This window comes from Spirosoma sp. (genome assembly GCF_026391055.1).
Classification (GTDB): Bacteria; Bacteroidota; Bacteroidia; order Cytophagales; family Spirosomataceae; genus Spirosoma.
Genome location: NZ_JAPLET010000022.1, coordinates 346,029 through 461,371 on the forward strand (window position 1 = coordinate 346,029; position 115,343 = coordinate 461,371).

The 115,343-nt window shown below is 49.9% G+C and carries 94 protein-coding genes (2 of these 94 cut by a window edge); 47 read left to right on the forward strand and 47 right to left on the reverse strand.

Annotated elements, in window-relative coordinates:
* Both NT073_RS16605 and NT073_RS16610 read right to left on the reverse strand, forming a co-directional pair.
* A protein-coding gene (locus NT073_RS16605; RefSeq protein ID WP_297375583.1) for an AMP-binding protein crosses the window boundary here: on the reverse strand, window positions 1-179 show its 5' end (the start). 916 nt of this gene lie to the left of the window's left edge; the window shows 179 of its 1,095 coding nt (coding positions 1-179); its start codon is at window positions 177-179; the stop codon falls past the left edge of the window.
* 60 nt (window positions 180-239) lie between these two features.
* Entirely contained in the window at window positions 240-707 is a 468-nt protein-coding gene (locus NT073_RS16610) for a Rieske (2Fe-2S) protein (RefSeq protein ID WP_297375585.1), read from the reverse strand.
* Window positions 708-826: 119 nt separating this feature from the next.
* Here NT073_RS16610 and NT073_RS16615 point away from each other — a divergent pair, with 119 nt between their 5' ends.
* From NT073_RS16615 to NT073_RS16625, 3 genes are all read left to right on the forward strand, one after another.
* Window positions 827-1,285 (forward strand): DUF2452 domain-containing protein, encoded by a 459-nt coding sequence (locus NT073_RS16615; protein ID WP_297375587.1) that lies wholly within the window; start codon window positions 827-829, stop codon window positions 1,283-1,285.
* A gap of 94 nt (window positions 1,286-1,379) precedes the next feature.
* The gene (menB, locus tag NT073_RS16620; RefSeq protein WP_297375589.1) at window positions 1,380-2,204 is read left to right on the forward strand and encodes a 1,4-dihydroxy-2-naphthoyl-CoA synthase; all 825 of its coding nucleotides are present in this window, start codon (window positions 1,380-1,382) and stop codon (window positions 2,202-2,204) included.
* Window positions 2,205-2,430: 226 nt separating this feature from the next.
* Window positions 2,431-6,651: a hybrid sensor histidine kinase/response regulator gene (locus NT073_RS16625; RefSeq protein WP_297375591.1), complete on the forward strand. Its 4,221-nt coding sequence runs from the start codon at window positions 2,431-2,433 to the stop codon at window positions 6,649-6,651.
* 106 nt (window positions 6,652-6,757) lie between these two features.
* Here NT073_RS16625 and NT073_RS16630 read toward each other — a convergent pair whose 3' ends face one another.
* Window positions 6,758-7,396 carry a hypothetical protein gene (locus tag NT073_RS16630; RefSeq protein ID WP_297375593.1) on the reverse strand — a complete coding sequence of 213 codons (639 nt, stop codon included), beginning with the start codon at window positions 7,394-7,396 and terminating at the stop codon, window positions 6,758-6,760.
* Window positions 7,397-7,669: 273 nt separating this feature from the next.
* Between NT073_RS16630 and NT073_RS16635 the strand changes: the two genes are divergently transcribed.
* The 3 genes from NT073_RS16635 (at window position 7,670) to NT073_RS16645 (ending at window position 14,135) form a co-directional block, all read left to right on the forward strand.
* On the forward strand, window positions 7,670-11,398 hold the full coding sequence (locus NT073_RS16635; RefSeq protein ID WP_297375595.1) for a two-component regulator propeller domain-containing protein: 3,729 nt from the start codon (window positions 7,670-7,672) through the stop codon (window positions 11,396-11,398).
* 187 nt (window positions 11,399-11,585) lie between these two features.
* Window positions 11,586-12,902 (forward strand): aminotransferase class V-fold PLP-dependent enzyme, encoded by a 1,317-nt coding sequence (locus NT073_RS16640; RefSeq protein WP_297375597.1) that lies wholly within the window; start codon window positions 11,586-11,588, stop codon window positions 12,900-12,902.
* A gap of 258 nt (window positions 12,903-13,160) precedes the next feature.
* Entirely contained in the window at window positions 13,161-14,135 is a 975-nt protein-coding gene (locus tag NT073_RS16645) for a Gfo/Idh/MocA family oxidoreductase (RefSeq protein WP_297375599.1), read from the forward strand.
* On the opposite strand, the gene NT073_RS16650 is transcribed toward NT073_RS16645, so the two are convergent.
* Complete coding sequence (locus NT073_RS16650) at window positions 14,132-15,364, reverse strand: saccharopine dehydrogenase NADP-binding domain-containing protein (protein ID WP_297375601.1); 1,233 nt, start codon at window positions 15,362-15,364, stop codon at window positions 14,132-14,134. The two genes, NT073_RS16645 and NT073_RS16650, sit on opposite strands and share 4 nt — an antisense overlap.
* 169 nt (window positions 15,365-15,533) lie before the next feature.
* On the opposite strand from NT073_RS16650, the gene NT073_RS16655 reads away from it, so the two are divergent.
* The gene (locus tag NT073_RS16655; RefSeq protein WP_297375604.1) at window positions 15,534-15,869 is read left to right on the forward strand and encodes a helix-turn-helix transcriptional regulator; all 336 of its coding nucleotides are present in this window, start codon (window positions 15,534-15,536) and stop codon (window positions 15,867-15,869) included.
* Entirely contained in the window at window positions 15,866-18,529 is a 2,664-nt protein-coding gene (locus NT073_RS16660) for an ABC transporter permease (protein ID WP_297375606.1), read from the forward strand. The genes NT073_RS16655 and NT073_RS16660 overlap by 4 nt, the downstream gene beginning before the upstream one ends.
* Here the strand turns inward: NT073_RS16660 and NT073_RS16665 are convergent.
* From NT073_RS16665 to NT073_RS16700, 9 genes are all read right to left on the reverse strand, one after another.
* The gene (locus NT073_RS16665; protein ID WP_297375608.1) at window positions 18,526-19,590 is read right to left on the reverse strand and encodes a hypothetical protein; all 1,065 of its coding nucleotides are present in this window, start codon (window positions 19,588-19,590) and stop codon (window positions 18,526-18,528) included. The two genes, NT073_RS16660 and NT073_RS16665, sit on opposite strands and share 4 nt — an antisense overlap.
* A gap of 8 nt (window positions 19,591-19,598) precedes the next feature.
* On the reverse strand, window positions 19,599-20,234 hold the full coding sequence (locus NT073_RS16670; protein WP_297375610.1) for an ABC transporter ATP-binding protein: 636 nt from the start codon (window positions 20,232-20,234) through the stop codon (window positions 19,599-19,601).
* A 14-nt stretch (window positions 20,235-20,248) separates the two neighbouring features.
* Window positions 20,249-22,360, reverse strand: coding sequence for a TonB-dependent receptor (locus tag NT073_RS16675; RefSeq protein WP_297375612.1), 2,112 nt, complete (start codon window positions 22,358-22,360; stop codon window positions 20,249-20,251).
* Window positions 22,361-22,426: 66 nt separating this feature from the next.
* Entirely contained in the window at window positions 22,427-22,525 is a 99-nt protein-coding gene (locus NT073_RS33400; RefSeq protein ID WP_366107566.1) for a T9SS type A sorting domain-containing protein, read from the reverse strand.
* Window positions 22,526-22,546: 21 nt separating this feature from the next.
* Window positions 22,547-22,777 (reverse strand): hypothetical protein, encoded by a 231-nt coding sequence (locus NT073_RS16680; RefSeq protein WP_297375614.1) that lies wholly within the window; start codon window positions 22,775-22,777, stop codon window positions 22,547-22,549.
* Window positions 22,778-22,991: 214 nt separating this feature from the next.
* Window positions 22,992-23,621 carry a hypothetical protein gene (locus NT073_RS16685; RefSeq protein ID WP_297375617.1) on the reverse strand — a complete coding sequence of 210 codons (630 nt, stop codon included), beginning with the start codon at window positions 23,619-23,621 and terminating at the stop codon, window positions 22,992-22,994.
* A gap of 18 nt (window positions 23,622-23,639) precedes the next feature.
* Window positions 23,640-23,897 carry a hypothetical protein gene (locus tag NT073_RS16690; protein ID WP_297375618.1) on the reverse strand — a complete coding sequence of 86 codons (258 nt, stop codon included), beginning with the start codon at window positions 23,895-23,897 and terminating at the stop codon, window positions 23,640-23,642.
* Between the two features lie 30 nt (window positions 23,898-23,927).
* Window positions 23,928-24,365, reverse strand: a complete 438-nt coding sequence (locus NT073_RS16695; protein ID WP_297375620.1) for a hypothetical protein — start codon at window positions 24,363-24,365, stop codon at window positions 23,928-23,930.
* 67 nt (window positions 24,366-24,432) lie between these two features.
* Entirely contained in the window at window positions 24,433-24,555 is a 123-nt protein-coding gene (locus NT073_RS16700; RefSeq protein WP_297375622.1) for a hypothetical protein, read from the reverse strand.
* 467 nt (window positions 24,556-25,022) lie between these two features.
* Here NT073_RS16700 and NT073_RS16705 point away from each other — a divergent pair, with 467 nt between their 5' ends.
* Window positions 25,023-26,564 carry a DEAD/DEAH box helicase gene (locus NT073_RS16705; RefSeq protein WP_297377041.1) on the forward strand — a complete coding sequence of 514 codons (1,542 nt, stop codon included), beginning with the start codon at window positions 25,023-25,025 and terminating at the stop codon, window positions 26,562-26,564.
* A gap of 160 nt (window positions 26,565-26,724) precedes the next feature.
* Here the strand turns inward: NT073_RS16705 and NT073_RS16710 are convergent, their stop codons facing one another.
* The 4 genes from NT073_RS16710 to NT073_RS16725 all read right to left on the reverse strand — a co-directional run bounded on the left by NT073_RS16710 (window position 26,725) and on the right by NT073_RS16725 (window position 34,574).
* On the reverse strand, window positions 26,725-27,966 hold the full coding sequence (locus tag NT073_RS16710) for a BamA/TamA family outer membrane protein (RefSeq protein WP_297375624.1): 1,242 nt from the start codon (window positions 27,964-27,966) through the stop codon (window positions 26,725-26,727).
* A gap of 328 nt (window positions 27,967-28,294) precedes the next feature.
* On the reverse strand, window positions 28,295-29,977 hold the full coding sequence (locus NT073_RS16715) for a RagB/SusD family nutrient uptake outer membrane protein (protein ID WP_297375626.1): 1,683 nt from the start codon (window positions 29,975-29,977) through the stop codon (window positions 28,295-28,297).
* 94 nt (window positions 29,978-30,071) lie between these two features.
* The gene (locus tag NT073_RS16720; protein ID WP_297375628.1) at window positions 30,072-33,329 is read right to left on the reverse strand and encodes a SusC/RagA family TonB-linked outer membrane protein; all 3,258 of its coding nucleotides are present in this window, start codon (window positions 33,327-33,329) and stop codon (window positions 30,072-30,074) included.
* Between the two features lie 498 nt (window positions 33,330-33,827).
* Window positions 33,828-34,574 carry a hypothetical protein gene (locus NT073_RS16725; protein ID WP_297375630.1) on the reverse strand — a complete coding sequence of 249 codons (747 nt, stop codon included), beginning with the start codon at window positions 34,572-34,574 and terminating at the stop codon, window positions 33,828-33,830.
* A 163-nt stretch (window positions 34,575-34,737) separates the two neighbouring features.
* Here NT073_RS16725 and NT073_RS16730 point away from each other — a divergent pair, with 163 nt between their 5' ends.
* Both NT073_RS16730 and NT073_RS16735 read left to right on the forward strand, forming a co-directional pair.
* Window positions 34,738-37,794 (forward strand): amidohydrolase family protein, encoded by a 3,057-nt coding sequence (locus NT073_RS16730; protein WP_297375632.1) that lies wholly within the window; start codon window positions 34,738-34,740, stop codon window positions 37,792-37,794.
* A gap of 23 nt (window positions 37,795-37,817) precedes the next feature.
* Window positions 37,818-39,119: an amidohydrolase family protein gene (locus tag NT073_RS16735; RefSeq protein ID WP_297375634.1), complete on the forward strand. Its 1,302-nt coding sequence runs from the start codon at window positions 37,818-37,820 to the stop codon at window positions 39,117-39,119.
* An 82-nt stretch (window positions 39,120-39,201) separates the two neighbouring features.
* Here NT073_RS16735 and NT073_RS16740 read toward each other — a convergent pair whose 3' ends face one another.
* From NT073_RS16740 to NT073_RS16750, 3 genes are all read right to left on the reverse strand, one after another.
* On the reverse strand, window positions 39,202-40,236 hold the full coding sequence (locus NT073_RS16740) for a vWA domain-containing protein (RefSeq protein WP_297375636.1): 1,035 nt from the start codon (window positions 40,234-40,236) through the stop codon (window positions 39,202-39,204).
* A 33-nt stretch (window positions 40,237-40,269) separates the two neighbouring features.
* Entirely contained in the window at window positions 40,270-41,661 is a 1,392-nt protein-coding gene (locus NT073_RS16745) for an OmpA family protein (RefSeq protein ID WP_297375638.1), read from the reverse strand.
* An 80-nt stretch (window positions 41,662-41,741) separates the two neighbouring features.
* Window positions 41,742-42,500, reverse strand: a complete 759-nt coding sequence (locus tag NT073_RS16750) for a DUF5958 family protein (protein WP_297375640.1) — start codon at window positions 42,498-42,500, stop codon at window positions 41,742-41,744.
* Window positions 42,501-42,717: 217 nt separating this feature from the next.
* On the opposite strand from NT073_RS16750, the gene NT073_RS16755 reads away from it, so the two are divergent.
* Window positions 42,718-43,455, forward strand: coding sequence for a DUF2071 domain-containing protein (locus NT073_RS16755; RefSeq protein WP_297375642.1), 738 nt, complete (start codon window positions 42,718-42,720; stop codon window positions 43,453-43,455).
* Between the two features lie 7 nt (window positions 43,456-43,462).
* Here the strand turns inward: NT073_RS16755 and NT073_RS16760 are convergent, their stop codons facing one another.
* From NT073_RS16760 to NT073_RS16785, 6 genes are all read right to left on the reverse strand, one after another.
* A complete protein-coding gene (locus tag NT073_RS16760) occupies window positions 43,463-45,676 on the reverse strand; it encodes a radical SAM protein (RefSeq protein WP_297375644.1) in 2,214 nt (737 codons plus the stop codon).
* Window positions 45,677-45,773: 97 nt separating this feature from the next.
* Entirely contained in the window at window positions 45,774-46,373 is a 600-nt protein-coding gene (locus NT073_RS16765) for a hypothetical protein (protein ID WP_297375646.1), read from the reverse strand.
* Window positions 46,374-46,485: 112 nt separating this feature from the next.
* The gene (locus NT073_RS16770; protein ID WP_297375648.1) at window positions 46,486-47,553 is read right to left on the reverse strand and encodes a peptidoglycan DD-metalloendopeptidase family protein; all 1,068 of its coding nucleotides are present in this window, start codon (window positions 47,551-47,553) and stop codon (window positions 46,486-46,488) included.
* Between the two features lie 108 nt (window positions 47,554-47,661).
* A complete protein-coding gene (gene trxB / locus NT073_RS16775; protein WP_297375650.1) occupies window positions 47,662-48,633 on the reverse strand; it encodes a thioredoxin-disulfide reductase in 972 nt (323 codons plus the stop codon).
* Window positions 48,634-48,788: 155 nt separating this feature from the next.
* Window positions 48,789-50,765: an OmpA family protein gene (locus NT073_RS16780; protein WP_297375652.1), complete on the reverse strand. Its 1,977-nt coding sequence runs from the start codon at window positions 50,763-50,765 to the stop codon at window positions 48,789-48,791.
* A complete protein-coding gene (locus NT073_RS16785; RefSeq protein ID WP_297377043.1) occupies window positions 50,720-51,304 on the reverse strand; it encodes a 7-carboxy-7-deazaguanine synthase QueE in 585 nt (194 codons plus the stop codon). The genes NT073_RS16780 and NT073_RS16785 overlap by 46 nt, the downstream gene beginning before the upstream one ends.
* 403 nt (window positions 51,305-51,707) lie before the next feature.
* On the opposite strand from NT073_RS16785, the gene hisG reads away from it, so the two are divergent.
* The 7 genes from hisG (at window position 51,708) to NT073_RS16820 (ending at window position 56,837) form a co-directional block, all read left to right on the forward strand.
* Entirely contained in the window at window positions 51,708-52,568 is an 861-nt protein-coding gene (hisG, locus tag NT073_RS16790; RefSeq protein WP_297375654.1) for an ATP phosphoribosyltransferase, read from the forward strand.
* A gap of 84 nt (window positions 52,569-52,652) precedes the next feature.
* On the forward strand, window positions 52,653-53,942 hold the full coding sequence (gene hisD, locus NT073_RS16795) for a histidinol dehydrogenase (protein WP_297375656.1): 1,290 nt from the start codon (window positions 52,653-52,655) through the stop codon (window positions 53,940-53,942).
* A 35-nt stretch (window positions 53,943-53,977) separates the two neighbouring features.
* A complete protein-coding gene (locus NT073_RS16800; RefSeq protein ID WP_297375658.1) occupies window positions 53,978-54,217 on the forward strand; it encodes a hypothetical protein in 240 nt (79 codons plus the stop codon).
* Window positions 54,214-54,453 (forward strand): hypothetical protein, encoded by a 240-nt coding sequence (locus NT073_RS16805; RefSeq protein ID WP_297375659.1) that lies wholly within the window; start codon window positions 54,214-54,216, stop codon window positions 54,451-54,453. The genes NT073_RS16800 and NT073_RS16805 overlap by 4 nt, the downstream gene beginning before the upstream one ends.
* A 157-nt stretch (window positions 54,454-54,610) precedes the next feature.
* Entirely contained in the window at window positions 54,611-55,795 is a 1,185-nt protein-coding gene (locus NT073_RS16810; RefSeq protein WP_297375662.1) for an aminotransferase class V-fold PLP-dependent enzyme, read from the forward strand.
* Window positions 55,792-56,298, forward strand: coding sequence for a peptide deformylase (locus NT073_RS16815; RefSeq protein ID WP_297375664.1), 507 nt, complete (start codon window positions 55,792-55,794; stop codon window positions 56,296-56,298). The genes NT073_RS16810 and NT073_RS16815 overlap by 4 nt, the downstream gene beginning before the upstream one ends.
* 5 nt (window positions 56,299-56,303) lie before the next feature.
* On the forward strand, window positions 56,304-56,837 hold the full coding sequence (locus tag NT073_RS16820; RefSeq protein ID WP_297375666.1) for a GNAT family N-acetyltransferase: 534 nt from the start codon (window positions 56,304-56,306) through the stop codon (window positions 56,835-56,837).
* A gap of 36 nt (window positions 56,838-56,873) precedes the next feature.
* On the opposite strand, the gene NT073_RS16825 is transcribed toward NT073_RS16820, so the two are convergent.
* Window positions 56,874-58,220 (reverse strand): histidine kinase, encoded by a 1,347-nt coding sequence (locus tag NT073_RS16825; RefSeq protein ID WP_297375668.1) that lies wholly within the window; start codon window positions 58,218-58,220, stop codon window positions 56,874-56,876.
* Window positions 58,221-58,558: 338 nt separating this feature from the next.
* Here NT073_RS16825 and NT073_RS16830 point away from each other — a divergent pair, with 338 nt between their 5' ends.
* On the forward strand, window positions 58,559-59,338 hold the full coding sequence (locus NT073_RS16830; RefSeq protein ID WP_297375670.1) for a hypothetical protein: 780 nt from the start codon (window positions 58,559-58,561) through the stop codon (window positions 59,336-59,338).
* 116 nt (window positions 59,339-59,454) lie between these two features.
* Window positions 59,455-59,892, forward strand: coding sequence for a hypothetical protein (locus NT073_RS16835; protein ID WP_297375672.1), 438 nt, complete (start codon window positions 59,455-59,457; stop codon window positions 59,890-59,892).
* A 148-nt stretch (window positions 59,893-60,040) separates the two neighbouring features.
* On the opposite strand, the gene NT073_RS16840 is transcribed toward NT073_RS16835, so the two are convergent.
* A complete protein-coding gene (locus NT073_RS16840; protein ID WP_297375675.1) occupies window positions 60,041-60,616 on the reverse strand; it encodes an isoprenylcysteine carboxylmethyltransferase family protein in 576 nt (191 codons plus the stop codon).
* Window positions 60,617-60,853: 237 nt separating this feature from the next.
* Between NT073_RS16840 and NT073_RS16845 the strand changes: the two genes are divergently transcribed.
* The 9 genes from NT073_RS16845 to metF all read left to right on the forward strand — a co-directional run bounded on the left by NT073_RS16845 (window position 60,854) and on the right by metF (window position 71,465).
* Window positions 60,854-61,825, forward strand: a complete 972-nt coding sequence (locus NT073_RS16845) for a sensor histidine kinase (RefSeq protein ID WP_297375677.1) — start codon at window positions 60,854-60,856, stop codon at window positions 61,823-61,825.
* 150 nt (window positions 61,826-61,975) lie between these two features.
* Window positions 61,976-63,148 carry a histidine kinase gene (locus tag NT073_RS16850; protein ID WP_297375679.1) on the forward strand — a complete coding sequence of 391 codons (1,173 nt, stop codon included), beginning with the start codon at window positions 61,976-61,978 and terminating at the stop codon, window positions 63,146-63,148.
* Entirely contained in the window at window positions 63,145-63,927 is a 783-nt protein-coding gene (locus NT073_RS16855; RefSeq protein ID WP_297375681.1) for a LytTR family DNA-binding domain-containing protein, read from the forward strand. The genes NT073_RS16850 and NT073_RS16855 overlap by 4 nt, the downstream gene beginning before the upstream one ends.
* 104 nt (window positions 63,928-64,031) lie before the next feature.
* Window positions 64,032-65,156 (forward strand): histidinol-phosphate transaminase, encoded by a 1,125-nt coding sequence (gene hisC, locus NT073_RS16860; protein ID WP_297375683.1) that lies wholly within the window; start codon window positions 64,032-64,034, stop codon window positions 65,154-65,156.
* A gap of 79 nt (window positions 65,157-65,235) precedes the next feature.
* Window positions 65,236-65,766 carry a hypothetical protein gene (locus NT073_RS16865; protein WP_297375685.1) on the forward strand — a complete coding sequence of 177 codons (531 nt, stop codon included), beginning with the start codon at window positions 65,236-65,238 and terminating at the stop codon, window positions 65,764-65,766.
* A 139-nt stretch (window positions 65,767-65,905) separates the two neighbouring features.
* Window positions 65,906-69,268, forward strand: coding sequence for a UvrD-helicase domain-containing protein (locus tag NT073_RS16870; protein WP_297375687.1), 3,363 nt, complete (start codon window positions 65,906-65,908; stop codon window positions 69,266-69,268).
* Between the two features lie 32 nt (window positions 69,269-69,300).
* Window positions 69,301-70,143, forward strand: coding sequence for a phosphatase PAP2 family protein (locus NT073_RS16875; RefSeq protein ID WP_297377045.1), 843 nt, complete (start codon window positions 69,301-69,303; stop codon window positions 70,141-70,143).
* A 15-nt stretch (window positions 70,144-70,158) separates the two neighbouring features.
* The gene (locus NT073_RS16880) at window positions 70,159-70,470 is read left to right on the forward strand and encodes a hypothetical protein (protein WP_297375689.1); all 312 of its coding nucleotides are present in this window, start codon (window positions 70,159-70,161) and stop codon (window positions 70,468-70,470) included.
* A 35-nt stretch (window positions 70,471-70,505) separates the two neighbouring features.
* Window positions 70,506-71,465 (forward strand): methylenetetrahydrofolate reductase [NAD(P)H], encoded by a 960-nt coding sequence (metF, locus tag NT073_RS16885; RefSeq protein ID WP_297375691.1) that lies wholly within the window; start codon window positions 70,506-70,508, stop codon window positions 71,463-71,465.
* A gap of 87 nt (window positions 71,466-71,552) precedes the next feature.
* On the opposite strand, the gene rhaT is transcribed toward metF, so the two are convergent.
* Window positions 71,553-72,590, reverse strand: a complete 1,038-nt coding sequence (gene rhaT / locus NT073_RS16890) for an L-rhamnose/proton symporter RhaT (protein ID WP_297375693.1) — start codon at window positions 72,588-72,590, stop codon at window positions 71,553-71,555.
* Between the two features lie 193 nt (window positions 72,591-72,783).
* Here rhaT and NT073_RS16895 point away from each other — a divergent pair, with 193 nt between their 5' ends.
* On the forward strand, window positions 72,784-74,889 hold the full coding sequence (locus NT073_RS16895) for a bifunctional aldolase/short-chain dehydrogenase (protein ID WP_297375695.1): 2,106 nt from the start codon (window positions 72,784-72,786) through the stop codon (window positions 74,887-74,889).
* Window positions 74,890-75,013: 124 nt separating this feature from the next.
* Here NT073_RS16895 and NT073_RS16900 read toward each other — a convergent pair whose 3' ends face one another.
* The gene (locus tag NT073_RS16900; protein WP_297377047.1) at window positions 75,014-75,337 is read right to left on the reverse strand and encodes a transposase; all 324 of its coding nucleotides are present in this window, start codon (window positions 75,335-75,337) and stop codon (window positions 75,014-75,016) included.
* Window positions 75,338-75,441: 104 nt separating this feature from the next.
* Between NT073_RS16900 and NT073_RS16905 the strand changes: the two genes are divergently transcribed.
* The 6 genes from NT073_RS16905 to NT073_RS16930 all read left to right on the forward strand — a co-directional run bounded on the left by NT073_RS16905 (window position 75,442) and on the right by NT073_RS16930 (window position 81,871).
* A complete protein-coding gene (locus NT073_RS16905; protein ID WP_297375698.1) occupies window positions 75,442-76,716 on the forward strand; it encodes a TIM barrel protein in 1,275 nt (424 codons plus the stop codon).
* A 119-nt stretch (window positions 76,717-76,835) separates the two neighbouring features.
* A complete protein-coding gene (locus NT073_RS16910) occupies window positions 76,836-78,257 on the forward strand; it encodes an FGGY family carbohydrate kinase (RefSeq protein WP_297375701.1) in 1,422 nt (473 codons plus the stop codon).
* A 26-nt stretch (window positions 78,258-78,283) separates the two neighbouring features.
* Window positions 78,284-79,420, forward strand: coding sequence for a glycoside hydrolase family 88 protein (locus NT073_RS16915; RefSeq protein WP_297375703.1), 1,137 nt, complete (start codon window positions 78,284-78,286; stop codon window positions 79,418-79,420).
* Between the two features lie 16 nt (window positions 79,421-79,436).
* Complete coding sequence (rhaM, locus tag NT073_RS16920) at window positions 79,437-79,751, forward strand: L-rhamnose mutarotase (protein WP_297375705.1); 315 nt, start codon at window positions 79,437-79,439, stop codon at window positions 79,749-79,751.
* A gap of 134 nt (window positions 79,752-79,885) precedes the next feature.
* On the forward strand, window positions 79,886-80,932 hold the full coding sequence (locus tag NT073_RS16925) for a sialidase family protein (RefSeq protein ID WP_297375707.1): 1,047 nt from the start codon (window positions 79,886-79,888) through the stop codon (window positions 80,930-80,932).
* 240 nt (window positions 80,933-81,172) lie between these two features.
* Window positions 81,173-81,871 (forward strand): head GIN domain-containing protein, encoded by a 699-nt coding sequence (locus tag NT073_RS16930; RefSeq protein WP_297375709.1) that lies wholly within the window; start codon window positions 81,173-81,175, stop codon window positions 81,869-81,871.
* Window positions 81,872-81,974: 103 nt separating this feature from the next.
* Here NT073_RS16930 and NT073_RS16935 read toward each other — a convergent pair whose 3' ends face one another.
* From NT073_RS16935 to NT073_RS16945, 3 genes are all read right to left on the reverse strand, one after another.
* Complete coding sequence (locus tag NT073_RS16935; protein ID WP_297375711.1) at window positions 81,975-83,000, reverse strand: MlaD family protein; 1,026 nt, start codon at window positions 82,998-83,000, stop codon at window positions 81,975-81,977.
* 90 nt (window positions 83,001-83,090) lie between these two features.
* The gene (locus tag NT073_RS16940) at window positions 83,091-83,846 is read right to left on the reverse strand and encodes an ABC transporter ATP-binding protein (RefSeq protein ID WP_297375713.1); all 756 of its coding nucleotides are present in this window, start codon (window positions 83,844-83,846) and stop codon (window positions 83,091-83,093) included.
* Window positions 83,847-84,014: 168 nt separating this feature from the next.
* Window positions 84,015-84,830, reverse strand: coding sequence for an ABC transporter permease (locus NT073_RS16945; protein ID WP_297375715.1), 816 nt, complete (start codon window positions 84,828-84,830; stop codon window positions 84,015-84,017).
* A 280-nt stretch (window positions 84,831-85,110) separates the two neighbouring features.
* Between NT073_RS16945 and NT073_RS16950 the strand changes: the two genes are divergently transcribed.
* Entirely contained in the window at window positions 85,111-85,962 is an 852-nt protein-coding gene (locus NT073_RS16950) for a S1-like domain-containing RNA-binding protein (protein ID WP_297375717.1), read from the forward strand.
* 124 nt (window positions 85,963-86,086) lie between these two features.
* Here NT073_RS16950 and NT073_RS16955 read toward each other — a convergent pair whose 3' ends face one another.
* Both NT073_RS16955 and NT073_RS16960 read right to left on the reverse strand, forming a co-directional pair.
* Window positions 86,087-86,917: a lytic transglycosylase domain-containing protein gene (locus tag NT073_RS16955; RefSeq protein ID WP_297377049.1), complete on the reverse strand. Its 831-nt coding sequence runs from the start codon at window positions 86,915-86,917 to the stop codon at window positions 86,087-86,089.
* Between the two features lie 292 nt (window positions 86,918-87,209).
* A complete protein-coding gene (locus tag NT073_RS16960) occupies window positions 87,210-88,781 on the reverse strand; it encodes a hypothetical protein (protein ID WP_297375720.1) in 1,572 nt (523 codons plus the stop codon).
* Between the two features lie 474 nt (window positions 88,782-89,255).
* Between NT073_RS16960 and NT073_RS16965 the strand changes: the two genes are divergently transcribed.
* The 5 genes from NT073_RS16965 to NT073_RS16985 all read left to right on the forward strand — a co-directional run bounded on the left by NT073_RS16965 (window position 89,256) and on the right by NT073_RS16985 (window position 95,337).
* Window positions 89,256-90,482: a serine hydrolase gene (locus NT073_RS16965; protein WP_297375722.1), complete on the forward strand. Its 1,227-nt coding sequence runs from the start codon at window positions 89,256-89,258 to the stop codon at window positions 90,480-90,482.
* A 453-nt stretch (window positions 90,483-90,935) separates the two neighbouring features.
* Window positions 90,936-91,985: an alpha-hydroxy acid oxidase gene (locus tag NT073_RS16970; protein WP_297375724.1), complete on the forward strand. Its 1,050-nt coding sequence runs from the start codon at window positions 90,936-90,938 to the stop codon at window positions 91,983-91,985.
* A 422-nt stretch (window positions 91,986-92,407) separates the two neighbouring features.
* On the forward strand, window positions 92,408-93,919 hold the full coding sequence (locus NT073_RS16975; protein ID WP_297375725.1) for an FRG domain-containing protein: 1,512 nt from the start codon (window positions 92,408-92,410) through the stop codon (window positions 93,917-93,919).
* Window positions 93,920-94,503: 584 nt separating this feature from the next.
* Window positions 94,504-94,932, forward strand: a complete 429-nt coding sequence (locus NT073_RS16980) for a hypothetical protein (protein ID WP_297375727.1) — start codon at window positions 94,504-94,506, stop codon at window positions 94,930-94,932.
* A 177-nt stretch (window positions 94,933-95,109) separates the two neighbouring features.
* Window positions 95,110-95,337, forward strand: coding sequence for a hypothetical protein (locus NT073_RS16985; protein ID WP_297375729.1), 228 nt, complete (start codon window positions 95,110-95,112; stop codon window positions 95,335-95,337).
* Between the two features lie 210 nt (window positions 95,338-95,547).
* Here NT073_RS16985 and NT073_RS16990 read toward each other — a convergent pair whose 3' ends face one another.
* From NT073_RS16990 to ric, 3 genes are all read right to left on the reverse strand, one after another.
* Window positions 95,548-96,783 (reverse strand): hypothetical protein, encoded by a 1,236-nt coding sequence (locus NT073_RS16990; RefSeq protein ID WP_297375731.1) that lies wholly within the window; start codon window positions 96,781-96,783, stop codon window positions 95,548-95,550.
* A complete protein-coding gene (locus tag NT073_RS16995) occupies window positions 96,780-97,241 on the reverse strand; it encodes an Rrf2 family transcriptional regulator (protein WP_297375733.1) in 462 nt (153 codons plus the stop codon). The genes NT073_RS16990 and NT073_RS16995 overlap by 4 nt, the downstream gene beginning before the upstream one ends.
* Before the next feature lie 92 nt (window positions 97,242-97,333).
* Window positions 97,334-98,062 (reverse strand): iron-sulfur cluster repair di-iron protein, encoded by a 729-nt coding sequence (ric, locus tag NT073_RS17000; protein WP_297375735.1) that lies wholly within the window; start codon window positions 98,060-98,062, stop codon window positions 97,334-97,336.
* A gap of 153 nt (window positions 98,063-98,215) precedes the next feature.
* Between ric and NT073_RS17005 the strand changes: the two genes are divergently transcribed.
* The 4 genes from NT073_RS17005 to NT073_RS17020 all read left to right on the forward strand — a co-directional run bounded on the left by NT073_RS17005 (window position 98,216) and on the right by NT073_RS17020 (window position 103,600).
* Window positions 98,216-99,310 carry a hypothetical protein gene (locus NT073_RS17005; RefSeq protein ID WP_297375737.1) on the forward strand — a complete coding sequence of 365 codons (1,095 nt, stop codon included), beginning with the start codon at window positions 98,216-98,218 and terminating at the stop codon, window positions 99,308-99,310.
* A 131-nt stretch (window positions 99,311-99,441) separates the two neighbouring features.
* Window positions 99,442-101,148: an IlvD/Edd family dehydratase gene (locus NT073_RS17010; RefSeq protein WP_297375740.1), complete on the forward strand. Its 1,707-nt coding sequence runs from the start codon at window positions 99,442-99,444 to the stop codon at window positions 101,146-101,148.
* Between the two features lie 241 nt (window positions 101,149-101,389).
* The gene (locus NT073_RS17015; RefSeq protein WP_297375742.1) at window positions 101,390-102,718 is read left to right on the forward strand and encodes a PQQ-dependent sugar dehydrogenase; all 1,329 of its coding nucleotides are present in this window, start codon (window positions 101,390-101,392) and stop codon (window positions 102,716-102,718) included.
* A 105-nt stretch (window positions 102,719-102,823) separates the two neighbouring features.
* Entirely contained in the window at window positions 102,824-103,600 is a 777-nt protein-coding gene (locus NT073_RS17020) for an SDR family oxidoreductase (protein WP_297375744.1), read from the forward strand.
* A 64-nt stretch (window positions 103,601-103,664) separates the two neighbouring features.
* Here the strand turns inward: NT073_RS17020 and NT073_RS17025 are convergent, their stop codons facing one another.
* The 9 genes from NT073_RS17025 to NT073_RS17065 form a co-directional block, all read right to left on the reverse strand.
* Complete coding sequence (locus NT073_RS17025) at window positions 103,665-104,585, reverse strand: EamA family transporter (protein WP_297375746.1); 921 nt, start codon at window positions 104,583-104,585, stop codon at window positions 103,665-103,667.
* Between the two features lie 120 nt (window positions 104,586-104,705).
* Entirely contained in the window at window positions 104,706-106,136 is a 1,431-nt protein-coding gene (locus NT073_RS17030; RefSeq protein WP_297375747.1) for a leucine-rich repeat domain-containing protein, read from the reverse strand.
* Between the two features lie 206 nt (window positions 106,137-106,342).
* Complete coding sequence (locus tag NT073_RS17035) at window positions 106,343-109,144, reverse strand: pitrilysin family protein (RefSeq protein ID WP_297375749.1); 2,802 nt, start codon at window positions 109,142-109,144, stop codon at window positions 106,343-106,345.
* A gap of 114 nt (window positions 109,145-109,258) precedes the next feature.
* Window positions 109,259-110,035, reverse strand: a complete 777-nt coding sequence (locus NT073_RS17040; RefSeq protein WP_297375751.1) for a LytTR family DNA-binding domain-containing protein — start codon at window positions 110,033-110,035, stop codon at window positions 109,259-109,261.
* Window positions 110,036-110,064: 29 nt separating this feature from the next.
* A complete protein-coding gene (locus NT073_RS17045) occupies window positions 110,065-111,093 on the reverse strand; it encodes a histidine kinase (RefSeq protein ID WP_297375753.1) in 1,029 nt (342 codons plus the stop codon).
* Window positions 111,074-111,766, reverse strand: a complete 693-nt coding sequence (locus tag NT073_RS17050; RefSeq protein ID WP_297375755.1) for an ABC transporter ATP-binding protein — start codon at window positions 111,764-111,766, stop codon at window positions 111,074-111,076. Before NT073_RS17050 ends, NT073_RS17045 begins: the two co-directional genes overlap by 20 nt.
* A 96-nt stretch (window positions 111,767-111,862) precedes the next feature.
* Window positions 111,863-113,113, reverse strand: coding sequence for an FtsX-like permease family protein (locus NT073_RS17055; protein WP_297375757.1), 1,251 nt, complete (start codon window positions 113,111-113,113; stop codon window positions 111,863-111,865).
* 72 nt (window positions 113,114-113,185) lie between these two features.
* Window positions 113,186-114,283 (reverse strand): HlyD family efflux transporter periplasmic adaptor subunit, encoded by a 1,098-nt coding sequence (locus NT073_RS17060; protein WP_297375759.1) that lies wholly within the window; start codon window positions 114,281-114,283, stop codon window positions 113,186-113,188.
* 56 nt (window positions 114,284-114,339) lie between these two features.
* Window positions 114,340-115,343 carry the 3' portion of a TolC family protein gene (locus NT073_RS17065; RefSeq protein WP_297377051.1) on the reverse strand. The gene runs 313 nt beyond the window's last position, so the window shows 1,004 of its 1,317 coding nt (coding positions 314-1,317); its start codon lies off the right edge, out of view; its stop codon occupies window positions 114,340-114,342.

The following is a 115,343-nucleotide window of genomic DNA, read 5'->3' on the forward strand; positions in this document are numbered from 1 at the left end:
GCCTGCATCTGAGCGCGCGTCAGTTCAATAGGCTTCGGGGTGCCGGTTGAGCCGGACGTGTACAAGGTAAACCGTTGCTGTCCCTGCAACCAAGATTGACAAAAGGCCAGGGCTTCTTCTTCGTAAGGCGTTTGGGCCGTGGGCCAGGAGTCAGGCAGAGCGGGGTTAAGAAACAGCATTCAGAACAAACGTGCTAATGGTAAAGAAAGGTATGGTATCTGCCTCAGTGTCAGATAGTATTAATTATACACCCGTACCGTTTGTGCAGCCGCGTTTACCTCGACCTTATATTGGGTAAGGGGCTGGGTGGCAGGGCCAACAACAACTTGCCCTGTAGTGTTGAAGCGGGACTGATGCGAAGGGCAATAGAATTGGTTTTCGACGGATTTAAACGTCAATTCAGTTCCCAGATGCGTACATTTTGCAGATACCGCTACGTATTGGCCGTCTTTCGTTTGCGCTACGATGACGTCGTTTTTTATCACATAGCCGCCTTTAGAAAGTAAATTTTCGTTAATTTTTTCGTCCAGTCGAAGTGTAAAATCTACTTTGAGGCTGGGGTCTGGAGTTGGCTCGGGATTATCCTGTGCAGAACAGCCCGCCATACAACGCGAGAGCAGGATAGCGCCAATACTTGTGCCTACAAGCCTGAAAAACTCGTGGCGTGGCATTATCGGGTTCTCTGCGGGGGTAAAGGTGGTTTCCATATTGGTTTTAACGTACTTTTGTGGCATTAGGCCTGTTAAGGGTGTAAATATGCTTTATTTTTTGTCATTCAACGACAGCAAACAAAGACGTTTGCCGGGCTGTTACCCAATCATTACGTATGGAAGAAGCAAAAATTTTCGTCAACCCGATTTCTCCGGATAAAGTGGCCGAGTCGCCGGGTCTGCTGGCCTATGCACATACAGCAGGGGGTGCAGTGATACGTCCTGAAGATAAAGGTAAAATTACAGGTCGGGCCGTATCTGCCATGCGCGAGCAGACGGATATGCAATTGAGCCAATTGTATAAACAAATGCAGCTGCTGGCCGAACAGGCAACCGCCATTCGGAACCGGGTCGAAATATCGGAGCGTATTTATTCGGCCCAGATGAGTTTTGAACCGGTGGTTGGCCACACCTACTATTTTTATCAGCGCAAGAACGGAACGGATCTGCTTTCTATGATCGCTCCCAATGAGTGGGGTCGTAAATTTCCGTTTGAACGTTGCCTCGCAACCGTCCGCATGATGGCCGACCATACCTGGGATGTGCATTATCACGAAGTTTCATTTACTGAGTGAACGAGTGGAATGAGTAAAAGAGTGCTGCCATGCAGATAGCTGGTGTTTCTGTTTTCGCTCATTTCGCTCGGTCGCTCATTCACTCGTTTAAATTATGCAAAGCAACTACCCCTGGGAAACGATTAAAGAATACCAGGAAATTCTCTTCAGCTATTACGACGGAATAGCTAAAATAAGTATCAACCGGCCGCATAAGCGTAATGCTTTTACGCCGTTAACCGTCACGGAAATGTCGGAAGCCATGGAACTGGCCCGGCAGGACGAACGGGTAGGCGTCATTATCCTGACCGGCGAAGGGGGCGAGGCCTTTTGTTCGGGGGGCGATCAGTCTGTTCGGGGGCATGGTGGTTACGTGGGTACCGATCAGGTTCCCCGCCTGAATGTGCTGGACCTGCAAATGCAGATCCGTCGTATACCGAAGCCGGTCATTGCTATGGTAGCTGGTTATGCCATTGGCGGTGGTCATGTGCTGCATGTCGTTTGTGATATCAGTATTGCTGCCGAAAACGCCCGCTTTGGGCAAACTGGACCTAAAGTAGGTTCGTTCGACGGCGGCTTCGGCGCTTCTTATCTGGCGCGGGTTGTTGGTCAGAAAAAAGCCCGCGAAATCTGGTTCTTATGCGATCAGTACAATGCCCAGGAAGCGTTGGATATGGGGCTGGTCAATAAAGTAGTGCCTCTGGAGGACCTGGAAGAAGTGACGATTGCCTGGTGCCGTAAGATGCTGGAAAAAAGTCCGCTGGCCCTCCGAATGCTCAAAGCGTCTTTCAATGCCGAACTCGACGGGCAGGCGGGTATTCAACAACTGGCGGGCGATGCCACGTTACTTTACTATTTGTCTGACGAAGCGAAGGAGGGTAAAGATGCATTTCTGGAAAAACGAAAGCCGGATTTCAGCAAATTCCCAAAGTTTCCCTGATAATCTCTTTGCTGAAAACAAAGAACCATATTATTCTGTCAAACATACAAGGGGCAATAGTTGCCCCTTGTATGTTTGACAAGAGGCCAGTATCCAATTTGCCAATCGACTGACATTGAGCGAGAAAAGAATGGTTTTTGTGTAAATATTATGTTACTCATCGTCAAATAAATATATTAAATATCCCTATATTTACATACTAATATGTCGTAACTTATACTTGGGAATGTCTTTTCGTTCTTTCTTATCAGTCCTGTACGGGTTAGTTGCTTTGCAATTGGCCCACGCGCAGTCATATACTAAACGTTTTTCGCATTTAACAACTGACGAAGGCCTTTCGCAAAATAATGTAACCTGCATTCTGCAGGATAAGCGCGGCTTTATGTGGTTTGGTACCCGCGATGGATTAAATAAGTACGACGGTTATACATTTACCCTGTATCAGAATGTCCCGCAAAAGAGTACAAGCCTAAGCAATAGTTATGTACACACCGTCTTCGAAGATGCTCAGGGGCGCTTGTGGGTTGGAACCGACGAAAGTGGGTTAAGCTTATTTGACAGCGACACCGAAGTTTTTACCAATTTTCAACATTTACCCGGCATTAAAAATAGCCTGAGTCATAATAAGGTGATGGCTATAGCTCAGGATGCACAGGGATATCTGTGGGTGGGTACTGCGGGTGGAGGTCTGGATAAATTTGACCCCCGGCATAGAACGTTTACGCATTATACCCAACAGGCCGCACAGCCAGGGAGTCTCAGCAACAACAATGTCAGCTCACTTTTCATCGACCGTGCCGGAACGCTCTGGATCGGTACGGATGGGGGCGGTTTAGATCGCTTCGATAAGGCTTCCGGCCTTTTTACCCATTATCGACACCGCCCAACCGACAACCGCTCGTTAAGTCATGACCAGGTAACTACCTGCTTTGAAGACACGCAGGGCCGATTCTGGATAGGAACGGAGGGGGGCGGATTGAACCGGCTCGACCGCGCAACGGGGCAGTTTACACGGTATCAGCATCCATCGGATTATCCGGCTCAACTTCCACAGAATAATGTCATGGTTCTGGCTGAAGATAATGACCACACAATCTGGATTGGAACGCAGAACGGGGGTATCGATCTCCTGCATAAGGATGGTTCATTTACCCACTACCGATACGACAAGGACGATACCGGCGGTTTGAACAACGGTTCTATTTATGCCATGTATCGGGATCGGGTAGGAGCTATGTGGGTTGGTACTTACTCCGGAGGTGTGAATAAGATTGACGCACTCCCGCTTAAGTTCAAATTGTATCAACATACCAGGGGCAGTACCAGTAACCTGACAAACAATAATATCCTTGCTATTCGGGAAGATGGGCGCGGAGATTTATGGCTGGGTACGGATGGCGGAGGAATTTGTGTGTTGAAAAAAGGTATGTCTGTTTTTACAGCCTATCAGGACAAGCGCCAAAGTGCTTCGTTATTTGGTCGTAATTACGTACTGGCCATTTATGAAGACTCGGACAAACGGATCTGGACGGGCAACTACAAAGGGGGGCTATGCCTGTTCGATCGCGCCAGCAATACGTTTGTACAGAAAGGTGGTTTTGACCAGCTCAGCATCAGTGTTATTCTGGAAGCTCGCAATGGCATATTTTGGCTGGGAACATTTGAAGATGGCCTCATACGCTACGACAGACGGACAGGAGCCACGACCCGGTATCGGGCTAACCCCTCGCAGCCCGGGCAGCTCAACTACCACACGATTACTACTCTTTGGGAGGACAAGGCCGGGAAAATTTGGATCGGAACGGAAGGAGGGGGCATCAATGTATTCCATCCGGACAAAAACCGGTTTACCCAGTACCAGTATGAGCGGCAGAATCCCCGAAGCCTGAGCAACAACATGGTGACTTTCATATTTGAAAGTTCAACTGGGCAGCTTTGGGTCGGTACGAACGGAGGGCTCAACAAGTTCGATGCCCAGTCGCAAACGTTTACCGCCTACGGTAGGTCGAAGGGAATAGCCAACGATGTGATTCAGGGAATTCTGGAAGACAGGCGCGGAACGTTATGGCTTAGTACGAACAAGGGCTTGACGGCCTTTAACCCAAAAACGTATAAAGTTCGCAACTTCGACTCTAGTGATGGCTTGCAGGGGAGTTCATTTAACCGGTCGGCTATGTTCAGGAGCCCCGGCGGGCAGTTCTTTTTTGGTGGGCTGAGCGGGCTTAATAGCTTTTATCCGGACAGTTTAGGGTACAATCCATTTGTGCCCCCGGTTTATATGACGGACTTCCAGATTTTCAACAAACCGGTCCATGCCGGGGAGGAGGGGGCACCCTTGGTAAAGGCAGTCACGGCAACGCGCGATATTACCCTCAGTTATGATCAAACGGTGCTGTCCTTTGGCTTTGCTGCCTTAAACTATTCATTTCCCGGCAAAAACCAGTATGCCTACAAACTCGAAAACTTTGATAAGGACTGGACACAGGCCGGTACGAAACGCACAGCAACCTATACCAATCTTGATCCGGGAGACTACGTTTTTCGAGTAAAAGCGTCGAATAATGATGGCGTCTGGAACAATGCTGGAACGTACGTAAATCTGCATATTGTCCCTCCGTTTTGGCAAACCTGGTGGTTTAGAAGCTTGCTGCTTCTTGCCCTGCTAGGTATTCTGTATACAGTCTATCAGGTACGGGTTCATACGATCAGGCAGCAGAAAATAACCTTGCAAAACCAGGTTCAGGAGCGAACCCGCGAGGTAACAAAGCAAAAACAGGAACTGGTAAAACAAGCCATTCATTTACAGATACTGAATGAAAAATTAGAACAGCAGTACGGAAGACTGGCCCAGCAATCGGTACTGGAGCAGCAGGCAAGGCTCGGGGCCGAAACGGCCAATAAGGCAAAAAGTGTGTTTCTGGCCACGATGAGTCACGAAATTCGTACCCCATTAAATGGGGTGATCGGTATGACTGCGCTCCTGGAAGATACACCCTTGTCGGAAGAGCAGCGAGAATATGCTCACACCATTCGCAGTTGTGGCGAAAGTTTGTTAGGGGTCATCAATGATATTCTGGATTTCTCTAAAATTGAATCCGGTAAGATGGAACTGGAGCAACAACCCATCGAATTGCGGTCCTGCCTGGAAGAAGTGCTGGATATGTTTGCCGGTAAAGCCGGACAAACGGGGCTCGATCTGATCTATCAAATTGACCCGCTGGTTCCTCTCCAAATTCTAGGTGATAGCCTGCGTCTGCGGCAGATTTTGATCAATCTGGTGGGCAACGCCGTTAAGTTTACACATCAGGGCGAAGTTATGGTTGGCGTACAGCTCGTTACTGTCCGGCCCGATCAAACGGTTGAGTTAGGCTTTACGGTGCGTGATACGGGCATCGGTATTCCCGCCAGCAAAATCGGTCAGCTTTTCAAGGCGTTTTCTCAGGTCGATTCGTCTCACAGCCGTCAATACGGCGGTACCGGTCTGGGCCTGATTATTAGTCAGCGCCTGATTGAGTTAATGGGTGGAGTGATTCGGGTAGAAAGTGAGGTGGGGAAAGGTACTGCGTTCCGGTTTACCCTGGTATGCCAGACGGGCGAAGAAAAAAAGCCAGCAGCCTATGGACCAGAAAGTGCGATTGCCGGTAAGTCGGTACTTATCGTGGACGACAACGGAGCTAGCCAGGGTGCTCTCCGTACTCAACTTGAGCGCTGGCATCTACGCCCTGCTCTGGCCGGATCAGGCCGGGAAGCGCTGGTGCTAATGGCTCGGCATGGTCCTTTCGATCTGGTTATTATCGATCAGCAGATGCCGGAAATGGATGGCATTGAACTCGCTGGAAAAATAAGACGAAGCTACCCGGCTGTACCGCTTATTTTACTAAGCTGGGTGGGCGATCAACGCCGAAAAAAACATGCCGATCTGTTCTCTGGCATGATTACCAAGCCCATCCATTATAACCACTTGGGCCAGTCCGTTCAACAGGCACTTACGCTCCAGGAGAATACGTCTCCCCAGCTTACAGATCGCTCACAATCTGCATATAAAGTGGATTTTGCCCGTCAGTACCCTTTGCGGATACTGATTGCTGAAGATAATCCCATCAATGTAAAACTTCTGGTTCGGGTCCTCAATAAACTTGGTTATTCGCCAACTGTCGCCAACAACGGGCAGGAGGTACTGGTGCGGTTACCTGAGGGATTTGACTTAATTTTGATGGACATTCAGATGCCGGAAATGGATGGGCTGGAAGCGACGCGACTTATCCGCCAGCAAGCCATCCGGCAACCCTGGATCATAGCCCTAACGGCCGATGCTATGCTGGAAGACCGGGAACTGTGTTTGGCTGCCGGTATGAATGAGTACATGTCGAAACCCCCCGTTCTGTCTCAATTGACAAAATCGCTCCAACAAGTGAGCCTGATGAGCCGGAATCTGGAATTCAGATAGGCTGCTTTCTTCTGGATTCTGTTTGGTCATAAACGGTTGGAGTATTCATTGAGGCTTTACCAGAACAAACCTGAATAGTTTTGAATCGGCTTGGCCAGCTGGGTATTTAGACAGATAAAGCCGTCTTTTTGTGCTCTTTCAGAGTGTATATCAACACCGCAAGACCGGCTAATAATGCAATACCAAACATCAGCAGGAGTGATAGGAACGACTGAATGGTCAACTTGGCGAGTATGGATAGGCCAGCATAAAAAAGCCCCAAATAAGCCCAGCTTCGACTTCTCATGAGCGGGTACACCTCATCGACGAACGTGGACTGAGCCGGCAGGACAACCACCCTGAGCCGATTCCAGTCCCATACAAGCAGATAAATGTTGGCTAGTAGCATTAGAAACGTGATAACGGGTGTTCCGGCGAAGTAATAGGAAATAGTAATCACGAAGATGTTCAGTATGATGGGGAAGAACATCATGGCACCAAGCGTGCTGAGTACTTGAGTCATCAGCAAAAAACCAGCGATCAACTGTCCCCAGCCGATAAACTGCCAGTAAAGGCCTGACTGGTACAGGGTCTCGAAAAAATGCCAGGGGTCATGAATCGGTGCACCCGCTCCTGAACCGGTAGTAAAGCGCTGCCCCTGGATTTTGACGATACTGGCAAAGACAAACGCCCCGCCAATGAGGTACCGTAGGTAGATTGTGAAAAGTTGAATAAGGATCAGTTGTTTCAGTTTCAGTACATTCATTTGTTGAGGTAACCGGGTATGTTTGTCCAGATGAGTAGAAACTAACCAGGTACGAATAAATAGGGATAAAGACGAATGCACAACCGAATAATGACGCACGGTTTTAATAAAGGAAAAGGTAGCTTGCTGCTTGAGAAGTTAAGTCTTTTACCTTGGTGTAAACTGTAGTTTTTACTACATTGCAAGTTAATTATTGTATGTAAATAAGTGTTTCGTGGATATATTATATTGTCAATAATTCCATAAGATAGCTTATGCCCCGCCTTATAAACGATGCCTGTCCTTTTATTTTGCTTGCTGCTTGTCGGGCTTTGGCCGGGGCAATCCGTTCAGGGACAGTCGAAAAACGGCCAGTTTACCTATCTGACCACCAGGCAGGGTCTTTCGCAGGACAATGTAACCTGCATCCTTCAGGACCGCAGAGGGTTTATGTGGTTTGGTACGCAGGATGGGCTGAACAAATTTGATGGATATACGTATACGCTTTACCGAAATAGTCCACAGAAGCCTAATAGCCTCAGTCATAATTTTATTCATACCCTATTTGAGGACAAACAAGGCCGCTTGTGGGTGGGTACAGATGATGGGGGGCTCAGTTTATTCGATGCCTATACCGAAACGTTTACAAACTACAAGCACATTCCGGAACGGTCAACCAGCCTGGCTCATAATAAGGTCATGGCAATTGCCCAGGATAGCGCTGGTTACCTCTGGGTTGGAACAGCCGGTGGTGGACTGGATCGATTTGATCCTCAACAAAGAATCTTTACTCATTATACCCATCAGGCGGCCAATCCGGCCAGCTTAATTGACAATCGGGTCAGTTCCATCTTCATTGATCAGAGCGGAGTTATCTGGATTGGTACCGACGGCAGCGGTTTAGATCGGCTGGATCAGAGGCATAATTTCTTTACCCATTTTCAGCACGATCCGGCTCGGCCTACTTCCTTAAGCCATAATCGGGTAACTACCTGCCTAGAAGACTCCAGGGGGCGCTTCTGGGTTGGTACCGAAGGGGGCGGCTTAAATCTGCTTGACCGAACCCTTGGAACCTTTAAGCACATTCAACAGACAACTCAGCCGCCCCGACAACTCTCCCATAATGATGTGATGGTGCTGGCCGAAGATAATGACCATACCTTGTGGATTGGCACCCAGAATGGGGGGATTACACTCCTGCATCCCAACGGCACATTCTCCTACTACACGTATCAGGCCGATAACAACGACTGCCTTAATAACGGCTCCATCTACTCGATGTATCGGGACCCCGTTGGTACGATGTGGGTGGGCACCTATTCGGGGGGCGTCAACAAACTGGATGCCCTTCCGTCAAAATTCGGCCTGTATCAGCGAAGACCCCAAAACACCAGCAAACTGACCCATAATAATATCCTGACAGTTCGGGTCGACCAGGAGGGCGATTTGTGGCTGGGTACTGATGGAGGAGGTATCAATATCCTTCGGAAAGGACAGTCCGTTTTTAAAGCCTATCAGTACACCGGTCGGGATGCTTCGTCAAATCCCCAAAATTTTGTCCTCACCGTTTATGAAGATCGCCGGAAGCGAATATGGACGGGTAATTTTAAAGGAGGGTTGACCCTGTTCAACCGGGCCAAGGGTCGCTTTGAGCCAAAGGGTAATTTCAGTCCATTGAGTATCAGTGCTATCATGGAGGCCAGAAATGGTATCTTTTGGATGGGAACCTTCGAAGGAGGAGTAATTCGCTATGATCCGGAAACGGATACCAGTACCCGGTTTGATGCGAATCCCGGCCAGGTCGGTCAGCTTAATTACCACACGGTTACCGCCTTATGGGAAGATCGAAGCGGTAATATCTGGCTGGGCACGGATGGGGGCGGGATCAATGTTTTTCACCCCGCGACGAAGCAGTTTACCCAGTACATGCGGGATACTAAAAATGCCGGAAGTTTACCAAATAATCAGGTCAATGTCCTTTTCGAAAGTAAGTCGGGCCAACTTTGGATCGGTACTAATAGCGGCTTGAGTCGATTTGATGCGCGTACCCAAACGTTTACTACGTTCCGTCAGGAGGATGGCCTGGTCAACGAAGTTATCAAAGGTATTCTGGAGGATAAGCAAGGCACCCTGTGGTTTAGTACCAACAAAGGAATAAGTTCGTTTAAGCCCGCTACCCATGCCATCCGAAACTACACTGCCAGTGATGGCCTGCAGGAGAATTCCTTTAACCGGATGGCTTGTTTTGCGGGAAAAGACGGAGAGTTGTTTTTTGGGGGCGTAAGTGGTCTCAATAGTTTTAATCCCGACAGTTTACGAGACAACCCCTTCATTCCGCCCGTTTATATTACCGAATTTCAGTTGTTTAACCGGTCGGTCCGGGTTGACGATCCACAGTCCGTTCTCCATAGGGTCATCAGTGAAACCCATGATATTACCCTCAACTACGATCAATCGGTACTGTCGTTCGAATTTGCCGCGCTGAATTATACCCTATCGGGCATAAACGAGTACGCTTATAAACTCGAGGGCTTCGACACCGACTGGATTCCGGCGGGTACCAAGCGTACGGTGAGTTATACGAATCTGAATCCGGGCGATTATGTATTCCGGGTCAGGGCATCCAATAACGATGGGGTCTGGAATCGAACGGGTACGTTTGTCCGTCTGCATATTATTCCTCCGGTTTGGCAAACGGGTTGGTTCAAAGGCCTGTGTATGTTATTGATGCTGTGTGTGCTGTATGTCATATACCGCCTGCGGGTCCAGCAAATAAAAGCCCAGCAGGTATACTTGCAGGACCAGGTGCGGGAACGAACCCGCGAGGTGCTGCAACAACGGCAGGAGCTTCAGGACCAGGCCCTTTATGTCGAGTTGTTACAGGCCAAAGTAGACCAGCAGGCGGCCCGCCAGGAGCTTCAGGATAGTGAACAGCGGTTTCGTGAAATGGCGGATAATGTCGATGAAATTTTCTGGATACGGGATTTGCATGAACCCCGGTTTCTGTACATGAACCCGGCATATGAAACGTTTAGTGGCCAAAGCCCACAGACTTTAATAGAAGATCCATTGGCATTTTTGTCTTGTATTGTGGGAGAGGACCGGGCTGCCGTGCGGGAGTCGTTTCTGAACCCGGAGCACCAGGGTAACTTTCGTTTTAGGATTCGTCATCGGGACGGGCGTGTTTTCTGGATGAATGCCCGGGTATTTTTAGCGAGGAATCAGGACAGTCTGCCCATCCGCTGGATTGGCGTATCCACCGATATTACTACGGCCATTGAGAAAGAGCATATTCTGGAAGAGTCGCTGGTAAAAGAGCGCAATCTGAACCAGTTGAAATCGCAGTTCATTGAAACGGCTTCCCATGAGTTCCGGACACCACTCACAGTCATTAGTTCGAGTGCGGAACTGGTAAGGTTCTATGTCAATCGATTTGCACCCAGCTCTTCTTTGGCCCCGATTACCCGCCACCTTGATGTGCTGTTCACGAAAGTAGGCTCACTCAATATGTTAATCGATGATACGCTTACCCTAAGTAAAATCGATGAGGGGAAGGTCAGGTTACACCTGGAATGGGTCGATCTGGTGGCACTGAGCCGGGAGGTAATTCAGTCTAATTTTAGTCAGGGTAAGTCCAATGAGCAATTGGTTCAGCTAGAGGTACGGGGTTATGCTGTGGATATACAGATAGATCGAAATTTACTGATCCATATACTGAGCAATCTGCTAAGTAATGCGCTGAAATTTTCTACTACCCCACCCCGCCTGATTCTTGAGTATAAACCTGAGGAGGTGAGGCTATTGGTGAGCGATAAAGGGATGGGAATACCGGCTAACGAATTGCAGTATTTGTTCAACAAGTTCTTCCGGGCAACGAATGTGAATGCCATCCAGGGAACGGGCCTTGGTCTGGCAATCTGCCGTGAATATGTTAGGTTACAGGGGGGGCGGATTGAAGTTGAGAGTATAGAAGGTAAAGGAACCACATTCACCGTAATGCTACCACTTCGCAGGAGTTTGTAACTTGTTGAGTCGTTACGCTGGATGCGTTTCAGCCGAATCAGTATACGGGCCATCTGGTTGTTCATCTGGCTAATTGGATAGGCAAGCTCATCTGCTTCGTCAGGCAAAAGCCGAATGTGCAGTAATCTGCAAAATTTTTGTAGTTTTAGGGTACCTCGTTCATCCTCATGTACATACCTTAACAACTATGGCAACCCGCAGGACTTTCTTCCGCCAAACCGCAGCCGCAGCGACCGGTGCACTGACGCTTCCACAGTTTTTACCCGAAACGTTTGCCAATCCAATCGCCACGGCCGATGTCGGGCTGAAGTCGGCCGCCGAATGGGCGCAGGATGAAGATTTCTGGTCCTGGATAAAGTCTGAGTATACTGTATCGCCCAATCTGCTCAACCTGAACAATGGGGGCGTTTGTCCGCAGCCTAAAGTTGTACAGGACGCGCACATCCGGTTTTATCAGTATTGCAACGAAGCGCCGTCCTATTACATGTGGCGGATTCTGGATCAGGGCCGGGAAGCCCTGCGGAGCAAACTGGCCGATTTAGGTGGCTGTTCGGCGGAGGAAATCGCTATCAACCGAAACGCCACCGAAGGACTGAATACAGTCATCTTCGGACTGAATTTAAAAGCGGGGGATGAAGTCGTGCTCACAAAACAGGATTACCCAAACATGCTTAACGCCTGGAAACAGCGCGAAAAACGGGACGGCATTAAGCTTGTTTACCTGGATCTGAACCTGCCCAGCGAAGACGACGACGCCCTGGCCGAGCAGTACATCCGGGCGTTTACACCCCGTACCAAAGTGGTGCATGTTACGCACATGATTAACTGGATTGGACAGGTGATGCCCGTTCGGAAGATTGCCGATGCTGCCCACAAACGTGGTATTGAGGTGATTGCCGATGGCGCTCACTCCTTCGCCTTGTTCGATTTCAAGATTCCCGACCTCGGCTGCGACTATTTTGCAAGTAGCCTGCATAAGTGGCTGTCTGCCCCTTTTGGCAGCGGCATGCTGTATATCAGGCAGAACAAAATTAAAAATGTATGGGCTTTATTGTCGAACAACGAGCCCGACGGGCCGGATATTCGCAAGTTTGAGAGTCTGGGAACCCGCTCGTTTGCTTCCGAAATGGCCATCGGAACGGCGGTTGATTTTCATAACAGTATCGGCTCAGCCCGCAAGTTTGCCCGTGCTCACTTTCTTAAAAATTACTGGATGGAGCGGGTAAAAGATATTCCCGGCGTTAACATTCATACATCTCTTAAACCAGAGTTTGCCGGAGCTGTGGCACTGTTCTCCATCGATGGTATGAAACCCTCCGAAATAGACGGCCAATTGCTCAATCAGCACAAAATTCATACGGTGGGAATTGAGTGGGAAAACATTAAAGGAGTTCGGGTAACACCCCACGTCTATCACTCGCCCAAAGATCTGGATCGGCTGGTGGCAGCGATTACAGCCATAGCTGACAAACAGCTTGCCGTGGGAAAGCAAAAGAAAAGCTAGAACTACCTCTTCGGCCTAACAAAAAACGCTGACTCCAGAAGAGTCAGCGTTTTTATTATCTATCCACAGCAACATAAACCAAACTTGCATTGGTCTACATTGCCTAGTGAATACGCATGATTTAGCACGATTGTGGCAATACATATTTGCAGGACGTACAACCACCAGCGAAGCCAGTATAAGACGGGCGAAGAAGATGAATAGTTTTGTTGCGGTATGCGCTTTAAACGTTCAGTTAGTAACTGCCAGAAAAAGTCTATGGATCAGGTGAAATGGGGTATAATTGGTTGCGGTGACGTGACCGAAGTGAAAAGCGGGCCTGCTTTCAATAAGGTGCCCAATTCTGAATTAGTAGCGGTGATGCGGAGAGATGCCCAAAAAGCGGCCAATTATGCCTTCCGCCACCATGTGCCCGTTTGGTACAGCGATGCAGACGCGCTCATCAACGACCCTAATGTTAACGCTATCTATGTAGCCACACCACCCGATAGCCATGCCGAATACGCCATTCGGGCTATGCGCGCCGGTAAACCGGTCTATGTCGAGAAACCGATGGCCCTCAATGCGGTTGAATGTGAAACCATGAATCGGGTCAGTAACGAAACGGGTGTGCCGCTCTTTGTCGCTTTTTACCGGCGGGCATTACCTTATTTTCTGAAAGTAAAAGAACTCATTGACCAATACGTTATCGGCGACATCCGGTGTGTACTGATTCAGTTGCAGCAGCCGCCAGCCATTACTGAAGGACAGGTTCAGCCTAACTGGCGGGTATCGCCTGGGGTGTCGGGTGGGGGACTCTTTCATGATTTAGCGTCACACCAGTTCGATTTTCTGGAATATGCGCTCGGTCCGATCAAAACGGCCAGCGGCCTTGCCAGAAATCAGGCGGGTCTTTATGCTGCCGACGACATTGTGGTGGCAAATTTCGAGTTTGAATCGGGGGTGTTGGGCACCGGAAGCTGGTGCTTTACGGTAAATAAGGAACAGCGTACTGACCAGACACAACTGATTGGCTCCAAAGGCAAAATCACGTTCTGTTTCTTTGAGAAGTTCATCATTCGGGTCGAAACCGAAAAGGGCCTGGACGAATACACAATCCCCTTTCCCGAGCATGTTCAGCAACCCCTCATCGATTTGGTTGTCAAAGACCTGCGCGGTGTTGGCAAAAGCACAAGTACCGGCGAGACAGCTGCACGAAGCAGCTACATACTGGACCAAATAACCAGGCATTAATCCGTGGCCACTACCGTAAAGGACAGTCCGGAATGTGCTTGTAAACGGTTGAGCAGTTGATGGCCAAACCCGGCGGCCGGGGTATAAAAGCCGCCGGGTTTAGCCGTTTTTGCAATGTCCTGTGCTAAACAAAGCCCCGCCTGCGCGATCATTTTAGCCGTTGAGCCGTACCCTGGGTCTCGGTCGCCGGAAACGCGTACATGTATCGTTCGACCGATATCCGTTTTGCCGTAAACATCATGCACAAAAAAGCCAGTGCGCTGCGCTTCCGGGCTGGGGCCTTCGCCGGGTTTGGGTAGAAAGCGGCCGATCAACCCCCGTAGCGGGCGGGCAGCTACGGCCAGCATAAATCCGCCAATGCCCGCCGTTACCACTGTAGATGCCAACAACCCAACGACTCCTTTTCCTGTCAGCATGGCTTCGTTGTAGGTGAAATTCGGGTGATAGTGCAGGAACGCGTTAGAGCGCTGAACCACTTGCTCGTTAACAGCCGCCATCACAAAAGGAGCCATCCAGGCGTTGGCATCCTCATCATATTTTACGGAAAGTATAGGGGTCTGTTTAGGGCGCTTATAATCAACCGGCGGACAAATACTATAGGGGTTTGCCAACTCTTTGCGCAGAGCCGCATCTGTAGAAGCCTCCTTTACCAGGTTGAGCACACTGGCAATCGTACCACCCGATGCACCACCTTTGACCGCTTTCACCCGCATTGTTACCGTTGAGCAGGCTGTGCCAAAATGGCCTTTCGCTTGTTGTTGAAGGTAGTAAACGCCCATATCGGATGGGATGGAATCGTACCCGCAGCAATGCACAATGCGGGCTCCGCTTTGTTTGGCCAGGGGTTCGTAGCGGTCAATCATTCGTTTTACCCAGTGCACTTCACCGGTCAGGTCGCAACAGTCCGTACCCGTTTCCGTGCAGGCTTTTACCAGCGGTTCGCCAGACAACGCATATGGCCCGACCGTCGAGATAACTACACGGGTTCGAGTACAAAGCGACTTTAACGTTTCTTCTGACTGGGCATCGGCCACGATGACCGGTAGATGGTGAGCCATGTCGCCCAGAGAATCACGTAAAGCTAAAAGCTTCGATTCGGACCGGCCCGCAATCGCCCACTTCACCGACCGGCCAACACCACACTCATCGAATAAATAGTGTGTGATGATCTGGCCTACAAAACTGGTAGCACCAAAAACAACAACATCGAACATGGAAGACTCGGCCATTGGTTTGTAGATACTTTGTTATTATTCGCACCAATAATTTTCAATCGGCAAGGTATCACGTTTCTTAATGAGCAACGAAAAAATATTTTACATACAAATAATGAATTAATAGAAATCTATTACATACATTTAGGGAATTAATACGATGTTCAAGTAATTGAGTAAACCCATGAAGGGAACCAACCTGGGAGAATTTGAAGAACTGGTGCTGCTGACCATTGCGGCACTGGTCAACGACGCCTACAGCGTGGCGGTTTGCGATGAATTGGAAAAACATACGGGTCGGGTGGCAAAGCTGGGCGTTGTACATGCTGTACTAAATCGGCTGGAAGAGAAAGGACTCGTGAAAAGCCGGATGGGCGAATCGACCAATGCACGAGGGGGCAAGCGTAAACGCTATTACGAGGTAACACATGCTGGTAAGATAGCGCTAACCCACGCGAAAGATGTGCGGGAGTCGCTCTGGCGAATCATTCCTGGCTTTAATCTGGAGGGGTTAATATGAAACGATTTGCCAGCCAGAACGATCATTCAAAAAAAGAGTCGGAAGCCGTTCAGCCGCCCCGCTGGGCGCAGCGGTTGCTCAACTGGTATTGTCGGCCCGACCTACTGGAAGACCTTCAGGGCGATCTGAATGAATACTTCGACCGTAATGTGCTAGCCAAAGGGGCCAGCCAAGCCCGACTGATTTACTGCCTTGATGTACTGAAATTCTTCCGGCTTTATACCCTTCGCAAACCCGATTTTATCAACCTCTTCGTTCACTGGATCATGATTGGCAGCTACCTCAAAACCTCCCGGCGCAGCCTGATGCGCAACAAGTTGTTTTCCTTTATCAATATTTTCGGATTGGCTGTGAGTATGTCAGTGGGTATGCTGGTCATTGCGTTCATCGTTGATCTACGTTCATACGATGACTTTCATACGAAGAAAGATCGGATTTATCGGGTCACAACGACGTACCAGAACCTTGATCAGCCGGTCATGGATTTTGCTTCCACGTCGGTTAGGGCTGGTAAAAAAATTCGACAAACGGCTGCTGGCATAGACGCGTTGACCATACTGCGAAACGGATTTTCGGGGGATGCTCACGTTGGTGAATCGACAATACCGCTTGACGCTTTATGGGCAGATGAATCATTTTTTAAGGTATTTACCTTTCCGTTACTTAAAGGGAATCCTGCTACAGCCCTCAAAAATCCATATTCTCTGGTGCTGACGGAAAAAACGGCGGAAAAATTATTTGGCAATGCCGACCCACTGGGAAAGACTATACGATTTGACACCCTCAATTACTTGGTAACGGGAGTAGCAAAAGACGTCCCTAAACTTTCGCACCTGCAATTCGACGCGCTCGTTTCCTTTTCTACGGCAGAGGCACAGCAAACCAAAGCCGATCCCAATTTTTTAAGCTGGGAAAATATATGGCAAAACTATGTGTATATCGTTTTGGCTGAAAAAGCTACGCCAGATCCGTTAAATGCAACATTGACTAAACTTAGTACATTGGAAAATGCGGCTAATAAGAATGTGAAGATAACGATTGCGCTTCAACCTCTCAAGGAGGTCGCATTGGGCAGGCGATTATCCAACTCAATTGGCCCGACTATGGTGCCCATTGTGGTTTGGATACTATCCGGGCTGGCCTTTGTGATTATTCTTTCTGCCTGTTTCAACTATACCAATCTCTCCATTGCCCGTTCGCTGAGACGCTCGCGTGAGGTGGGCGTTCGTAAAATTATTGGTGCCCTAAGAGGGCATGTGCTGGGGCAGTTTCTGGCCGAATCGGTGATCGTTGCCTTGCTGGCATTCGTGTTTTCATTTGTTATTTTCCTGTTTTTACGAACTCAGTTCTTATCGCTCGCTTCCTACGTGGAAAAGCTTGTTTCGCTTGAAATTTCTTACAAACTCATTCTTTACTTTTTAGGTCTTGCAACGGCTGTTGGGCTTATAGCAGGTTTTTTGCCTGCCCTGTTTTTCTCACGGGTCAATGCCCTTCAGGTAATAAAAGATGCATCAACCATAAAAGTATTCCGGCATGTCAGTATGCGTAAGGCATTGATTGTGATTCAGTATACGTTGTCGCTGATTTTTATTGCGACAACCTTAATCGGGTACAATCAATATCGAGGTTTTATAACCTTCGATCTGGGGTTCACGACCGATAATATTCTAAACGTCCGGTTGCAGCAGAACAAAGGGAATTTATTGAAAAAAGAACTGGCTGAGATTCCCGGAATCCTTGAAATTTCTCAATCAATGATGGTAACCAGCCTGGGGAGCATCCATGGAACAAATGCAAAATACATCAATCCCCAGGACTCCGCAATGGTTTGGCTAAACCAGGTCGATGAACATTATTTACCCGTTCATAACCACAAACTTATCGCTGGAAAGAACTTTACACTACGGCCAAAGAAAGGAGAGGAGACTGAAGTCATTGTCAATGAACAGGTATTGAAGCGGTTTAACATAGCGAACAAAAAACCGGAGAACGCTCTCGGTAAATTTTTAACGGTAGATGGTAAAAAACTTGCCATCGTTGGTGTGCTAAAAGATTTTCATTACGGCTCGGTAGAGAAGAAGATCGAACCCGTTATTTTTCGCTACTCGGCAGATGAACCATGGGGCTACCTGAACGTAAAAGTTTCCTCTGCCGATTTACCGGCAACCCTGGCCAGTATTGACAATGCCTGGCGAAAGATAGATAAGGTTCATCCGCTGGATGCCAAGTTCTACGATGATCAGATCGAAGAGGCATATGCCCAATTCTCTGTTATGCTCAAGGTGATTGGTTTCATTGCCTTTCTGGCTATATGCATCGCTTCGCTGGGTTTGTTTGGTATGGTTGTGTTCACGACCGAAACCCGACTAAAGGAAATCAGCATTCGTAAGGTGTTGGGAGCCAGTGAAGAGGGTTTGATCTATCTGTTGAGCCGGGGATTTTTAGGGCTTCTGACAATGGCAGCCCTGATCGCGTTGCCGGCTACCTATCTCTTTTTCGACAAAGTGATCCTGGTCAATTTCGCCTACCATCAACCCATCGGGCTGGGCGAGCTTCTTCTCGGCGTGGTCGTCGTTATGGGACTGGCTTTTTTGCTGATCGGTTCGCAAACGCTGAAGGCCGCCCGTAAGAACCCGGCACATATTCTAAAATCGGATTAGCGTTGCTCAAATGACCAATGCCAGTACCCCAATGCGCCTAACCAGCCCAACGCCAGCCAGATACCAACCGGCAGGGAAAACATAATGAGTAGTAAGCCGCCAATGAAACCGGCCAGAATGCCCGACAGCCAGCGTTCGGGATTGATGGTTTGGGGATAGGCTAGTGCGTGCAGTAGTAGAATCCAGCCCCAGCCCGTTAGCCAAAGCCAGACGACATAATCCAGCCGGATGTCGGTGGGGCAGTTGCGCAGCAGAATAAACAATTCGGGCAGCCAGATAAGCCCGTACATGAGCGTGTACCGGCCGAAACGCTGTAATCGCGAAAAGGGCAGATTGGGTAATAGAAGCAGGTACTTGTGTTCAAACGCACTTACCTGACTGCCCACCTGTGAATGACCCAGGACAGCTAGCAGCAATCCAATCAGGAGCAAGCGCTGATCATAATCATCCGTGGGGTACAACCGACAGACACCTACCAGTAATAGACACGAAAATACCTTTGTCAGTACCAGTGAAAGGGGTTCGTGCCGCAGCCAATAAGTCGGGAAAAATAATTCGTATCGGAGTGAAATGGCCAGATGCGGGAGCCGGAACGATTCGGGGTTTGGGTGTTTGAGCCGATAGTCGACCAACGCAACGCCCGTAGCTGTTAGTCCTGCCAGAACGAGAGCAATAGCCGTTAGGGAACCCCACCGCTTATACACACTGGCAATCTGAATCATCCATCCGCCATAAGCGATAATGGGAAAAAGAAGTGCCAGTTGCACACCAAACCACATGGCCAATCGGGCAGGGGTGGGGATTAGCCAGAACGTTTGCAGAAACAAGTGCTCCGGAGCGGTTAATTCCTGCTGGATAAACGACACAGTTTTAAGTAGGTAAAGGCCCCATAGCCCAAAGATGAGGGCCAGCAGCAAGGGCGAACCAAGGGCCGCTGTAATTAGCGCTTTGTGCTCCACGGCACTCAAAAAACCAAAGGCAAGCAGGATAATTACCAGAAAGGTACCCGCATTTCTGGCGTAGAAAGCACTCACAAAAACCCGGTTTAGTACGGTCAGCATAGCCGGGTTCAGGTTGTGGGAGAGATAATCCCGTTGCCAACCTCCCAGGTGCCGGTTAACGGTAGGCCCGTCAAGCTGATGTCCTGATGGGAGGTAAGCAGGAACGAAACGTTCTGCTCCGTGCGAAGTTGCCGGATGTAGTCGAACAGTTTTTCGGCCGTGGCAACGTCTAAGGTCGTTAGGGGTTCATCGAGGAGTACCAGGCTGGGCGTGCCCAGAAAGGCCAGCAGCAGAGATAGCTTCTTAAGCATACCACTTGAAAACTGGCCGGTCGGCTGCGTCCAGAAGGTATCGACGCCAAGCAGCTTTGCCAGCGATTCAATTTGCCCGGCAGGTGCTTTCTTCGCTTTACCAACAAAGCCGGTCAGGTCGCGGGCAGTCAGAAAAGTCGGGTAAACGGGCTCCGCTTCGGCATAGTTGACCCGCATTCGATACGCCACTGGATCGCGATTAACGTCGTATTTGCCGTTCAGCAAAACGTTTCCTGAAAAGGGTAGCAGCCCGGCTACGGTCCGGAAAAACGTCGTTTTCCCCGATCCGTTTCCGCCCCGGAAATAGTGAAAGCCCGCCGAAAGCTGTAGTTCGGGTACCGTCAGCACAGGTTGACTACTGTAGGCTTTGGTAAAGTTCTTGACAGTTAGCATGTTTACTGGCGTCATCACCATTTCACCCGCAACCGAACGCCACCAACACCGTTTCTGGCGGGGGCCGCGTTATAGTACCGGTTACCAACGGCGTTCAGGTCGTAGCCTAACGAATAGGTTCGGTCCAGCAGATTGTCGCCACTGGCGTACACATCAACTGTCCAGTTTTTGCCAAGTGAATGCCGGAAGCCTAGTGTGGCCTGAAGTAACTGAGTGGGGTCAGCAAGTACAGTATTGGCATCGTTAAGGTAGAAAGGCGACAGGAACTGGTACGTAACGTGTGCGTAGATTCCCGCTTTTGTCTCGGCATCAATGCCTGTTACGTTAGTCGTAGGCGCTACGCCCGGAACCTTGTTGTTGGATAAATCCGCCGTTCCCTGTTTGTAATCCCGGAACCGGTATTCGGTGAGAGTCAGGCTGTTCCAGAGCCGTACGAGCGAGAAAAAAGCCGTTGGTGATGTGTAATAAGCGGGCGAAAGAAAATCATAGCTCAACTGAGCCTCCAGTCCCCGTTGATCGGTTCGGCCTGCATTGACGAAGAACTCGGCACCGGCTGCGTCCGACCGGCGAACAATCGTTTCGGTTAGCCGGAACTGATAAGCCGCAATATCGAACCGTAACCGGCTTCGGAAAGCCGACCCTCGTAAGCCCACCTCATAACTCGTTCCCCGTTCGGCGTTCAGCGTAGTATTGAAGCCACCCGTAGAAGGCCGTACTTCCTGTGTCGATGGGGCCGAATAGCCGGTGCTGATACTGGCAAATGCCGACACGTTCTGACCGAAGGTGCGCAGTAACGCAACGCGTGGTAGCCAGACCGGTGTGAAGTTTCGGGTCAGAGGAATGGCTGGGGCACCACCGGCCGCCCGCGTTGAAAATCGGGTAAAGCCATACCGAATATCATTGCGGCTCAGGCCCGCCGTGAGCCGGAAGCGTGCGGGCAACTCGGTTTCGGATTGCAGGAAAACCGTCGACTGCCGGGCAATGAGTTCTTCGTCGGTCTGGATGGTATCGGCAATGCCGCCCCGGTTGCCGAAATTACGGTCTACGGTGAAGTTGCGCAGGTATTCGGCCCCGACCGTAACGACGGTTGGCACAGGACCGTTAGGGAAGCGGATCTGGGTAACGGTGCGACCGCCAAGCCCCTGATCGGTGCGTTTTTCGTAGTTGGTAATGAACGGATTGGCGAAGTCGGTGGTAGAGCCGTAGATAACGGTGGTGTTTTGTATCCGGTCGTTCCAGCGGTATTCGTGCGAGAAGCCCAGGTAGCCGACTTTCTGATAGATACCGGCCTGTTGGGCGGCACTACTGGGTAAGGTAGCGGTGGCAAAGCGCGAAGCTCTGGGATTCGCCCGAAACTGCGCTTCGTTGAGGCCACCCGGTGTCTGGTAATGTAAGTCTGAATATAAGGCCAGCACCGAAATGGTTCGTTTGGGACTGACGTTGAACGAACCTACCAGACTCAGATTGTCCCGCACTACGGCGCTCTGGTCGCGATAGCCGTCGGATTGTAAATGATTATAGTTGAGCGAAATGGCCGAGTTGTTTTTGCCGGTCTGTATCGAAATTCCATTGCCGTACAAGCCGTAGCTGCCGCCCAGGGCCGATACTTCCACACTGGTTTGACCCGCCGGTACACCCAGACCGCTGAACAGAATGGTGCCTCCTGTACCCGCTCCGTACAAACTGCCGGACGGCCCTTTGATGACCTCAATGCGTCCCAGTGCCCGCACATCCAGCGCGTTGAGGGGCGTGTTGCCTCCCGCGTCGGTAAGCGGCAGTTCATTCCAGTAGGTCTTGATGTTCCGCACCCCGAACGGTGAGCGAATGGCACTGCCCCGAATGGCCAGCCTGTAACTCCCCGGTGACCGTTCATCGGCCCGAACACCCGGCAGGGTATTGAGTGCCGGCACCAGCGTTGGCGTACCAAAACGCTGGTTCAGGTCACGGCGCGACAGGAGTCCGATCGAAGCCGGTGTTTCCAGTAATCGGCGGTTGGTTGCGTATCCCCGAACCATCACCTCATTGAGTTGAAGGGTATCTTCCAGTGAGGGGGTTGACATTTGGGCAGAAACGGATTGGATACAGGCTTGTAAACAAAACAGGGGCAGTAGTAGTCGTTTTTTCATTACCGGGCAAAGGTTGCGGCACAGGCAGCAGTCCGGAACAGGACCAATACCCGTTGACCGAACTCGTCAGTGTTTCAAAATGCGAAAAATCGCACTGGATTTATCGGTTTCAATAGTCAGCAAATATACGCCGGTTGGGAGTAAGGACAGGTCTTCTCCGTCAATCTCTTTTGCCGTACTTTTCTATTAAAGTACATTTCCTTTCGGGTCCGTTACCCGAAGACGATAGGGGGTTGTTGCTCTGTCCTGCCGAATATTTACCCAGCAGTTGGTCGGATTCGGGTACACTGCAAACTGTTTTTCCAAAGCTGGATCAGTGGCCGTCAGCACACTGATCTGAACCACAGAAGGTTCTGCTATTTTTCCTAACCCGCAACCGTTGGTTACCTGATATAATTTGTAAATAGTTGAGGCCACCGTTGGTGATAAATCAATCGGGTAAGGTGTATTGCTCGCGTATAACGTACTAACGGGATTGAACTCATTCCCGATCCGGATTGTCCAGGGGCGTCGCCCGTCAGATTAATTTTCAGCATTACGGGCTTTCCCGGTGTGAAGCCAATTGTCGCCGATTCAAATGCGGCTGTTGCCGCAAACCGTAGCAGGAGAGGGGCGATGTTGGTCGAACTGCTTACACCAGCGTCCAGCGCAATAACCCGTACCCGATAAAAGAGCCACGTGGCATAATAGCAGGAACCAGCGCTTTTAATGGGCTTGATGTGACAAACGTAGTCAGGTCGCTGAACTGAGTGCCGGTCGAATCGGACAGTTGTACTGTAACGCGATTCGTTGCCGAGAAGGTCCCCTTTGTGTCGAACGTTACCCGTAGGGTGTCATTCGAACAAATTGTTGAGAAGCCGTTGACCTCCAGAGTCGTTATCTGGCGGTCGGTTGGTGGGTTGACAGTTATTTTCGCTGCACCTGAAAACTGACCTGTCCCGCAAAAGTTCGATATAGATACCAGTTGATAGGTCGTAGTTTGGGTTGGTCTGACGGTTAGATCAAAGCCGGACGACTCGGGGTAAAATTCCCCCGACTTACCCGTAGCTAATGCATATCGAATGGAGATGCCATTCCCGCTTACCAACTGATTTGATGTTAAGCGAATAATGGCGCTTTGCTGGGGGTTGATGCTGGCATTTTCCCCCAATTTAACGACGGGGGCCGATGCCAGCAAGAAACTCATCTGGGGCTCCTGCACCGGATTGGTCGAAGCCAGTTTCAATGTGTAGGAGCCTACCGCCGTTAAACTGCCCGGCAAACTAACCTGAAAAGTCCCCTAGGTAGTAGCGGTAGAATCGAGCCAGCGCACTGTGGTTCCTTCCACTAAGCCGATTCGGATTCGGTTACCCGGTTCAAAGTCGCCCTGAGCACTGTAGGTGACGGGTATTTTAGTGCCTGTACAGAAAGAATTGCTGTTCGCACTGAGTGATAAGGTCGGTTTGATGCGTACGGAAATCTCGCCCGAAGCAGTTCCGTGTCCGTAGGTATTTATAACTGCCTGAATGGCATAAACCGTCTTCGATTTCGGGTTCACGTACAATGTGCCCGGACAGGATGAGAACACTTACCGCCGGGATACATATCGAGCGTAGTAGCGCCACTTTCTGTTGGTAGCAGCGATGTTGCTTTCTGACGATTGGCCGGCGATTCGCAGGGTCAGCCCTTCGCAAATGGGTCCCTGGATGACCGAGTCGATGGTAATTCCCGGACCGACGGTTATAACAACGCTGCTTGCTGTTTTGACCGGAACAGACCCACAGCCCGTCTGGAAGGGCTGAACGGTGTATGTAGTGGTCCGGCCAGGACGAATAGTGGTCAACGCCGGGTAATCCGAGTAATAGTCGGAGCGCAGAACCGTTCCATCACTCAAGAGCGCACTAAGCGGGGGCTGCCCCTGAAATTTAACTCCCATATCTACGTTTTGACCAAGCGAAATGGTGCGGCTTTCCGTCGTAAATTCGACCGTGGGCTTGGCCCGGATGGCAACGTAATAAACCCGCATGATCGCTCAGGGTAGCGGGCGCGCTGGACCGTATCCGGACGGAATAGTGAGAGCCCGTATAATTCGCCTATGCGGATTCAGTGGTCGGTATGGTTGCTTTCAGGAGGCCATTGTCCAGAACGGCGTCGAACTCATAATTGATGGACGGGACTTCGTAATAATCGCGTACTTCGACGGTAAGTAAAGACATTATCGGGAGTAAATGAAGCTGTGGAGCTGTAGGTAAGCAGGCTTTCCTGATCGAGACAGGCGTTTAGGACGGATTCAATGTTTAAGGTTTGAGTAACAACAATAGCACTGTTAAGAGCTAAGAGAAATTAAGTATAACTTAAATATATAAAATTATACTTAAGATTTAGTAAATATCGATATTAGGTAAATGATAGCAGATGTATATACGCAGTAACATGAATTTATAAATGTATGATGTCGGTATCCACCTAAGTTGGTTATGATGCACTTCCAATTACGTAATCCTCTGGTATAGATAGGCCTGAAAATGCGGAATTTGTACGGCTTTTTCGTTATATTTGTTTCAAATCAAGCGGTTTGCTGGCCCGGAAGTTAAGGTCAGCGGTTTTTCACCATCATTCAGCTGTAACCTTGACATTTCAGGAATTTAATCTCCACGACGACCTGCTGGCCGGAGTGGACGCCATGAATTACTTAAAAGCCACTCCCATTCAGGAGATGGCTATCCCAACAATCCTTGCCGGAAAAGACCTGATCGCCAGTGCGCAGACGGGTACCGGTAAAACGGCGGCCTACCTTATTCCGCTTCTCGACAAAATATCTCATACCGACCACGACCATACCAGCACGCTCATTCTGGTACCCACACGTGAGCTGGCCAAACAGATCGACGAGCAGGTTGAAGGCTTTGGCTATTTCGTCCAGGCCAACAGCATTGCCATTTACGGCGGAGGTAAAGGCGACGATTGGGATAAACAACGGAAAGCCCTCGAAACCGGAGCCGATATCATCATTGCCACACCCGGACGCCTGATCGCCCACATGCAGCTTGGCTATGTCAAGTTTGATAAGATAGATTATCTGGTGCTCGACGAGGCCGATAAGATGCTGGATATGGGTTTCTCAGACGATATCATGAATATCGTTGAGAAGATTCCCGGCAAACGCCAAACGCTGCTTTTCTCAGCAACCATGCCGAACAAAATCCGGGAGTTTTCGAAGAAGCTTTTGACCGACCCCGAAGAAATCCGGCTGGCTGTTTCGAAACCGGCTGCGGGTATCGACCAGCAGTTTTATATGGCGTTCGACAATCAGAAGCTGCCCCTATTGGCCCATTTAATTAAAAATAGCACAAAGCCGGTGCAGAGCATGGTTCTGTTTACCTCCCGTAAATCAGAAGTCAACAGCATCGTTCGTGCCTTGAGCAAGCTTAATTACGAAGCTCGTGGCATTAGCTCTGACCTGGAGCAGGACGACCGAGAGGTGGTTCTGCGGGACTTTAAAAATAAGGCATTCCCGATCTTAGTTGCCACCGATGTTCTCTCGCGGGGCATCGACATCGACAACCTCACGCACGTGGTGAATTATGACATTCCCCGCGATGCCGAAGATTACGTTCACCGGATTGGCCGAACGGCACGGGCGGCTACGACCGGAACAGCCATTACGTTCGTAAGCGATCAGGACCAGAACCGGATCGTTAGTATTGAAAAGCTCATCGAGCGCGAAGTAGACAAACAAGCCATTACCGAAGAACTGGGCATGGGCAAGTCGCCGGTGTTCGATCCGAAACGGTTCAGTGGCCGCCGGGGCGATAGCTCGCGGGGTGGAAACGCTCGCGGTGCCAATGCCGCCGGGAAAGGTGGACGACGGCGCGACGGGCGTCGGGATAGTAGCAGCGACCGTAGTGGTAACGACCGTAGTGGTAGCGACCGTAGTGGTAGCGACCGTAGTGGTAGCGACCGTAGTCAGGGCGAGCGCCGGAACGACGCCAGAAACGGGCAGCCACGGACAACCGATGCGGCTGTAGCCACTGAACCAAAAGCTGTTGCGGCTACCGAAGCCGTACTGCCCGTTGGTGGCGCTGCTCCTGCTGGCGAACCGTCGGACAAACCTAAGCGTCGTAAAAAGCGTCGGCGAGGACCCAAAGCTGAAGGAAAGGAAACGGGACAGGCAGAAACGCCGTCGCGGAAATCAGCAGAATCAACGCCCGTATCTGACAATTAATTGCTATTTATCAGCTAGTTAGTTATAGGGTGTTTGTCTGCTATTTGCTGTCCCGGACATAATCACTGCCTATGCCCAATACCTTACAGAGGTGTGGGATCACATAGATTACTTAGCCGACACAACTGGTTAGTGTCTTTTCTTTAATCTTGATGAAGTCTTAAAAAACTTCGCCAAGATTAAAGAAAAGGCCGCTTGATCCGTCAAAACCGAACCCGTAATCGACGGAGAGATTAGTCCTCGATATCTTGTTCATCTTAATCCGAAGGCCTCCACCAACGGCTGGAACTACCTTCTCAAATTGGCTGCTGGCCAGTTCCGATACGGTTTGGGCATTGGCGAAAACGACTCCCCCCAATAGCCGATTGGCGGTCAGATGAAAACGATATTCGGTTTCGGCGTATAAGAGGTTCTTGCCCCGGAACCGCCCCTGAATGAATCCCCTGCCTACATTGCCCGTGTTATCCCAACCCGTACTAGGCATGTCCAGAAACGGCGGGTTTCCGCTTAGTGTGAAGGCGTTATACGACCAGAAGGCCAATATATTGTCAGACTTTCCGGGCAAATGGACGTATTTTCGAACTTCCAGAAGGGCCGACTGGTAGCCCTGGTCGCTACCCAGCCATTGCATGTTGGCTCGAAACATGGCATTGACAAGCAGTCCGCCACTGGGATTAATGGCATTTTGACGATTGTCGTATAATACATGTACCGTAGGGCCTGAAGAAACAGACCGCCCCTCGATTCCTTCCGAATACCGCGAAATGCGCGTTACTTCCCGCCGACTGTTATAACTATATATATTCCAGTGAAGGTCGAGATTGTAGCCTAAACCAGCATATAAGCTGGGGGCTAGCCTGCGTAGTAGATTCTGGTGAAATCTAAAGTAAGTGTAATCCATGTTAATGACACGGTCTGTGGTTGTATACATGCCCAAACCATAGGTTGCCTGTGGGTAGTGCATCAATCGCCAGTCGTTAGTCCACAGAAATTGATTGTTTCGCATCCAGACGGAGGATAGGGCCGTCAATATAATCTGCTTGTTTTGCGTATACGAAAGCTGGCCCGTTATGGACGACATGTTGGCGTTTGCCATTCGAAAGGGAGTGTTGATTAGTACAGCTGCCAAGGCTCGGGTCTGTAGTGTGTAACCAACCTGCGGAATGACCAGTACAAAACGTTTACCTTCCTCAAGAGTGGCTGAATCGTGCGTACGAATGTGCAGTTGTGGATACAATCGTTTAACAAGGTCAGCAATGTCCTGCTGTTGAACGGGCTTAGGCTTAGGCACGTCGTTAAGGGAAGTTGTATCCGTTAGCGGTAGTTGAATGGCCCGGCAATGTACAAGGGCTGACAGCCAAATAAGTAGAATACCCACCAACAAACTGGAAACAGGTTTCATGAGTGACTTTTTAGAAGGGGAGTAAGTTGAGGTCTGCCGATGTATAAAATGGTGAATTAAAAAAAGTGCGCATCTGTAATCAGGTTAATTTATAAGGCCTTCGTCGGCATTCATTACACAGATGTACAGGCTAAGATAATGATTATCTGTACAAAAAATGAGTTTAGCCGAAAGCTGCTAGGAGTACTCCTGAAGTTTAGCGAGGTATACAAAAAGTCTGCCCGGCATACCTATTTAGGTATGCCGGGCAGACTTTTTGTATACCTGCCTCCACATGAAGCTATGTTCTCAAACCGTTATAATTCGGGGTGAAGCAGCCGATTCAGGGCTAATAATTTGGGTTTTGGGTTGCCACGCTGGAGGTCGTTGGATTTAATACGGCTTCATCGGCGGGTACGTCCCAGTAATCCATGAAGTTGTAGTTGATCGTTACATTCTTATTGACTACCCCCGCAGTGGTCACCAGCGTATTGCCGTAGCTCCCCCCGCCAGCGGAGATGTCGTACGTCCAGCCCCAGCGCCGGTTATCGTAGAAACCCAATCCCCGCCCAAACAAAGCGACTCGTCGTTCTTTGGTCAGTTCGGTGAGCGCACCGGGCAGCGTTAAGCCGGTTCCTTTTACGGTGGCTACCCCTGCTCCCTGATACGTTCTGACCGCATCAATATATCCAAGGCCGGTTTCGATGTTGCCGAGCCGGATGTTGGCTTCGGCCAGCATGAGTTGGTTCTCTTCATAACTACCCGCAATGTAAAGCTCATAAGCCCCAACATCTTTGGTACCGTATACATACACGCCGGGCATGCCGTTGCCATTGGCGGTTAAACTATACCGGGTTGTGAAGGTATAGTTGTTTTTGTAAGTCGTGTTGGTGTTGAAGTTGTTGGTAAGTCGTTTATCGCCCGCATTGAAGGATTGAATGAAGCGCTCGCTGATCTTGAAGGTAGTCGACGTATTTACCCCCGTGGTAAGCGCGGCCGTTGTTCCGCCAGAAGCCGAAAAGAAAAAGTTGGAGGGGGTACTGCGGCCAGTAAACACGATGTCGCCCCGCTGAATTCCCGCAGTAACCAGCGTCAGAACGCTGTTCCAGTCGGCTGGGGTCATGGCAGTTGTCGATGATTTGGTAATGGTGGCCGCCGGATTGCCGTTCACAAATGGCGCCAGTTTGTTGACCAGAATGTTTCGGGCCAGCATCGTATTGATATTGCGTTTCCACATGTCAATGGTAGGAATGCCCCCGTTGCCCACCTGCGTGAACGCCGGTATCAACTGCGAAATAACCTCCAGATAATCGCTGTTGCTGGTAATCGCGGTCAGCGTAGTAGCGGCCAGGTTGTAATAGGTATTGGATTGGTTGATGATGGCATCGTGCAGTACATAGTCACCATTGGTCACGCTCGCCTTGTCTTCAATCAGGCCCGCGTAATACATCGACCCGATAGAGGCATACGCATAGCCTTTCCACCAGTAGGCCCAAGCTTTTATCGTGTTGGAGCGGCTGGCGGCATCGCCCGCAAAAGGAATGGTGCCTACCAGATCCAGCGTTTGGTTGCAGGCATTGTTGAGCGCGTACATATTCAACCATTGGTAATACAGCGGGTTATTTCCTGCACCCGTGGCTGCACGACTGTTGTAAGACCGGATAATGCTCACCTGCGGAGATGGGTTGCTTACCTTGGTGCCGTCATCCAGAATAATATAATCGGGTACACCAATGGTGGTAATCTGGTTGTTAGAGGCATCGGCTCCCAGGTTATCCGCCATCAGTTCGCTATAACCCCAGGGTAGCGAGAAATAGCTGTTCCCCAGCCAGTCGTCCCCGTTGTAAAAACCATTGACATACACACCACCCTGGGCAAACGAGATGATACCCGCTTCAGTATTGACGTTGGCCACTGTTGTGGGCGCGTTCGGGTTCCCGACGTCCAGTTGCTCTTTACAGGATACCCCACTCAGGAGCGCTACCGTTAAACAGGCCGTGGTAAGAAATTTATTTTTATGGAAGAGTTTCATCTTAAGCAAAATTGAGTTGTAAGTAATAAGTGACTTAGCCATAGTCGTTTGCATCGAAATGCGAATCGTACACTACACCGTATGACGTCAGTAATTAAAAGCCGATATTCAGACCCACCTGGTACGATTTAATGTTAGGCAGGGTACTGTGGTCGACACCACGATCGAATGAAGAGTTCGACGTACCCGAGCTAATTTCGGGGTCATAGCCCGTGTATTTCGTGAACGTTAGCAGGTTACGCCCCGTAAACACAATCTGTGCTCTGTTGAAGTAGGGCAACTGAACCACTTTCGCCAGATCGAAGGCCAGTGAAATGTTGCGTAGGCGGACAAACGAGGCATCTTCTACAAAAAAATCTTTCGTTGCGTTGTTACCCGCCCCCCGAGTGCTTCCCCATAAGCCATAATACGCACCGGCATAGTAGGCCGTAAACGCCCCCGTTTTGCCGTCTATGGTTATCGGATTGCTAAAATCACCATGAATACCATCTCTGTACATCCACTCTTTCGTCTGGTTGTATAGGTGACTGCCATACACCCAGTCGAACTGGACGTTCAGAGTCAGGTAGTTTTTGAAACTCAAGCCGTTGATGAACGACGCGTTGAATTTCGGGTTCGGATTCATCAGTGGATACGTTTCGTTGGTGAACTGCGGCTGATAGGTTGTCTTATCAACAACGTAGTTACCAACCATGGTGTAATTGGCTCGATTGGCATCGGTTATATACTTAACCCCCTCCTGGTTGGTGAAGTCCATACTGGTCAGGGTCTTGTAACCGTATACCTGACCGATTGGCTGCCCGGCCGTCAACACCAGCGCCGTACTGCCGGCGTTTGAGGTCAGGATGATATCGGCACCACCCGAAATGGCATCAATTTTAGAAATCTGATGGCCAAAGTTGGTTGTGAAATCCCACTTCAACCCCTTCGAATTATAAACGGGCAGGGTTAATGAAAACTGGACTCCATTTGATGACATGTCGATGGCGTTCGTCAACTGTCCCGTTGAGCCCAGCGATGGCGGTACACTAACTGTATAGATCACGTTTTCGCTGGAGCGTTTCCAGTAAGTAAACGACCCCGAAAGCGAGTTCAGCCACGACCGACCGGCATTCCCACCAAGGGTGAAATCGGTCCCCACTTCAAACTCCTTCGATACTTCTACCTTTAAATTCGGATTCTGGGTGGTTGTTGGAACGGTATATATCAGACCCGTGCCCAGGTTGCGCTGGCTCAGGACGGGGTAGCGGTCAAACGCTCCCGGCTGAATACCCGCTTCGCCGTAGGCTGCCCGTAGCTTGAAATAAGGTAGCGTATTGGACAAGCCGCTGTTCTTGAAAAACGTTAACGGGGCTACGTGCGCATCAAAGTGCGGGAATGTGAACGGCGTAGACCCGCCCCCGAATGCCGATGACCAGTCGCTCCGAAAACCGGCCGTAATGCCACCATAGTCGCCAAAATCTACTTTCTGATTCACCAGATAACCATAGGTGATAAAGGGCGTAACAATATCGAACGCCACCGCCTGTGAGGACGTTGCCGCAACGTTGTAAGGTGGGGCCGTACTCAGGCTTAAGCCATAGGTGTCGTACCGGTTTGACTTGTTCTTACGGTAATCGAACGAAATCTGGGTGCTGGTTTGAATAGGCAGCTTGGAGTGAAAATCGTCCTGAAAATCCGTTCGGATAAAGGCTGTACCCAGAAAGTTTTGAAAGGTATTGTTGTACTGAAAATTGTCAATTTCGCCCTTGTTGTCCGGAGCGTAGTTGCTCGACCACGACTGATAATACTCCGAACTGGTATTTTGAGATTGGTTAAAGTACGTCCAGCGGGCGGTCTCGTTTCGGTAGTTGATGCCGTATTTGGCGTCGAGTTCAAGGTATTTATTGACCTTATAATTGGCATTGAAATTCTGAAGAACGTCAATCTTGTTATTGATGGCGTCCGTATACGTTGCCTGATAATAGGGATTACCGGCATTAATGCTCAGAAAGTCAGCTGTTGGGTACACCGGATAGGTACCGTCGGCCAGTTTGCGGGTCAGGTCGAAGAAGGGGGATGTATTCAGGAACGAGTAGACCGAACCCACCAGCCCATTGCCGCCGTTCAGAGGGCCATAGCTGGCCCCCAGTCCTGGTTTAAGGGTATTTTTGGTATAAACCAACTGAGTCGTTGACCGAATAGTAAACCCTCTGAAGAGTTCGGTGCCGATGTTGGCCGACAGGTTACTACGGTCAATATAGCCGTTTTCCTTCGTCAAGATCGGCGAGGTCGTATGATTGTTTGCGGCTGCAATGTTAAAATCACTTTTTTCCGACGCTCCCGACATATTGATCGTATTGTTAGTCGTGCTGCCGGTTTGAAACACCTGCTTAAAGTGATCGTAATAATTCAGGTTGGCATTGTATGGCTTGTCAGCTACGTTCCGGATATCCTGAATGGCGTAGCGGGTTGCCCCACCATACTGATAGGAAATGCCCTCGATCGCGCCGTATTGCGTGTAATCAAGTATATTCCCCTGTGTATCGACAATATTATTATTGGCATCGGTCAAATAGGGATGCAGTTGGGCTTTGTGTACGTTGCCTGTGTTCAGAAATTCATTTGCCGAATAACTGGTTGAGAAATTGATCGCCGTACGCCCTTTTTTACCTTTCTTGGTAAAGACCTGAATAACACCGTTGGCCCCCTGGGCGCCGTAAATGGAGGCTGAGGCCGCGCCTTGGACTACCTCTACCCGGTCAACATTGCTAAGATCAAGCGAGTTAATGTCGGTAGAGGCTATCTGAACGCCATCGACCATGATGAGGGGTTTAGTTCCGCCCTGTACGCTGTTGATACCGCGCAGGAGAATATTGACCGGATCGCCGGGGTTTCCGCTTGTAGAGGATATCTGGGCACCGGGAATTTTACCGACCAATGCCTGATCGATGGATGCGGTAGGGGTCTGGGGCAGGTCTTTAGCCGATACACTTTCGACCGCAATACCTAGCTTGGCTTTACTGGTAGCTACCCCGCTACCCGTAACAACCACTTCGGTCAGTAAGCGGGAGTCGGATACCATACTGACGTTTAGCTCTGACTGATTGCCGACCAGTATTTCCTGCGTAGCTACACCAACAAAGCTGAAGACAAGCGTAGTGCCCTTGGTAGACTGTACCGAAATGTCGAAAATGCCCCCCGCATCCGTTGACGTGCCCTTTGTTGTTCCTTTCAGGACTACCGAAACGCCGGGTAGTGGAGAGCCGTCTTCGGCTGATGTTACTTTGCCAATAATTCGCCGATCCTGCGCCCGGGCAGCCATGCTGAGTGCACATATCAAGAGCAGACCCAGACATATAAAGTTTCTCATAAATGATTAGTGTTAGGTTAAAGAAAGAGTACCTCTTCCGCCTAAAACTAATCAGCTACTAGCTTATAAAAAATAATCTGTGATTGATGATTATATCAGTCTCTTATTTTGATATTATTAGTAATAGCGGAATAATATTTTGAATAAGTAAAATTATATTATCTATTTGGTGTGTGAATTAATTCGTTTTTAATTGCCGGAATTACTATAAATACAGGAGAGTAATTATAGGTGATGTATAGAATAGAACTAAGTATTTGTTATTAAGTATTTACCGAATTGCTGACTGATTAATACTTAAAATCGGCTCTGGTTGCCAAATAATTGCCCGTTGGATAATTATTTAGGTTCTATTTGAAAAAAGATGCTCATTGGAGGAGAAAACGCTTAAAACGGAGCGTACCCGTTTTGTCTTTTAGCATAGCATGGATAAAGGCGGGTCGGCCGGTAAAGCCGAAACCACTGCAGACCGCCTTATGCCGAACTGACTAAACCCGTCTACAACGTGTTGTAATAAGCGAACGTAGCAAAAAGCCCTTCTCTGGTTTTTAAATCAGGCTTTTTGTCCTTAAGAAATGTATCCATCTGTTCTTTCTTGTCGGCCATAAGTTCAAGGACGGTCTTCTTGCCCGGCGAAAACTTAACCGTCTGCCTGCCACGGGCCACGTACCAATCCATCTTTTTGATGAGTTGATCATCTTTGCTGCCTACATTCATGGCTACGTTATAATTTCCTTTCTGAATATGAACGGATGGGTGAAGCAGCAGACCTAATTTTCCTGCTACGATCTGTTCAAAAAAGCCGGTAAGCGACTGGCCTTCGGATTGAAATTCCTGCACGTTGATAAACCGACTGACCGACCCATAGGCGTTGTTCATGTCAACGTAACGAACGGCACTTACCTTGACGGCTTTGATACTGGTTGCATTTGCCCTTACATCGACTTCATTGGCCAGTAAATCGAGCCGGACCGGTACACCGGCAAGGGAGTCGGTTGTCAGGGACATGCCTACTTTATTGTAAAATTTTACATTGCCTGCTTGCCAGGTTGTATCCAGATAAGGGGTACCCAGTAATGTACCTGCGGGACCTTTAATCGAAAAAAGAGTAGCGTTATTATTGATATTCAGATTGGCAAAGTTGATCCGATCTCGGGTGGTCTGGTTCATGTACTCGGCTTGCTCCTGCGCGAGAAGCGGCAGGGTAGAAGCCAACAGGCTCAGGAGGATAAAAATGGAGCGCATAATAAATGGATGATCTTTTTGGCTAAAATACAGTTTTTTCGCTTAAAAATACCGCGTATGTGTGGTGTAAGGCAAAATATTATTTGGGCAAAGGGGCAAACGGCACGATTAGTTTCCGTATTTTTGAGAGTTAACCCCAAACATCAGCTAACCAAACAAGTTCATGACAAAACATTTTCTGGCAGCAATTTTTGCGGCTGGTCTGACGTATTCTGCTATAGCTCAGACGACCTTTCCGCGAAATGGTGTCTATGATGAACGACCGGGCATGTATGCCTTTACCAATGCAACCATTGTTGTCGATCCACAAACTACCCTCCAAAACGCCACGCTGCTTATTCGGAATGGGCGCGTTGAGGCCGTGGGTGCGTCGGTAAACATACCCGCCGGAACCGTAACGACCGATTTAAAAGGAAAACGTATCTACCCCGGTCTGATCGACATTGATTCCGATTACGGGATGCCGGAAGTTACCCGTAGTGCCGGTGGTGGCCGTGGTGGTGTACCGCAGTACGAGTCGAACAAGAAAGGTGCCTATTACTGGAATCAGGCTATCCAGCCCGAAAATGAAGCCAGTGTGCTCTTCAAAGCCAACCCCACCAAAGCCGATGAGTTGCGGAAACTGGGTTTTGGCGCCGTGCTCACCCATCCGCACGATGGCATTGCCCGCGGTACAGGATCGCTGGTCGCGCTGGCCGATGATCGGGAAAATACGCTCATGCTGAAGCCCGGTGCAACCGCGCATTACTCGTTCAGCAAGGGAACGTCTGGTCAGCAGTACCCTAACTCCATGATGGGGGTTGTTGCCCTGCTGCGTCAGGCAATGTATGATGCCGATTGGTACAAGCGGTCGGGCAGTAAAGAGCAGGCCAATATGTCGCTCAATGCGTTGACCCGGAATCTGGCGTTACCCGCCATCTTTGAGGCCAATGACAAACTGGGTATTGTTCGCGCCGATAAAATCGGGGATGAATTTGGTATCCAGTACATCATCCGCAGTACGGGCGATGAATACCAGCGGCTCGATGAGGTGAAGGCAACAGGGGCGTCGCTCATTGTTCCCTTGAACTTCCCGCAGCCCTACGATGTGGAAGATGCCTGGGATGCAGACAACGTGTCGCTAGCCGAACTGAAACACTGGGAAATGGCACCCACAAACGCCGGACGACTGGCTGCTGCCAATATTCCGTTTGCGCTGACAACAGCGGGACTTCGGAATAAAGCTGATTTCTGGACAAATCTGCGGAAAGCCATTGAAAATGGTCTGCCCGAACAAAAAGCCCTCGAAGCCCTGACTACCGTACCCGCCAAACTAATCCGCGTCGATGATCTCGTTGGTACGTTACAGAAAGGACGGCTGGCGAACTTCATCATCACCTCAGGTAATCTGTTCAGTACCGATAATATCATCTACGAAAACTGGTTGCAGGGCAAACAGTACATCGTGAACAACAAGGATCTGGTGGACCTACGCGGAACCTGGAATCTAACGGTGGGCTCCCAATCGAACCTCAGGCTAAACATCACCGGTAAATCGGCCGATAAGCCCGAGTATCAGATTCAAGCTGATACCGTTAAGATAACCCCAAAAGTTGCCATTAGTGGCGACCTGATTTCGATGCAGATTCAACTTGATAAGCGCAAACCCGGCACCATTCGCTTAACGGGCTACCGAACCTCGCCAACGAATCTGAAAGGAGACGGCGAATCGCCGGACGGTAAAATGATCACCTGGACGGCGGTAAAAGCTGTAGATAGCCCACGGACGACTTCGGTAACATCGACCTCTACAACCAGCACAACAGCAACTACAGCGGTAAGCAGTATACTTTATCCGTTCGTCGGTATGGGTAATGCCCAGAAGCCCAAAGCCGAAGCGGTACTGATTCGTAATGCAACGGTCTGGACTAACGAAAAGGAGGGGGTTTTGACTAATGCCGATGTGCTGATCACCGATGGCAAAATTTCTAAAGTGGGCAAAAGCTTGACGGCTCCGGCCAATGTCAAGGTGGTTGACGGAACCGGTAAACACCTGACCAACGGCATCATCGACGAACACTCGCACATTGCGTTACTATCCATCAACGAAGGTGGGCAGTCGAGTTCGGCGGAGGTTCGGATGTCGGACGTAATCAATCCGGAAGACATTAATATCTATCGACAACTGGCGGGTGGTGTCACGACCTCGCAACTGCTGCACGGCTCGGCCAACGCCATTGGCGGGCAGTCAGCTATTGTGAAACTGAAGTGGGGCGAATCGCCGGAGAATATGCTCATCAAAGGAGCGGATGGATTTATCAAGTTTGCGCTTGGTGAAAACGTCAAACAGGCCAATTATCCCAATCCCGGTGTACTTACCCGGTTCCCACAATCGCGCATGGGTGTTGAGCAGGTGTTTATGGACCATTTCACCCGCGCCAAAGAATATGCAGCGGGTTGGGCAGCTTACAACAAGCTGAACGCCAAGGAGAAGGCAACGGCGCTCATGCCCCGCCGGGATATTGAACTCGACGCCCTGGCTGAAATTTTGGCCAACAAACGCTTCATTACGTGTCACTCCTATGTGCAGTCGGAAATCAACATGCTGCTCAAAGTAGCGGATTCGCTGCATTTCAAAGTCAACACGTTCACGCACATTCTGGAAGGCTACAAATTGGCCGACAAAATGGCGAAGCACGGCGCAGGCGGCTCGTCTTTTGCCGACTGGTGGGCCTATAAAATGGAAGTACACGATGCCATTCCATACAATGCCGCGCTCATGCATCGGCAGGGCGTTACCGTATCAATCAACTCGGATGATGCCGAAATGGCCCGTCGCCTGAACCAGGAAGCAGCTAAAACGGTCGAATACGGCGGACTGAGTGAAGAAGATGCCTGGAAAATGGTAACCCTCAACCCGGCTAAACTGCTTCACCTGGATGCGAATCTGGGTAGTGTTAAAGCCGGTAAAGACGCCGATCTGGTACTCTGGAACGCAAATCCGCTGGCTATTTACGCTCGTCCTGAAATGACGATGATCGATGGCGCCGTTTATTTCAGCCTTAAGGACGAAGATCAGAAACGCGAGCAGATGCAGGGCGAACGGGCCCGCATTATCCAGAAGATGCTGACGGCTAAAGCCAGCGGTGCATCGACCACCCGTCCCATGCCCCGCCGGGCCCGGATGTGGCATTGCGAAGATGTTGAAGGCGTAATGGCCGAAGGAGAAGAAGGGAAATAAGCTGACGGTTTGAGCAAACAATTATGAAAAAAATCTTAGTTTCTATATTCACGCTGGCCTCGCTCATGAGCTTTGGTCAGAACCCCGCCCCGGCGAAACCGCAGACCAAAACCATTGCCCTCATGGGCGGTACGGTACATGTAGGCACCGGGCAGTTGATTCCCAATGGCATTGTGCTGTTCAGCAACGGGTTGATCACAAACGTGGTTGATGGCACCCTCGTTAAACTGAATCTGACTGATGTTGACGTTGTCGATGTGTCGGGTAAGCACGTGTATCCGGGCATTATCTCACCGGCGTCGACGGTGGGTTTGCAGGAAACCGGTGCTGTTCGGGCCACGGTCGACAAGCAGGAAATCGGCATTTTGAACCCCAACATCCGGGCGTTGATTGCCTACAATACGGACTCGGAAATTATTCCTACCATTCGGAACAACGGCGTTCTGGTAACTCAGGCAATGCCCCAGGGGGGTACTGTTTCGGGGAGTTCGAGTGTCATGATGGCCGACGGTTGGAACTGGGAAGATGCCGCCCTGAAGAAAGATGATGGTATCTGGCTCAACTGGCCGAACTACTTTGCCCGTGATTTCAACTTCGAAGACTTCACAACAGTCGTTAAGAAAAACGATAAGCGCGGACCAGCCATTGATGCTTTGCAGGCAACTTTCGCCGATGCAAAAGCGTATGCTGCCTCGCCGACCCCCGCTGTCATGAACCTGAAGCTGGAGGCCATGCGCGGCTTGTTCTCGGGAAAACTGAACCTGTACATCCGGGCCGATTATGGTAAAGACATCATCGAAGCGGTAACCTTCGCTAAATCGGCGGGTGTTCAGAAAGTGGTAATTGTTGGGGGCGAAGAAGCCAATCGTGTAACTTCATTTTTGAAAGACAACAATGTGCCTGTTATCCTGAGCGGTCTCCACCGATTACCCAACCGCGAAGATGAAGATGTGGATTTACCCTATCGTATGCCGGGTATTTTACAAAAAGCCGGTATTCTGGTTAGCCTGAGTTATGCTGATGAGTGGTGGCGGACACGCAACCTGCCGTTTCTGGCCGGAACAGCGGCCGGTTTTGGCGTTACGGATCGCGAAGAAGCCTTAAAGATGGTGACGTCTAATACGGCCAAGATTCTGGGTATCGATACCCTGGTCGGCACGCTTGAAAAAGGAAAGCAGGCCACCTTGTTCGTATCGGCTGGCGATGCTCTGGACATGCGCACCAACGTGATCGAGCACGTGTTCATTCAGGGCCGGAAAGTAAACCTCGATGACCGGCATAAGCGGCTCTACAAGACGTATAAAGACAAATACGAACAGAAGTAAGGTTCTATTGGTTTTCTCCAGCCAAAACCCCCGTTAACAAAAAAGGATGACTCTTTCGAGTCATCCTTTTTTGATGTTGAACTCACTTTACTTTTAACCAGAAGGGCACTTCAATAACCGTCCCATCGAAGAGAGTTACGTATATGGTTGTTGATATTACCTGACCAGTCGCCCATTTACTACCGGTCCTCGTAACCGACCAGGTGGTGCGGTAAACTTGTCCCTGCCCCTGTAGTAAGTTTCCCAGCGTGCCGAACGTTGAGATTAACTGCCCGGCATCTTTTGCGTAAAAAAAAGCACCACTGGTTTCGTTTGCCATCTGAGCCAGCACGTTAACATTCACATCGGTACTCAGGCCTACCGTGAAAAGGGGAATCTTTTGTTGAATGGCTTTTGTCGTTGCATCCTCCAGTGTATTCGTCGTCACATTGTTTTCGCCATCGGTAAACACGATAACCGCTTTATTTGCTGTTGGACCTTTCTGTGCCGTATACGTAACAGATTGAATGGTTGAGGTATAGAGGGGAGTACCTCCGCTGACATTTAGTGCCAGTGTATCCAGTGATTTCTTCATCTGTTCCGTCTTGTTGGTAAACCCGCTGTGCACTTTTACTACGCTGGTATAGCTAGAGGTGAAGCTCGTTAAACCTGTATAATCATCCGTACCAAGGTTGTTCAAAAAGATTTTGCTGGCTTCGATCCGCAGGTTAAATGGATCGGTTGTGCTGATACTCCCGGTTTGGTCGAGTAGTAACATGGCCGAATAGCCGCCCGGTTTAGACGTCAGGTTAGACGTTGACACATCAATGAGTTCATACAAATTCGTGACGGTATTGATGATCTTAAAGTTAGACGGTTGCAGGCCGGTGATGAGTCGCCCATTTTTGTCAACAACGAATACATCTACCGAAAAAGTAAGCTTTTCGAGACCGGTAGAACTGGTTGAAAGACTGGCTGTTGCTGCCGCCGAGGGCTTGGCATTCAGGCTCGCGACGGGTAGGTCAATGATTCGCCGACAACTGCTGATAGCTATACCGATTATACAAACAAGCAGGATGGAAAACCGCTGTGGTGAACCAGGCGGTAAACAAGTACGGAGGTGTAAATTATATTTCATGTAAAGTTGACGCGGGACGCTTTTTTGTCTGAACTATTGATTTTGTGGCCGGTAGCCGATGCCTATGCGAAGTCCGAAAAAATGCAATGGCTGCGTAACACCAGCAAACGCCTTGTTGGGGATTAAATAGTACTGAGCGGCTACATCTATCAATAAGCTTTGCCGTCGGATCTCATAACCTACTGAACCGCCAACAGTACCTAAGAATGATTTGAAGACTTGTTTATTAACACCGTATGGGTGAGTTTCTGAGTTTTGGCTCGTCAGTGTTAGTTGTTGACCACCCACCATCGGTTGGATATAAACCGCCGATTTGGCGTAAAGACGAACACCGATCTGAGTCGAAAACCGACCTAAAACCTGATCATTGGTGAACATAACTACCTCTTTCTCATTGAGATATCGCCTGCGGACAGTCCATGTGGAGTAGCCAATCTGTGCCGTTAAGCCAATGCGTGGTCTCAGGTAATACGTGTAGAACAGCCCTCCGCCAAAGCCCTGAAGAACGCCCGGCCCTATGTTCGGATCAACCCAATCTCCTGATAGGGTCTGAAAGGTATATAACCCCTCAGCATAAGCCGTAATGCTGTACCTCTTTGGTGATGCTGGTTGTGATCGCACCGGCTCACTGGGCGTATAGGTCTGAGTAAGTGGCACAGGCGATGAAACAGGAGCCTGAACCGAAGCTTGCGTCTGACTTGGGGCAGAACGAGGCCGTTCTGGCCGTTGGGAAGGTATGTAAGGGGCTGCATAAAGGATAGCTATGCCTTTTACTGCGCTACACCTAAATTCAATCCCGTGTTTAGGGGTAAGTTTTCCACCAGCGGATTCTGCTTTTCCCTGCGTAGTAATGGTTATATTACCAGGCGGTATACCCCTCGAATGCAGAAAAGTACGTAATGCGTTAGCCCGATTCTTGGCGTTAAGCTGATTAGAAGCCGCAGCGCCAACCGAATCCCAATAGAGCGTAATCGTAAACGAAAGTTCGGGGTGGGCTCTGAACGTAGTAGCCCAGGCGGCTAATTTAGTTCTCGATTCGGGCGTTAACCGACTGCCCTTACCCGTTTGGGGAGATGTAAATGACAGATCGTACCGTACGGTTTTCGATTGTAGCAGCATGGCATAATCCGTGAAATAGATAGCCTCCATAAATTCACCCGGGGTAAGGCTCGAAAACTGATTCCGGTCTACTTCTGGAATCACCAGAACCCGCAGCGAATCATCATTGTAGCGAAACTCCTGAACAAGCCCTGTAGCAATAGAGTCGGGCTGATTGGTAAAGCGGTTCAGAAAACGGATAAGGTGACTGGAGGCTGAGGTGATTTTTCCGGGGATTTTGTCGTTTTCTTTCGTTATGATCCTGTCCTGAGCAAAGCCCACGGTACTACCGGTAAGACATAAGAATAGGTAAATGTACACACGCATAGAGTTACGGATATATGGTATTTGTCGATCAGTCAGACCTGTTCAGACACGCCTGGCGTTACAAAGTTCTGTAGCTAATCTTAGTAATTGGATGTTGAATTGTATTTTTCTCGTAAATGTCTCCTGGCTATTTCGATCACAAGTCGTTTCGCCCGTTGTGAATCTATTTTGTGTTGTATCGATAATGCTTTTTCGAGGGAGTGACGCAGTATCACACTCGAACGCATAGTTTTCAGTGAAAACATATTGAGTGAGGCTGTTACCAGTTCATCATAATCAAGAAAATGAAACTGATTGGCACGGCTCGGTGTGGGTTCAGGCTGGTTTGGGTCCCGGAAGTTGAACTGGTCATGCCATAGTTTGGCTAAGCTCAAAAACTCAGTCCGATAGCTGGGATCATTATAAATTGTTTCCAGTAAGTTATGGTGGGTTGTCAGTATGTTCTGTACGACCTCCGGTTTGGACAAATCCTGATACTGCCAGGCCGTAGCGTTATCCTGATTGAGTATATAATTACGTTTGTAGGTTGTTTTATAGAGATAGAGCAGGAATATAAAGTTTCTTTCTTCCTCCAACTTCTTGAGCGTTGATCTTTCCAGGTTTAACCAGCCAGACTTCAGGTTGACACTGGGCGTGTAGCTGGCGTCTAAAGGGCTATCCGCCAGGGCGCGGTCAAGATCAGCTTCCAACGGATTTAGTTGTCGTATCAGATCATATAGTTCATAGAGATATATCTTTTTCAATTCATCATCCAGGTGTACAAAGTGGCTCTGCAACTCATTAACTAAGGAGATGCCTTGCCCAAATTGACAAATCGCTATTTCTTCGTCCAAGCTCATCGATAAAGCGCTTAACAAGCCGTTTACGAAACGCAGTGAAAAGTTAACAAAAAACGAGAACTATATACCTATTTTTATTTCTCAAAGTTTAAAATCAGTAAAAAAACCTGTTTGAAACCTATTTTTGTGCGATCGTTACTTCCGGAAAACTGCTGTTTTGCGTGTAGTAGGGATCAATTAAAGAGGCTCCCGTTCATCAACTAACCCTGGCTTTTCTATGGCGTTTACATTCCTGACTGCCGAATGGCGGAATTTGATTTTTGCTAATTATGCCATCGACCGCCGGGTTCTTGAGCCGCTTGTTCCTTACGGAACGGAGCTGGATGAGTTTAACGGGGTTTGTTACGGTAGTCTGGTTGGGTTTTATTTTCAGCGGGTTAAACTGTTTGGTGCGCTGGCTGTGCCGTTTCACCGGGAGTTCGAGGAATTTAACCTGCGTTTTTACGTACGGCGGAAGTCGGAGGACGGCTGGAAACGGGGCGTCGTCTTTGTGAAAGAGATTGTGCCCAAACCAGCTATATCACTAGTGGCAAATACCCTCTATGGGGAACCCTACGCTACCCATGCCATGCGCCATTCCTGGGAGGTGGCCGCCGATACCCAACGAATTCGGTACGACTGGAAAGTGGGCGCCGACTGGAATTTCATTGAGGTTAAGGCCGATACAGCGGGTCATCCGTTGGTAAAGGGAAGTGAAGAAGCCTTCATTACCGAGCATTACTGGGGGTATACCCGGCGGTCGTCGCTGAAGAAAGGCGAAAGCCGAACGTCGGAGTATGAGGTTGTTCATATTCCCTGGTTGATCTATCCGGTGCGGGACTACGAGGTTCGGTGCGATGTTGCCAAACTATACGGTGCCGAGTTCGTCCCGTTCTTCGAACAGCATCCGCATTCCGTTTTTCTGGCCGATGGCTCACCGGTAGCGATCAAGTCGGGGGCCACCTTACGGGGGTGAGATTTGCTCAGACAAGCAGCATTCCCTGTTCCCGAAGTTTTGCCCAGACCGAGGATCGTGTAAAGGTGTCAAAGCTGTCGGAATGGCTGGCTTCGTAATGAGCCTTTAAGCTGGCGAGCGAACAGGGCTCCGACTGCCTGATTGAGAGTAGGGGCAGCGTATCGACAAGCCATTGCCCGGTTTCGACGGTTGTTTCGAGCAGCCAGTGCCCCTGTTTACTATAAAACTCCAGTTCGGCCATTTGGAATACCTTCCGGCCCTGCTGCAACTCAAAAATTTCCAGAGTGGGCAGATTTCCCGGCCAGATTACAAACGCGTTTGAGCGGGAGGCTTTATCTGATTGTTGGCTGATTGCCTTTTCGATATAACGGGGTGGAATGGACGTAACCGGAATTTTAAACGGAAACCACTTCTGCAAAGGCAGGTCGAAACCCACGTCATGCATGTAGTTGAACAACGATTTCCGTAACCCTTCGGCAAACTGGTCGTGATCTGCCCCCGTAGGGTCAGCGTGTTCCAGATCGTTGTCTGCAAAAACATCCAGTCGGCTCCCCGGTTCAGCGGGTCCGATACGCATCACGTCGAACCCGGCGGGGTCAACGCCAACCGGGCTGTGGGCGGTCATGGCGAAGCGGTGCCAGAAACCCGACTGAACAATGCCATTCATGAATAACTGCCTTACCATTTCCAGCGAGTCGATGGTTTCCTGCATGGTTTGTGTTGGAAAGCCATACATCAGGTAAGCGTGCACCATAATACCGGCTTGTGTAAAGGCATCGGCAACCCGGGCGACCTGCGCTACGGTAACGCCCTTTTTCATCCGCTCCAGCAATCGGTCGGAGGCAACTTCCAGTCCGCCCGATACGGCAATGCAGCCCGACGCTTTCAGCAAAGCACACAGATCGGGGGTAAAGCTTACTTCAAACCGGATGTTGGTCCACCAGGTCACGGTAAGTTTCCGGCGAATAATTTCCAGTGCCAGGTCACGCATCAGCGCGGGTGGTGCCGCTTCATCCACAAAATGAAACCCGGTTTGACCGGTTTGCTCGATGATCTCCTCGATTCGATCGCACAGGAGCGAAGCGGTCACAGGCTCGTACCGCTTGATGTAGTCGAGCGTTATGTCGCAGAATGAACATTTGCCCCAGTAGCAGCCATGGGCCAGCGTCAGTTTGTTCCAGCGGCCGTCGCTCCAGAGTCGGTGCATGGGGTTAACAACTTCAATAACTGACAGATAATCGTGCAGCGGTAAATCGCGGTAATTGGGTGTGCCTGTTTCTCGTTGGGCTACATCCTTTTCCGGGGCACCGTTATAGTAGGTGACAACGCCATTTGTGCGGGCAAACACGCGCTTCAGCTGCGGTAACCCGCGCTGACCGGACAAATGTTCAAGCAAGGTTATGAGCGGGGCTTCACCATCGTCGAGGCAGATAAAGTCGACATAATCAAAAACGCGGGGCTCTGTCAGCGATCGAAGTTCCGTATTGGCATAGCCCCCGCCCATGACAATTTTTATGTCCGGATGGTGCTGTTTGAGGTAGTGACCACACGTTAAAGCACCATACAGATTACCCGGAAAGGGTACTGTTAGGCAAACGATAGTGGGTCTAACTTGCTGAATCTTCTGTTCCAGCAAGTCGACCAGCCTTGAGGATACCCAGGTATAAGGTGCTTGCAGCGCATTGTGTAACTCATCAAAATGCGTAGCAGACCGGCCCAATCGTTCGGCATACCGGCTGAAACCAAAATGGGGATCGACGGCTTCCTGAATGAGATCGCTCAGATCTTCGAGATACAGCGTGGCCAAATGACGGGCTTTATCGTGTAGCCCCATCGTCCCGAAAGCCCAGTCCAGTTCTTCCAACTGAGCAAAGCGCGACGCTTCTGGAAGGTACGTCCGGTCACAAATGTTATGCGCCAGGGTCGGATTTTTGTTTTGCAGAAACCGGATTACAGGGCCAATTGTGCTGATATAGTCATGCTGCAACTGGCAGATTCGATAGCTATTATCCGACAACTCAGCGTCGGCAGCGTCGAGCTGAGCAAACAGCGCCGATAAGCCCTTTGTCGAAAACAGGGCCAGAATCACCTCAATACCTAAATCGGCCTGAAAGGCGGTTACTCCCTTCGTTTGTAAAAATCCTTTTAAATAAGCCGTTGCCGGATAGGGGGTATTTAACTGAGTAAAGGGCGGGGTAATGAGTAAGATTGTCTGCTCCACTGTCGTATTAAGTCAAGGGTAAGGCCTTAACTTCTCCTGAGAAGACATAACCTCCGGCTTTCGGCAATGGTTCGGGAGGAGAATTGGAGATTGGAGCTTAGTGATTCCAGGCTAGGGTGGCAGTGCTAAAGTCGATCGTTCGGCGTCCCTGAGCGTAGAACTCGACGTTGATGGTCATTCGCTGCGCTTTCTTCATTAGAGATATCAATTTCGCAGCATCGTCGAAAAAGATGATGTTTGCCCGACCATTTTCAGCGGCCGAAAAGGGATAGTTACGGGCTGGTTGGTTGTCGAAGGCAATCCGCGCATTGCCGCCCTGAAAGGTTCGGTTGAACTGACCACGGGATATTTCCAGGTACAGAAAGTTATCGTCCTCCTTATGCCGGATTGTGAGCGTTGCCACCGAACCACCGGCATAGGGGAACGAAAAGGTCAACGGTGTTGGCGAGGTAATTGACGCCTTGTAGACAGTGCTCCCGGACTTATCGACTACTTTCTTTTCGTAGGTCCATTTACCGGACGGAAGCGTGGGTTTTGCGCCGGACATAGCCCTAGTCGAAGACGTTTGTTCGGGTTTTACGGATTGATTTGATGCCGTAATCCCGACCAGAGCTATTCCTGTTGACGCGACCGACTTTTCATTGCTGAAGCAGTTTAAGAAGATAAGCAGGCTGCTTAAATAGACTAATGATTTCATGCCGGATTAGGTTATGATAGTGGTGGCTGCTGATTTTGCTGTGAGCCTAGTCAAAAAGCGCCATCGGCCATATCACCTAGACATGGCCGATGGCGCTTTTTGACTAGTACGCTTAATGCACCCGGAGTTTCTGCCCAGGTCGAATGCGTGTACGGGCTGACATGTGGTTTTTTCGTGTCAACGACGTAACCGACATGCCATAGCGGTCAGCAATGGAGCTTAGGGTTTCGCCGGACCGTACGCGGTGCAGCACTGTTCGCTTAAACCGGGGCTTGAAGCTACTTTCTGATGAAGACGCACGACCCCGAAGGTAGTCCCAAACAGAGCCTGTCAGCAGAAAGTGATCGGAGTTAATTTTGTTTTCCGGGAATGAATAGATGTTTAACGGGCTAAAGGGGTTGCCTTCATACCGGGTCTCAAAGTGAAGGTGAGGGCCGGAACTGCGTCCTGTGCTACCACCCAGGCCAAGCTGGTCACCCGCTTTCACCAATTGCCCCTGCTCAACGGTTTGTTTGGACATGTGTCCGTAAAGCGTTTCAAGCCCATTATAATGCCGAACCAGCACATAGCGTCCATACCCATTGCCGTCCCAGCCGACAATACGGACAATACCATCAAACGCAGAGTAGACCGGATCACCGGTTTCCAGGTCGAGGTCTGTTCCGGTATGCCAGCGACCCCAGCGATACCCGAAATTCGAAGTCATTTTTCCTTCGTTAAGTGGGGGCGACCAAAATCGGTTGGCGGGTGGGTCGTACAGCTTGATGTCTATGGCTTCGTCAAATTCGAGGGGGTTAATGTTGTAGGGGTCGATGGTGCGCGAATCCCAAACGGCGTAATAATCCGCTATTTTAACCCATTCCGTACCAACGAGTACAGAGTCAATGACTTCAACAACACTGGTTTCACCCTGATCAATTTGACTGGTGTCTTCACTGACAACCGGGTTTAATTCTTTTTTCGGCTCAAACTGGCTGTTAAAGCGCAGTTGTGTTGCTTCCTGCTCGAATTGGTCGTCCGCTTTTTGCGGCTGTTCGACGACCGGGAAATTTGGGTTCGAGCCCGTTTTAGGCGTAATGCGCAGGTTATTTTTAAATCGCCCGCGCTCCTGGGCCTGTGTCGTTACGGTCAAACACAAGCACCCAATGGCCAAAAGCCACCGTGTAGCGGTTTCTCTCATTGTACGTAAATAAGTTCGCTAGTTACTGGTTATTCGTTGCTGGCCAATAGCTATTGGTTAATGACTAATGATCAGTAACGAATAACCAGTAACTAACGACTGGTTTTGTTAATGAACAATTTCTTCTCCCTGCATTTCAAGGGTGACCAGGTAACGTTCAGCGTCGAGGGCGGCCATACAGCCTGTTCCGGCTGCGGTCACTGCCTGGCGGTAGATGTTATCCTGCGCGTCACCACAGGCAAAAACACCGGGTATGTTGGTTCGGGTACTGCCTTTTTCGGTGATGATATAACCATTTTCATCCAACTCAAGGTAGTCCTGGAAAATATCGGTATTGGGTTTGTGACCAATGGCAACAAAGAAGCCGGTTACATCTAAAATCCGTTCTTCGCCCGTTTCGCTGTTCTTTACCCGCACGCCCGTTACATCTTCATCGCCCAGCACTTCTTCGGTAGAGGTGTTGTACAGAATTTCGATGTTGTGAGCCGTCTTAACGCGTTTCTGCATGAATTGCGATGCCCGCATTTCGTCCCGGCGAACCAGCATATACACTTTCCGGCAAATGTTGGCCAGGTAGCTTGCTTCTTCGGCAGCCGTATCACCGGCACCCACAATGGCCACATCCTGACCACGGAAGAAGAATCCATCGCATACGGCGCAGGCCGACACACCTCGGCCGTTGAGCCGCATTTCGGAGGGAAGCCCAAGCCATTTGGCCGATGCGCCCGTTGAAATAATAATGGAATCAGCAGTGATTTCGTGTTTGTCGTCGACGATAGCACGGTGCGGGTTGTCGAGGCTGGGCTGGTCGGTGAACACAACTTTCGTAACCATGCCATACCGGATATCGGTACCAAACCGGCGGGCCTGCGCTTCAAGGTCCTGCATCATCTGCGGGCCCTGTACGCCATTGGGATAGCCTGGGAAATTATCTACTTCGGTAGTGATGGTGAGCTGGCCACCGGGTTGCCCACCCTGATATAAAACAGGTTGGACATTGGCACGTGCTGCATAAATAGCTGCTGTGTAACCGGCCGGGCCTGAACCTATAATGAGGCACTTTACATGTTCGGAAGTCATTGCAATGGGAGCGAAGTCGTCTGGTAACTAAAAAATGGCTTCCCTCAAAAAGAGGGAGTATTCTGACAACATACACAAAATTGAAAAAAATCCCTCGGAAAGCAAAGAGAAGAATTATGATGCAGCATAGGTGATGTATGTTATGGCAAGCATCCCTACAGCACTCGCCAGTCAATCCGGCGGTTGAGCCGACGGTTTTCATCGGTAGTATTGGGTACTAGCGGGCGGGTTTTGCCGTAACCAACTGCTTTGATCCGGCTCGGTTGGATGCCTGCTTTCGTTAGGTACGTAACCACTGCCTGCGCCCGCTTCTGCGATAAGGCCAGGTTGGCGGCTGCATCACCCTTGTCGTCGGTATGCCCCGATATTTCAACGCTTACCGTTGGGTTAGACTGCATAAATACAGAAAGACGGTCCAGTTCGGTACGCGACTTTTCTGCCAGATCGTACCGCCCCGACTCAAAAAAAAGGTTGTTCAGCGTCTCATTCGCCGACGCACTAGTTGTTACGGGTTCCAGGGGGACGCTCAGTGTTAGGCCTTCCCCTTTGGTCTTCTGGGTAAAGTCGAAGGACAGACTTTTAAACAGATACCCCGGCACACTTACATAAAGCGCATATTCGCCCCCGCTGGGTAATACCGCTGTGTATTGACCCGTTTGGGCATCGGCCTTTACCTGCGAAACAATTTGATTGGTTTTTAGATCGATCAACTCGACGGTAGCGGCCAATGGTTTTTTTGTTTTTGCATCGGCAACCGTTCCCTTCAAAAAACTTACGGGACGCACACGCTCCCGCAACGATTCGGGAAGATCGAAGGTGTACAGCCGGGACTTCTGCGAAATGCCGTCTTTCTGTTCCTCAAACGAATAATAAGCCCGGGTGCCATTGGCGGTAACAAACAGAGATGCCTGATCTTCGGACGTGTTGATCGGATAACCTAAGTTCGCCGGAGTCGACCAGCCCGCAGGGCCATTGTCGGCCACAAATAAATCGTACCCGCCCAAACCAATATGGCCTTCTGAAGCAAAAAATAAGCTTTGGCCATTGGCGTGAAGGAAAGGAGATGCCTCGTTGCCACTGGTGTTGACCGGCTCACCCAGGTTGACCGGCTCGGTCCAGTTGCCATCGGTACCTAAGGCGCTGCGCCAAATGTCCCGCCGACCCTTACCCCCCGGCCGGTCCGACACAAAATACAATTGTCGGCCATCTGCCGATAAAGCGGGCTGCGATTCGTAATAGCGGGTGTTGATGGCTGGCCCCAGATTGTCCGGACTTGACCAGTCGTTACCTGTTTTGCGGCTTACGTACAAATCACAACTGCCAAACCCTTTCCGGCCCTGGCAGGCTGTAAACACCAGCGTTCGCCCATCGGCAGACAGGCTGGCCGTGCCTTCGTTCTCGGGAGTGTTAATGCTCGCTGCCAGCGAAACCGGGGGAGACCAGGTTTCCCCGTTGAAGGTAGCTGTCATCAGGTCTTCGTCGCCTTCGGGCTTGAGGGCGGTGAAAACGATGGTTTGTTCGTCGGCCGTGAGGACCGGGAAATACTGAGAGGGTGTTGTTTGCAGCACGGACGACAGCGGCTTTGGATCAACAGCCTGCGGGTGCTGCATGGCCTCCAGGCCAAAACGGGCCGTTTCTAATTGATGGGCAATCCGTTTTCCCTGTGCCGACTGGGGGGCAAAAAGTGTTTGGTATTTTTCCAGAAACGGAAGTGCTTCGCTATAGCGACCCAACCGCAGTAGTGTATTGCTCAGCGATTGGTAGGCCGCACCGGAAGCCGGACTGTCGGGCTGAAGTTTTACGGCGTTGCGATAGGCCGAAAGCGCCGGTTCATACTGCCGGGTGAACTCGTACAGTTGTCCCAGTTTAATATAGGCATCCGTAAAATCCGGGTCCTGTTTGATAGCCTGTTCCATAAATGGAATGGCTTCTCTGGCTTTGCGCTCTCCAAAGAGTTTGATGGACTGAGCGAATAATTCCTTAGCCTTGGTCGACTGAGCGAGGAGAGAAGGGCAGGAGGCAAAAAGTAAAGCGATCAAGGCTAATTGCTTTACTTTTTGGCCCCGGCTCCAGCTGTGAAAGCCCTTTAGGGTATATTCAGAAACTTGTGTGTCTGCAACGATATTTGCCATTGCGGATGATCTTTTACGTAATCAACGATGCGAGGCAGCATTTCATTGGAACGACCCCATTCGGATTGTAAAAAGAGTTTACAATCGGGTCGTAAATACGGAACGAACGACTCGGCGAATGCAAAATCGGATTGATTATAGATGATTACTTTCAGCTCGTCGGCTTTTTCATAGATCGCTGGATTTGGCTTCTTGAACTTCTTCGGCGAGAAGCAGATCCAGTCCCACGAACCCGTCACCGTCTGACAAACGCCCGATGTTTCGATGTTTGTCTTGAAGCCAGCCGTTTGCAGAGCTTCCGTAAGCGCGGTAAGATCGTGCATGAGGGGTTCGCCACCCGTTATTACCGCCATCCGGCCGGGGTATTGCAGGGCACCCTGCACCAGCGAATCAATAGACTGTTTTGGATGAGCATCGGCATCCCAGGACTCTTTTACGTCGCACCAGTGGCAGCCTACATCGCAGCCCCCGAGCCGAATAAAATAAGCCGCCCGCCCCGTATGTGCTCCCTCCCCCTGAATGGTGTAAAAAGCTTCCATTACGGGCAGGGCAATTGTGGACCGGTTGTTTGTTTGTTTAGTTTGTTGTTCCTCTGTCAAAACCATACTACAAAGATAGGGAGTTCCTTCGTAGACCTGAATGATTTCCGAAGCCTAATCGGTCAGGGATAATGAGTTCTTTTGAGGGATTTGTTATGAGTTTATTGCTTCTCCCGTATCTTTGCAGCATGATTTCCCAACGGGCCACCCATTCTCCTTTTCGACATCGTCGCCATCATGGCGGCTTCTGAGCCAATATATCGGGCTGCCAACATCTCCTTCCCCGTTTGTCGCGTACTTTTGTTTCCCAGATCAATTCACCTATTCCTGATGCCTTTCCAAGTACGAATGGCGTCATGAGCTGTATGACAGACATCATACATCATCCATTATACATCAAGTAATGTCCTCTGTATTACGTATTGCCCTGCAAAAATCCGGTCGGCTGAGCGAAGATTCGTACCAGCTGTTCAAAGAATGTGGTATTCGTTTCGATTACGGCACCGGTAAACTAAAATCTGTTTCATCGAACTTCCCGGCCGAATTCCTGTTTCTGCGCGACGACGATATTCCCGGCTACGTGGAAGATGGCGTGGCTGATCTGGGTATCGTTGGTGAGAACGTAGCCGTAGAAACGGGTCGGCCCGTAACAACGGTTCATAAATTAGGCTTCTCCAAATGCCGTCTGTCCATTGCCATACCGCGCGGTACGGAATGGACCGGTATTCAGGATCTGGACGGTAAGAATATTGCTACCTCATACCCCAATTTGCTGGGTCACTACCTGGCGGGCGAAGGCGTAAAGGCCGAAATTCACGAGATCAGCGGGTCCGTTGAGATTGCGCCCAGTATCGGGCTGGCCGAAGCCGTTTGCGATATTGTCAGCTCTGGAAGTACACTTCTCAGCAACGGACTGAAGGAAGTTGAGACGATATTCCGGTCCGAAGCCATCCTCATTGCCCGTCCGGAACTTGACGCGGGCAAACAGGCGTTGGTCGATAAGCTGTTGTTCCGGATAAAGTCGGTACAGGCGGCAAAAAACAACAAATACATTGTGCTGAATGCACCAAACGACGCCCTCGATCAGATAACGGCCTTACTTCCCGGCATGAAAAGCCCAACGGTAACGCCCCTGGCTACCGAAGGCTGGAGCTCGGTCCATTCGGTGCTCAACGAAAATGAGTTCTGGGAAAATATCGAAGCCATCCGGGCCGCTGGTGCCGAAGGTATTCTGGTAATCCCAATTGAGAAAATGATCTATTAATTTATAAGTAAGTAGGAGTGAGGAGGGCTGACGCATTCTTTTTTGCTGACGCTTAAGACCTCCTTACTCCTCGCTTCTAAAAACATGAACATCATCCCTTTTCCCGACCGTGCTGAATGGCCTGCGCTGCTGGCTCGCCCGGTGCAGTCGACACAACAGATTGAAGCGGTAGTAGCGCCAATTCTTGCTCAGGTTCGCGCCGGGGGAGATGCCGCCCTGGTTGAGCTGGCTCAGAAGTTTGATAAAGTCGACCTGTCGGCGGAGGGGATGGAGGTGCCTGCTTCGGAACTCGATGCTGCCGAGAGTCAACTGAGCGACGTGTTGAAGGAGGCCATCCGGCAGGCGTACCAGAATATCCGGCTTTTTCACGAGCGGCAAAAGCAGCCCATCGAAAAAGTTGAAACCATGCCGGGGGTCGTCTGCTGGCGCAAAAGTGTTGGCATCGAAAAAGTAGGTCTGTACATACCGGGCGGCACAGCCCCCCTGTTTAGCACGGTGCTCATGCTGGGTATTCCGGCCCAGCTGGCGGGTTGCCGCGAGGTGGTGCTTTGCACGCCCAGCAACCACCCGGCCATTTACTTCGCGGCCAAACTCGTTGGTATCACGAAGGTGTTTCGGATCGGGGGCGCACAGGCCATTGCGGCTATGGCCTACGGAACGGAGTCGGTACCCCAGGTGTACAAGATTTTCGGGCCCGGTAACCAATACGTGACGGCAGCCAAGATGCTGGTTGCCAAAGAAGGTGTGGCCATCGACATGCCCGCCGGACCCAGTGAAGTGGCCGTCTATGCCGATGACTCAGCGGTACCGTCGTTCGTTGCCGCCGACTTGCTCTCGCAGGCCGAACACGGTGCCGATAGTCAGGTGCTGCTGGTATCGACCAGCAAAAAACTCGTCTCGATGGTCAATCTGGTGCTGCCCACGCAGTTGAGCAGGCTGCCTCGTCGCGAACTGGCCGCCAAAGCGCTGGAGAACAGCAAGGCAATTCTGGTCGATACGGAAGCGGATGCCATTGACCTGTTAAACGCTTATGCCGCCGAACACCTGATTCTGAGCGTCGAAAATGCCGAAGCCGTTGCGGAGAAAATCATTAATGCGGGCTCTATTTTTCTGGGCAACTACACCCCCGAATCGGCCGGAGATTATGCGTCGGGTACCAACCATACCTTGCCCACAAACGGATTTGCGAGAGCCTACAGCGGGGTATCGCTGGATAGTTTCGTGAAGAAGATCACTATTCAGCACATCACGCCGGAAGGTATTCAAAACCTCGGTCCGGTCGTGGAAGCCATGGCCGAAGCTGAATCGCTCGACGCCCACAAACGCGCCGTCAGCCTGCGAATGGCAAGCCTGGCCGAAGTCAATCCGGCCTGATTTTGTTATCTTGCTACTTAAACGGGTAAAAAAAGATGAGCCAGCTAGTCATTGAAGTAGATACCCCAGAAGATGAAGCGTTGCTGATGCAGTTGCTGCCCAAGCTGTCTGGCCGTTTAATTGAGAAAAAGCCAACCCCAGTCAAGCCAACATTAGCTGAGGTTCTGGAGGAAGTTATTCAGTCGGGCGGGGCCGGAGAATCTTATGGCGATCCGGCAGAGTGGCAACGGGAGATTCGTAGTTGGGACCGGGTGCTTGACCGTCGGGAAGAATGATCTTAGACAGCAATATTGTCATCTATTCAGCCCAACCTAACTACATAGGCCTTGCCCGGTATTTACAGGCATATCAGAACATCGTTCGTGTTTCATTGATTTCTATGCTTGAAGTACTTGGCTACAGTCGTATGAGTGCAAAAGATAAGTTGATGTTTGAAGCTTTCTTTAGCAGTGTTGAGATTTTGCCTGTCAGTGCAGAAATCATTAACGAAGAAGCCATTCGCCTTCGTTAGCAAAGAAAACGTTCATTGGGCGATTCAATTATTGCTGCCACAGGGTTACTCTACAAACAGCCAATATTAACCCATAATACGGCTGACTTTGCTGACATTTCTAATTTGGCCATTATCCCACTGGAATCAATTTTATAAGCGCTCCTTTCCCTAGTTCATGCTTGACCTTACCACATTACGGGCAGATACTCCCGGTGTTCGACACGTTAGTCATTTTAACAATGCGGGTGCTTCACTCATGCCGCAACCGGTTATCGACGCCATTACCCGCCATGTAAATCTGGAAGCGGAGATTGGCGGTTATGAAGCCGCCGAAGCCCAGAAGGAAGCGATTCAGGAATTTTATACCGCCACCGCCGACTTGCTGAACACAACGGCCGATCATATTGCGGCAACGGCCAATGCGACCGACTCATACGCCCGCGCCTTATCTTCGATTCCGTTTCGGCAGGGGGATGTAATTCTCACAACCATCAACGATTACGTATCTAACCAGATCGCTTTTCTGTCGCTGCAAAAACGCTACGGTATCAGGATCGTCCGGGCGGCTGATGAGGGCAACGGGGGCGTTTCGGTGGCCGATATGGCCGATAAAATTAAAGCCCTGCACCCGCGGCTGGTGGCCGTTACACACGTGCCGACAAACTCCGGTCTGGTACAGCCGGTCGAAGCCATCGGGCAGCTTTGCCGGGAAAATGACGTACTTTATCTGGTGGATGCCTGCCAGTCCGTGGGGCAGTTGCCCGTTGATGTACGCCGGATCCAGTGCGATTTTCTGACCGCTACCTGTCGGAAGTTTTTGCGCGGACCGCGGGGCATGGGGTTTCTGTACGTCTCGGAAAAGGTGCTGGCCGCCAACATGGCACCCCTGTTCATTGACCTGCACGGGGCAGAATGGGAATCGGCAGATGCGTATCGGCTGGAGCCGACAGCAAAGCGGTTTGAGGATTGGGAGTTTCCGTATGCACTGGTCCTGGGCGCTGCCGAAGCCCATAAATACACCCTTAGAGTTGGTCTGGACGCTATTGCTGAACGGAATGCGGCTCTGTGTGCCACTTTACGCACGCATTTGGCCCAGTTGCCGGGTGTCCGGTTGCTGGATGAAGGGGCCCTGCTTTCCAGTATCATTATCCTGTATTGTGAACACAAACCAGCTGCTGAGCTAAAAGCGGCTTTGTCGGCCCGGCAAATCAATACATCGATCAGTACATACGGGGCCGCGATTCTGGATTATGCCCGTAAAGGCATGCGAACGGCGGCCCTTCGCATTTCTCCCCATTATTATAATACCGACGAAGAAATTGCCAGGTTAGTTGATACCCTGCGTAACGCCCTCAGATGAAACATCTTGCCGACTTACTGCTGTTGGGCGACCCGCGCCTGTACGAAACCTGCGAACCCGTATTCGAATCTGAATTGCCGCTGGTACCGGATTGGGTGGCGGATCTTCACAACGTAATGGAAGAAATTCGGGCCAAATACCAGTTTGGCCGGGGCATTGCAGCGCCCCAGCTGGGCATCATGAAACGGTTGATCTATCTAAACGTCGACCGCCCGCAGGTCATCATCAACCCGGAGCTGGTTGCGGTGAGTGACGAAACCGATGAGCTTTGGGATGACTGCATGAGTTTTCCGAACCTGCTTGTACGGGTTCGGCGGCATAAAAAACTCACCCTGACCTACCACGATGAACACTGGCAAACTCATACCTGGGACGTGACCGACTGGCGCATCTCTGAACTGATCCAGCACGAATACGACCATCTGAACGGAGTCCTGTGCACCATGCGGGCCATCGACGAACGGGCTTTTCAGTGGCGGCCTACTCCCCGTACCAACTTGTAAATACCATGGTTTCCCAACAAACGCTTCGCTACGAAGTCCTTTCCGTAGCCGACGCTTCCCGTCTATCTGAAGTCGCTATCCGGGCCTACTGCGATCATTATCTGCACTTATGGCACGATGCCGGGTCCTGGTACCTGGCTCGTTCATTCACCACCGAGGCTCTGGCGCAGGAACTGCTTGACGAAAATGCCCGCTTTTACCTGATTCATCTTGATGAAGAGCCTATTGGCTTTCTGAAGTTGAACCGGCTAAAACCATCGCCCTGTGAGCCGTCCCTGAATGCCCTTGAACTGGAGCGCATCTACCTGCAAAAGACAGTAACCGGAAAGGGCATCGGTACGAAAATTGTCCAGTTTGTGCTTGACCATGCCCGGCAGATCGGCAGGCAGGTTGTCTGGCTTAAAGCCATGGAAAGCAGCCAGGATGCCATTGCGTTTTACCAGCGGATGGGCTTTTTATTGTGTGGCACATCTAAACTGTCGTTCGAGGCCATGCGGGAAGAATACCGGCCTATGGTAACCATGCAGCAGATGCTTTGAGCCAGGTAAGGATAGCAGGTACCAGGTCGATGTAGTTCAGGAAAACTCTTTCAGCGAAACGGGTTGGGCGGCAAAAAGTAACGGGAGCTTCACCTGGAACCAGCCTTCGTGCTCCTGAATGACAGGCTGTTGCTGATTAAGTAACTGGTATTTTACGGCAATATTGGAAAGCCCTACTCCGTTCGATTCGACCCGCAGCGTTTTGCGTTGCAGGCTGTTTTCAACAATCAGGACATTGTCAGGGGTTGTTCGAATCCGGATTTTGAGCGGCTTTTGTGCGATGACGACGTTGTGTTTCACCGCATTCTCCACCAATAATTGTAACGTTAGCGGAGGTAAAAGTGCTTCCTGGTAGGCCTCATCGACGTCAATATCCAGACTGACGGAGCAGCCAAAGCGGGTTTTAAGTAAATGAAAATAGGATGAAATAAACCGCAGTTCAATGCTCAGGGTTGTCAGCTCATGTTCATTGCTGCGGAGCAGGTACCGGTATACTTTGGATAACTCATTTACAAACTCACCCGCCTGATTCGGGTCTTCGTCGATCAGGGACGAAAGCGTATTCAGTCCATTGAACAGAAAGTGGGGATTTATCTGGCTTTGTAAAGCCCGCATCTGCATTTCTGTTTTCTCCTGGTGCATCCGCTGTAGGGCCAGATCGGCTTCGAGGTACTCCCGACGGCGCTGTTCGCGCTCCCGCTCCAGATCTTTTTCAACGACCGCCTTATTGACCGCTTCCCGACGGTGACGGTAGGAGATGCCCAACGCAAAAAAGATCAGATCCAGCACTACCCCCGTCTGAACGTACAAATCAGGATGCTGCCAGAACAGCGACTGCTGGTTGAGGGCTGGCGATTTCAACAGTAGCAGCGTTGTGATGGAATGGTTGAGAAGCAGGGAAGCTGTTCCGGCCACGAAAAAACGGGCCACCATGTCCGTCGACCTGAAAAACGAATAGACGATATAACTCCCAACGCCTAACAGGGCAAAGCGTACCGGCTGAAGCATAATCTGGTGCACGGGCGATTGCCAGAAGTCGGTGAACAGATAGATATACGTTTTAATAACGCAGTAACCTACCAACAGGCCCTGAACAACGGTGACCCAGCGAAGAAACCTGGGCCTCTCGCGAAGGTTGAGGAAAATCTTGGCTAATTCTAGGTAAAGGATATAGCCCGAGTAGGAGAGGAGAAGCTTCTCAAAATTGGCAATGTTGAGGGGCTGATCAAAATGATTGATCGTAAAATATATCGCCCAGGTTATTGTGTATAATGAGTAGATGCCGTAGATGCGCTCCCGGTACATAAACCACTGTACCGTATTTGTCAATAGCATGGCCAGGACCATACCCAGAAAGAGCGGAGACAGTGCTTCGTAGGTCATTGATCGGATAGAAAGGGCTAAAGAGGATAAGCAAATATAGATATATCGATCTGGTTTGATTTAATCTCTCTATTTAGTGGAGATTACACTTTACGAACGGCATATTTTAAGGGTGAACCGGCATAGCTATACGCTTAGAGTGTTACTCTGAATCTGCTAAGGTTTGCTCGGTTACCCGATCAGGGCGGATTTTGTTTGAATATATCGTCACTTCACTAGGCTCCCGGCGCAATTCATGCGGCTGTTTCTACGGTTCAGGCAGCCGGTTCTGGTTCACCCGCCGGGGCATATCGTACGTTTGCATCGTTCTTCAAAAAAACAGAAACAACAAATCAATCATGCAAACGATTACCCGATTTTCTCTGATTGCTCTTGCCTTTACCCTTTCTTTTAGTCCCGCTTCGGCACAACAGCCCGTCCGGCGTACAGCCGCCAAGCCGGTTACCAGACCAGCCTCAACAGTGGCGCGGACTTCGGCCGGTCAGCCGAAAAAAACAACGGCGACGCCAACGACAGCAACCGCCAAACCAGATGCCGCGATACAGGTACCCGTAGAACAAGCGGCTCCTGCACCCGTAATAGCCCGCCAAAAAGAGTCCAATTCGCAATCGGTAGCCCAATCACCAGCTACTCACAAGGGTCCGGCTGCACCGGTAAAAACTGACGGGGACAAACACGTCTACATAAATGCCGGTATTGGCCTGGCAACGTATTATGGTGGCGGGTTACCGCTAGGCGTATCGGCCGAAGTTGATCTGAAGAATAACGTATCTATTGGCGGCTCTGTCGATTATTTCCGCTATAACTACGGCTATTACGCTGGTGGCTACACATTCATCTACGCCGGTGGCCGCGTTTCATACCACCTGGGCGATGCTCTAAAGGTGGAGAGCCCTAATTTTGATCCGTACATCGGTGCCTCGCTGGGTTTTCGTCATGCCAGCTATCGTGATTCGTTCGGCTATAGCTATAGCGATTACGGCAGCGGCTACAACAGCGGTTTATGGCTGGGAATTCATGCCGGTGCGCGTTATCTGTTCAGCCCGAAGATCGGTGCCTTTGCCGAAGTAGGGTATGGCGTTTCGGCGCTCAAACTGGGTCTTACCGCGAAATTTTAAGAACGAATGAACCCCCTCCGTGGCTGGTTCAACAGACTTGGGCGCTTGGTACCCTGAGCCGAATCAAGTCTCCGGTCTGAACTCTTCCTCTTTTTAATTTATCACAACAAATACTCATGAACAATATTATTGATATTCGTTTTTCGGCCTTGTTGATTCTGCTGGTGGCCGCTTTGGTAACAGCCTGTAAGAAAGACGACAATAACGCTCCAACGCCCGATTTAGGGACACAGGTAGCCGGGATGTATACCTACTCCGAACTTAAAACAGAGGGCAAAACCTATCCGGCCAGCGATACGAACCTGAAGGGAACCATCACGCTGACCCGGCAAACACCTACAACGGTTGCTATTCAGCTGGCTATCGTTCACAAAGCCACAAACGAAACCTTTGCCGATGATGCTGCTAAGGATGTAGATGTGGTAGAATCTGCCAGTGGAACCATCGAACTGCATTACAACGGAGATACTATCGCAAAGATCAACGGGAGTAAAATCAGTATTGAAGGTGAAGATGATGCCGGTACGGTATTTACCCTCTCTGCCACGAAGTAACCTCAGCACCAGCTTCTCCCTTGTAGTAGGGGAGAAGCTTTGTTTTTAAATGCAGTCGTGATTTTTATTTCCTGTATTCGCCTGATAGCTACCTGGTTTTCCCGGATGAACTATGTGCGTACGACACTTCAGTCGCGCGTTCCTGGGCCTAAAAGGTGGGAACGAGCATCGGAACTCGCTGCCTGTAGTGTATATACTGCCATCCGAAGGTTTCAACCAGCTTACGCTCTTCATAAAAAATACCGATCCGGATGTACCCGAAGGCTGCCAGACTAAACAGTAAATTCTTCCAGTAGGGCTGAAACGCAATAAGTCCGGCTAAGCTGATGAGGGTACCCAGATACAAGGGATGCCGAACGTATTTGAACAGGCCAGTCTGTTGTAATTGACCGTTGGTCGCTGTAGGGTGATTAATAGGCCAGCCAATGAATTCGGCAAGATCATATTTCCGCAGGGCAACAAGGGCAAGGAACGCACCTACGGCTATCAAATAACCGCCAATCCAGACGGAGCCGAGCCAGTCGTAAACAGGCTCGGCCGGTGCCAGGCGAAGGGTGTGTATGACGGGGATAAATGTGAATATGGCCAGCCCGTTATACAGGAGCCGATAATAGGGTTGGGCTATGTACCGAAAGAACAGGCTTTTAAACCAGTGAGCGGCTGTAAGACTATGAAATGCGCCAAATATTGCCCAGCTTAAGCAAATGAGGATGTAAGCAGTCATACGCAAATGAATTGAAGTATCAGGCAGGAATAAGTTCCTCTGTGGATAGTTGAATTAACTAATAGCTACCTGCTAAAGGCAGAACAAAACAATTCATACGCTATTTTTTACAGTTCAGTCAAAATTTTCCGCAGTTCGTACGTTCTCGTGTCAGGAATGCCCAACATATAAGCCAGTTTCGGCATTCATTATATGATGAGCTGCCGTACCAACTGGATAAAGCATCTTGTAAGGGTAATGCACCGACCTCGTTTCTTTTCGACATACGAGTGGTGGTATCATCTGTTTATGATGCCCCTGCTGTTTCCCGTTGGTAATTACTACATCATCGGTACCCGCTACTTTACCGATCTTCTGGTTTTTATCGTAGGAACGTGTCTGGTGTTTGGGCTTTACTGGCTATCTGTTGTAGCCCTTACAATAGCCATCAGGGCTGTTATTAAACGTTACCCGACGGCCAGCCAGACGCTGCGCCGGATGCTGGTTATGCTGGCCGTGGTGAGTGCGTTGACAGGCTTACTGGCCTGTCTGGATGTCTGGGTGTATAGCTCGGTACCCCTAACGGGAACTCAGTTTATCTGGCCTGTCATTCGGCCGGTTCTGGTGCTGGGGTTACTCTTTGGGGTATTTCTGTGTATGGTACTAGGCCTGGTATACATGTACAGCCAGTGGAACAAAGACCTTCGGGAGGACGAAGAGCTTCAGCGTGATGTTATCCAGGGGCAATACGATTCATTGAAAGGTCAGCTGAATCCGCATTTCCTGTTCAATGCCCTCGATTCACTCGCTGGCCTTATCCGTGAGGAACCCAGGCACGCAGAAGCGTTTGTCGATAAACTGGCCTTCGTATATCGGTACATGCTGCAATCCGGTCGGCAGCTGAATGCGGCAGCAACGGCTGGGTCGGGGGAACTGGTAACCCTGCTGGCAGAACTGGAGTTCATTGATTCGTATGCCGACCTTCTCAACATCCGGTACGGGCAGAGCCTTCAGATCGAACGTCCCGACTTGCGAAAAATACCGTTAGCCAATTACCACCTGCCACCCTTAACAATACAATCCTTGATTGATAACGCCATTAAACAAAACAGGATGTCGGCACATGATCCGCTGATTATTCGAATTGAGATCACAACCGAAGGGTGGATGCAGGTGACCAGCAACCGTCAGCAAAAGGTTAACCGGATAGCATTGGGTGGTCCCGGCTGAGGGGCTTCCGGTTACAGTCTATCCCGTAATTATGCCAGTTGAAGTAACACCGGCTCGCCTTGTTCAAGCAGCGAGTCTATCTTTAGTTATTGTATGAATCCAGACCGAGCCAACAGCAGCATTTGATTCGATAAGCTAACCAGAGCATCCATGAAAAAGACCCATGTTGACCGTATTCGTCGCTGGCTTCGCCTGACGACCCGTGGGATGTGGTCATACATGCTGCTGATGCCCTGGTTTGTGCCGCTGATCAGTTATTTGCTCGTTGGGCAGTCGTACATCAGCCATTGGCAATCGTTCACAGGGGCTACGTTGCTCATCTGGCTCCTGTCGACAGTTGCCTTTGTGACCCACGACTGGGCGGCCAATGCGATTGCCCATCGGTATCCCAGCCTGCGGCAAACGGTGCTTCGGGCGGGATTGACCGTCGCTGCGTTTTGCGGGCTGTCGGGTTCGTTTCTGCTACTATATACCTGGTATTTCATTAACTACCGGCCTTTTAGCTCGCAGCTTACCTACGAAGGCGTATCAAGCGTCTATATTTTTGATTTCATCGCTATTCTCCTACTGGTTGGTATCTACGAAACATCCTATTCGCTTTACCGCTGGCAACAGCACCAGATGAACAAGGAGAAACTCAAAAAGGAAAACCTGCAGGGCCAGTTACAGGGGTTGAAAAGTCAGGTCAATCCGCACTTTCTTTTCAATAGCCTCAACTCACTGTCCTCACTGATTGCCGACGAACCCCAGCGCGCTGAGCAATTTGTCAATGAAATGGCCAGCGTATACCGGTACATGCTCCAGACGAATACAAGGGCGTCAACTTTATCGTCAGCCAATCGGTGGGGTGATACTATGGGAGTTGCTGAAGAAGACTCCGGCGATGAGGATGCCGATCAACTAACCTCGCTGGATAATGAACTGACGTTTATTGAGTCGTATTATCACCTGCTTAAAACACGACACGGGGCCGGACTGGACCTGACCATTCGGGTCAATGAGCGATACCGGCAGCACAGAATTCCGATGCTTACCCTCCAGTTACTGGTCGAAAACGCGGTAAAACACAACGTCGTTCTGGCGAGCAAGCCACTGAAAATCGAGATTCTGACTACTGAAGCCGGACAGCTCATCGTCCGGAATAACCTACAGCGGAAGAACATCCGGTCGGGCCTCAACCGGTTCGAATCCACTCAATCCGGACTTATGAATATTCAGGCAAAGTACCAGTTGCTGGGCTATCCTCAGCTGGCCATTGCTGCCGGTCCAGACTACTTTACAGTTACCTTACCTCTACTGACAAAAACGCAAACGAACTTATGAATGCCCTCATTGTTGAAGATGAAGAACTAGCAGTACGCAAGCTCAGGAAATTGCTGACCGAAGTAGCGCCCGATCTGCTCGTGGCGGGCGTAACCGCCAGCATTGATGATACCGTCGACTGGCTGGAAAATCTGCGGACAACGGGCCAGCCCGAACCTGACCTGATCTTTCTGGATATTGAACTGGCCGACGGACAGAGTTTCGAGATTTTTGAACGTACCACCGTGCGTAGCACCGTCATTTTTACCACTTCGTATGATGAGTACGCCCTTCAGGCTTTTAAGGTCAACAGCATCGACTACCTGCTGAAACCCGTGCAACGGGAAGATTTGCAGCGTAGCCTTAAAAAATATGAGGATCTGCGCCAGCGGTCGACTGAAACGCCGAGCCTGAATATTGAAAAGCTGTTGCAGCAGCTTCAGAGTCAGGTATCGCGCGATTTTCGGCAGCGCTTTCTGGTGCGTCAGGGCCAGCGAATGCTCTCAGTAGAGGTGGGCGAGATCGCGTATTTTTATACCGAAGACCGCTATAGTTTTTTTGCCATGCATACCGGGCAGAAGTTTCTGGTCGATTACACTCTCGATGAGCTTTCTGACGCCCTCGATCCGGCCCGTTTCTTCCGGATCAACCGGGGGGTTATCGTGACGCATCAGGCTGTAGAGCAGATACAGCCTTATTTCGGTAATCGGCTAGCTTTGCAACTAAAGCCTATTTTTGACAAAGAAGCCCTTGTCAGTCGCGAAAAAGTAAGTGATTTTAAGCAGTGGATGGGTAAATGACGCCGAAACTTGTTCGGCATGGTTGAGCTTGTTTGTGGTCAAAACTGGTTAGGTCAGTAGGAAGGCGGTATATTTGCGTCATTCTTTTACGTGATAGAACGCCCATGTTTAGTCTCAACAACCTCCTCCGACCGCATATTCTTACCCTGATGCCTTACTCCTCCGCGCGCGATGAGTATACCGGTAAAGAGGGGGTATTTCTTGATGCCAATGAAAATCCGCTGGGTTCCACCACCACCGGAAACTATAACCGTTACCCCGACCCGCACCAGTGGGCCATCAAACAACGGCTGGCTCCCATTAAGGGCGTTCGGCCAGAGCAGATTTTCCTGGGTAATGGCTCCGACGAACCCATCGACCTCCTCGTTCGGGCTACCTGTACGCCGGGTACGGATTCTATCTTGATTATGCCGCCAACCTATGGCATGTACGAAGTGTCGGCGGCAATTAACGACGTTAAGGTTACGAAAGTCCCCCTGACCGCCGATTTTCTGGTGGATACCGATGCCGTACTGGCCGCTATTACCGATACCACGAAACTGATCTGGTTATGTTCACCCAACAATCCGTCGGGTAACCTGCTTCAGCCTGAGTCCATCCGGACAATCCTTGATGCGGCTCAACAATCGCTGGTGATTGTTGACGAAGCGTACATCGACTTTGCTGATGTGCCGTCCTGGACCAGCGAGCTGGATAACTACCCGAATCTGGTCGTGCTGCAAACCTTTTCGAAAGCCTGGGGACTGGCGGCACTGCGGCTCGGTATGTGCTTTGCCTCGGAGGAGTTGATTCGAATAATGAACAAGATAAAGCCTCCGTATAACATCTCCGCGCCTACGCAGGCCCTGGCTCTTGAAGCCCTGGGCAACGAATCGGAAAAGAACGGTATGGTGGCGCAGATCCTGGCCGAACGGCAGTCGCTGGCCGATGAATTACGGGCGCTGCCAATGGTGCAGGTTGTACACCCCTCGGATGCCAACTTCCTGCTTGTTCAATTTGTCGATGCCAAAGGGACCTTCGAATACCTCATTGAGCAGCAGGTTATTGTTCGTGATCGGTCAAACGTGAAACTTTGCGACGGCTGTCTGCGTATTTCGGTGGGTACATCGACCGAAAACGAGCGGTTGATGGCTGTACTCCGGCAAATTCACGACGTGTCCCCGGCAACTGATTTGCCCCTCGGCACGGGTGATGACGCCACCCGGCCCGAACTTGTATCAAACGCGTAGGCTGTCTGTTTGGTAAATCTTGATCCTGTTACGTCAGGTAGAAAGGATGGTCTAAGCAGGATGAACGTTTAAAAGCTTTATGAGAAAATTAATCTTGGTTGCGGCACTGGGTATACTGGGCTGGCTAACAGTGCCGACTACGGCTCGGGCACAATACAATAACTGGTCGGTGGGCGTCCGGTTGGGTGAACCATCGGGCGTGAACATCCGCAAATATTTTGGCAATAACCACGCCTTCGACCTGAACATCGGTACCTATGGTGGGCTATACGGCACCAAACGCAGTTACCGCCCCGGCGACTATAAAACGGTTGGGCTGACCATTCAGGGACATTATCTCTGGCATACGGCGATTACTAAAAGTGAAAGTTTACGGGCCTATTATGGTTTTGGGGGCCAGATCAACAACCGACGCACGTACCCGCTCCGGCTTAATGGCGAATACCAGAATACACTGTCGTTGGGTGGTTCAGGCATTGGCGGCCTCGAATATTTTCCGGTGAACAAGCCCTATTCGTTTTTCCTCGAAACGGGTGCCTATGTCGAACTGCTCCAAGCGCCGTTCTTCCTGAGCCTGAATACAGGAATCGGGTTGCGGTATAATTTTTAGAAGGGGTGAGGAGTTGGGAGCGAGGATCGGACCGCCGAAGCGGTGAGGAGGGCTGACGCGTCATAAATACCGCCGGATGGCTCTCACCGCTTCGGCGGTCCGATCCTCGCTCCCAACTCCTCACCCCTAAAAAACACCCATGTTCAAAATATACAGTTCTTCGGCTGGGTCGGGGAAAACTTATACGCTCACGAAAGAGTACCTGAAGCTGGCGTTGCGGCCCGGTGAGAAGGACGACTATTTTCGCCGGATTCTTGCCGTGACGTTCACCAATGCAGCTGCCAACGAGATGAAGAACCGGATTCTGAAAAACCTGTCCGAGATGGCCGGTGAAAAAGAATCCCCCTTGCTTGATGTTCTGGTCACTGAACTCTATGGTATCGAGTCGGGGGCTGAATCGTTTTACGAAACGAAAATAGAATTGCGCAAAAAGGCATCTACCGTTTTCAGAACGATTCTGCACCGGTATGCCGATTTCAGCGTAACCACCATTGATTCCTTCACGCAGCGAGTTGTGATGGCCTTTACGGATGAGCTGGGGTTGCCCTATTCCTTCGATGTCGAAATGGACACCGACGAAGTGCTGGAACTGGCCATCGACAACCTCATTGAAAAGGCCGGTACCGATGAGATGGAAGAAATTACGACCATCTTGAGCGAGTACTATACCCACACGGCCGCTGAAGGCAAAAGCTGGAACCAGCTTCCGGAATTGCTGAAAGAATTTGGCCGAAACCTCACCTCCGATCAGTTTTATGAAGCTGTCAATGCGGCCCAGAAATTATCGCCGGGAGCCTTGCGTGCCATTCGTGCTCAGTTACTGAACCACAACCAGCAGATCGAAACGGACATCATCGGGCAGGGGCAGCGCGCCTGGAAACTGATTACGGATGCGGGGCTGGACGAAAAAGATTTCAGTTACGGAGCCAGTGGCGTTGGGGGCTTTTTGAAAGCAGTTGCCGAAGGAAACGCGCATAAAGATGCCGGTACGCGCGTCAGCAACGCGTTGACGAATAAGGAGTGGTATACCAAAAAGACACCGCTTCCCGTGCAAGCCATGATCGACAACATGGCCGAAGAATTAGGTGCGTGTATCTCAGAAATACTTCGTATCCGGGAGGAGAGCAACCATCAGGTAACCCTGTTCGATTGCCTGCTGCCCCATTTGCAGAAACTGGCTCTGCTTAAGCAAATGCGCCTTGAGTTCGATGATCTGCTGCGAAAAGACGGCCGGGTTCACATCTCCGAATTCAATAAAAAGATTCTGAATATTGTCGCATCGGAACCGGTGCCGTTCCTGTATGAGCGGCTGGGTACAAAATACAACCACATCCTGATCGATGAGTTTCAGGATACGTCACGCCTGCAATTCGCCAACCTGTTGCCGCTTATCGAGAACTCCCTGGGTGCCGACCATTTCAATCTGGCCGTGGGCGACGGTAAACAGGCCATTTACCGCTTCCGGGGGGGCGACATGGACCAGATCGTTGCCCTGCACCGCAAAGACCTCGATACACTGAAACAGGCGCATAACCCCGGTTCTTGGACCGCCGACCGCATTGACATGCTCGATGGGCATCTGAAAGACGAACTGCTCGATACCAACTGGCGAAGCGCCGAACCCATCGTTCGCTTCAACAACGATTTTTTTGAGTTTACCGCCCGTAAGTTTGAAAGTCAACACCCGAAGCTGACCGATGTATTCGACAGTCAGAAACTGTTTCACCAGAAAGCGCAGCCTAAGGCCAATCTAGCCGGGCATGTGCAGATCGACTTCGTTGCCAAAGACGAAGCGACGGATAAAGACCTGACCGCTCAGATGCTCGAAAAAGCGATGGAGCACCTGAATAAAGCCCTGGACGACGGGTACAAATACGGTGACATCGCTATCCTGTGCCGGAAAAAATCGCACGCAAAAGCACTCGCCAACGAGCTAAATGCCAGGCGGATACCGCTCGTGTCGGCCGATTCGCTGTCGCTGGAGTTTTCCGATCCGGTCAAGTGGCTGGTTACGCTCATGCAACTGCTGCAACGGCCCGACCAGAAACTGCTTCGTTATGAATTGCTGTATCTGTTCCATCGGGTAGTACAGGATATTTTTCCAGACAATACGCTTACCACCAAACTTCGATCTGTTGCGGAGAGCGATATCGACGCACTCTACGCCTACCTGGCCGAAGAAGGTTATCCCCTCGACCCGTATGCGCTCGGGCAACTCAATCCATACGAGCTGGCCGAGCGATTGACCGCTCAATTCGGTCTGTTCAATCAGGCGGAGCATAACCCGTTCCTCTTTCGGTTCCTCGACGAAGTACTGGCGTTTAATCAGAAGCGGAGTGGCCACCTGAGCGACTTTCTGTTGTATTGGGAAGGGGTTCGGCAGAAGATTTCGGTAGAGGGAAACGCCCGCAATGCGGTGAGTATACAAACCGTTCACAAATCCAAAGGCCTTGAGTTTCCGGTGGTTATCATCCCTTTCGCCAACTGGCGGGTGGAGCCCATCAACGACAGTACTATCTGGCTCGATCTGAGCAGTATTCGGAGCGATATACTGACGCACGAAAACAGCACCGGGGAGCTGACCCGGTTGTTATCGGCGCCTGCCAATACGACCAGTAAACTGCGGGGTGCTCCGGCTGTTGTAGCGGCTCAGTACGAAGAGGAACTGACGCGGACGTTTCTGGAAAATATGAATATGCTCTACGTGGCCTTCACCCGCCCAACGGATCGGTTGTACGTCATTAGTGAAGCAAAGGATTTCAGTAAAGGTCAGCAAAACACCATTAGCCACTGGCTGAATGCGTTTCTGCGCGATAGCGAAGTGGCCCGTAATTGCGGCTGTGCCTGGCAGGAAGGTGTATTTAGTTACCAGATCAGCCTATGCGCCGATTATTTCCCTCATCACAAAGCTGATGATTCCCTTGATGAAATCGTACTGGACGAAATCGTCAGCGGGCACCGGGGACAGGACTTACAACTTCGCCGTCAGGCCGACCGGATGTTCGATGTTGCTACGTTTGAGCGCACTCGCGAACGCGACCGTAAGCTTTGCGCGGCACTCAGTCTGATCAGGGGTGCCGAAAGCATCGACAAAGTACTCCGCCAACTCGTTAGCGAAGGGCTCGTCCGGCAGGTAGAATGTGGCGAACTAAAGCAAAGTCTGCTGGGCATTGTTTCGCATCCCGCTTTATCAGCCCTGTTCGATTCTACCTTGCGGATCGATACAGATCGCAGCATTCTAAGTAATAAGCGGGTACACGGCGCCCCGCACCGGGTGGTGCATTTCCCTGATGGGCACATCGTGCTCGTGCAATATGAGTCGAAAGCCCTTTCGCCGGAAGCAGAGGCTGTACCCGCATTGGAACCAGAATCGGCAAAAACGTACTCCCCAACGGACACCCTGAAGTACTTTACCCGTTTGTACCGGGATATGGGGTTTGCGGAAGTAGAAGGCCGGTTGGTGTATCTGGCTGACGAGCCCGATGTAGTGAAGGTGGTGTAAGAATGTATGATACTCACAATAGGATGAATAGTATGAAAGGTAGTTGCCGGAAAAAGATTTTAGGTTTGCTCGTTTTTTTTCAATCGACATTCATTGTCAGTGCGTCTCTGGCTCAGTCGCCTTATGCATTAAAGACGGGTCGGGAGCTTACCCTGCTGGGGGCGGGTGTCGCATCGTTTGGCACATCCGTCCTGCTCGGTTCAACCGTCGACCCGCTGACCAGCGCTCAGGTAGCGTCTCTTAATCGAACGGAAGTCAATACGTTCGATCGGAGCGCGACCTACCACTGGTCACCAACTGCCGATAAGCTGAGCGATGTGGCACTGGCCGGAAATGTAGCAACGCTAGGTTTACTGGCTCTGGGCACGAAAACGATGCGGCAGGATTTTAAAACGGTTGCCGTGATGTATATCGAAACGATAGCTCTGTCCAGTGGTATCGAACGGACCGTAAAGGCTATTACACAGCGGAGTCGGCCGTTTGTACACAACCCCGCTGCGCCATTGGAAGAGAAACTGACACGCGATGCCAGCCAGTCGTTTTTCTCCGGCCACGCCACCATTTCCTTTTCCACGGCGGTCTTTATGGGTGAAGTATTTCGGCATTATTTTCCGCATTCCCGACTAAAACCGGTTGTTTGGGTTGGAGCGTTGGGGCTGGCATCTGCCTCGTCTATCCTTCGCTATGAAGCCGGTTTGCACTACCCGACTGACTTGCTCGCCGGGGCCGCATTCGGGTCGCTGGTGGGTTGGGGGATCCCGAAACTACATGAGGTTAAAAACCAGAGCGAACTGGGCCGTCGGTTGGATATACAGCCTTGGAGTAACGGCGCGGCCAATGGAATTTACCTGCGCTTAGCGGTGTTTTCGCGTTAATAGATATAATCTTCTATGAATATACTGATGTTGTGTACGGGTATTGGGCTTGCGCTGCTGGGAGCTGGCATCTGGCGTTATAAGGCAACGCACCTCTTATCGAACGTGGACAGTAATCAAGTTGATCCGTCAAAAAAAGACGGCCTGGCCCGGTATGCAGGGCTGTATTGTATAGGAGTTGGAGGTATCTTTTTCGGATTGTCCTTTGTAATTGAACGGTTCACAACAGAAAGAGAGTTACTTCTTGTAATTGGTGGTACGGTGGTCCTCATTATGATTGCCACTGCTATTTATTTGTCGGGGCTGGGGCGTTTCATGAAGAAGTAGAGAGTGCCTGCCGTTCATCTGTGAGTTTTACTGAAATGACTAAAATTACTGAACACATCAAAGCCGCTAACGGCAAACCTATTTTCTCTATTGAAGTCATTCCGCCCATCAAGGGGGATAATCTGAAAAGTCTGCTCGATAATATCGAGCCGCTCATGGAGTTCAAGCCGCCCTTTATTGATGTTACCTACCACCGTGAAGAATACATTGAACGGCCCCTTCCCGATGGCACCATTCAGAAAATAGTAACCCGCAAACGGCCCGGTACCGTGGGTATCTGTTCGGCCATCATGCATCGGTTTGGGGTGGACCCCGTACCGCACGTGCTTTGTGGAGGGTTCAGCCGGGAAGAAACCGAAGATTTCCTGATCGACCTGCATTACCTGGGTATCGATAACGCGTTGGTGCTTCGTGGCGATCCGGCCAAGCCGTTCTCGACCTTCAAAGCCAAAGAAAATGGCTATTCCTACGCCAGTGAATTGGTTGAGCAGGTGGCCAATATGAACAAGGGTATCTACCTGCACGAAGAAGATACGGCTTTGGCTCCCAGTAACTTCTGTATTGGCGTAGCGGCTTATCCCGAAAAACATTTCGAAGCTGTTGATCACGACATTGACTTTCAGTACCTCAAACAGAAAATTGATAAAGGGGCGGATTACATCGTAACCCAGATGTTCTTCGACAATGCCAAATACCTGAGTTTTGTGGAGCGCTGTCGGCAGGAGGGGATCATGGTGCCAATAATCCCAGGTTTAAAACCACTCAGCACTCGCAAGCATCTCCAGATTCTACCAAAGCTGTTTCACCTTCACATGCCGGAGGATTTGGTCCGTGCCGTTGAAGCCTGCGAAAACGACCAGCAGGCTCGGCAGGTGGGAGTGGAGTGGTGCATTCAGCAGTGCCGCGAGTTGATAAAAGCGGGCGCTCCTGTTATGCACTTCTACACCATGGGCAAATCCGACAACATCATGAAAATTGCTCAGGAAGTTTTCTAAAACGACTGCACTTGTATAAAACGGTTGGGGGTCGTGGTTTCAGATTTGAAACCACGACCCCCAACCGTTTTAAATGGAAATAGGGTTCTATTCGGCCAGATAGTTGCCAATGCCGACAATAACTGTCGAGAGAACTACCATAGTAATGCCTAGTGAGATCGTCCGCATGGTTGGCTTGTTGGCACCCCGCCATTCGTGCAGGTAAAGGCCCCAAAAACTACTGAAGGCAATGATAAAAGCCATGTGCAGGGTCCAGCCCGAGAAACGGTATTCGCCCATTTTACTGTCGCCCATACCGTAGAAGAAGAACTGGAAATACCAGGTGAAGCCAGCCATAGCACAGAAAATAATATTTTTCAGAATGGGGGCGGACATGTTCCCATAGTCTGTATACGTTTTGTTGCGTATGTTCAGATAGATGGTCCAGATGGCGTTGGTGGTCAGCCCGCCGAGGAGAATAATGACCAGAGCGGCATTGTTCATGTACAGCGGATCGGTTCCATTCTTAACGGCCAGATCGGCAATGGGTTGCCCGGCGGTGAGGCCGAATGAAAAACAGGCGCTCATGATTCCCGAAAATATCGCCACCATTAGCCCTTTTCGAATATCAAATTCGGCAATAACGGCCTTTTTCTGTTCGTCAGTCAGTGACCGTTCTTTCATCATCCCGGCGATCCCGCAAATAGAAATGCCTAATACGCAAACGGCCAGCCCCAGCATAATGACCTGCCCGGAAGTTGTACCGACCAGGGTACCAAACTGCCCTTGCCAGATAGGCGGTACGAGTGTACCAAAAACGGCGCAAAGGCCCAGCGTAACGGCCATGCCGAGCGACAGACCCAGGTAACGCATGGCCAGGCCAAACGTCAGCCCACCAAAGCCCCATAAAACACCCCAGAAATACGTCCAGAAAATGGTGTCGCTGGACGACTTTGCCAGTACATCGAAGAGATTGGGCACGGTGAGTGAACCAAGCAGTAAAGGAGCGGCCAGCCAGGAAAACAAGCCACCAATGAGCCAGTAACTTTCCCAGGCCCAGCCACGGACTTTTTTGTACGGTAGATAAAAACTGCCGGAGGCAAAGCCCCCCAGCGCATGAAAGATAACACCCAGGAATACGGCCACTTTTCTTGATTTTTTTCGAATGTATTGACTCTCCTTACCAAAACTTACCTGTTCTCTCCTGCCCGTTAGCGGGGGGCATATCAATAAAATTATTTAATAACGCTAACAGGAGAGTACATGAAGCAGGAGAAAAAAGATTGCAGTTACTTTGTCTAAAACAAGATTGCTGACGGATACTACTTACTTATTTTCTATGAATACCACGCAAGCGTTCAATTATGTTAGCTACCTCTGGGATGATAAAAAGGCGGCAGAACTGGCTGGCGATGAAGTCGCCCTGTTTATTTACCGCTCAAATCTGCTCGGAGCCGACCTGCGCCTAACGAACTATGCCGGCGGAAATACATCGGTCAAGTTGATGGAAACCAATCCATTGACGGGCGAGCCGGTCGAGGTGATGTGGGTGAAAGGATCGGGTGGAGATATTGGTACATTGACGAAGAAAGGATGCGCTAACCTCTACGTGGATCGGCTTCATGCGTTGAAAAAACGGTACCGGGGCCTTGAGTTCGAAGATGAGATGGTTGGCCTGTTCGACCACTGCCTGTTCGACCCCAAATGTGCCGCTCCATCCATTGATACACCTTTACACGGCTTACTGCCTTTCAAACATATTGACCACCTGCACCCCGACGCGCTGATTGCCATTGCCGCGAGCCGCGATGGAGAAGCCATCATGCACGAAATCTGGGGCGACCAGCTGGCCTGGCTTCCTTGGCAGCGACCCGGCTTCGACCTGGGCCTGAAACTGGAAGAAACCGTTAAGAATAACCCGAATCTGCGGGGTGTTATTCTCGGCGGACACGGCCTGTTCACTTGGGGTGATACGTCTTACGAATCGTATATGAATACGCTGGAAGTCATCGAACAGGCTTCCGAATACCTGAACGCTAACTACGGTAAAAAACGGCCCGTATTTGGTGGCGCTGCCCGCGAAAATACCGATGCCGACACCCGTAAAACACAGGCCGCAGCACTCATGCCGGTTTTACGTGGTCTGGCTTCGGGTCACCGCCGGATGATCGGTCATTTTACCGACGATGAACGGGTACTCGAATTTGTTAACTCCAACGATCTGCCCCGGCTTGCGCGCCTGGGCACCAGTTGCCCCGACCACTTCCTGCGGACAAAAATCCGCCCGCTGGTTCTTGACCCCGAACAGCTTTCGGGTGAGGGCAGCAGCGCCTACCTGGAAAAGGCTTTTGCCGATTACCGAGCCGATTATGAAGCCTATTACGAGCGCAACAAGCATGACAATAGCCCCGCCATCCGCGATCCGAATCCGGTGGTGATTCTGTGGCCGGGCGTGGGCATGTTCACTTTCGCCAAAGACAAGCAAACGGCACGGGTGGCAGCCGAGTTTTATACCAACGCCATCAACGTAATGAAAGGGGCCGAAGCGGTTTCGGATTACGTCGGGCTGCCCGAGCAGGAAGCGTTTGATATTGAATACTGGCTGCTGGAAGAAGCTAAACTTCAGCGGATGCCAAAACCTAAACCACTGTCGGGCAAGATTGCCCTGATTACGGGCAGCGCCGGGGGGATTGGTAAAGCCATCGCCAAAGCCTTTCTGGCCGAAGGGGCTGTAGTCGTTATTAATGATAACGACGCCGATCGGCTGGCCGGTGCCAACGAAGAATTTCAGAAACAGTATGGTAAAGATGCGTACACAGCCGCTTTGCTGGACGTAACCGACTCTGGCACCATTGCCAATACCTACAGTGCCGCTGCACTCGCTTTTGGCGGGGTTGATATCGTGGTGAACTGCGCTGGCCTGAGCATTTCAAAACCCATTGAAGAGCATACTGAAAAGGACTGGGATCTGCTGTACGACGTGTTGGTGAAAGGCCAGTTCCTGGTAACTCAGCAAGCCGTTGAGGTGATGCGGAAGCAGAAACTGGGCGGTGATGTGCTGAACATCGTCAGTAAAAACGCGCTGGTTTCGGGCCCGAATAATGCCGGTTATGGCTCGGCCAAAGCGGCTCAGCTGCACCTGAGCCGCCTGAATGCCGCCGAACTGGGCAAAGACCATATCCGGGTCAATGTCGTGAACCCCGACGCGGTTATCTCCGACTCTAAAATCTGGGCGGGTGCCTGGGCTGAAGGCCGTGCCAAAGCGTATGGTGTTTCGGTAGAAGAACTGCCCGGTTTTTACGCCAAACGTACCTTGCTGAACGAAATCATTTTACCCGACGATATCGCCAATGCCTGCCTTGCCTTCGTAAACGGCTTACTGTCCAAGTCAACGGGCAACGTGCTGAACGTCGACGGTGGTGTAGCCATGGCCTTTGTTCGGTAAAAAAAGTGTCCGGTTTAGGGCTTTTAAACGACAAGCCCTAAACCGGACATCACAAATGGCCTGTACCAGCCCACAAATTTATTGGTGAGTTGATAAAACGGATCACGCGTAATTATCAACCGTTTCAAGGGTTTTCTGCATCACCCATTTTCATCGGGTGGTAATCCGTAATGGGCCATAAACCGTTAAATCCATCCGTAAACATAGTGGTGTGGTGGTGTTCTTTCTGATTTAGGATGTACGTCCTTACCTGAGGTATGTGTGATTCGCGAACCGAAAAAGCACCATAACCCGTTTGCCAGTCAAATGGAACAGTCGTCAGCTTCACCTGATTGAACGCATGTGATCTGCCGCCTTCAAGTTGTTTCATGACATCGGTGATGGATTTGCCTGGAGTAAGCAAAAACAACAAATGGACATAGTCCGCCACGCCACCAATACGTTGTATAAAGCACCCGTGTCAATGAACTGTTTGCGTAGGAACGGCTCTTTGTGATAACTGTATTAATTTCCATTATTCTTCTTAATGGATATAAAAGCATCTGAACCCTTATGAATCTCCAACCTGAACACATCGCCGAGTATAATCAGACGCTGCTGGAAGGTCACCAGCGTAAACTGTCCTACTGGACACAGGAGGTGGCTAAAGCGGAGCCCATTATTCAGAAACTCATTGCCTTTCAGATCGCTATTCCGAGCTGGGCGCTGGGAACGGGCGGTACCCGTTTCGGTCGGTTTCCGGGTGGGGGAGAGCCGCGCAGTCTGGAAGAGAAAATCGCCGATGTGGGCCTGTTGCATGCCCTGAACCGCGCCAGTGGTGCCATATCCCTGCACATCCCCTGGGACATTCCAACCGACCCGGAAGCCATCAAACAACTGGCCGCTCAGCATGGCCTGCGGTTCGATGCCGTCAACTCCAACACCTTTCAGGATCAGCCTGACGCCGAGCTGAGTTATAAATTCGGATCGCTCCAGCATGCCGACCCCGCCGTTCGTCGGCAGGCGATCGACCACAACATTGAGGTGATCCGGCATGGCGTGGCGCTGGGCTCTACAGCCCTCACCGTCTGGCTGTCGGATGGCTCCTGTTTCCCCGGACAGCTTAATTTTCGGAAAGCCTTTGACCGAACACTGTCGAGCCTGGAAGAAATTTACGCGGCACTCCCGGACGACTGGAAAGTATTTGTCGAGTACAAAGCCTTCGAACCTAACTTTTATTCGATGACCGTTGGCGACTGGGGCAGCAGCTTCCTCTACGCCAACAAACTCGGCCCGAAAGCCTATACGCTGGTCGATCTTGGCCACCACCTGCCCAATGCCAACATCGAGCAGATTGTCGCTATTTTACTCCATCAGGGTAAACTAGGTGGTTTCCATTTTAACGATTCCAAATACGGAGACGATGACCTGACGGCAGGCAGTATCAAACCATATCAGCTTTTCCTGATCTTCACCGAACTGGTCGATGGCCTGGATGCCAAAGGTATGAACCACGCTACCGACCTTGGCTGGATGATCGACGCCAGCCACAACGTAAAAGATCCGCTCGAAGACCTGCTTCAGTCGGTCGAAGCCATCCAGCTGGCGTATGCCCAGGCCCTGTTAGTGGACCGCGAAGCACTGGAAGAAGCCCGCGAAGCCAACGATGCCGTTCGGGCACAGGAGATTTTACAGGATGCTTTCCGCACAGATGTTCGGCCGCTGGTTGCTGAAGCGCGTCGGCGGGCCGGTGCATCACTGAACCCACTTGGCTTATACCGGCAACTGGACGTTCGCCAGCAACTGATCGGTGAGCGTGGTGCCAAAACAGTTGCTACGGGACTTTAACTTAATTATGAATGAGTGAATGATAGATTGAGTGAATAGCCGATGATCGCTTAATCACTACTTCGGTGGGTCTTATTATTCACTCATTTTATCGTTTACTGATTCATAATTGATACTTCATGACTACACCTGCTATTGCGGTTTTCGACATTGGGAAGACGAATAAGAAGCTATTTCTTTTTGACGAAAATTACCGGATTGTTCACGAAAGATCAGAGCAGTTTACGGAAATTCCGGATGAGGACGGAGACTTATGCGAAGATGTACATCGGCTCACAAACTGGGTGAAATCGTCGCTGGCCGATGTACTGGCCTTGCCCGACTATGACGTTCGGGCGGTAAACTTCTCGACCTACGGGGCCAGTATGGTTCATGTCGACGGCGAAGGGAAACCACTCTGTCCCCTCTACAATTACCTGAAAGCGTATCCGCCTGCACTCCTGCAGCAGTTTTTCGATGCCTATGGGCCGGAAACCAGTATAACCCGCAAAACAGCGTCACCTTCGCTGGGAAGCCTTAATTCCGGTCTTCAACTGTATCGGCTCAGGCACGAGCAGCCAGATGTGCTGGCGAAACTTGCCTACACGCTTCACTTACCGCAATACGTGAGCAGCCTGATTAACAACTGGCCGGTTTCTGAACTGACCAGCATCGGGTGCCATACCATGCTCTGGGATTTCGACCGGCAAGGGTATCATGACTGGGTTGATCGGGAAAATGTTGCCCCTTATCTGGCGCCCATCGTACCGTCAGATTCGGCCAAAGAGATTACAGTCAGCGGCAAATCCGTTCAGGTAGGGGTGGGTCTGCACGACAGTTCAGCGGCTTTGATTCCGTATCTGGCCTCCACACAGAACGAGGGTAATCCCTTCGTACTGATCTCTACCGGAACCTGGTGCGTAAGTATGAATCCGTTCAACAATAGCCCGCTCACAGCTGAAGAGTTGCAGTACGATTGCCTGAATTACATGCATTACAAGGGGCAGTCTGTCAAATCGTCCCGGTTGTTTGCCGGTTACGAGCACGAACAGCAGATCAAGCACCTTGCCGATCATTTTGCTGTTCCCATAGAGCACTATATCAAGGTGGGGTATAACCCCGAAACCATCGAGAAACTGCGTCAGCATGCCAGTCAGGTGACGACGGAAGACGATGCGAAAGGTAAACAGCTTTTGTCCATGCAAGGCTCTTTATTCGGGCAGCGTGATCTGACAGACTTTGCCGATTATGAGGAGGCCTATCATCAGCTAATCCTCGACATTGTGGCCCAGCAACTGGTTTCGACCAACCTGGTGCTGAACGATACGTCCGGCAGTCGCACGGTGGTAAAACGAATCCTTGTCGATGGCGGATTCGGGAAGAACCCGATTTACATGAACCTACTCGCCCGTGCCTTCCCCGACCTTGATGTGTATGCAGCCTCTGTGGCGCAGGCGTCGGCGTTGGGGGCAGCACTCGCTGTTCATCACCACTGGAATACGCGCCCCATGCCTGCCGATTGTGTGGAACTCAGGAAATACACGGCTTCTGTGGTCGCTTAAACGTAGCCCCAATTATCCACTTAATGATGCGTATTAACCCTTTGGCTGGTCGTCTGGGCTTGCTTATGCTGGTCGTAACTCTGACTGTACAAGCGCAGAAGTTACCTGCCAAGAAAGATATTCTGACAAAAATGACACTGGTCAATGCCTATTTTATGGCATCGTGGCCCGATCCCGGAAAAGAAATCGTAACCAACAAAACACGCCCCAGCAACATCTGGACGCGGTCGGTCTATTACGAGGGGCTGATGGCCTTGTATGGGATCGACAAAAAGAAACCCTACTACAATTACGCTGCTGAATGGGGTGAGAAGCACCAATGGGGCTTGCGAAGCGGTGTCAACACGCGCAATGCGGATGATCAGTGCTGCGGCCAGACGTACATCGACCTCTATCTGATTGATAAAAAGCCCGAACGGCTGCATGACATCAAAGCGTCTATTGACGCGATGGTGAAGAGTGATAAAGTGGACGACTGGAACTGGGTCGACGCTTTGCAGATGGCCATGCCCGTGTTTGCACAACTGGGTGTTCTGGAGAATGACCCGAGCTATTTTGAGAAGATGTACCAGATTTACATATACTCAAAAACCAAACACGGCGGCAATGGGCTTTATAACCCAAAAGACGGTTTGTGGTGGCGCGATAAGGATTTTGTGCCGCCCTACAAAGAACCAAACGGCAAAGATTGCTACTGGTCACGGGGGAACGGTTGGGTAGTTGCGGCTTTTGTTCGCGTGCTTGACATTATGCCGAAAGGGGCACCTCATCGAGACGAATACGAGAAAACGTACCTCGACATGATGCGGGCCCTTGCACCCCTGCAACGGACGGATGGCTTCTGGAATGTGAGCTTGCATGATCCTGCCAACTTTGGCGGAAAAGAACTTACTGGAACTGCCCTGTTCACCTACGGAATGGCGTGGGGTATCAACCACGGTTTACTGGACGGGGAAATCTACAAACCCATCATCGCCAAAGCCTGGAATGCCATGGCCTCTGAATCGGTACACCCGAATGGTTTTCTGGGGTACGTGCAGGGAACGGGCAAAGAGCCCAAAGATGGTCAGCCGGTAACCTACGACAGCAAGCCCGATTTTGAGGATTATGGTCTGGGCTGTTTTCTGCTGGCTGGTACGGAATTGTATAAAATGAAAAAATAGAAACGCGGATTTAACGATGGAAGAAGTAGCTTTTACCATGAAATTGAAGCCAGGCGTTGAGGCCGAGTACCAGCGCCGTCACGATGAAATATGGCCCGAGTTAACCCAGGCCCTTTTAGAGGCCGGTATTCGGGATTATTCAATCTACCTCGACCGCGCAACGGGAACCCTGTTCGCTGTTCAGAAACGACTGCCCAACCATACCACTGCCGATTTGCCCGGATTGCCCGTTATGAAGCGCTGGTGGGCTTATATGGCCGACCTGATGGAAACAAACCCCGACCATTCGCCCGTGGCTGTTCCCCTGGAACGGGTCTTTCATCAGGTGTAATAATTGGCTTGGGGGATATAGTCTGTTTGGTCATAGAAACAGTAGAGTATCAATAGAATCAGGCTATTGTGCCTGTACTAACAAAAAAGTTGGCTCTGCTGAGTAAGTACGCTCACTGATCGCATTTTGGAAATATGAAACTACACGCCTTTTACCTTTCTGTATTCTTTGCGGTATCCACTCGTGTCCTTCCGGCGCAACCCGCGAACCCAGCTGTTCTGAAAAGTGAATTTATTTATGAACAGGCCCCCTTTCCGGAATGCCATGCATCTACCATCGCAGAAACTCCCCAGGGGTTGGTGGCCGCCTGGTTTGGCGGAACCCGTGAGCGGCACCCGGACGTAGGGATTTGGGTAAGCAGCGCGGCCAAATCTGGCTGGACAACGCCCGTAGAAGTGGCAACGGGTGTTCAAACCGATGGCAAACGGCTGCCCTGCTGGAACCCGGTATTATTTCAGGTTCCCAAAGGCGAATTACTTCTGTTTTATAAAGTTGGCCCCAGCCCGTCTACCTGGTGGGGGATGCTAAAACGGTCGACAGACGGTGGGAAAAGCTGGTCGGCAGCGGAGCGGTTGCCGGAAGGAATTGCGGGTCCTATTAAAAACAAACCAGTTTTGCTGCCTTCGGGCGTGTTGCTGTGCCCAAGCAGTTCGGAAGATCATAACTGGCGGGTTCATTTTGAGCAGACCAGTGATTGGGGCAAAACATGGCAGCGAACGGAAGCAATCAATGACGGCGTGAACGATGGAGCCATTCAGCCCAGTGTGCTTTTTCACCCCGGTGGGCAGTTACAGGCACTTTGCCGGAGTCAGAAAACAGGATTCGTTGCCGAAACCTGGTCAAAAGACGGCGGCAAGACCTGGTCGCCCCTGCAAAAAACGACGCTGCCCAACCCAAATTCCGGAACGGACGCAGTTACGCTCGCCGATGGTCGGCAGGTATTGGTTTACAATCCGGTTTCGCCAACACCCGGTAAGTCTGGTGGTCCTCGTACGCCACTTGAAGTCGCTATTTCAAGCGATGGTAAAAGCTGGAAGACCCTGGCTGTGCTCGAAAATACGCCCGGTGAGTATTCCTATCCGGCGGTCATTCAAACTGCCGATGGACTCTTACAGATAACCTATACCTGGAAACGTCAGCGAATCAGACACGTGGTTGTCGACCCTAAAAAAATGTCGTAGCTACTAGAGTTCTGACACTTCTCGGCGAAAGCTTTTTAATGATCAAATCGTAAAAAACGGTCTGACGCCTGGCGTCAGACCGTTTTTTTGTAAAATTTTTGAATTGGAATAGGGGTACGTCTCGATCTGGTTGTCATGAATGGCAAACACGCAGTCTGTCGGACAAATGGGTGTCTGGAGCTGTGTGGTCGAATAGTAAAACAAATACAACCAGTTGTTATGAAATCAACATCCAGCCAAATGCTCAATCTCATTTTAATCGCTTTAGTATTCAGCTTGGCCAGCTGTTCATTAATCCGTGAGGATGTCGGCCCGTATCAGAGCGGTACGCAAATATATGCTTTTAGCGGGTTTGACCGGGTCGATATGGGAAGTGCTTTCAACATCACCGTACAGCAGGGGAACGCCTTTGCGGTGATGGTAGAAGGCGACCGGCGCAATCTGAATGACCTTGATGTGTATACGCGTAATGGTACGCTGTATGCCCGGTACCGGACCTCCCGTCGGCGGGAGTACCAGAATGCGTTTACGATTACAATGCCAACGCTACGGGGTGTTGATTTTTCGGGCGCCAGCCGCTCGACGGTTAGTGGTTTTTCCAATCTGGAAAATCTCGACGTCTCCTTATCGGGTGCTTCCGAAAGTCAGGTTTCAGTTCCGGCCAGTCGGCTGAGTCTTGTCTTGTCTGGTGCTTCTGTGTTGCATTTAACCGGCCAGGGAACTTCCCTCACAAGCGATCTGTCGGGTGCATCATTAGTACAAGCGTTTGGCTACCCGGTAGAACATGCAGATGTGGAGGTTTCGGGAGCCAGTAAAGCGAACATTAGTGTGGGCACCACACTAGTTGTTAAGGCAAGTGGTGCCAGTACCGTACGTTACAGGGGTTCACCTACGGTGCGGCAACAACTGAGTGGTGCCAGTTCTGTGCAGAAAGAATAAGGTAATGGCCGATTAACTTGCCAAGAGTTTCATAGAAATGAGAGGCCTTTACTCGATAGTGAGTTAAAGGCCTCTCATTTCTATGAAACTCTTCATCAGATACTTATGGTTGAACGGCCGCTGTACTATCCGCTTTCTTTTTGGCTTCTTCTTTAGATTTTTTCTTAAAGAAGCCGCGCAGCAGGAAATTACTTTGAGCCGCTTTGAGGTCTTCATTGAGCAAAACGGATCCCTGGCTTAAGTTCTTCAACGTAGTCCGGAGATTGGCGGCCGTTTCCTGATCGGTGAGCAGCACCCCCAGTGGGCTGTTCGTATTGTTCAGCTTCTCCGAAGCTCGGTTCAGGTTTTGAGACGTTTGCCCAAGCGTAGCTACCGTTGTATTTGCTGATTTAGCCGCGCCCTCAAGGGAGGCCGCGGAGCGGCTCAAGCGTCGGAACACCGTGGTGTCGGTTACTAATTCATGTGCCAGTGTCCCTTTCGTATTCAGGCGAGCGGCAAACTGCGAAACGGAACCCGTCATTTTTACGGTATTGCCAGATGCCAGTTCAAGATTACGCATCGCCTTCTTGAAATTCTCGGCTACCAGCGAATCGGTCAGAACCGCACCTACTGTACCTTTCCCACGCCGGAGGTTGCCAACTAGTTCTTTGAAATCGTTGGTTACTTTGAGCAGGTTATTGTTGTTTTCCTGCAAGGTTGCCATGATCTGGTCGGAACTTAATGCGGCCGAAGTTTTGATGCGGTCGCCGTCTTCCACCTGTGGATGGCTGGTGGTGCCGCCCGCAATCACAACAATCTTGTTGCCGATAAGACCGTCGGAGCTTATCGTGGCGTCGGCGTCTTTCCGGATATACTGTTGCGAGCTTTCCTCAATGCTCATGTCGACCTCGACCTGTGCGTTGCCGAAAAAGCTGATTCGTTTAACGGTACCGATTTTTACGCCCGAAAACCAGACGTTGTTACCTACTTTGAGGCCACCCACGTCTTTGAAAACAGCCATAAGTTTAAAGCTCTTCGTGAAGCGTTTTTGTTGACCGCCCAGTACAAACACCCCGGCAACGAAAATGATGATGCCCAGCAGGACAAAGATGCCAACGACAACGGAGCGTTTGTTCGATTCTGTACTCATTGAATGGTTTTGATTTTAATGTACGGTATACTGTTTATAGTGGTGAATGTTATAAACCGTATACAGAAAACTGGAAACGCACCAGACTGTTTAATTCACAAACTTGTAATTATAAAACTGTTGTATTCGCTCATCGGGATCGGCAAATACATCCTCAAAAGTGCCTACTCGCTCAAACTTCCCATCGAGCAGCATGGCTACCCGGTCGCCGGTAGTTTTGGCGCACGTCAGGTCGTGGGTAATGATGATGGATGTCGCCCCGAACCGCTCCCGAACTTCATTGATGAGGTTATTGATTTCAATACTCGTGATCGGGTCTAAACCAGCCGTTGGCTCGTCGTAGAGCATGATATCGGGCTTCAGGATCAACGTTCGGGCAATGCCAATCCGCTTGCGCTGCCCGCCCGATAGCTCAGATGGCATCTGGTTGATGGTTTGCGACAGGCCGACATCGTCGAGGGCTTCTTCAACAGCTTTGTCAATCTCTCCGCGGCTCAGGTTCCGGACGTTCCGCACCAGCGGGAACTCAAGATTTTCGCGGATGCTCATGCTGTCATACAGGGCGCTGCTCTGAAACGAGAATCCTACTTTTTGCCGGAACAAATCCAGTTCTTTCCCCTGTAATGTCTGTACATCCTGCCCAAGAACCAGGATACTGCCGGCATCGGGTTTAAGCAGGCCAACCATCAACTTAATCAAAACCGATTTACCCGTGCCAGAACGGCCTAGTACAGCTACATTTTCGCCCCGGTTTACTTCCAGATCTACACCTCTCAGGACGTGCAGATCGCCGAAGGACTTCCGGAGCCCTTTAATTGAAATTACTGGTTCAGTAGATGATGTCATAGTTTGATGAGTGAATGGGAGAATGAATGATTGAATAAGTTCAGGGAATTGTCAATGGTGCCAGATTGCCACTTTACGAAGAAATCTATGCCCTGTTGTAGGCCGTCATAGGCGTCAATGCCCTTCCTTTCATTCACTCATTCACATAATCTATCATTCAAAATTGTATTAACTTCCCCGAATCGCTCCTACGATTTGCAGCGAAAGGAGTTCTTCGATGAATACTAGAAACATGGATGTAACAACGGCTGAGTTAGCCGCCTTGCCTACGCCTTCGGTACCTTTTGATGAATGATAGCCTTTGTAGCAGCCAACCATGCCAATGGTAAAGCCAAAGACGATTGATTTCAGTACGGAGGCAAAAATATCCAGGTAGGTAATTGCGCCGAATACTTCCTGCATGAACGACGTAAAACTGGTTTGTTCGTTCTGGTTAACATTGATATACGCACCGATGAGACCCACGAATATGGTGTACATCGTCAGCAACGGAATGGTAAACGACGTGGCCAGTACACGGGTAACAACCAGGAATTTGAAGGGGTCGGTGCCGGAAACTTCCATGGCGTCGATCTGTTCGGTTACGTTCATCGAGCCTAATTCTGCGCCAATGCTCGACCCCACTTTCCCTGCAGCAATAAGTGCCGTCACAAGCGGCCCCAGTGCCCGAACAATGGCAATGGCAATGAGCGATGGCAACCACGACGTAGCGCCAAATTCAGACAAAGACGGGCGGGACTGATTCGTGAAGACAATACCCGTGATAAAGCCCGTTGTGGAAATCAACAGCAACGAACGGAAGCCGACTTCGTAGCATTGGCGAACAATCTCTTTAAATTCGTAGGGAGGCAAAAGAGCTTCCCGAAAGAAACGGCCGATAAACGACGAAACATCCGCCAAACCAAGTAAAAATCTATCAAGGCGTCGTGTAACAACGGGCCGATCTGAAACACGATCAGTAGGTTTTGTAGTATCAGACTGCATTCAAAAAATGGAGGGAAAGCCGACGGGATACGCCCTGCCGGATATAGAGGTATAACTGATTTAGACGATTAGGGTTTTATTTGATCTTGAGTTAATACGTTTGCCACGATTTTTTCGATCAAAAATTGTCCGGCCGCGTAAAAAACGGCATAAATACTCATCTTTCACTTAAAAACGGCACCTTCCCGAATCAATCGGTTGAAATAGATGGGAGGGGACCATAAAAAAACGACCTTTGTAGCCTAGATAACCCGTCTTCCGGTGGGTTTGCCAGTTGCTTATGATTACTATTGGACGAATAAATACCCTAACAGCCCTGCGCGAAACAAGCGTTGGGTTTTTCCTTGGCGACCTGTCGGATCGACGGACGCAGGACTTCAACAACGATATACTGTTGCCCAACAAATACGTACCCGATACGCTTGCTGTCGACGACGATATTGATGTATTCGTGTATACTGATTCCGAAGACCGCCCCATTGCCACAACCCTGACACCAGCCATTCAGCGGAATGAGTTTGCCAGTTTACAGGTAGTGGCGGTTAACAGCGCGGGTGCTTTTCTGGACTGGGGACTCGAAAAGGATCTGCTGGTGCCCCACCGCGAACAAGCCCGGCCTATGGAAGTGGGCCAGTGGTACGTTGTCTTTATGTACCTCGATGAAAGTACAAACCGGCTGGTAGCGTCGAGTAAAGTAAACCGCTTCCTGGACGAAGACGTACGCGACCTGCAAGTTGGTGATGAAGTGCAACTACTGGCCTACGAACTAACCGACCTCGGGGTCAATGTAATCATCAATAATCGGTATAAGGGATTGGTATACAGTAACGAAATTTTCCGGACGGTCCGCCCCGGCGATCCGCTGATCGGGTATATTAAGAACATTCGGGATGATAACCGGGTGGATGTGAGCCTGCAACGGACAGGTTACGAGAATGTAGAACCCAACGCCCGGCGGATTCTGGCTACGCTGAAAGCCGAGAATGGTTTTCTGCCCCTGACGGATAACACCTCGCCCGAAGTAATTTACGAAACACTCGAAATGAGCAAGAAAACGTTCAAGAAAGCCATCGGGACCCTTTATCGGGAGCGTAAAATCGTTCTGGAAGAGAAAGGTATCCGGCTGGTTTAACGACTGGGTGACCAAATAGTATAGGGTTAAGCACAGAGTAACAAAGGCCACAGAGAAATAGTCCTCTGTGGCCTTTGTTACTCTGTGCTTAACCCTATACTATTGAAGAGAAAAGCTGTATCTTCTAACTGGCACGTTCCAGAATGAACCGGTTAAACGGATGATAAGCCGTTTGCGTTTCGGGAGATAGATAAGACGAGTAATCATCCGGGCGGGATAAAACCTCCTTATACAGAAGCACCCGATACAAGTAATACCGGGTTTCGCGGGGCAAACTCATCCGGTAATAATCGCGGTGGTCGGTCCGTTTGAGTTGGTTTTTCATATAACCCGGACCGGCGTTATAGGCCGCTGCAACCAGCGACCACGAGCCTAGCTGGTCGTATAATTTTCGCAGATACCGACAGGCAGCAACGGTGGCTTTCTGCACATTGAACCGCTCATCGGTCTTACTGCTTACTTTGAGTCCTAAGGCACGGGCAGTAGCCGGCATCAATTGCCAATAGCCGGCCGCACCCGCCCGCGAAACAGCTTTGGGCCGTAAGGCACTCTCCGCTAGCGGTATATATCGAAAATCGTCCGGGATCTCGTATTCTTCCAGAATGGGGTCAATGATCGGAAAAAAAGCCTCGGCCCGCTGGCGAAGGCTGCCCAGATCGCTGCTGTGACTGCGGAAAAGTGTGAACACGTGTTTCCAGCGGTCCACAACATCCGTTTGGTCGAGCGGTAAACATTCGCCACAGAAGTTAACGTCGAGGAGCGGTAACTCGGGCGCGTTCGTTGCGGCAGGGGCAAGCATCGCCGACACATCAGGTCGGCGGGTTAGGAGGGAGGTCGCATCGGACCGGGTTACTGCACTGGTTTTGGTAGGGTGGAGATTGGGAAGGGCGGTAGAGCCGACACCTGGTGCAATAAGCTTAGCCGCAACAGTGACAGCCGGTCGAATAATGGCCATCAATAAGGGGAATCCTACTTTTTTCAACAAAACTCAATCAGGTTGGTAATTAGTCTATAACGATAGTAGGTGCTGATTAGTGCCTTGATAATCAATATTATATACAGTGTTTATTAATATGATGCGGTGCTTTTAGCTAAGAAAAGCTGTGAATAAACTGACCCCCAATAATTTAGGATGGTCAGCGGGAAGATAAATCTAACGGTCTTTTGTCGGTCAAAAAGCACTAATAGCAGTGATACCATCATCCGTCATGTACGGTTGAACAGTCTCTGAAGGCAATAAATTTGAGTTACATTACTGCCTTCCGACATGACAGTACGCTGTAAACGGGGTTTTCAAACACGGTAAGAAATTCTCTTTTTAATTCGTCTAAATTCGGGTGGGTTCCGGCCTTAGCTGAAATGACAATGTAATCGATGGCATATGTTTGAAACAAACCCACTCGATGCTGGCGAAACTCAGCTGACTCAACGTCTTTGAGGGATTTAACGGCAGCTGAAGAGTCATTTTTCCACCGTCCAAATAATACTGAACATGTTGTAAAATAGGGTATCAGTAAATTCAGATTTGTGTGAGGCAATACGGCAAATCGTTTCTTATGTGCGTTCTGATTAATCCAGTCTAAAACAGATCTTATATGGTGTTCCCGCCGTTCCGATTCCTTATATTTAATCAGGTAAACAAAAATAACACCGTTGATTAGATAAAGGATAATTGAGTAAACCAGGATCAAATAGACTATATGGGACGTCGTTACAGGCATCATCAGTCCGATGAAAAGGCAGCAGAAAGGACTTACATGCTCAATGTAGCGCTCAGCTTCTCCCAGGAATGATAGGGTCTTAGTAGAGACAGCAATGAAAACAAGTAAACCGGCGAAAAATAAAGTATCTAAAAGATGAGTAAGTGGTAATGTTGTTAACGAATCAGGATTAATTAATCGATAACAAACATACAGGGACATGACTGGTATCTGAAAGAGCAGAATCAGAAATGTGTTTCTAACATAGAACAGAAAAAATAACTGTTTTAGGTCGGTGAAAAAATACTTGGGGAGGTTAAGCAACTCATTAAGTCTATTACGCTGTTGAATATGTTGATCCGAAAACCTACCTCGCCAGAATGCCTTAGCCATAACGATAAGGTGTTGAATATGCCCTTTGGTGATATGCCAGACATAGCCTCTGGAAACCAATAGCGCGAGTAGATAACTGCTGACTAAAACAATGAGAGGGCAAAGCGAGGGTAGTAAGATCGACCAGATCAGTAAAATAAAAACGTAAGCCTGACTCGAAAACATACTAGCCGAAAAGACTAGACTGCCTACCCAGATAGCGGCAAAAATATAGTAATAGCTTCCTGTCAATAAGTACTGTAGTACTAGTAATATAGTTAAAAAGAACAGGAGCTGGCCAAATACTCTGGGTGTTCCGAGAGTAGCTCGTGGGCCAAAATTCAAGCCCAGCGTATACGGAGAAAAGATAAACAAACAGACTACCAAGGAAGAAGTCCGTACGTCAAATGCCCCAAAAAAGCGGGCAGTTAAAAAGAGACAGACACTTACAATCCCATCGAAGAGTCCACCCAAGTAGGGTTCGATAGCCGTCCGCTGCTTCTTATTTACGTAAGAAAGTAAAATATGAAATAAGGCGGGATAGGTTAATCTTTCCGATAGTAGAAACCTGGAGATTTTTTCTGGAATGGTATGATTGTTCTGCCGTATTTCCTCCGCAAGCATTAAATGGAACCATGTGTCATTGGTAAACAAAAATAGTTTTCCCTTATTAAGAAAAAGCCTGGGTAAAGCTCTTAAAAGAACGGTACCAGCAAAAAAGGCAATACATGTCAATAGGGTGGTCATACTAACCTAATTAGTCTATTAGGAGTTTTCGATGTCTTTATTCGCTGATTGCTACTTGCCAAAAAAAGTAGACAAGTAAGCAGACAACTCCTTACCTGCTTTCCTAAACGGATTACTCAGGCATCGTATATTTTAATCGGTTATTTAGTATATAAAAACTTCATAAATTATACTTATAATATGTGTAAGTATAATTAATATGATTATTACTTATCAAAGTTATTCATATGTTCCCTATTATACATAAGTATGATGTTCTATTGGATATGCTCTGCCCAGTTAGATAAGTTCTCATGGCCGACATCGATTCATAAAACTTTATGGATTAACAATACTTACCGGGGTTCCAATAAAATTGTTGATAGCCTAAGTTATCTCTACGAATAGAAGGTTGCCCATCAATGGGATAGAGGCATAAACATTGCCGAAAATGTTGTTTATTGGGTGTATTACACAATACAACCCCATCTGAAGATGCCCTCGAAGTTAATTCTCCTGTTTTTTCTGGTAAGCACCATTGGTGTTGCTCAAAAGAAAGTTACCCCTAAAGCCAGCCCGTATTTCCCAGCCGCGCACCAGTGGCTCCGAAAAGCCCCCGCCGAAATGGGACTCTCGGCCCCGAAAATTCAGGAAGCCATTGCCTTTCACCGGGAAAATGAAATAAAAAATCCCCGCAGCATGGAACAGTCGCACTACCAGTCGTTCGGTAAAGAACCGTTTGGCTACGCTGTCGGGCCTTTCGCCGACCGGGGTGAACCAACCGGAGTCATCGTATACAAAGGCTACATCGTTGCCGAATGGGGAGAACCCCAACGCTGTGACATTACGCACAGCGTGACTAAAAGTTTTCTGTCGACTGTTATTGGTTTGGCAGTCGATAAAGGACTGATTCGGAGCGTAAACGATACCGTTGCGGGCTATGTGCCACCAATCGAGTTGTACAATCAACCCGTTACGCGCTCCGCCGATGAGTTTGGCAAACCCGAACTCATAACCCCCTTCCAAACTCCGCATAACCGCACCATTACTTGGGATCACATGCTGCGCCAAACCAGCGATTGGGAGGGAACCCTCTGGGGCAAACCCGACTGGGCCGACCGCCCCGATCCGGATGCGGCCAAATGGCTGAACCGCAAACGCAACCTGCCCGGTGCCGTGTATGAATACAACGATGTTCGGGTGAATGCACTGGCTTTAGCCGCCACCAGCGTCTGGCGTAAACCCCTGCCGCAGGTGCTGAAGGAAAACGTGATGGATGCCATCGGCGCATCAAATACCTGGCGCTGGACGGGCTACCGTAATTCCTGGATCGTACTGGACGGGCAGGCTGTACAATCGGTCAGCGGGGGTGGCCACTGGGGCGGGGGTATGTTCATCAACGCGCTGGATATGGCCCGGTTTGGTCTGCTAACACTGAATAAAGGCAACTGGAACGGGCGGCAGTTGATTTCTGAACAATGGATCAACCAGTCGAGAACACCCACACCCGCCCAGCCTACATACGGCTACATGAACTACTTCCTGAATACAGACCAGAAGTTGTTGCCGTCCGCTTCGGCCACCAGCTATTACCATCTGGGCAATGGAACGAACATGGTCTATGTCGATACGGAACACGATCTGGTTATGGTCGTTCGCTGGATCGACACAAAAGCGATGGACGGTATCGTGAAACGGGTGCTGGATGCCTTCCAGAAGTAGTACCGATCGTCAGCCTATAAGTTTCATCCCTTATCCCTGATCAACATGAACCGGACGCTACAAACCGTTACAACTACGCTTTTTGTCATAACCTCCCTGTCAGGCCACGCCCAAACGGTACGGGAGAAGATGCTGGCGCGGGCTACCGAATAATCGTTAAAAACGCCCTACAAAGGCCGGATCATTGCCGAACGCTATGGCGAGGGCATCACGAAAGATACCCCGCTGGAAAGCTTGTCGATGGGCAAAAGCCTGTCGGCTACTCTAATGGGCATCCTCATCAACTTGGGCGCGGGTGGTCAATCCGTAACGATCATTCCCTGGCATGAGCTGGTTGTTGTTCGGCTGGGGCATTAGAAAGGGGCGCAGGCTGGCGGCAAAGCATTAAATAACGCCTATACGCTGCTTATGGAAACGGTACCCGCCACAAAAAAGTAAACGGGTACTTTACTAATGAATGTAGCTGAACGTGATCTGTTTGATGTCAATCAACTTATCAATCTGTTTGATGTAGAAAAGCTGGCTGCTGAGCGAATGACGCCCATGGCCTATGAATACGTGGCCAGTGGGGCCGCCGATGAGTTCACGCTTCGCTGGAACCGGCAGGCACTGGATGCACTGAGACTCAATACGCGGGTACTCGTGGATGTGAGCCGGATCGATACGCGGGTTTCCCTGTTCGGACTCGATCTGGCTCACCCTATCCTCATTGCGCCAACGGCCTATCACAAAACCATGCACCCCGAGGGTGAGCTGGCTACCGCCCGGGGTGCCGGAGCCGCCGAAGCACTCTATGTGGTCAGCTCATTTACAACCACACCCCTGCGCGACATAGCCTCGGTAGCGACGCAGCCGCTCTGGTTTCAACTGTACGTGAGCGACGATCGGGAACGGACAAAGGCGCTGGTGCAGGAAGCCGAAGCACAAGGATGCCAAGCCCTTTGCGTGACCGTCGATACACCCGTTGCGGGCGTTCGGAACCGCCAGCAACGGGTAAACTTTGCCATGCCGGAAGGCATACAAACGCCCCACATGGCTGATGCCTTCGCGCTCACGAAATCGCTGACCTGGAACGATGTCGACTGGCTGCAATCGTTCACGAAAATCCCGGTTCTGCTCAAGGGTATTCTGCATCCCGACGATGCCGAACTGGCCGTACAGGCAGGTGTATCCGGCATTGTTGTGTCGAACCACGGCGGACGAAATCTCGATACCGTACCGGCTACCATTGAGGCCCTTCCGCGCATTGCCGAACGGGTTAATAAACGCGTGCCCATTTTGATGGATGGCGGCATACGCCGGGGCACCGACGTTGTGAAAGCCATTGCCATGGGTGCCAATGCGGTGCTGGTCGGCAAACCCATTTGTTTCGGCTTGGCCTGTGGCGGGGCTGCGGGCGTGGCAAAAGTGCTCACCATCATCCGGACCGAGCTGGAGCTGGCAATGGCACTAACCGGAAAGGCCACCCTGTCCGATATTGACCAATCCGTGATCTGGCGGTAGGGGGCAAAGGCTTAGCTCAAATTACTTCAATATAAATACTATCCTTTGTATTCTTTTTATTAATATTTGTTTATAATTGAAATTTCAAATATGATTGAACACTATATGATTTCTGATTGATTTTCAGGTTGTTGTCTTTTAGTGGGTTTGCATACAAAGGTATGTTGGGTGGCGGGTCAACAATGGACTTCCAAGGCGGGTTACGGTCGACAATTTGAACACCCCGCGAAGGTAGGGTGTGGGCTTCCATCTCGGGGTCTCGGCTGACAAGTCAAACGCCTGATAAATTAAGGTTTAGCGTTGAAATTTGGGTTTCTTTAGGATAATATCAATGTCCCAAGCGGGCAGGTGGGGCGGGTTGCGGTCGGTAAGCCAAACGCCGTAGTTAGGTGCCTTTTCTATTAACTACAAATGATATTTGAATGAAAACTTACAATGTAACAGATATTGAAGAGGCTGTTGAGTTAGCTTATAAGCTAAGGGAAGAAGGGAAGTATAATTGGTTTCGTGGACAAACAAAGCAGTGGCCCATCTATTCGTCACTTGGCCGTGTGCAACTTAGTGGTAATCAAGAAGAGATAGCTAAGGTTCTTCGCCGTATAGAATTATTTCAAAATTGGCTGAATAAAATTCCTGAATTAACATATTTGAATCAACCAGAATATGTAAATGATTTTTGTGCTATTATACAGCATTATGGTATTGCAACCCACTATATTGATTTTACAACGGATCCAAGCGTTGCAGGTTTTTTTGCTGCTGACTCAATAAGTTTGACTGTGGGTGAGCCTTCTTCCATATATTGTTTAAATACAGATGATTTAGTATCCCACTGGGATATAGTTAAAACAATTCGTAATACCCAGGGAATTGATTTAGAATTAATAAACATAGATGTAAAGAATTTATGGAGATTGCAAGCACAACGTGGGGTATTTATATATTGCAATTCGACATTAGAAAATATTTATCCCCTTGATCGAATTATATTTCCTGCTACTAAATATCCATCCTTTCCCACAAGAGAACAAATATATCCAATTAACAAAAGTCCATTAGAGCAACTTCTAGATCAATACTTTACCTTAGAAAACTACGACTATACTAATGATTTATTAGAAAAATGGATTAGCGATTCAAACTCTAAAGGTATAAATGCGGTATCTGTTGATTTAGATTCTTTCCCTGAAGGTTATTCCAAAAGATTTTTCATAAATAGTGTCAACTTAACGTTAGACTCGTGGAACACTATAAACTTAAAAGCATGGATAGAGTACTCTGAAGAGAATTTCCATCAAGTTAATGGGCCAGTATTTCAAATAAATTTGAAAACAAATGTTAGCCCGGCAGAGATACAATCTTCATTTAGCTATGCAATGAAGCAGATACTACGCCGTGATTCTACTATTAGGAAAAAAGTTATAGATTGGGATTTTATTGAGTTCCCTGCATCGTTTTCTCAAGAGATTTTAAAGAGTAAGCTACGTTTGGTTTGGAATGGAATGCGTCGTTTACCTTACGATGATTCTGAGTTAGCAAATAGTTTAGGGACATTAACCGCTTTGTTTATTTCGGGCTTCAAAGGCGAACTTTCCTACGACATGCAAATGAAATTATTTGCAGATCACTTTGGAGAATGTATGCGAATTGAATTTGGGCATCAAGATGGCAGTGGTGCAAGAGGATTAGCATCATTTGAAAGCCTGCGAAAAGCTCTAAGGAAAGATATGTCTGACCTTATATTGCCTGAACATAAAGAAATAGCTAATGAATTTAGTGAATTGTTTGGCATCATTTATAATCCAAAATTCATGTTTGACTTCTCTGAGTTTACGAAATTATTTGCCCGAGAACTAATCCCTGTTCAAGCTTTACTATGGGATAAATTAATTCTGTATAATCCTGCCCAGCTTGCGACATTTGGTAAACCTTGAAGTATAATTATGATTATTGGTAGCCATTATAACATAGTTTGCTCAACATAGGTGGCTGTCTAGCGACAGGTAGCACGCCCCGTAGGAAAGATTCAGCCCAACGAAATGAAGGTGTAAAGGTTATGTTGCTCGTGTTCAGTTGTCCTGTGCGCTTATCAATCAGCTCTCCTGGGTGTTGGGTGAAGCGAATAAGAAGGAATCATGAGCAGCCTAACGGTAACTTTGGAAATAGAGAAATCTCTCATTTTTTGCTAAAAGGTAGTTGACGCGTGACAAAGTGAATGTCCCTTCTGGAAATAGTATAAAATACGATTTTGGGTTTGTCTGACAGCATCGTAACTAAAAACCGTAGAGTGGTTGAGCCAGTCATTTCCTACGCAAAATCTTGTCCGGGTTACTTACCTTGACACTCATAACTTCTCTCTATCAGTGGCTAGAGCTAAAGACTTTGGTATTTCAGAGGAAGAAGCTCAACATTTTGATGAACTTATCTTAGAGGATGGGTAAAGATAAAAGTTAGTGCGTTTTTTGAGTTAATTGCTAATTATCAGCATCTTTTGGTTTTTTTTAATACAGTTTGTTCGATGAAAAAACTAATTTTTAATTTTACTATAGTGCTTTTTTTATGTTCTTCTTGTATTTCCTCGGATACGAAAAATCCATACATTTGGAAGCATCCTTTTGGGCCTTTTTTGCCAATAATATCAATCATACTAATTAGTGCCAGTATGTATTATTTACTTGTTTCTAAGGCTAATCCAGAAGATAAAAATAATATATTTGAGGTCATCAACATTTTTGACTTTTTAATTTATGCGTTTTGGGTTATGGTTCCGCCGTTATATTTTTTAGTAGAGTATATACACATATTTCCCGATTCTTGTAAAATTGATAAAGATGTGCTCGATGATTTCAAATACACGCAAGAATTAGGTAGTAAAGTTTGGGCCGGGTTCATCGTTATTTTGACCACAATAGTATATGCTAAATATAAAAAAGATTTAAAATTTTGATTCTAGTGGTCAGCGCGTTGTTGTGCGCTCAGCCTGGATAGCTGTCTGGTCATTCTTTTATCCGAAGCTTCCTCCTTCGTCGGAATAACAAAAAGGCACTTGTCTGGAATGAATTTGTAAACGATTAAACAGCTTTTACATGTAATTTCTGTTTTCGCAATCAAACCTTAACTACAAATGAGAAATTCATTCTTGGTTGCGTCGCTCTCGGAATTCAGTTTAGACGAACTCCAAAAACAGGAACGCTCAACAAAATTGGGTATGCAGGTGTTCAGTGGCCTTCTCCAGATTACGCTGGTAATTACAATAATGTACTGGGCTAAGCAGGGTTTTCGTTCAGCACTTCAAGCCCATACAATCCAGTACTTTATTGTGGTTATGCTTTGCTGGCTTTGGGCTTTTTAACTTTGGGGACTTCTTTAAAAAAAGATCAGGGCCGAGATACAATCAAGATAGTGCTTAGCCAGGTTTTACGCTTGGCGTAGGCATATTTTCGGCAACAGACCGCACGGCCCCGGAAGACAGTTTTTGGTTTAACAAAACAGGTGCGTAAAGGTGGGAGCGTAGCTGTGTTTGGCTAATCTTATATTCTTTAATTAATCGCTTCCTGTCTGTTCACTCTATAAATGTCAACTTATTGGATCGGATCGGGATTTGCCGGAGCCAAAGCAGCAACACGCCAACCCATAGGCCAATAGACAATGTCAGCAGCCATTCGCCCAGGTCAGGAACATAACTGCCTGCCTGTTGACAGATTGAGTCAGCCACCAGGGCAATCTCTGTCAGGGCAAAAAACAGCGTGATCATGGTTATCGCTGGACCCGAACGCTGGATATGTTGCTGCTGAAGTGCCCAGGCCAGTAGAAAAAACGTAATGATTCCGATAAACACCAGATGCAGGTAGGCAATTACCAGATTACGCTGCGTATAGGCCAATAGGGTAGCCCAGGGCAATGCCGACAGGAGTTGTAGCAACAGCTTTAGACCAAAACTCAGAAAAGCCAGTCTGGCAAACGCGTAAGCCTGTGGTTTAAGATGGTGAGTTAAGGCAGCCCGGTTTTGCCAGAGCCACCAAAGGAACCAGCCTCCGGCTCCCGCTTGCAGTAGTGCTGCTATACCCCCCACCAGCCATACCCAAACCGGAGGCTCAGTCCATAAGGCCGATAACGCCAGTGTCCCGAAGGCCGACAGCGATAGCACCAGGACGAAAAGGTTGCCGTTCTGCGCTGTTGGCATCAACTGCCAGTTTTCAAGCCAACGAAACAGCAAGGCAAGACTGCCAAATACAAACCAGCCATTGTAAAGAAAATGCAGGTAGAAATAAATGGATAACGGGTACCAGATCGTTTCCTGCATGTGTCGGGCTTTGAGAATACCCACCGCGTAGGGACCAAGGGTCGACAAGACCAGGAAGAACAGCCCCCAACGGACAAACGTGGCCGACAGGCTTTTGATAGAACGAAGGCCTTGCCATAGGCACCAGACCATGTAATAGGAAACGAAAACATGTGACGTCGACGCCATAATTGACCCGGTGGCATACCCCTGGATGGGAAAAAATAAGAGCATACCGAGGATGGATGCCTGGAAGCCCAACCAGATTCTGCGATAGTCGGATGCCCGTGCCCCCGGCCCGAACGCAGATACCAGTGCCAAAAACAGCCCGTTGAACGCCCAGCCCAGCATCACTACATGGGAGTGAGCATGGAGCAAAAATGGATAAGTTAGCCCCTCCACCGGATACACCAGCTGATAACGGATTATAACCCCAAGAACACCGGCTATAACCCACCAGCCCAACGCTGTCTTCCAGGCGTTGGGCAACAAGGGTGTGGTAGTAATACGTTTCATGGATACTCCGTTGAGGATAAAACAGGTAATCGCGTCAACACTGATAAGCCCCCTTCTACATCCGTGACCATATCCTGCACCGTCAGCGTTTCGAGAGAATGCCGGAGCGAATCGCGGAAACCAACCACATGATGATGCAGGGGGCAGGGTGTTTCGCTGTTGCATTCGGGCATACCCAGAAAGCACCGGCGAAACATACCCAAGCCATCAATAGCGTCCACCACGTCGATGATGGGCGTCGCGAGGGTTCGTTCGTTCGTGAAAAACCCCCCATTCGGCCCTTTGGTGGAGCTAATGATTTCCCGTCGAACAAGCCCCTGCATGATTTTGCCCAAAAACGGTTGCGGTACGTTCAGTTCAGCCGCCAGTTCATGAATGCCAACTTTGTTAACGGCGGTACTTTTCAGGGCCAGATAAGCCAGTCCCCGGATTGCATAGCCACTCGTTTTAGAAATCATAAACGTATTAGGTTGTTGTTCGACCTGTTGCTGAACCGCCAGCGTAAACTGTAGTCCAAATAAGCACCTTTAACCATAAAACCGTATCGACGCTAATTCTCAATAGCTATCGCCTTCGGAAACAGGATATTATTTTCGAGGTGGATGTGCTGCATCAGATCGACTTCTAGTTCGGCCAATTTGGCCAGCATCAGGCGGTGTGAGTTGCAGGCATCCGCCGGGGGCGTGTAATCGTTGGTAAATTCCCGAAGCTGAAACAACAGCGCCCCGGCATACTCATGTTCATGCTCCATGCAATCGACGGGTGCCTTGATGGATAAAGACCGTCCGGTCACTGGTGCCGCCGGATTACGTTTGGCAGCGGCAAGCTCTTTAATGATCGGGAAAAGCGCGATTTCCTCTTTCTGTAAATGGGATAGCAAATCGGCTTTTAAAGCCAGATAAGCCTGCTCGACCAGATGCAGGGTCGGGTATCGGCCGCCGTGTTTGGCGGCTACTTTCAAGACAAGTTCTTCAATGAACGGCAGGTTATCGTAGAGGTACCCGTGGTGCACAGTTAACACATAATCGGCCAGAAAACCCAACTCCCATTCATCGAATTTTTCGGAAGACCGGCGTTCGTCGGCCGGGAGCTTATGTAAAGCGTCCAGGACTTCCTTTAAGGGTACGTCGGCTCGTACGCAGGCTTCGAACAGGGTACGTTTGCCATTGCAGCAAAAATCGATGCCAAATCGTTTAAATACTTCAGCCGTCCGAATGTCGTCGGCAACTATTTCACCTACCGTCCGGGCAGGTGTCTCAAAATCAAAAGCCATACTCATAGTATAATCAGTAAGAATGTTCACGGTGTGGCCCGCTAATTCCGATATAAAGATAACCGGGTCTTTTATTCTGGAGATTGACAAACAAAAGCCGCTTGCCTGATTTTTGTCAGGATCCGGACCGGTGGAAGAAGCCTACTTTTGCGTATGGCTATGAAATCATCTTCGTTAGTTCCGGTTCTGATACCCTTTGCCATGCTCTCGCTGGTGCTGGCTGTTCTGACAGGATTGGTCCGGTTGGGTTGGGGTATTTCCGTGTCCGAAACGGCCGGACAGCACGGGGCACTTATGGTTGGTTCATTTTTAGGGACCGTTATTCTGCTCGAACGGGCCGTCGTATTCAGAAATCGCCGGGCCTTACTGGCTCCCGCGCTGAATGGATTGAGCCTGCCGATGTTTCTGTTAGGATACCCTTTTGTGGGGCTTTGGCTCCTGGTTGCGGGTAGTATGGGAATGGCCCTGATGGCTTACCTGTTTCTGGTTCGTTACCGGCAGGCTTACAATTACCTGCTGTTTGGGGGCAGTGTTTGTCTGGTGATCGGCCATGTGCTGGTGCTCAAAACCGGTTTTTATCCATTGGCCGTTCCCTGGTGGATCGCTTTCCTGCTCTTGACAATAGTTGCCGAACGGCTGGAACTGAGTCGTTTTTTGCCCATTAAACCCTGGCAGCGTTTGCTCTTGTGGGGCGCAGCCGGGCTATTTGTTGCTGGGATCGTGAAGCCCTTTCACGGATTTGGGCAGGCATTAATGGGCATTGGCATGATTGCCGTAGCTGTTTGGCTGATTCGGTTCGATATGGCGGTTAAGTCTCTCCGAAAAGCGGGTCAGCCGCGCTACAGCGGAACGATGTTGCTGCTGGGTTATGGCTGGCTGATGCTAAGCGGGTTATTGTTTGCCCTGCCGCCGGTATTCCCGTTTGCCTATGATGCCAGCCTACATACGTTTTTTGCGGGCTTCGTCTTCTCCATGATTTTTGCGCATGCGCCCATCATTTTACCGGGTGTTCTGGGCCGGCAGGGTCTCTTTTACCACCCGATTTTGTACGTTGGAAGTATCGGTCAACTGCTTGGTCTGCTGGTTCGTGTCCTGGGCGACTGGCAAGGGAATATCGGCTGGCGGATGACGGGCGGGCTCATGCAGGGAGTCGCTGTGGGCGTCTTTCTGATCTGCATGCTGCCCATAGCCCTAAGAAGCATGGCAAAGGGTAACTCAATTAACAAATCTGCACTCTTGAAACAGGTATTCTGACGAACCGGTAAACGTTCGGGTTTTTTTTGGGTAACTGAGACATCGGCAAGATCGTAAATAGTTTCTTGGGTTCTCAAAGTAAAACAGGCCCTGTAGCGACTTTACGGTTTACTGATCATTGCTTATTCAAAATGCCATTACGTTCAAGAGATTGGTTCGGCCGCACCGGAAAAGACGGCTTTATATATCGCGCCTGGATGAAAAATCAGGGTTTTCCGCATCATGAATTTGAAGGGAAACCCGTTATCGGCATCTGTAATACCTGGTCGGAATTAACACCCTGCAACGCCCATTTTCGCGAACTGGCCGAAGCCATCAAACGAGGTGTATGGGAAGCGGGCGGCTTTCCGCTGGAGTTTCCGGTTATGTCGCTGGGTGAATGCCAGATCAAACCTACGGCCATGCTGTTCCGAAATCTGGCCAGTATGGACGTAGAAGAAAGCATTCGGGGTAACTCCATCGACGGCGTTATCCTGATGTGCGGCTGCGATAAAACAACGCCATCGCTGGTGATGGGAGCCTGTAGTGTCGATATTCCGACGATGGTGGTGTCGGGTGGGCCGATGCTGGCCGGCCGTTTTCAGGGCCGGAAGATCGGGACAAGTGATCTTTGGCGTTTTGCCGAATCGTATAAGATGGGCGAGATGAGCCAGGCCGAGTTCGTGGCCGCCGAAGCGAGTATGGCCCGCAGTCAGGGCCACTGCGCCGTGATGGGAACAGCCAGTACCATGGCGGCTATGGTTGAATCGCTTGGATTGTCTTTGCCGGATAACGCTACTATTCCGGCTGCCGATTCGCGCCGTAAAGTGCTGGCTCATATGACAGGTGTTCGGATGGTTGAACTGGTGAAGGAGGGAATTACACCAAAGCAGATTCTGACCCGGCAGGCCTTCGAAAATGCGATTATGGTCAATGCGGCTTTGGGCGGATCAACGAACTTCATCCTGCACCTGACGGCCATTGCCGGACGGGTTGGTGTCGATTTATCACTCGATGATTTTGATACATTGTCGGCAAAAATTCCCCTGCTGGCTAACCTGCAACCCTCGGGTGAGCACTTTGTCGAGGATTTGTTTTATGCCGGTGGTCTGCCCGCCATCATTCGCGAACTACGGAATGTACTGAACAACGATGCTCTAACGGTTAATGGAAAGTCGATTGGTGATAACTGTGCCGAAGCCAAATGTTATGATCCGGCCGTCATTGCGTCGGTCGATCAACCGTTCAAGCCGGAGTCGGGCGTAGCCGTTCTGCGGGGTAACCTTTGCCAGAATGGAGCCGTTATAAAACCTTCGGCAGCAACCCCCGCCCTGATGCAGCATACGGGCCGGGCCGTTGTATTTGAGGATATCGACGATTACAAAGCCCGCATCGACGATCCGAATCTGGATGTCGACCCTAGCTGTGTGCTTGTCCTGAAAAATGTGGGACCAAGGGGGTATCCGGGCATGCCCGAAGTTGGCAATATGCAGCTACCCGCCAAAATTCTGGCACAGGGTGTCCATGACATGGTACGGATCTCGGACGGGCGCATGAGTGGTACCGGTTTTGGTACCGTGGTGCTGCACGTTTCGCCGGAGTCGGCCGTGGGAGGTAATCTGGCGTTGGTGCAAAACGGCGACCTGATTACCCTTGATGTGGACAACCGGAGTTTACACCTGCATGTATCGGATCAGGAACTTGCGGGTCGACTGGTGCATTTTAAGCCCGTCGATTTAGGATACGACCGAGGGTACGTCAATCTGTATATCCGACATGTGACCCAGGCCCATGAAGGTGCCGACTTTGATTTTCTGCGGGGTGCTTCGGGCAGTGAGGTGAAGCGCGATTCGCACTAATATACTACCGGCCAAAGCAGGCCATTTACTAAGAAACAGACCTGTAGTTATGCCTGAATGGCCTAGCGACAGGTCTGTTTGTTCTAGTCAGGTTTGTACGGGAAACCGACTGTTTAATTACGTATTCTCCCAATCTTGGAAATCGATATTAGTATATACTATTAGTTTAAATGTATTATTGAAAGTGGCTAAATGGTACTATTATTGTGGTAACTTCTAATAAACCGCACAACTTGACTCCGTGATCCGCTATTTGTCCCTCCTTCTGGTTAGCTGTTCGACATTGCTGGCGCAGACACCCAAGCTTACATTAGAGTTGATCACCTCGGGTTTCTATCGACCCTGTGATGTTGCTGTAGTAAGTGATACTAAATTTCTGGTTGCGCAGACTGATGGTAAGATCAAACTGGTAAAGAATGGGCAGCTTACAACCTTTCTGGACATTGGCAGCAAGATAGACGATCCCGATTGGGGAGGTATTTTCGGATTTACCCTGCATCCACAATACGAAACAAATGGGTATATCTACGTTCACTATTCCCGGAAAGGCGACATGGCCTCATTGATCGCCCGTTTTACGAGGAACAGTGCGAATCCGGATGTGGCTGATTTGAGTTCGGAAGTTAGTATTCTCACGATTCCTTACCCAAACGGAGGGCACCGGTCAGGCCGGGTTGGATTCGGGCCGGATGGGTATCTCTATATCACAACGGGCGACTCTTCGCCGGGTGCCCGCAATTCAATTGGAGACCCGGCTAAACTGGCGCAAAATCTCACCGACCTACACGGTAAACTGCTTAGGATTGATGTAAACGGTGGCTTTCCATATGCTATACCCCCCACCAATCCATTTGCTAGTCCGGCGGATGGTGTGCCCGACGAATTGTATGCACTGGGTCTTCGTAATCCCTGGCGTTGGAGTTTTGACCGGCAAACAGGCGATTTCTGGCTGGGTGATGTCGGTCAGGATGACTGGGAGGAATTAAATTTTACCAGTGCCAATGCACCCGCCCCGCAGAACTATGGCTGGCCCTGTTATGAAGGGAGTCATGCCTATAACACAACCTGCCCACCGGGCAGCACGTACCATATGCCCTTGCTGGATTATGCAGGGTATAGCTCGGGTAAAGATGCCAGTATAACGGGAGGCTTCGTTTACCGGGGAAGTAAATATCCTGCTTTAAGGGGCTGGTACGTCTATGCCGATTATGCACGAGGTACTTACTGGACTCTGAAGCGGGAAACGAACGGCATGTTTCAAAACACGCAACAGTCTATTCCTATCTCATCAAGTCCTGTATCCTTTGGCGAAGGGCCGGATGGCGAGCTGTATGTAGTCTCGCTGCTGGATGGTAAACTCTACAGAATCAATGTGTATACTATTCAGAGTGTACAAAACGGCAACTGGAACAGCCCTTCAACCTGGAATTGCAACTGTGTTCCTACGTCGGCCGACGTAGTGACGGTCTCAACAGGCCATACGGTTACAATTAATCAGGCTTCATTGGCTAATCTGTTGATGCTGACGGGTAAAGTTCAGATTTCTTCCGGTGGCAAGTTAACTTTTTGACAACAAGTAGGGGAGACTAAGCAGTAAAAGCCTAAAAAATGGGCTTCTACCAGAAAGCAGATAAATTTAAGTCTGATCAAGCTGGTCGAAGGCTAACTCCATTTTATGATTGATTTTAGGAAGCAAACGGTGCTAATCACCGGGGCCGGACAAGGTATTGGTTTCGCCATCGCGCGGGCGCTGGTTCAGCAGGGCGCTAATGTGGTGCTCAATGATTTTGATGAAACGCTGGCCCAAATGGCAGTCAATGCCATTCTGAACGAGGAGTGGGCTGGGCCTAAAGGACACTGTATTGCCTGCTCTGGCGATGCCTCTGATGTTACGTTTATTCAACAGCTGGTCGATACAACCGTCAGCGCGTTCGGGGGGGTGGATATTGCCATTGCCAATGCGGGCATTACTATTTTTGGTGACATTTTCACGACTACACCCGATGCATTTCAAAAAATAGTCGACCTCAATTTACGGGGCAGCTTTTTCCTGGCGCAGCTTTCCGCTAAACAGATGCGCGGGCAAGGCCGGGGTGGGAGCGTCCTGTTTATGTCGTCGGTAGTGGGGCATCAGGCGCATCCGGGTCTGCCCGTCTACAGCATGACCAAGGCGGGGCTTGAGATGCTGGCGAAGCAACTGGTTATTGACTTTTCGCCCTTGGGTATAACCGTCAATGCCATTGCGCCAGGCGCGACTCTAACCGAACGAACGCTCGATGATCCAACTTATATCCCGATCTGGTCGCGCATTACACCGATGGGGCGTCCGGCTACGGTAGACGATATTACCAATGCGGCCTTATTTCTGGTATCGCCCGCATCCCGGCACATCACCGGTCAGAGCCTGGTGGTCGATGGGGGATGGACAAGCATCAGCCCTCCACCGGTTTAATGTTGAAGGAGTGAATGATAGAATGAGTGAATAAAACTTGCGTTAGCTATTCACTCATTCAACATTATTTCCTTCCCAATGTAATCAGCACCACGCCTACCAGAGCAATGGCGGCACCCAGAAACGACTGGCTGGAGAAGATCTCTCCGGCAAAGGTTGTACCCAACAGCATAGCGACCACCGGGTTGACAAAGGCGTACGTTGACAGCAGTTGCGGACTCGCATTGCGGGCCAGCCAGGAGTATGATGAGAAGCCGATGATGCTACCAAATATGACCAGATAGATCATGGAGTAGATGGCTTTGGGGGGGGCATGAACAATGCTAAACAGGGTAACCGGTTCCAGGGCCAAACTAACCGGCAGCAGAACGAGACCACCCAGTATCATCTGGATTCCGCTCGAAATGGTTGCGGAGGGAAGAGACAGGCGGGGTGTTAATAACGTGCCAACCGCCCATGAAAAATTACCGAGCGCTACCAGGGCAAAGCCAATTAATTTGGCGTCGAACCCACTTGTAGTCTGCATCTTATCGGGTTTGACCAGCAGGAAAATTCCGACCAGCCCAATGGCAAGTCCGGCGAGAGCCATGTTGCTGGGGCGTTTGCGGCCAAATGAAACCCAGTTGAGAGAAAGCAGGAAAACCGGCAGCAGACCACCCAGCAAAGCCGCCATGCTACTCGGTATGTACTGAATACCCATCGATAGGCAGCCATTGGCGATGCTCAGGAGCAGGACCCCGATTATAGCGGAGGATTTCCATTCGGCCAGGGTGGGACGGGGCGTGCCAGTCAGGCGTGCATATCCGTAAAGAATTGATCCCGAAACCAGATAACGCGCCGAAATCATATACAAAGGGGGCATCCGTTCAGTCATGAAATGAATGAACATGTAGGTTGATCCCCACAGAATATAAACAGAAATTAAATTTGCCCAGAGAGTAACACGATTCGGGGTGGTAGATACGGGAGAACTAACGGCTTGCATGCGAACAGGGACTGATAATGGTTGTTAACACCAACAGGCTCATTTTCTATCCGTTAGATGATTGATTTTTTATACTTTCTAAAATCAGTCCTACTATATCCTGCCAGAGTTGCAGGCGATTCAATAGGTCACCTGCGTATTATTGGCTTCCAACTGCCTGATTTGGCTGGCGTAAGGACTGCTCATCGCTTCATCTCCGAACAGTGGATTGCTCCCCAGATACACTTTTTTTAAATTTCTCAGCAGAATAAGGGCCGTCGGAAATTCACGTAGGTTATTATTATTGAAACCTACTTCTTCCAAAGCAGAAAGTGAGCCAACTGTAGCAGGTACGATATTGAACCAGTTAAACCCAAGATCGAGGACCCTCAGCCGCTGTAACCGGCCAAATTCGTTGGGAATATGACTAATACGGTTGTGATGGGCAAAAAGTACCTGCAACCGGTGCAAGTGAGCTAAAGATGGTGGCAGGGCATGTAAATCGTTATGCGCAACGGCCAGTTGCTCCAGTCGTTTCATACGGCCGAGCTGCCCGGGTAATTCGGCGAGTTTGTTGTAGTACAAATCCAGCACTTTAACCCGTTTCAAACGGCCAATGGTTTTGGGGAGCTGGGTCAATCCTGCGCTGTAGAGGTTAAGGTCGGTTAAACGACGCATCCGCTTCAGGGTTTTGATGTCGATACCTGCCAGTTTATTATTTCCCATCCACAGGCTTTCCAGACGACGGTTTTGCCGGACAGATGGCGGAATGCGTGTGAGTCTATTGCCTTGCAGATTCAATGAAACAAGGTGCTTGTTGCGGGTAATGAACACGCTGTCATTTGGAATCGAATTATACAAAACACTGAGTCGTTTCAGGGTTGGAATATCGGAGGTCAGGCGGGCGGGTAATTCGTGCAGCCCGTTCCTCGATAAATCCAGCTCCTCTAGTTTTGGGAATCGGTATATAATTTCCGGAATGTTTGTTAGTTCTAACTGATTAAAAGCCAGCATTGTAACGGTGTCGGGGCGAGTTGTCTTCTCGGCTGCTTCGAGCGTACTGATGATCCCTTTCCCTTTACGGACGGTGCGTTTCTGCTGCACATTTCCCAGTATCGTCATGCCAGCCCACCGAAAACCAGCCGGGGTTTTTATCGGAAAGGGATGTTGTCCATACCATTCCGCCACGAGCTGAAGAAGCTGAAATTCCTGCTGATCTGTTAAGTCCGTGCCGGAGAAATCACAAAATACCCGGTCGTAACTTCCATCCGGCCGAATGAATTCCTGAGTTTGAATCATGATGCCCGGCTTGGGTAATCGTTTTTTATTTCGTTCGATAAACGTGGAAAACTGCTGTTGTCCGGCGTGCAGTGTATCCATAAACATCTTTCCGTGCCGTTCAAAAACAGCTTTCTCTCCCGCTTTTTGAGGAAAGGCAGGTGGGTATTTTTTGTTCAGCTCCGCAACGGAAAGGTGTAGGCGAGTAGTATCGCGAAGTAAAACAATCCGGTCCTGCGCTAAACCCGGTAACGCCAGTAACCCAAAAAGAACGAACAGAAGACCATTTTTCATGACGAACGTATTTTTTAGGTAAATAACGATAAATGTAGTTAAATAACCCAAAAGAGAACCGGGATTCTAACTGGATCTAAAATATTTATAAGATTACTGCCTTACAACCAACTAGTTTCCTAAACTAGCATGATTAAGCTCTTGAAGAATCAAGCGGTAATAATCTTGAGAAATCGTTTAAATCTTGTTACAATCCCGGTTCGGTTCTAGTTCTTCCCGCCACTCACCGACGAAGCGGGTTGTTTTTCAGCGGTTTTCTTAGCAGCCTTCGCAAAATCGCCCGCTTTGATGATCGAGATTTTCGATGGGTCGATGTGCTTTTTCATAGCGGCATTTACCTGCTCGGGCGTCAGGCTTTCCATTTTCTTCTCAAAATCGGCATCCCAGTTCATTGTCCGGTTCAGGTACAGGTAGTTGTTGAGTGTACCGACCAGCGAAGGGTCCTGCGCCCGCGACACCATCCGTGATTGCAGATAACCTGAACGAGCGGCTTGTATTTCTTCGGTGGTAAAGCCTTCTTTAACTACTTTGTCCATCTCCTCGCGGAAGGCTTTTTCCAGCCGTTCGGCGTTCTCGGGGTTGTAGATGGCATAGGTCATGAACATTCCCGTTTTGTCGAGTGGATTGGCCGATAATTGCGAACCAACGCCGTAGCTGATGCCCTCTTTCTGCCGGATACGAACAGCCAGCCGGGAGTTCAGGAAGCCACCGCCCAGCATGTAGTTGCCCAGCACAAGCGCCGGATAGTCTGGGTCATCGTCGCGCAGTGGCAGGTTTACAGCCGCTACCATAAAGGCATTGGCTTTGTCGGGGGCTTCGATGCTTTGCGGGGTTGGCTTAATATCGTTAAACGGGGTCACCAACCGGCTGAACGGCTTTTTGGCTTTCCAGGTACCCAGCTCATCCGTAACCACTTTCCGAACGGGCGTCTCCTCAAAATCGCCTACTACAGCCAGCGTTGCATTCTGGGCACCGTAGAAGTCCTTGTGAAACTGTTTCAGATCGTCCAGTTTCAGCGCGTTAACGTCGGCAACATCTTCATCGGGCGTAGAGGTATAGCGAATATCCTCTTTGGGGTAAGGGTTCATCAGGCGTTGAAAAGCCGTGAACGCCAGCGACTGAGGTTCAGACCGCTGCGACTCAATCTGTGCCAGTTGTTCCTGCTTTAGCTTTTCGAACTCATTGGCGTCGAAAGCCGGGTGCTTGAGCATGTCGCTCACCAGCCGAATAACAGCGGGGAGGTTTTCTTTGGTCGTTTTAATGCTTACGTTTACCTGGTTACCACCCCCAAACACACCAACCTGCGCTTTTAGTTTGTCCAGTTCGTCTTTGATTTGCTGGCGGCTGCGAGTCGTGGTGCCTCGGTTGAGCATCGACGCCGTGAACACCGAGATGGCGCTCTTGTTCATCAGGCTTTTCTGATCGCCGTAGCGCAGCGTAAGGCGGGCATTTACTTCGTTACCACGCGTCGTTTTCGGGAGCATGGCCAGCTCAATCGTATTGGGCTGCTCCAAACGGCGGGTACGGCCGTCGATGTTGGCGGGGGAGGGATCAAACGCTTCCCCTTGTGCCACCAGAGCCCGGCCTTTGTAATCTTTTACCATTGCTATAATGTCCGGTGCCTGCGGAACCTCCACCCGGTCGGGATTCTGTTCCGGAATGAACACACCAACGGTCCGGTTCGAAGGTTTAAAATAGTAGCTGGCCACGCGCTTAACATCGGCCGGGGTTACTTTTTCGAGAGCATCCCGATAGAGGAAACCAAGCCGCCAGTCGCCGGTTGCGATATATTCGCTCAATGCCAGTCCTACGCGTTCGGCACTTTTGAAGCTTAACTCAAGGTCTTTCAGGATCTTGACCTTAGCACGGTCGATTTCTTCTTTCGACGGGGTTTTGATGGCAACCGAGTCGAGGGTTGATAACAGGGCGTTTTTGGTATCATCCAGCGATTTATCTTTCAACATTTCGGCGGCAAAATAGACGTACCCGGGGTCTTTGGTCGTGAACGAATAGCCGTATTGTTGAGAGGCTTTCTTGGTTTCTATGAGGGCTTTATAGAGTCGGCCCGATGGCTCGTTGGTGAGCAGTTCGGTGACCACGTCCATGGTTGGATAGTCGGGGTGAGAGCCGGGCATGATGTGATACAGTGCCGATACAACTTTGGTATCGCCTACGCGCCGGAGCGTTACCATCCGTTCGCCATCCTGGGTAGGCTCCTGGCTATAAGTGGGCTGGAGTACACGCGCCGGACGCGGAATAGCGCTAAAATATTGATTGATCATCGCCAGCGTTTTCGGCTCGTCGATTTTACCGGCTACGACCAGCACGGCATTGTCGGGCTGGTAAAATTTCTTGTAAAAAGCCTGAAGATTGCCGATGGGCACCTTCTCAATATCGGAACGGTTGCCGATGGTCGAGTTGCCGTAGTTGTGCCAGAGGTAGGCCGATGAGACAACCCGCTCATTCAGTACATTCTGGGGCGAGTTCTCGCCCATTTCAAACTCATTCCGAACGACGGAGAACTCTGTAGCGAGGTCTTCCTTTTTAATGAACGAGTTCACCATCCGGTCCGATTCAAGATCGAGCGCCCACTTGAGGTTCTCATCCGTAGCGGCAAAGGTTTCGTAATAGTTGGTACGGTCGAGCCAGGTGGTGCCGTTGGGCCGGGCTCCGTGCGAGGTCAGCTCCTCGGGAATGTTCGTGTGCTTGGTCGACCCTTTAAAGACCATATGCTCCAGCAGGTGGGCCATTCCGGTTTCGCCCAGACCTTCGTGCCGCGAGCCTACTAAATAGGTAATGTTAACCGTGATGGTGGGTTTCGAGGGGTCGGGGAAGAGCAGGACCTTCAACCCATTTTTGAGGTTGTATTCCGTAATGCCTTCTACGGAAGCACCTTTTGTTACGCCTTCGGGCAGCGCTGCGGGTTTGTCCTGAGCCGATGAAAGTGTCAGGTTACTTATGAACCAGGCAGCGGCCAACAAACCTCTTTTGGTAAGGTTGCTTGTCATGAATATACAGTTAGTTAGGAACTTGAAACTAATCGTATAGTTACATACAGACAAAATGATAATCAACAGATTTTACAGTGGTTTAACAAAATTTAGGATAAACGGTAATCATGGCTAACTCTCAATCCAGTTTCTGAAGACGCTGGCTTTTTCCTTACTGACCAGCACTTCGAGGGCGTCGTTCGGCTTTTTCAGCAGAACGAGCAATTTGCTGTTATCTTGAGGTCGATAGCCGGCAATAGCGTCCAGATGAATGAGGCACTGGCGATTGGCGCGGAAGAAACGTAAAGGGTCAGCTACTTCTTCCAGTTCATCCAGGGTTTTGTAATCGGTTATTAGTTTTTTTCCCTCGGTTGTAAAAAGATAGATCAGTTCGTTGCGCAGGAAATACGCAATTTGTTCCTGAGGAACCGTAACAATTTGCCGGAGATGATGCCCCGAGAATCGCCGTTTGTATTGGGGGGCTGTAACGGGAGAAGCCATGTGGGCCAGAAGCTGCCGAAACTGGTCGTTAAAATCTGAAACGCCGTTGGCGGCCCATCGGTGATACTTGGTTAATGCCTGCCGGAGTTCTTCTGGGTCGATGGGTTTAAGCAGGTAGTCGATGCTGTTCAGTTTGAAGGCCCGTATGGCATATTCGTCATAGGCGGTTGTGAAAATCACGGGGGCAGTCAACCCAACCTGCACGAAGGCGTCGAAGCTTACCCCGTCCGATAGCTGAATGTCGGCAATAACAAGGTCGGGGGTGGGTTTGCCCATTGCAAAATATGCACAAATGTGCTGAACGCTGGTTAATGGACCAAGAATGATGGCTTCCGGCTCCAGCTGACTCACCAGTTTGTGGAGTTGCCGGGCAATCAGGGGCTCGTCTTCAATCAGCAGAATAGTCATGCAGGGGTAGATTTTAACGGGATTAGCGGCTACTTGTCAACGTCTAGAAGGGGTAATCGAACCTGAAAACGGGCATCCGTTTCGATGATTTCAACCGGCTTCTGGCTTAGAAAACTATACAGCAACGTCAGATTTTCCAGCCCCAGCCGGTTCGACGTTTCTACCTGCCGTTTACGCTGAAGCGGGTTCGTTACGGAAAGGTAGCCGTCATGGGTGCTCAGGGTAATGGTTAATGGATGGGCTTCGCTGATGATGTTATGTTTGATGGCGTTCTCGATCAGAATCTGAAGCGTAACGGGAACGATCAGTTGATCCAGGGCAGGTTCATCGACTTCGCACGTGACAACAAACGCACCATCGAAACGGGTATGTAACAGGGATATGTAATTTTTAATGAAAGCCAGCTCCGTTTCAAGCGGTACCAGTGCCTTCTCCTTATGCTGAAGTACATACCGGAAGACTTTCGAAAGCTGTTGTAGAAACTGACGGGCCAGCACCGGATTGTCGTCAATCAGGCTATCGAGAGACGAAAGGCTATTGAACAGAAAATGCGGACTTACCTGATTTTTAAGGCTGTCTAACTGTACCTGGACTTTTTCTTTTTCAAGCTGGGCTGTGCGAAGAGCGTTTTCTTGCCAGCGCCGGAGTAGATGACTGGCTATGAACCCCAAACAAATGATGGTATTCACCAGAAAAATCATCATGCCGACAATGATGAAGCCTAACTTGTTCAGCAGGGTTAACGCAGGGGGGAAGAACCGGAGAGCAACAAAGTAACCAGCAACGACGGCAACGGTTTTAACAATTGTCCAGCCGCCTAAAAGCTGGACAATGATGCGCCAGCGGACATTTTTCTCAAACGGCATCCGCCGGTTTAGCCACTCATTGAACTGATAATGGAACACCCAGACCAGGTTCAACATGATGAACGACATAACAAACAGTAGCGCCTGTACCTGCCAGCTGATGTCGGGAACCACCCACTGGCGCGCCACCAATCCGCCCAGCGCTATCCAAAGCAGCAGGAACTCGACGTATTTATTGAATTTTATTTTCATGGTTACCAATAATTAGTCCGTCCGACATTTCGATGGTCCGGTTCGTTCCGGCGGCAAAGTCCGGGTCGTGGGTAACGGCAATGATGGTTTGTCCTTTGCTGGCAAGATCACGAAAAATGTCGAACACATTTTCAGTATTGGCTTTGTCCAGATTGCCTGTTGGTTCGTCGCCCATGATGATGGTTGGGTCGTTGATAAGTGCGCGGGCAATGGCTACGCGCTGTTGTTGGCCTCCAGATAGTTTACTGGCCGGTTTGCGGGCGTAGTTGGCCATGCCAATCAACCGGAGTTTTTCCATCGCTCGCTCCTCAATTTCTTTTTCCAGGTACCTACCAAGCTTCAGGCCGGGGAGCATCACATTTTGCAGGGCCGAAAACTCAGGTAATAAAAAGTGAAACTGAAAAACGAATCCCAGATGTTCATTGCGAAAGTGGGCCAGAAAATCCTGACTTCGCCCCGTTAATTTTGTCCCCGCCATCTCTATTTGCCCTTCATATTCAGTATCCATCGTAGAAAGCAGGTAAAGCAGCGTTGATTTACCGCAACCCGATTTACCGACAATAGACAGAAATTCCCCTTTTTGTACCTCAAAGGAAACATCCGTCAACACCCGAAATTTTTCAGGATCGTAGAAGTATTTGTTGAGGTTTTTGGCAGAAAGAACGATGCTCATAATAGTTATATGCTATAGGAGGTATGATGTATGGTATAGGGCGACGGGTAAGATGATTGGGAATATATCGTACATCCCATAGCATACATCTTAAAACTATCCTCTTAAAATGGCCACAGGGTCGACTTGTGACGCTTTTCGGGAGGGGAAATAGCCCGCCAGAACGGTGGTTACTACGCCGAAGAGCAGCCCCAGGATGTAATACTTTGGCTCGAAAATGACCGGAAATGTTTTAATACTAATGAATCCACCGGCATCGAATGGGGTGATTGACAGTAGATAACTGAGCCCAAAACCGATCCCTAGCCCTAAAAGACCACCCGAAACACCAATAAAAATAGCCTGCAACAGAAAAATGGCAATGATGTCCCGGCCTTCAAAACCGGTGGCTTTTAAAATAGCAATGTCCTTGATTTTGTTGATAACGGTCATGTTCATGATGTTATAAATACCAAATCCAGCAACTACCAGCAGTGTGAACGACACTACATAAGTCAGCATATTCCGGATCTTTTCACCCGCTAGTATGGCCGTGTTGGCCGTGGCCCAGTCTTCGGTATAGTACCCGTAAATGGCCCGTAACTGTTTTCCGAACGGAATGGCCATCAGGGGGTCTATCATTTTGATGTGAATGTCGGTTATATAGCTGGGGTCCCGTTGCAGCATTTCCTGCACCGTAGAGAGATTTCCGTAGCTCTTGGTATTGTCGATGGTACCAATGCCAAAGCCAAACGTACCCACTACCCGTAGTGTCCGGATACCTCCTTTAGGTGTTGTTACCGTTACTTTATCACCCGTACGTACGTTGAGCTTGTCGGCTAGTACGGCACCCATGATCAAGCCGTCAGGATTGGTTTTCAGCGCGTTCAGACTACCCGATTTAAGCCGTGTGGTTAGTTTATAGAGCCGGTTTTCGCGGTCGATATCCACCCCCGAAATTGTACCGGAAATCTGAATGGGGCCGTTATTATAAAACGCCTGCGTAGCCACCTGTGGCGAAACGCCCAGCACACCTGATGCCCGTTCAATGCGTCCGGCAATGGTCATCCCGTTTTTGATGCGCGACTGCTCGTCTTTCGGCTTCTGGTGGTAGATGACGTTAAATTTGCCGGGGTTGAGCTGTTCGATCAGACCCGGCCGCTGGGTATTTACCTCGTTATACATTCGAATATGCGGACTGGCATCCAGCGCCGAATCTTCCAGAAACTGATTGACACCCTGCATAAATGAAATCATGGTAATGAACATCGCAATGCCGAAGGTGACCCCCAACATGGCAACGAGGGTCTGGCGTTTTTTGGCCAGCAGGTGCGTCTGAGCAATTTGAGAAGCAATTCGTATATCCATTTTTAAAATGATAGAATTAGTGAATGATAGAATGAGTGACTTAGTGGGGTTTATATTCACTCATTCTATCATTCACTCAATCAAAATTAATTTTGATGCCTCCGTCAAGCCGGCTTTCACCTGCACCCGGTCGAAGTTTTCAGCACCTTTCCGGAATTTCACTTTTTGCTTCTTGCCGTCCAGTTCCACCCAAACGCTGTCGCCACCAAAAACGTAGGTTTTAGGAATGGTCAACACATGCCGGTTCTGGCTGATAATTATGTTGGCTTCTACCGTCAGGCCGTAATAAGATGCCGGGCGTTCGCCTATGAACTCGGCATCTACCCGAAACGATTGGTCGGTGCGGTTGAGCTTTGGGTATATCTTATCAACCCGTGCTTTGAAAATCTTATCCGGATAGACATCCGCTTTTAAAATAACCTCCTGTCCTGTTCGAATCCGCCCGAAGTCGCTTTCATCGACGGCCAACTGAGCAAACAGTTGATTGCTACTACCCACCAGTGCCAGCTGATCTCCAATACGGACAACCTCACCGGGATCTTTATAAACTTCGTACACTTTGCCGTTCACAAAACTTCGGATGCGCGTGTTTCGTCCCGCTACTTCGCTCGTAACCAACTGACTGCGATTGTTTGCAACGTCCAGCCGGATCTGATCGCGGCTTCGTTGAAAGGTGTTTAGCTGAGCGCGGAGGTTATTTCGGGAGATGGTGTAATTCAGTTCGGCCCGTTCCAGTTCAGCCCTTGACGTGGCGTTTTGGCCGTACAACTCCTTGAATCGGTTATAATTGATGGAGTCGTTGGCCACACGGGTTCGGGCATTGCGGACCTGCGCTTCCAGCTCGGCCAGAACCGGGGAGTTCGTGCTTAAGTTAGACCGCGCCTGCCGGTAGGCGTTGGCTGCGGCCTGCTGGCGGGCATCTTCTGAAGCACTTTCCAGCACGAACAGCAGCTGATTCTGGCGGATGGAGTCCCCTTCGCTGATGAGCCGTTGCTGCAGCATACCGGCAGCATCGGCCGTAACGGTGTACTCATTGCGTGGGTACACATTGCCGGAGGCATAGACGGCTTCGGTCAATTCCTGATAGGTGGGCGTTGTGCCCTGAGGGTCGCGCTTGCAGGCTGCGCACAAGAGGGTAATGAGAAGAAGTATGGAGAGGTTCGTTTTCATCGCTTGGGTAACCTATAAGGTTTTCAAAACCTTATAGGCTTTTTGGAAAAGGTTGCTTACTGGCCGTTTCGAATCTGTAGGATTATCTGATTGATAAAGGTGTTCGATAAATTGGTCAGAAACCGGTTTTGGGCGGTTAGGGCTTCGTTGAACACATTTAGGTACTGGTCGTAGGCAAACAGGCCCGATCGGTATTTGATCAGGGCAATTTGTACGTTCTGGCTGCTGAGTTCGTAATTCTGCCGATTTAAATCCAGCGACCGAACGGCCTGGTTATACGTATTCCGTACATCTTCGGTATCGACCTGCTGTTTGTTTCGCTCGTAGGTGAGTTGCGACTCGGCTAGTTTCAGTTGCAGGCGGGCGCGGGTCAGATTACTGGTTCGCAGGCCGCCTGTATAAAATTGCCAGTTCAGTTGCAGACCCGCTACCCCAATCTGAAACCAGGGCTGGCTGGTACTCAGAAAATTAATGGCGCTTCGCTGGGCCTGTTGGGTATACCGGCCATAAGCCGATAGCGTAGGCCAGCGCTGCAGTCGTTCGCGGTTGAGTTGCAGTCTGGCCAGTTCTACCCGTGTTTGTTGTAAGGTCACTTGCGGCCGTTCGGCCTGGGGTGTTACCGATGCGGGAACGACTGAAGCCGCCGGACGAGCGGATAGCTCTTCAGCCAGCACCAGGCTATCGGCCAGCGTTAAGCCAACCAACAGTTTAAGCTGGTTCCGGTTACGGATAAACCCCAACTCGTTCTGGTATAACACATCGGCCGTTGTTAGTTGAATAGAGCGAATGCGGTTGTATTCGAGCGGTTCGATCAGGCCTTTTTCCAACCGGTCTCGCGCAATTTGGGTCAGCGTATCGGCCGCCGACAAGTTTCGTTGCGTAATGGCGATGGCCGACCGGGTGAGCAGTGCTGCGTGGTACAGGCGGGCCGTTTGGGTCGAAATCTCATCGGCCAGCACCAGCGTCTGTTTGTCGGCTATCTGAAGGTTTTGAGCGGCAATGCCTACATCGGCCCGCGCCGGTCGATTGATGACGGGCAGGGTTACTTCCGCACCAGCGG

Bases quoted from the DNA above. Each gene is read 5' to 3' on its own strand.
- NT073_RS16610 (WP_297375585.1), bottom strand. From the start codon at position 707: ATGGAAACCACCTTTACCCCCGCAGAGAACCCGATAATGCCACGCCAC.
- NT073_RS16615 (WP_297375587.1), top strand. From the start codon at position 827: ATGGAAGAAGCAAAAATTTTCGTCAACCCGATTTCTCCGGATAAAGTG.
- menB (WP_297375589.1), top strand. From the start codon at position 1,380: ATGCAAAGCAACTACCCCTGGGAAACGATTAAAGAATACCAGGAAATT.
- NT073_RS16625 (WP_297375591.1), top strand. From the start codon at position 2,431: ATGTCTTTTCGTTCTTTCTTATCAGTCCTGTACGGGTTAGTTGCTTTG.
- NT073_RS16630 (WP_297375593.1), bottom strand. From the start codon at position 7,396: ATGAATGTACTGAAACTGAAACAACTGATCCTTATTCAACTTTTCACA.
- NT073_RS16635 (WP_297375595.1), top strand. From the start codon at position 7,670: ATGCCTGTCCTTTTATTTTGCTTGCTGCTTGTCGGGCTTTGGCCGGGG.
- NT073_RS16640 (WP_297375597.1), top strand. From the start codon at position 11,586: ATGGCAACCCGCAGGACTTTCTTCCGCCAAACCGCAGCCGCAGCGACC.
- NT073_RS16645 (WP_297375599.1), top strand. From the start codon at position 13,161: ATGGATCAGGTGAAATGGGGTATAATTGGTTGCGGTGACGTGACCGAA.
- NT073_RS16650 (WP_297375601.1), bottom strand. From the start codon at position 15,364: ATGGCCGAGTCTTCCATGTTCGATGTTGTTGTTTTTGGTGCTACCAGT.
- NT073_RS16655 (WP_297375604.1), top strand. From the start codon at position 15,534: ATGAAGGGAACCAACCTGGGAGAATTTGAAGAACTGGTGCTGCTGACC.
- NT073_RS16660 (WP_297375606.1), top strand. From the start codon at position 15,866: ATGAAACGATTTGCCAGCCAGAACGATCATTCAAAAAAAGAGTCGGAA.
- NT073_RS16665 (WP_297375608.1), bottom strand. From the start codon at position 19,590: ATGCTGACCGTACTAAACCGGGTTTTTGTGAGTGCTTTCTACGCCAGA.
- NT073_RS16670 (WP_297375610.1), bottom strand. From the start codon at position 20,234: ATGCTAACTGTCAAGAACTTTACCAAAGCCTACAGTAGTCAACCTGTG.
- NT073_RS16675 (WP_297375612.1), bottom strand. From the start codon at position 22,360: ATGAAAAAACGACTACTACTGCCCCTGTTTTGTTTACAAGCCTGTATC.
- NT073_RS16695 (WP_297375620.1), bottom strand. From the start codon at position 24,365: ATGCGGGTTTATTACGTTGCCATCCGGGCCAAGCCCACGGTCGAATTT.
- NT073_RS16700 (WP_297375622.1), bottom strand. From the start codon at position 24,555: ATGTCTTTACTTACCGTCGAAGTACGCGATTATTACGAAGTCCCGTCC.
- NT073_RS16705 (WP_297377041.1), top strand. From the start codon at position 25,023: ATGAATTACTTAAAAGCCACTCCCATTCAGGAGATGGCTATCCCAACA.
- NT073_RS16710 (WP_297375624.1), bottom strand. From the start codon at position 27,966: ATGAAACCTGTTTCCAGTTTGTTGGTGGGTATTCTACTTATTTGGCTG.
- NT073_RS16715 (WP_297375626.1), bottom strand. From the start codon at position 29,977: ATGAAACTCTTCCATAAAAATAAATTTCTTACCACGGCCTGTTTAACG.
- NT073_RS16720 (WP_297375628.1), bottom strand. From the start codon at position 33,329: ATGAGAAACTTTATATGTCTGGGTCTGCTCTTGATATGTGCACTCAGC.
- NT073_RS16725 (WP_297375630.1), bottom strand. From the start codon at position 34,574: ATGCGCTCCATTTTTATCCTCCTGAGCCTGTTGGCTTCTACCCTGCCG.
- NT073_RS16730 (WP_297375632.1), top strand. From the start codon at position 34,738: ATGACAAAACATTTTCTGGCAGCAATTTTTGCGGCTGGTCTGACGTAT.
- NT073_RS16735 (WP_297375634.1), top strand. From the start codon at position 37,818: ATGAAAAAAATCTTAGTTTCTATATTCACGCTGGCCTCGCTCATGAGC.
- NT073_RS16740 (WP_297375636.1), bottom strand. From the start codon at position 40,236: ATGAAATATAATTTACACCTCCGTACTTGTTTACCGCCTGGTTCACCA.
- NT073_RS16745 (WP_297375638.1), bottom strand. From the start codon at position 41,661: ATGCGTGTGTACATTTACCTATTCTTATGTCTTACCGGTAGTACCGTG.
- NT073_RS16750 (WP_297375640.1), bottom strand. From the start codon at position 42,500: ATGAGCTTGGACGAAGAAATAGCGATTTGTCAATTTGGGCAAGGCATC.
- NT073_RS16755 (WP_297375642.1), top strand. From the start codon at position 42,718: ATGGCGTTTACATTCCTGACTGCCGAATGGCGGAATTTGATTTTTGCT.
- NT073_RS16765 (WP_297375646.1), bottom strand. From the start codon at position 46,373: ATGAAATCATTAGTCTATTTAAGCAGCCTGCTTATCTTCTTAAACTGC.
- NT073_RS16770 (WP_297375648.1), bottom strand. From the start codon at position 47,553: ATGAGAGAAACCGCTACACGGTGGCTTTTGGCCATTGGGTGCTTGTGT.
- trxB (WP_297375650.1), bottom strand. From the start codon at position 48,633: ATGACTTCCGAACATGTAAAGTGCCTCATTATAGGTTCAGGCCCGGCC.
- NT073_RS16780 (WP_297375652.1), bottom strand. From the start codon at position 50,765: ATGGCAAATATCGTTGCAGACACACAAGTTTCTGAATATACCCTAAAG.
- NT073_RS16785 (WP_297377043.1), bottom strand. From the start codon at position 51,304: ATGGAAGCTTTTTACACCATTCAGGGGGAGGGAGCACATACGGGGCGG.
- hisG (WP_297375654.1), top strand. From the start codon at position 51,708: ATGTCCTCTGTATTACGTATTGCCCTGCAAAAATCCGGTCGGCTGAGC.
- hisD (WP_297375656.1), top strand. From the start codon at position 52,653: ATGAACATCATCCCTTTTCCCGACCGTGCTGAATGGCCTGCGCTGCTG.
- NT073_RS16800 (WP_297375658.1), top strand. From the start codon at position 53,978: ATGAGCCAGCTAGTCATTGAAGTAGATACCCCAGAAGATGAAGCGTTG.
- NT073_RS16805 (WP_297375659.1), top strand. From the start codon at position 54,214: ATGATCTTAGACAGCAATATTGTCATCTATTCAGCCCAACCTAACTAC.
- NT073_RS16810 (WP_297375662.1), top strand. From the start codon at position 54,611: ATGCTTGACCTTACCACATTACGGGCAGATACTCCCGGTGTTCGACAC.
- NT073_RS16815 (WP_297375664.1), top strand. From the start codon at position 55,792: ATGAAACATCTTGCCGACTTACTGCTGTTGGGCGACCCGCGCCTGTAC.
- NT073_RS16820 (WP_297375666.1), top strand. From the start codon at position 56,304: ATGGTTTCCCAACAAACGCTTCGCTACGAAGTCCTTTCCGTAGCCGAC.
- NT073_RS16825 (WP_297375668.1), bottom strand. From the start codon at position 58,220: ATGACCTACGAAGCACTGTCTCCGCTCTTTCTGGGTATGGTCCTGGCC.
- NT073_RS16830 (WP_297375670.1), top strand. From the start codon at position 58,559: ATGCAAACGATTACCCGATTTTCTCTGATTGCTCTTGCCTTTACCCTT.
- NT073_RS16835 (WP_297375672.1), top strand. From the start codon at position 59,455: ATGAACAATATTATTGATATTCGTTTTTCGGCCTTGTTGATTCTGCTG.
- NT073_RS16840 (WP_297375675.1), bottom strand. From the start codon at position 60,616: ATGACTGCTTACATCCTCATTTGCTTAAGCTGGGCAATATTTGGCGCA.
- NT073_RS16845 (WP_297375677.1), top strand. From the start codon at position 60,854: ATGCACCGACCTCGTTTCTTTTCGACATACGAGTGGTGGTATCATCTG.
- NT073_RS16850 (WP_297375679.1), top strand. From the start codon at position 61,976: ATGAAAAAGACCCATGTTGACCGTATTCGTCGCTGGCTTCGCCTGACG.
- NT073_RS16855 (WP_297375681.1), top strand. From the start codon at position 63,145: ATGAATGCCCTCATTGTTGAAGATGAAGAACTAGCAGTACGCAAGCTC.
- hisC (WP_297375683.1), top strand. From the start codon at position 64,032: ATGTTTAGTCTCAACAACCTCCTCCGACCGCATATTCTTACCCTGATG.
- NT073_RS16865 (WP_297375685.1), top strand. From the start codon at position 65,236: ATGAGAAAATTAATCTTGGTTGCGGCACTGGGTATACTGGGCTGGCTA.
- NT073_RS16870 (WP_297375687.1), top strand. From the start codon at position 65,906: ATGTTCAAAATATACAGTTCTTCGGCTGGGTCGGGGAAAACTTATACG.
- NT073_RS16875 (WP_297377045.1), top strand. From the start codon at position 69,301: ATGAAAGGTAGTTGCCGGAAAAAGATTTTAGGTTTGCTCGTTTTTTTT.
- NT073_RS16880 (WP_297375689.1), top strand. From the start codon at position 70,159: ATGAATATACTGATGTTGTGTACGGGTATTGGGCTTGCGCTGCTGGGA.
- metF (WP_297375691.1), top strand. From the start codon at position 70,506: ATGACTAAAATTACTGAACACATCAAAGCCGCTAACGGCAAACCTATT.
- NT073_RS16895 (WP_297375695.1), top strand. From the start codon at position 72,784: ATGAATACCACGCAAGCGTTCAATTATGTTAGCTACCTCTGGGATGAT.
- NT073_RS16905 (WP_297375698.1), top strand. From the start codon at position 75,442: ATGAATCTCCAACCTGAACACATCGCCGAGTATAATCAGACGCTGCTG.
- NT073_RS16910 (WP_297375701.1), top strand. From the start codon at position 76,836: ATGACTACACCTGCTATTGCGGTTTTCGACATTGGGAAGACGAATAAG.
- NT073_RS16915 (WP_297375703.1), top strand. From the start codon at position 78,284: ATGCGTATTAACCCTTTGGCTGGTCGTCTGGGCTTGCTTATGCTGGTC.
- rhaM (WP_297375705.1), top strand. From the start codon at position 79,437: ATGGAAGAAGTAGCTTTTACCATGAAATTGAAGCCAGGCGTTGAGGCC.
- NT073_RS16925 (WP_297375707.1), top strand. From the start codon at position 79,886: ATGAAACTACACGCCTTTTACCTTTCTGTATTCTTTGCGGTATCCACT.
- NT073_RS16930 (WP_297375709.1), top strand. From the start codon at position 81,173: ATGCTCAATCTCATTTTAATCGCTTTAGTATTCAGCTTGGCCAGCTGT.
- NT073_RS16935 (WP_297375711.1), bottom strand. From the start codon at position 83,000: ATGAGTACAGAATCGAACAAACGCTCCGTTGTCGTTGGCATCTTTGTC.
- NT073_RS16940 (WP_297375713.1), bottom strand. From the start codon at position 83,846: ATGACATCATCTACTGAACCAGTAATTTCAATTAAAGGGCTCCGGAAG.
- NT073_RS16945 (WP_297375715.1), bottom strand. From the start codon at position 84,830: ATGCAGTCTGATACTACAAAACCTACTGATCGTGTTTCAGATCGGCCC.
- NT073_RS16950 (WP_297375717.1), top strand. From the start codon at position 85,111: ATGATTACTATTGGACGAATAAATACCCTAACAGCCCTGCGCGAAACA.
- NT073_RS16955 (WP_297377049.1), bottom strand. From the start codon at position 86,917: ATGGCCATTATTCGACCGGCTGTCACTGTTGCGGCTAAGCTTATTGCA.
- NT073_RS16960 (WP_297375720.1), bottom strand. From the start codon at position 88,781: ATGACCACCCTATTGACATGTATTGCCTTTTTTGCTGGTACCGTTCTT.
- NT073_RS16965 (WP_297375722.1), top strand. From the start codon at position 89,256: ATGCCCTCGAAGTTAATTCTCCTGTTTTTTCTGGTAAGCACCATTGGT.
- NT073_RS16970 (WP_297375724.1), top strand. From the start codon at position 90,936: ATGAATGTAGCTGAACGTGATCTGTTTGATGTCAATCAACTTATCAAT.
- NT073_RS16975 (WP_297375725.1), top strand. From the start codon at position 92,408: ATGAAAACTTACAATGTAACAGATATTGAAGAGGCTGTTGAGTTAGCT.
- NT073_RS16980 (WP_297375727.1), top strand. From the start codon at position 94,504: ATGAAAAAACTAATTTTTAATTTTACTATAGTGCTTTTTTTATGTTCT.
- NT073_RS16985 (WP_297375729.1), top strand. From the start codon at position 95,110: ATGAGAAATTCATTCTTGGTTGCGTCGCTCTCGGAATTCAGTTTAGAC.
- NT073_RS16990 (WP_297375731.1), bottom strand. From the start codon at position 96,783: ATGAAACGTATTACTACCACACCCTTGTTGCCCAACGCCTGGAAGACA.
- NT073_RS16995 (WP_297375733.1), bottom strand. From the start codon at position 97,241: ATGATTTCTAAAACGAGTGGCTATGCAATCCGGGGACTGGCTTATCTG.
- ric (WP_297375735.1), bottom strand. From the start codon at position 98,062: ATGAGTATGGCTTTTGATTTTGAGACACCTGCCCGGACGGTAGGTGAA.
- NT073_RS17005 (WP_297375737.1), top strand. From the start codon at position 98,216: ATGAAATCATCTTCGTTAGTTCCGGTTCTGATACCCTTTGCCATGCTC.
- NT073_RS17010 (WP_297375740.1), top strand. From the start codon at position 99,442: ATGCCATTACGTTCAAGAGATTGGTTCGGCCGCACCGGAAAAGACGGC.
- NT073_RS17020 (WP_297375744.1), top strand. From the start codon at position 102,824: ATGATTGATTTTAGGAAGCAAACGGTGCTAATCACCGGGGCCGGACAA.
- NT073_RS17025 (WP_297375746.1), bottom strand. From the start codon at position 104,585: ATGCAAGCCGTTAGTTCTCCCGTATCTACCACCCCGAATCGTGTTACT.
- NT073_RS17030 (WP_297375747.1), bottom strand. From the start codon at position 106,136: ATGAAAAATGGTCTTCTGTTCGTTCTTTTTGGGTTACTGGCGTTACCG.
- NT073_RS17035 (WP_297375749.1), bottom strand. From the start codon at position 109,144: ATGACAAGCAACCTTACCAAAAGAGGTTTGTTGGCCGCTGCCTGGTTC.
- NT073_RS17040 (WP_297375751.1), bottom strand. From the start codon at position 110,035: ATGACTATTCTGCTGATTGAAGACGAGCCCCTGATTGCCCGGCAACTC.
- NT073_RS17045 (WP_297375753.1), bottom strand. From the start codon at position 111,093: ATGAAAATAAAATTCAATAAATACGTCGAGTTCCTGCTGCTTTGGATA.
- NT073_RS17050 (WP_297375755.1), bottom strand. From the start codon at position 111,766: ATGAGCATCGTTCTTTCTGCCAAAAACCTCAACAAATACTTCTACGAT.
- NT073_RS17055 (WP_297375757.1), bottom strand. From the start codon at position 113,113: ATGGATATACGAATTGCTTCTCAAATTGCTCAGACGCACCTGCTGGCC.
- NT073_RS17060 (WP_297375759.1), bottom strand. From the start codon at position 114,283: ATGAAAACGAACCTCTCCATACTTCTTCTCATTACCCTCTTGTGCGCA.